This is a genomic window from Allobosea sp. LjRoot237, assembly GCF_964253285.1.
Taxonomy (GTDB): domain Bacteria; phylum Pseudomonadota; class Alphaproteobacteria; order Rhizobiales; family Beijerinckiaceae; genus Allobosea.
The window spans coordinates 2,949,110-3,059,224 of the sequence record NZ_CAXUQP020000001.1 but is presented as its reverse complement, the minus strand read 5'-3'; the positions used below and the strand labels follow the sequence as shown (position 1 = coordinate 3,059,224).

The 110,115-nt window shown below is 67.0% G+C and carries 108 protein-coding genes, 4 tRNA genes and 1 pseudogene (2 of these 113 only partly in view); 59 read left to right on the top strand and 54 right to left on the bottom strand.

The genetic code is table 11. The features are described 5' to 3' along the window. The 3 genes from uvrA to ACSQ24_RS14815 all read right to left on the bottom strand — a co-directional run. Nucleotides 1–231: the 5' portion of an excinuclease ABC subunit UvrA gene (gene uvrA, locus ACSQ24_RS14825; protein WP_436095410.1), read on the bottom strand. The gene continues 2,733 nt to the left of window position 1, outside the view; only the first 231 of its 2,964 coding nucleotides appear in the window; its start codon is at nucleotides 229–231; the stop codon falls past the left edge of the window. A 141-nt stretch (nucleotides 232–372) separates the two neighbouring features. Next, nucleotides 373–1,557 (bottom strand): MFS transporter, encoded by a 1,185-nt coding sequence (locus ACSQ24_RS14820; protein ID WP_436095409.1) that lies wholly within the window; start codon nucleotides 1,555–1,557, stop codon nucleotides 373–375. Nucleotides 1,558–1,723: 166 nt separating this feature from the next. Further along, nucleotides 1,724–2,290 (bottom strand): N-acetyltransferase family protein, encoded by a 567-nt coding sequence (locus tag ACSQ24_RS14815; RefSeq protein ID WP_436095408.1) that lies wholly within the window; start codon nucleotides 2,288–2,290, stop codon nucleotides 1,724–1,726. Nucleotides 2,291–2,682: 392 nt separating this feature from the next. Here ACSQ24_RS14815 and ACSQ24_RS14810 point away from each other — a divergent pair, with 392 nt between their 5' ends. From ACSQ24_RS14810 to ACSQ24_RS14790, 5 genes are all read left to right on the top strand, one after another. Further along, nucleotides 2,683–3,567: a LysR family transcriptional regulator gene (locus ACSQ24_RS14810; protein ID WP_436095407.1), complete on the top strand. Its 885-nt coding sequence runs from the start codon at nucleotides 2,683–2,685 to the stop codon at nucleotides 3,565–3,567. Nucleotides 3,568–3,913: 346 nt separating this feature from the next. After that, the gene (locus ACSQ24_RS14805; protein WP_436095406.1) at nucleotides 3,914–4,906 is read left to right on the top strand and encodes an ABC transporter substrate-binding protein; all 993 of its coding nucleotides are present in this window, start codon (nucleotides 3,914–3,916) and stop codon (nucleotides 4,904–4,906) included. Beyond that, on the top strand, nucleotides 4,903–5,760 hold the full coding sequence (locus ACSQ24_RS14800) for an ABC transporter permease (RefSeq protein ID WP_436095405.1): 858 nt from the start codon (nucleotides 4,903–4,905) through the stop codon (nucleotides 5,758–5,760). Before ACSQ24_RS14805 ends, ACSQ24_RS14800 begins: the two co-directional genes overlap by 4 nt. A 108-nt stretch (nucleotides 5,761–5,868) precedes the next feature. Next, entirely contained in the window at nucleotides 5,869–6,168 is a 300-nt protein-coding gene (locus tag ACSQ24_RS14795) for a putative quinol monooxygenase (RefSeq protein ID WP_436095404.1), read from the top strand. 255 nt (nucleotides 6,169–6,423) lie between these two features. Beyond that, complete coding sequence (locus ACSQ24_RS14790) at nucleotides 6,424–7,695, top strand: 3-phosphoshikimate 1-carboxyvinyltransferase (RefSeq protein WP_436095403.1); 1,272 nt, start codon at nucleotides 6,424–6,426, stop codon at nucleotides 7,693–7,695. Nucleotides 7,696–7,888: 193 nt separating this feature from the next. On the opposite strand, the pseudogene ACSQ24_RS14785 reads toward ACSQ24_RS14790, so the two are convergent. The 6 genes and pseudogenes from ACSQ24_RS14785 to ACSQ24_RS14760 form a co-directional block, all read right to left on the bottom strand. Continuing rightward, nucleotides 7,889–8,649: pseudogene (locus ACSQ24_RS14785) on the bottom strand (IS5 family transposase); the annotation flags it as partial. Between the two features lie 66 nt (nucleotides 8,650–8,715). Continuing rightward, nucleotides 8,716–9,252, bottom strand: coding sequence for a single-stranded DNA-binding protein (locus tag ACSQ24_RS14780; RefSeq protein WP_436095402.1), 537 nt, complete (start codon nucleotides 9,250–9,252; stop codon nucleotides 8,716–8,718). A 227-nt stretch (nucleotides 9,253–9,479) separates the two neighbouring features. Next, the gene (locus ACSQ24_RS14775; protein ID WP_436095401.1) at nucleotides 9,480–10,253 is read right to left on the bottom strand and encodes an NAD kinase; all 774 of its coding nucleotides are present in this window, start codon (nucleotides 10,251–10,253) and stop codon (nucleotides 9,480–9,482) included. Nucleotides 10,254–10,505: 252 nt separating this feature from the next. Further along, nucleotides 10,506–11,492, bottom strand: a complete 987-nt coding sequence (locus ACSQ24_RS14770; protein WP_436095400.1) for an MBL fold metallo-hydrolase — start codon at nucleotides 11,490–11,492, stop codon at nucleotides 10,506–10,508. 240 nt (nucleotides 11,493–11,732) lie between these two features. Next, nucleotides 11,733–12,146, bottom strand: a complete 414-nt coding sequence (locus ACSQ24_RS14765; RefSeq protein ID WP_436095399.1) for a hypothetical protein — start codon at nucleotides 12,144–12,146, stop codon at nucleotides 11,733–11,735. 74 nt (nucleotides 12,147–12,220) lie between these two features. Continuing rightward, a tRNA-Thr gene (locus tag ACSQ24_RS14760) sits at nucleotides 12,221–12,295 on the bottom strand. A 331-nt stretch (nucleotides 12,296–12,626) separates the two neighbouring features. On the opposite strand from ACSQ24_RS14760, the gene ACSQ24_RS14755 reads away from it, so the two are divergent. Beyond that, the gene (locus ACSQ24_RS14755) at nucleotides 12,627–13,247 is read left to right on the top strand and encodes a L,D-transpeptidase (RefSeq protein WP_436095398.1); all 621 of its coding nucleotides are present in this window, start codon (nucleotides 12,627–12,629) and stop codon (nucleotides 13,245–13,247) included. A gap of 302 nt (nucleotides 13,248–13,549) precedes the next feature. On the opposite strand, the gene ACSQ24_RS14750 is transcribed toward ACSQ24_RS14755, so the two are convergent. Beyond that, nucleotides 13,550–15,178, bottom strand: a complete 1,629-nt coding sequence (locus tag ACSQ24_RS14750; protein ID WP_436095397.1) for an MFS transporter — start codon at nucleotides 15,176–15,178, stop codon at nucleotides 13,550–13,552. Nucleotides 15,179–15,550: 372 nt separating this feature from the next. Here ACSQ24_RS14750 and ACSQ24_RS14745 point away from each other — a divergent pair, with 372 nt between their 5' ends. Then, entirely contained in the window at nucleotides 15,551–15,976 is a 426-nt protein-coding gene (locus ACSQ24_RS14745) for a hypothetical protein (protein WP_436095396.1), read from the top strand. A 3-nt stretch (nucleotides 15,977–15,979) separates the two neighbouring features. On the opposite strand, the gene rlmB is transcribed toward ACSQ24_RS14745, so the two are convergent. Then, nucleotides 15,980–16,771, bottom strand: a complete 792-nt coding sequence (rlmB, locus tag ACSQ24_RS14740) for a 23S rRNA (guanosine(2251)-2'-O)-methyltransferase RlmB (RefSeq protein WP_436095395.1) — start codon at nucleotides 16,769–16,771, stop codon at nucleotides 15,980–15,982. Nucleotides 16,772–16,942: 171 nt separating this feature from the next. On the opposite strand from rlmB, the gene ACSQ24_RS14735 reads away from it, so the two are divergent. The 3 genes from ACSQ24_RS14735 to ACSQ24_RS14725 all read left to right on the top strand — a co-directional run bounded on the left by ACSQ24_RS14735 (nucleotide 16,943) and on the right by ACSQ24_RS14725 (nucleotide 18,538). After that, the gene (locus ACSQ24_RS14735) at nucleotides 16,943–17,467 is read left to right on the top strand and encodes an AAA family ATPase (protein WP_436095394.1); all 525 of its coding nucleotides are present in this window, start codon (nucleotides 16,943–16,945) and stop codon (nucleotides 17,465–17,467) included. A gap of 256 nt (nucleotides 17,468–17,723) precedes the next feature. Next, a complete protein-coding gene (locus ACSQ24_RS14730; RefSeq protein ID WP_436095393.1) occupies nucleotides 17,724–18,302 on the top strand; it encodes a hypothetical protein in 579 nt (192 codons plus the stop codon). 151 nt (nucleotides 18,303–18,453) lie between these two features. Beyond that, nucleotides 18,454–18,538, top strand: a tRNA-Tyr gene (locus ACSQ24_RS14725). Between the two features lie 94 nt (nucleotides 18,539–18,632). Here ACSQ24_RS14725 and ACSQ24_RS14720 read toward each other — a convergent pair. The 5 genes from ACSQ24_RS14720 to ACSQ24_RS14700 form a co-directional block, all read right to left on the bottom strand. After that, nucleotides 18,633–19,670, bottom strand: a complete 1,038-nt coding sequence (locus ACSQ24_RS14720; protein WP_436095392.1) for an amino acid ABC transporter substrate-binding protein — start codon at nucleotides 19,668–19,670, stop codon at nucleotides 18,633–18,635. A gap of 47 nt (nucleotides 19,671–19,717) precedes the next feature. Next, entirely contained in the window at nucleotides 19,718–20,344 is a 627-nt protein-coding gene (locus ACSQ24_RS14715) for a L,D-transpeptidase (RefSeq protein ID WP_436095391.1), read from the bottom strand. A gap of 16 nt (nucleotides 20,345–20,360) precedes the next feature. Continuing rightward, nucleotides 20,361–20,858 carry a hypothetical protein gene (locus tag ACSQ24_RS14710; protein WP_436095390.1) on the bottom strand — a complete coding sequence of 166 codons (498 nt, stop codon included), beginning with the start codon at nucleotides 20,856–20,858 and terminating at the stop codon, nucleotides 20,361–20,363. Nucleotides 20,859–21,104: 246 nt separating this feature from the next. Beyond that, on the bottom strand, nucleotides 21,105–21,632 hold the full coding sequence (locus tag ACSQ24_RS14705) for a DUF1697 domain-containing protein (RefSeq protein ID WP_436095389.1): 528 nt from the start codon (nucleotides 21,630–21,632) through the stop codon (nucleotides 21,105–21,107). A gap of 113 nt (nucleotides 21,633–21,745) precedes the next feature. Beyond that, nucleotides 21,746–21,868 carry a hypothetical protein gene (locus ACSQ24_RS14700; protein ID WP_436095388.1) on the bottom strand — a complete coding sequence of 41 codons (123 nt, stop codon included), beginning with the start codon at nucleotides 21,866–21,868 and terminating at the stop codon, nucleotides 21,746–21,748. Nucleotides 21,869–22,026: 158 nt separating this feature from the next. Here ACSQ24_RS14700 and ACSQ24_RS14695 point away from each other — a divergent pair, with 158 nt between their 5' ends. Both ACSQ24_RS14695 and ACSQ24_RS14690 read left to right on the top strand, forming a co-directional pair. After that, entirely contained in the window at nucleotides 22,027–22,164 is a 138-nt protein-coding gene (locus ACSQ24_RS14695) for a hypothetical protein (RefSeq protein WP_436095387.1), read from the top strand. Between the two features lie 97 nt (nucleotides 22,165–22,261). Continuing rightward, nucleotides 22,262–22,335: transfer RNA gene (locus ACSQ24_RS14690), tRNA-Gly, on the top strand. Between the two features lie 224 nt (nucleotides 22,336–22,559). Here ACSQ24_RS14690 and ACSQ24_RS14685 read toward each other — a convergent pair. The 9 genes from ACSQ24_RS14685 to ACSQ24_RS14645 all read right to left on the bottom strand — a co-directional run bounded on the left by ACSQ24_RS14685 (nucleotide 22,560) and on the right by ACSQ24_RS14645 (nucleotide 32,042). Further along, complete coding sequence (locus ACSQ24_RS14685) at nucleotides 22,560–23,204, bottom strand: TetR/AcrR family transcriptional regulator (protein ID WP_436095386.1); 645 nt, start codon at nucleotides 23,202–23,204, stop codon at nucleotides 22,560–22,562. Nucleotides 23,205–23,211: 7 nt separating this feature from the next. Next, entirely contained in the window at nucleotides 23,212–24,393 is a 1,182-nt protein-coding gene (gene bktB, locus ACSQ24_RS14680; protein ID WP_436095385.1) for a beta-ketothiolase BktB, read from the bottom strand. A gap of 11 nt (nucleotides 24,394–24,404) precedes the next feature. Then, nucleotides 24,405–26,228, bottom strand: a complete 1,824-nt coding sequence (locus ACSQ24_RS14675) for an AMP-dependent synthetase/ligase (protein WP_436095384.1) — start codon at nucleotides 26,226–26,228, stop codon at nucleotides 24,405–24,407. Nucleotides 26,229–26,239: 11 nt separating this feature from the next. Then, on the bottom strand, nucleotides 26,240–27,046 hold the full coding sequence (locus tag ACSQ24_RS14670) for an ABC transporter ATP-binding protein (RefSeq protein ID WP_436095383.1): 807 nt from the start codon (nucleotides 27,044–27,046) through the stop codon (nucleotides 26,240–26,242). Nucleotides 27,047–27,275: 229 nt separating this feature from the next. Beyond that, nucleotides 27,276–28,460: an ABC transporter substrate-binding protein gene (locus tag ACSQ24_RS14665; protein ID WP_436095382.1), complete on the bottom strand. Its 1,185-nt coding sequence runs from the start codon at nucleotides 28,458–28,460 to the stop codon at nucleotides 27,276–27,278. Nucleotides 28,461–28,513: 53 nt separating this feature from the next. Then, the gene (locus ACSQ24_RS14660) at nucleotides 28,514–29,554 is read right to left on the bottom strand and encodes a branched-chain amino acid ABC transporter permease (RefSeq protein ID WP_436095381.1); all 1,041 of its coding nucleotides are present in this window, start codon (nucleotides 29,552–29,554) and stop codon (nucleotides 28,514–28,516) included. 4 nt (nucleotides 29,555–29,558) lie between these two features. Next, nucleotides 29,559–30,437: a branched-chain amino acid ABC transporter permease gene (locus ACSQ24_RS14655; RefSeq protein WP_436095380.1), complete on the bottom strand. Its 879-nt coding sequence runs from the start codon at nucleotides 30,435–30,437 to the stop codon at nucleotides 29,559–29,561. Continuing rightward, nucleotides 30,437–31,252: an ABC transporter ATP-binding protein gene (locus ACSQ24_RS14650; RefSeq protein WP_436095379.1), complete on the bottom strand. Its 816-nt coding sequence runs from the start codon at nucleotides 31,250–31,252 to the stop codon at nucleotides 30,437–30,439. The genes ACSQ24_RS14655 and ACSQ24_RS14650 overlap by 1 nt, the downstream gene beginning before the upstream one ends. 1 nt (nucleotide 31,253) lies before the next feature. After that, nucleotides 31,254–32,042: an enoyl-CoA hydratase/isomerase family protein gene (locus ACSQ24_RS14645; protein ID WP_436095378.1), complete on the bottom strand. Its 789-nt coding sequence runs from the start codon at nucleotides 32,040–32,042 to the stop codon at nucleotides 31,254–31,256. A 308-nt stretch (nucleotides 32,043–32,350) separates the two neighbouring features. Here ACSQ24_RS14645 and ACSQ24_RS14640 point away from each other — a divergent pair, with 308 nt between their 5' ends. The 13 genes from ACSQ24_RS14640 (at nucleotide 32,351) to ACSQ24_RS14580 (ending at nucleotide 41,838) form a co-directional block, all read left to right on the top strand. Then, entirely contained in the window at nucleotides 32,351–33,097 is a 747-nt protein-coding gene (locus ACSQ24_RS14640) for an SDR family oxidoreductase (protein ID WP_436095377.1), read from the top strand. A 242-nt stretch (nucleotides 33,098–33,339) separates the two neighbouring features. After that, on the top strand, nucleotides 33,340–33,588 hold the full coding sequence (locus tag ACSQ24_RS14635; RefSeq protein ID WP_129155761.1) for a hypothetical protein: 249 nt from the start codon (nucleotides 33,340–33,342) through the stop codon (nucleotides 33,586–33,588). 10 nt (nucleotides 33,589–33,598) lie between these two features. Continuing rightward, on the top strand, nucleotides 33,599–33,823 hold the full coding sequence (locus ACSQ24_RS14630) for a hypothetical protein (RefSeq protein WP_436095376.1): 225 nt from the start codon (nucleotides 33,599–33,601) through the stop codon (nucleotides 33,821–33,823). A gap of 105 nt (nucleotides 33,824–33,928) precedes the next feature. Then, a complete protein-coding gene (locus ACSQ24_RS14625) occupies nucleotides 33,929–34,135 on the top strand; it encodes a hypothetical protein (protein ID WP_436095375.1) in 207 nt (68 codons plus the stop codon). Between the two features lie 137 nt (nucleotides 34,136–34,272). Then, entirely contained in the window at nucleotides 34,273–34,452 is a 180-nt protein-coding gene (locus ACSQ24_RS14620; RefSeq protein WP_436095374.1) for a hypothetical protein, read from the top strand. Between the two features lie 265 nt (nucleotides 34,453–34,717). Beyond that, nucleotides 34,718–35,032 carry an NIPSNAP family protein gene (locus ACSQ24_RS14615; protein WP_092157056.1) on the top strand — a complete coding sequence of 105 codons (315 nt, stop codon included), beginning with the start codon at nucleotides 34,718–34,720 and terminating at the stop codon, nucleotides 35,030–35,032. A gap of 19 nt (nucleotides 35,033–35,051) precedes the next feature. Next, nucleotides 35,052–36,914, top strand: a complete 1,863-nt coding sequence (locus ACSQ24_RS14610) for a TRAP transporter large permease (RefSeq protein ID WP_436095373.1) — start codon at nucleotides 35,052–35,054, stop codon at nucleotides 36,912–36,914. Then, nucleotides 36,905–37,888 carry a TRAP transporter substrate-binding protein gene (locus tag ACSQ24_RS14605; RefSeq protein ID WP_436095372.1) on the top strand — a complete coding sequence of 328 codons (984 nt, stop codon included), beginning with the start codon at nucleotides 36,905–36,907 and terminating at the stop codon, nucleotides 37,886–37,888. Before ACSQ24_RS14610 ends, ACSQ24_RS14605 begins: the two co-directional genes overlap by 10 nt. A gap of 48 nt (nucleotides 37,889–37,936) precedes the next feature. Continuing rightward, complete coding sequence (locus ACSQ24_RS14600) at nucleotides 37,937–38,692, top strand: SDR family oxidoreductase (RefSeq protein WP_436095371.1); 756 nt, start codon at nucleotides 37,937–37,939, stop codon at nucleotides 38,690–38,692. 112 nt (nucleotides 38,693–38,804) lie between these two features. Continuing rightward, nucleotides 38,805–39,083, top strand: a complete 279-nt coding sequence (locus ACSQ24_RS14595; RefSeq protein ID WP_436095370.1) for a hypothetical protein — start codon at nucleotides 38,805–38,807, stop codon at nucleotides 39,081–39,083. Between the two features lie 22 nt (nucleotides 39,084–39,105). Beyond that, nucleotides 39,106–40,062 (top strand): agmatinase, encoded by a 957-nt coding sequence (speB, locus tag ACSQ24_RS14590; protein WP_436095369.1) that lies wholly within the window; start codon nucleotides 39,106–39,108, stop codon nucleotides 40,060–40,062. Between the two features lie 478 nt (nucleotides 40,063–40,540). After that, nucleotides 40,541–41,473: an N-acetyl-gamma-glutamyl-phosphate reductase gene (gene argC, locus ACSQ24_RS14585; RefSeq protein ID WP_436095368.1), complete on the top strand. Its 933-nt coding sequence runs from the start codon at nucleotides 40,541–40,543 to the stop codon at nucleotides 41,471–41,473. 143 nt (nucleotides 41,474–41,616) lie between these two features. Further along, on the top strand, nucleotides 41,617–41,838 hold the full coding sequence (locus ACSQ24_RS14580) for a hypothetical protein (RefSeq protein WP_436095367.1): 222 nt from the start codon (nucleotides 41,617–41,619) through the stop codon (nucleotides 41,836–41,838). 71 nt (nucleotides 41,839–41,909) lie between these two features. Here ACSQ24_RS14580 and ACSQ24_RS14575 read toward each other — a convergent pair whose 3' ends face one another. Continuing rightward, the gene (locus ACSQ24_RS14575) at nucleotides 41,910–42,758 is read right to left on the bottom strand and encodes a fumarylacetoacetate hydrolase family protein (RefSeq protein ID WP_436095366.1); all 849 of its coding nucleotides are present in this window, start codon (nucleotides 42,756–42,758) and stop codon (nucleotides 41,910–41,912) included. A 465-nt stretch (nucleotides 42,759–43,223) separates the two neighbouring features. Between ACSQ24_RS14575 and ACSQ24_RS14570 the strand changes: the two genes are divergently transcribed. After that, entirely contained in the window at nucleotides 43,224–44,543 is a 1,320-nt protein-coding gene (locus ACSQ24_RS14570; protein ID WP_436095365.1) for an OmpP1/FadL family transporter, read from the top strand. A 153-nt stretch (nucleotides 44,544–44,696) separates the two neighbouring features. Here ACSQ24_RS14570 and ACSQ24_RS14565 read toward each other — a convergent pair whose 3' ends face one another. Next, nucleotides 44,697–46,445, bottom strand: a complete 1,749-nt coding sequence (locus tag ACSQ24_RS14565) for a PHA/PHB synthase family protein (protein ID WP_436097896.1) — start codon at nucleotides 46,443–46,445, stop codon at nucleotides 44,697–44,699. A gap of 200 nt (nucleotides 46,446–46,645) precedes the next feature. Between ACSQ24_RS14565 and ACSQ24_RS14560 the strand changes: the two genes are divergently transcribed. From ACSQ24_RS14560 to ACSQ24_RS14545, 4 genes are all read left to right on the top strand, one after another. Continuing rightward, nucleotides 46,646–47,011: a hypothetical protein gene (locus ACSQ24_RS14560; RefSeq protein ID WP_436095364.1), complete on the top strand. Its 366-nt coding sequence runs from the start codon at nucleotides 46,646–46,648 to the stop codon at nucleotides 47,009–47,011. Between the two features lie 80 nt (nucleotides 47,012–47,091). Continuing rightward, nucleotides 47,092–47,718, top strand: coding sequence for a glutathione S-transferase family protein (locus tag ACSQ24_RS14555; RefSeq protein WP_436095363.1), 627 nt, complete (start codon nucleotides 47,092–47,094; stop codon nucleotides 47,716–47,718). A gap of 150 nt (nucleotides 47,719–47,868) precedes the next feature. Further along, a complete protein-coding gene (locus tag ACSQ24_RS14550; RefSeq protein ID WP_436095362.1) occupies nucleotides 47,869–49,089 on the top strand; it encodes an LL-diaminopimelate aminotransferase in 1,221 nt (406 codons plus the stop codon). Nucleotides 49,090–49,231: 142 nt separating this feature from the next. Beyond that, nucleotides 49,232–49,663, top strand: coding sequence for a hypothetical protein (locus tag ACSQ24_RS14545; protein ID WP_436095361.1), 432 nt, complete (start codon nucleotides 49,232–49,234; stop codon nucleotides 49,661–49,663). 6 nt (nucleotides 49,664–49,669) lie between these two features. On the opposite strand, the gene ACSQ24_RS14540 is transcribed toward ACSQ24_RS14545, so the two are convergent. Then, on the bottom strand, nucleotides 49,670–50,206 hold the full coding sequence (locus tag ACSQ24_RS14540; RefSeq protein WP_436095360.1) for a peroxiredoxin-like family protein: 537 nt from the start codon (nucleotides 50,204–50,206) through the stop codon (nucleotides 49,670–49,672). A 78-nt stretch (nucleotides 50,207–50,284) separates the two neighbouring features. Here ACSQ24_RS14540 and ACSQ24_RS14535 point away from each other — a divergent pair, with 78 nt between their 5' ends. After that, nucleotides 50,285–51,067 carry a helix-turn-helix transcriptional regulator gene (locus tag ACSQ24_RS14535; protein WP_436095359.1) on the top strand — a complete coding sequence of 261 codons (783 nt, stop codon included), beginning with the start codon at nucleotides 50,285–50,287 and terminating at the stop codon, nucleotides 51,065–51,067. Here the strand turns inward: ACSQ24_RS14535 and ACSQ24_RS14530 are convergent. After that, complete coding sequence (locus tag ACSQ24_RS14530) at nucleotides 51,054–51,401, bottom strand: VOC family protein (RefSeq protein ID WP_436095358.1); 348 nt, start codon at nucleotides 51,399–51,401, stop codon at nucleotides 51,054–51,056. The genes ACSQ24_RS14535 and ACSQ24_RS14530 overlap by 14 nt on opposite strands. A 108-nt stretch (nucleotides 51,402–51,509) precedes the next feature. On the opposite strand from ACSQ24_RS14530, the gene ACSQ24_RS14525 reads away from it, so the two are divergent. Next, nucleotides 51,510–52,850, top strand: a complete 1,341-nt coding sequence (locus tag ACSQ24_RS14525; protein WP_436097895.1) for a homoserine dehydrogenase — start codon at nucleotides 51,510–51,512, stop codon at nucleotides 52,848–52,850. 110 nt (nucleotides 52,851–52,960) lie between these two features. Continuing rightward, nucleotides 52,961–53,959, top strand: a complete 999-nt coding sequence (glpX, locus tag ACSQ24_RS14520) for a class II fructose-bisphosphatase (RefSeq protein ID WP_436095357.1) — start codon at nucleotides 52,961–52,963, stop codon at nucleotides 53,957–53,959. Nucleotides 53,960–54,064: 105 nt separating this feature from the next. Here glpX and ACSQ24_RS14515 read toward each other — a convergent pair whose 3' ends face one another. Next, complete coding sequence (locus ACSQ24_RS14515) at nucleotides 54,065–54,739, bottom strand: GntR family transcriptional regulator (RefSeq protein ID WP_436095356.1); 675 nt, start codon at nucleotides 54,737–54,739, stop codon at nucleotides 54,065–54,067. A 176-nt stretch (nucleotides 54,740–54,915) separates the two neighbouring features. Between ACSQ24_RS14515 and dctP the strand changes: the two genes are divergently transcribed. From dctP to ACSQ24_RS14495, 4 genes are all read left to right on the top strand, one after another. Next, a complete protein-coding gene (gene dctP, locus ACSQ24_RS14510; protein WP_436095355.1) occupies nucleotides 54,916–55,899 on the top strand; it encodes a TRAP transporter substrate-binding protein DctP in 984 nt (327 codons plus the stop codon). Nucleotides 55,900–56,000: 101 nt separating this feature from the next. Next, a complete protein-coding gene (locus ACSQ24_RS14505; protein ID WP_436095354.1) occupies nucleotides 56,001–56,519 on the top strand; it encodes a TRAP transporter small permease in 519 nt (172 codons plus the stop codon). Further along, a complete protein-coding gene (locus ACSQ24_RS14500) occupies nucleotides 56,516–57,811 on the top strand; it encodes a TRAP transporter large permease (protein WP_436095353.1) in 1,296 nt (431 codons plus the stop codon). Before ACSQ24_RS14505 ends, ACSQ24_RS14500 begins: the two co-directional genes overlap by 4 nt. An 18-nt stretch (nucleotides 57,812–57,829) precedes the next feature. Continuing rightward, on the top strand, nucleotides 57,830–58,270 hold the full coding sequence (locus tag ACSQ24_RS14495) for a type II 3-dehydroquinate dehydratase (protein ID WP_436095352.1): 441 nt from the start codon (nucleotides 57,830–57,832) through the stop codon (nucleotides 58,268–58,270). A gap of 6 nt (nucleotides 58,271–58,276) precedes the next feature. Here the strand turns inward: ACSQ24_RS14495 and ACSQ24_RS14490 are convergent, their stop codons facing one another. Continuing rightward, nucleotides 58,277–58,966: a TetR/AcrR family transcriptional regulator gene (locus tag ACSQ24_RS14490; protein WP_436095351.1), complete on the bottom strand. Its 690-nt coding sequence runs from the start codon at nucleotides 58,964–58,966 to the stop codon at nucleotides 58,277–58,279. A gap of 161 nt (nucleotides 58,967–59,127) precedes the next feature. Here ACSQ24_RS14490 and ACSQ24_RS14485 point away from each other — a divergent pair, with 161 nt between their 5' ends. From ACSQ24_RS14485 to ACSQ24_RS14475, 3 genes are read left to right on the top strand one after another with little or no spacing between them, the layout of a single operon-like run. Then, nucleotides 59,128–60,126: an efflux RND transporter periplasmic adaptor subunit gene (locus ACSQ24_RS14485; protein WP_436095350.1), complete on the top strand. Its 999-nt coding sequence runs from the start codon at nucleotides 59,128–59,130 to the stop codon at nucleotides 60,124–60,126. Nucleotides 60,127–60,129: 3 nt separating this feature from the next. Beyond that, nucleotides 60,130–61,377, top strand: a complete 1,248-nt coding sequence (locus tag ACSQ24_RS14480) for an ABC transporter permease (RefSeq protein WP_436095349.1) — start codon at nucleotides 60,130–60,132, stop codon at nucleotides 61,375–61,377. Beyond that, entirely contained in the window at nucleotides 61,374–62,051 is a 678-nt protein-coding gene (locus ACSQ24_RS14475) for an ABC transporter ATP-binding protein (protein ID WP_436095348.1), read from the top strand. The genes ACSQ24_RS14480 and ACSQ24_RS14475 overlap by 4 nt, the downstream gene beginning before the upstream one ends. A gap of 15 nt (nucleotides 62,052–62,066) precedes the next feature. Here ACSQ24_RS14475 and ACSQ24_RS14470 read toward each other — a convergent pair whose 3' ends face one another. After that, the gene (locus tag ACSQ24_RS14470) at nucleotides 62,067–62,777 is read right to left on the bottom strand and encodes an RlmE family RNA methyltransferase (RefSeq protein ID WP_436095347.1); all 711 of its coding nucleotides are present in this window, start codon (nucleotides 62,775–62,777) and stop codon (nucleotides 62,067–62,069) included. After that, entirely contained in the window at nucleotides 62,774–63,874 is a 1,101-nt protein-coding gene (locus tag ACSQ24_RS14465) for a Ppx/GppA phosphatase family protein (RefSeq protein ID WP_436095346.1), read from the bottom strand. The genes ACSQ24_RS14470 and ACSQ24_RS14465 overlap by 4 nt, the downstream gene beginning before the upstream one ends. Nucleotides 63,875–64,103: 229 nt before the next feature. Between ACSQ24_RS14465 and glpK the strand changes: the two genes are divergently transcribed. The 3 genes from glpK to ACSQ24_RS14450 all read left to right on the top strand — a co-directional run bounded on the left by glpK (nucleotide 64,104) and on the right by ACSQ24_RS14450 (nucleotide 67,392). After that, a complete protein-coding gene (gene glpK / locus ACSQ24_RS14460) occupies nucleotides 64,104–65,606 on the top strand; it encodes a glycerol kinase GlpK (RefSeq protein WP_436095345.1) in 1,503 nt (500 codons plus the stop codon). 168 nt (nucleotides 65,607–65,774) lie between these two features. Further along, nucleotides 65,775–65,848, top strand: a tRNA-Gln gene (locus tag ACSQ24_RS14455). A gap of 446 nt (nucleotides 65,849–66,294) precedes the next feature. Further along, nucleotides 66,295–67,392 (top strand): ABC transporter substrate-binding protein, encoded by a 1,098-nt coding sequence (locus ACSQ24_RS14450; protein WP_436095344.1) that lies wholly within the window; start codon nucleotides 66,295–66,297, stop codon nucleotides 67,390–67,392. 32 nt (nucleotides 67,393–67,424) lie between these two features. Here ACSQ24_RS14450 and ACSQ24_RS14445 read toward each other — a convergent pair whose 3' ends face one another. Further along, nucleotides 67,425–68,102, bottom strand: coding sequence for a hypothetical protein (locus ACSQ24_RS14445; protein ID WP_436097983.1), 678 nt, complete (start codon nucleotides 68,100–68,102; stop codon nucleotides 67,425–67,427). Nucleotides 68,103–68,171: 69 nt separating this feature from the next. Here ACSQ24_RS14445 and ACSQ24_RS14440 point away from each other — a divergent pair, with 69 nt between their 5' ends. Then, complete coding sequence (locus ACSQ24_RS14440; RefSeq protein ID WP_436097894.1) at nucleotides 68,172–70,067, top strand: ATP-binding protein; 1,896 nt, start codon at nucleotides 68,172–68,174, stop codon at nucleotides 70,065–70,067. A gap of 106 nt (nucleotides 70,068–70,173) precedes the next feature. On the opposite strand, the gene ACSQ24_RS14435 is transcribed toward ACSQ24_RS14440, so the two are convergent. Then, complete coding sequence (locus ACSQ24_RS14435) at nucleotides 70,174–70,893, bottom strand: winged helix-turn-helix domain-containing protein (RefSeq protein ID WP_436095343.1); 720 nt, start codon at nucleotides 70,891–70,893, stop codon at nucleotides 70,174–70,176. Nucleotides 70,894–71,397: 504 nt separating this feature from the next. Between ACSQ24_RS14435 and ACSQ24_RS14430 the strand changes: the two genes are divergently transcribed. The 10 genes from ACSQ24_RS14430 to ACSQ24_RS14385 all read left to right on the top strand — a co-directional run bounded on the left by ACSQ24_RS14430 (nucleotide 71,398) and on the right by ACSQ24_RS14385 (nucleotide 84,803). Next, nucleotides 71,398–71,982, top strand: coding sequence for an ANTAR domain-containing response regulator (locus ACSQ24_RS14430; protein ID WP_436095342.1), 585 nt, complete (start codon nucleotides 71,398–71,400; stop codon nucleotides 71,980–71,982). Then, nucleotides 71,979–73,025 carry a CmpA/NrtA family ABC transporter substrate-binding protein gene (locus tag ACSQ24_RS14425; RefSeq protein WP_436095341.1) on the top strand — a complete coding sequence of 349 codons (1,047 nt, stop codon included), beginning with the start codon at nucleotides 71,979–71,981 and terminating at the stop codon, nucleotides 73,023–73,025. Before ACSQ24_RS14430 ends, ACSQ24_RS14425 begins: the two co-directional genes overlap by 4 nt. 303 nt (nucleotides 73,026–73,328) lie before the next feature. Continuing rightward, entirely contained in the window at nucleotides 73,329–74,648 is a 1,320-nt protein-coding gene (locus ACSQ24_RS14420; RefSeq protein ID WP_436095340.1) for a CmpA/NrtA family ABC transporter substrate-binding protein, read from the top strand. A gap of 4 nt (nucleotides 74,649–74,652) precedes the next feature. Then, on the top strand, nucleotides 74,653–75,867 hold the full coding sequence (locus ACSQ24_RS14415) for an NAD(P)/FAD-dependent oxidoreductase (RefSeq protein ID WP_436095339.1): 1,215 nt from the start codon (nucleotides 74,653–74,655) through the stop codon (nucleotides 75,865–75,867). Nucleotides 75,868–75,869: 2 nt separating this feature from the next. After that, nucleotides 75,870–78,566, top strand: coding sequence for a molybdopterin-dependent oxidoreductase (locus ACSQ24_RS14410; RefSeq protein WP_436095338.1), 2,697 nt, complete (start codon nucleotides 75,870–75,872; stop codon nucleotides 78,564–78,566). Between the two features lie 29 nt (nucleotides 78,567–78,595). After that, the gene (gene ntrB, locus ACSQ24_RS14405; protein ID WP_436095337.1) at nucleotides 78,596–79,504 is read left to right on the top strand and encodes a nitrate ABC transporter permease; all 909 of its coding nucleotides are present in this window, start codon (nucleotides 78,596–78,598) and stop codon (nucleotides 79,502–79,504) included. Between the two features lie 11 nt (nucleotides 79,505–79,515). Further along, nucleotides 79,516–80,313, top strand: coding sequence for an ABC transporter ATP-binding protein (locus tag ACSQ24_RS14400; protein ID WP_436095336.1), 798 nt, complete (start codon nucleotides 79,516–79,518; stop codon nucleotides 80,311–80,313). An 11-nt stretch (nucleotides 80,314–80,324) separates the two neighbouring features. Beyond that, nucleotides 80,325–82,121: a NirA family protein gene (locus tag ACSQ24_RS14395; protein WP_436095335.1), complete on the top strand. Its 1,797-nt coding sequence runs from the start codon at nucleotides 80,325–80,327 to the stop codon at nucleotides 82,119–82,121. Between the two features lie 211 nt (nucleotides 82,122–82,332). Continuing rightward, nucleotides 82,333–83,916: a sulfite reductase subunit alpha gene (locus ACSQ24_RS14390; protein WP_436095334.1), complete on the top strand. Its 1,584-nt coding sequence runs from the start codon at nucleotides 82,333–82,335 to the stop codon at nucleotides 83,914–83,916. An 89-nt stretch (nucleotides 83,917–84,005) separates the two neighbouring features. Then, nucleotides 84,006–84,803, top strand: coding sequence for an aldolase (locus ACSQ24_RS14385; RefSeq protein ID WP_436095333.1), 798 nt, complete (start codon nucleotides 84,006–84,008; stop codon nucleotides 84,801–84,803). 156 nt (nucleotides 84,804–84,959) lie between these two features. Here the strand turns inward: ACSQ24_RS14385 and ACSQ24_RS14380 are convergent, their stop codons facing one another. After that, the gene (locus ACSQ24_RS14380) at nucleotides 84,960–86,402 is read right to left on the bottom strand and encodes a PLP-dependent aminotransferase family protein (RefSeq protein ID WP_436095332.1); all 1,443 of its coding nucleotides are present in this window, start codon (nucleotides 86,400–86,402) and stop codon (nucleotides 84,960–84,962) included. A 74-nt stretch (nucleotides 86,403–86,476) separates the two neighbouring features. On the opposite strand from ACSQ24_RS14380, the gene ACSQ24_RS14375 reads away from it, so the two are divergent. Next, nucleotides 86,477–87,106 (top strand): FMN-binding negative transcriptional regulator, encoded by a 630-nt coding sequence (locus ACSQ24_RS14375; protein ID WP_436095331.1) that lies wholly within the window; start codon nucleotides 86,477–86,479, stop codon nucleotides 87,104–87,106. A gap of 142 nt (nucleotides 87,107–87,248) precedes the next feature. On the opposite strand, the gene ACSQ24_RS14370 is transcribed toward ACSQ24_RS14375, so the two are convergent. Together ACSQ24_RS14370 and ACSQ24_RS14365 are read right to left on the bottom strand one after the other, a co-directional pair. Then, nucleotides 87,249–87,866 (bottom strand): glutathione S-transferase family protein, encoded by a 618-nt coding sequence (locus ACSQ24_RS14370; RefSeq protein ID WP_436097893.1) that lies wholly within the window; start codon nucleotides 87,864–87,866, stop codon nucleotides 87,249–87,251. Between the two features lie 11 nt (nucleotides 87,867–87,877). Further along, nucleotides 87,878–89,074 carry a diaminopropionate ammonia-lyase gene (locus ACSQ24_RS14365; RefSeq protein WP_436095330.1) on the bottom strand — a complete coding sequence of 399 codons (1,197 nt, stop codon included), beginning with the start codon at nucleotides 89,072–89,074 and terminating at the stop codon, nucleotides 87,878–87,880. Between the two features lie 102 nt (nucleotides 89,075–89,176). Between ACSQ24_RS14365 and ACSQ24_RS14360 the strand changes: the two genes are divergently transcribed. Then, nucleotides 89,177–89,656 carry an Lrp/AsnC family transcriptional regulator gene (locus ACSQ24_RS14360; protein ID WP_436095329.1) on the top strand — a complete coding sequence of 160 codons (480 nt, stop codon included), beginning with the start codon at nucleotides 89,177–89,179 and terminating at the stop codon, nucleotides 89,654–89,656. A 257-nt stretch (nucleotides 89,657–89,913) separates the two neighbouring features. Here the strand turns inward: ACSQ24_RS14360 and ACSQ24_RS14355 are convergent, their stop codons facing one another. The 5 genes from ACSQ24_RS14355 to ACSQ24_RS14335 all read right to left on the bottom strand — a co-directional run bounded on the left by ACSQ24_RS14355 (nucleotide 89,914) and on the right by ACSQ24_RS14335 (nucleotide 95,755). Further along, nucleotides 89,914–90,807 carry a carbohydrate ABC transporter permease gene (locus ACSQ24_RS14355; RefSeq protein WP_436095328.1) on the bottom strand — a complete coding sequence of 298 codons (894 nt, stop codon included), beginning with the start codon at nucleotides 90,805–90,807 and terminating at the stop codon, nucleotides 89,914–89,916. Then, nucleotides 90,804–91,697, bottom strand: coding sequence for a carbohydrate ABC transporter permease (locus tag ACSQ24_RS14350; RefSeq protein ID WP_436095327.1), 894 nt, complete (start codon nucleotides 91,695–91,697; stop codon nucleotides 90,804–90,806). The genes ACSQ24_RS14355 and ACSQ24_RS14350 overlap by 4 nt, the downstream gene beginning before the upstream one ends. Before the next feature lie 179 nt (nucleotides 91,698–91,876). Then, complete coding sequence (locus ACSQ24_RS14345) at nucleotides 91,877–93,133, bottom strand: ABC transporter substrate-binding protein (protein WP_436095326.1); 1,257 nt, start codon at nucleotides 93,131–93,133, stop codon at nucleotides 91,877–91,879. A gap of 113 nt (nucleotides 93,134–93,246) precedes the next feature. Next, nucleotides 93,247–94,653: a hypothetical protein gene (locus tag ACSQ24_RS14340; RefSeq protein ID WP_436095325.1), complete on the bottom strand. Its 1,407-nt coding sequence runs from the start codon at nucleotides 94,651–94,653 to the stop codon at nucleotides 93,247–93,249. A gap of 187 nt (nucleotides 94,654–94,840) precedes the next feature. Next, nucleotides 94,841–95,755 carry a PfkB family carbohydrate kinase gene (locus tag ACSQ24_RS14335; protein ID WP_436095324.1) on the bottom strand — a complete coding sequence of 305 codons (915 nt, stop codon included), beginning with the start codon at nucleotides 95,753–95,755 and terminating at the stop codon, nucleotides 94,841–94,843. A 520-nt stretch (nucleotides 95,756–96,275) separates the two neighbouring features. On the opposite strand from ACSQ24_RS14335, the gene ACSQ24_RS14330 reads away from it, so the two are divergent. Further along, the gene (locus ACSQ24_RS14330; RefSeq protein ID WP_436095323.1) at nucleotides 96,276–97,046 is read left to right on the top strand and encodes a DeoR/GlpR family DNA-binding transcription regulator; all 771 of its coding nucleotides are present in this window, start codon (nucleotides 96,276–96,278) and stop codon (nucleotides 97,044–97,046) included. 138 nt (nucleotides 97,047–97,184) lie between these two features. After that, nucleotides 97,185–98,231 carry an aldo/keto reductase gene (locus tag ACSQ24_RS14325; RefSeq protein WP_436095322.1) on the top strand — a complete coding sequence of 349 codons (1,047 nt, stop codon included), beginning with the start codon at nucleotides 97,185–97,187 and terminating at the stop codon, nucleotides 98,229–98,231. A gap of 170 nt (nucleotides 98,232–98,401) precedes the next feature. On the opposite strand, the gene ACSQ24_RS14320 is transcribed toward ACSQ24_RS14325, so the two are convergent. The 8 genes from ACSQ24_RS14320 to ACSQ24_RS14285 form a co-directional block, all read right to left on the bottom strand. Further along, entirely contained in the window at nucleotides 98,402–98,893 is a 492-nt protein-coding gene (locus tag ACSQ24_RS14320) for a GAF domain-containing protein (protein WP_436095321.1), read from the bottom strand. 375 nt (nucleotides 98,894–99,268) lie between these two features. Then, complete coding sequence (locus tag ACSQ24_RS14315) at nucleotides 99,269–100,594, bottom strand: LLM class flavin-dependent oxidoreductase (protein WP_436095320.1); 1,326 nt, start codon at nucleotides 100,592–100,594, stop codon at nucleotides 99,269–99,271. Between the two features lie 414 nt (nucleotides 100,595–101,008). Continuing rightward, nucleotides 101,009–102,004: a TRAP transporter substrate-binding protein gene (locus tag ACSQ24_RS14310; RefSeq protein WP_436095319.1), complete on the bottom strand. Its 996-nt coding sequence runs from the start codon at nucleotides 102,002–102,004 to the stop codon at nucleotides 101,009–101,011. Between the two features lie 38 nt (nucleotides 102,005–102,042). After that, nucleotides 102,043–103,326, bottom strand: a complete 1,284-nt coding sequence (locus ACSQ24_RS14305; protein ID WP_436095318.1) for a TRAP transporter large permease subunit — start codon at nucleotides 103,324–103,326, stop codon at nucleotides 102,043–102,045. Next, nucleotides 103,323–103,868 (bottom strand): TRAP transporter small permease, encoded by a 546-nt coding sequence (locus ACSQ24_RS14300; RefSeq protein ID WP_436095317.1) that lies wholly within the window; start codon nucleotides 103,866–103,868, stop codon nucleotides 103,323–103,325. Before ACSQ24_RS14300 ends, ACSQ24_RS14305 begins: the two co-directional genes overlap by 4 nt. Beyond that, the gene (locus tag ACSQ24_RS14295; protein WP_436095316.1) at nucleotides 103,865–104,833 is read right to left on the bottom strand and encodes an amidohydrolase family protein; all 969 of its coding nucleotides are present in this window, start codon (nucleotides 104,831–104,833) and stop codon (nucleotides 103,865–103,867) included. The genes ACSQ24_RS14300 and ACSQ24_RS14295 overlap by 4 nt, the downstream gene beginning before the upstream one ends. 162 nt (nucleotides 104,834–104,995) lie before the next feature. Continuing rightward, nucleotides 104,996–106,393, bottom strand: coding sequence for a flagellar biosynthesis protein FlgA (locus ACSQ24_RS14290; protein WP_436095315.1), 1,398 nt, complete (start codon nucleotides 106,391–106,393; stop codon nucleotides 104,996–104,998). 40 nt (nucleotides 106,394–106,433) lie between these two features. Next, complete coding sequence (locus ACSQ24_RS14285; protein WP_436095314.1) at nucleotides 106,434–107,105, bottom strand: cyclase family protein; 672 nt, start codon at nucleotides 107,103–107,105, stop codon at nucleotides 106,434–106,436. A gap of 120 nt (nucleotides 107,106–107,225) precedes the next feature. On the opposite strand from ACSQ24_RS14285, the gene ACSQ24_RS14280 reads away from it, so the two are divergent. Next, entirely contained in the window at nucleotides 107,226–107,954 is a 729-nt protein-coding gene (locus tag ACSQ24_RS14280) for a GntR family transcriptional regulator (protein ID WP_436095313.1), read from the top strand. A 217-nt stretch (nucleotides 107,955–108,171) separates the two neighbouring features. Here the strand turns inward: ACSQ24_RS14280 and ACSQ24_RS14275 are convergent, their stop codons facing one another. The 3 genes in view from ACSQ24_RS14275 to ACSQ24_RS14265 are tightly spaced (at most 11 nt apart) and all read right to left on the bottom strand, a layout consistent with a single transcriptional unit that may run on beyond the window. Beyond that, nucleotides 108,172–109,053 (bottom strand): NAD(P)-dependent oxidoreductase, encoded by an 882-nt coding sequence (locus ACSQ24_RS14275; protein WP_436095312.1) that lies wholly within the window; start codon nucleotides 109,051–109,053, stop codon nucleotides 108,172–108,174. Further along, nucleotides 109,050–109,832, bottom strand: a complete 783-nt coding sequence (locus ACSQ24_RS14270; protein WP_436095311.1) for an enoyl-CoA hydratase/isomerase family protein — start codon at nucleotides 109,830–109,832, stop codon at nucleotides 109,050–109,052. Before ACSQ24_RS14270 ends, ACSQ24_RS14275 begins: the two co-directional genes overlap by 4 nt. An 11-nt stretch (nucleotides 109,833–109,843) precedes the next feature. Beyond that, nucleotides 109,844–110,115, bottom strand: the 3' portion of a protein-coding gene (locus tag ACSQ24_RS14265) for a CaiB/BaiF CoA transferase family protein (RefSeq protein WP_436095310.1). Its footprint extends 922 nt past the window's final position; 272 of the gene's 1,194 nt are visible here — the last part of the coding sequence; its start codon lies off the right edge, out of view — the gene reads right to left on this strand; its stop codon occupies nucleotides 109,844–109,846.

Sequence of the window (110,115 nt, the reverse complement as noted above, 5' to 3'; positions counted from 1 at the left end):
CTGGCCTTCCGCATAGATCGTGTCGAAGGCGAGCGACGACTTGCCCGAGCCGGAAAGGCCGGTGAAGACGACGAGCTTGTCGCGCGGAATGGCGAGGTCGACATTCTTGAGATTGTGCTCGCGCGCGCCGCGCACGGAGATGACGCGCGCGTTCGGGTCGGCCGCACGGTTGCGGTCGAACATGTCTTCCAGCGTCGCGGCCTGTTCGGCGAGCGTGGTCTTGCGAGCCATGGTGGTGTCCGGTTGAGCCAAGTCGTAGAGATAGGGCAATCGCCGTGCCGTGCCAGTGCGGCCGGGCGCGAGGCCGGCATGAGTAGCACGCAGCCGTGGATGTTGCCGCATTGTTCTTGCGGGGTGTGCTGACAGCGATTGTCAGGAGCGTGGCAGGCTGCGGAAGTGCCGCCGGAGCAGGATCGCCGAGACGAGCATGGCGAGGGCCAGGGCGCCGGACAGGATCAGCGCCGCCGAGGCGCCATAGCGCTCGATCAGCAGCGCATAGCCGAGCGGCGCGGCGGCCGACAAGAAGAAGCCGGGCGCCAGCAACCGGCCGACATAGGCGCCATAGCTCTTCGGATCGAACAGCATCAGCGGCAGCGTGCCGCGCGTGATCGTCAGCACGCCGTTGCCGGCGCCATAGGCGAAGGCGAAGACGAGCGCCGCGAGGGCGCTCGCGCCGCCGGCGAGACCGACGACGAAGCAGAGCGGCAGCACCAGGCAGGCGACGAGGTTGAGGTCGAACGGGCTGGTGCGTGACCCGAACAAGACCTCGCCGAGCCGGGCCAGCGACTGTCCGATGCCGCGCGTCGCGCCGATCCAGACCGCGGCCGCGGCGGGCAGGCCGAGCCCGGCGAGAATGCCGATCATATGCGCCGACATGCCGGCGTTCAGGATGCCGGCGAAGGTGACGATCAGCGCATAGAGCAGGCCGGCGAGGCGGGTGTCGGCCGGGCTGATCGGGTTGACGGGCTTGGCCACAGCCGCGGCCGCGTCGGGAAGCAGCCGCGCCGATACGGCCGGCAGCATCAGATGCAAAGGCAGGGTGAGCAAGGCGAAGCCGGCATAGGCGAGGAGAGCGCCGCGCCAGCCGAACTGCTCGGCAAGCGCATGGCCGAGCGGCCAGAATACCGTCGAGGCGAGGCCGCCGAGCAAGGTGATCTGGGCGATCGGCCGGCGCGCGGCGCTGCCGCCGATCCGGGCCAGCGCCGCGAAGGCGGCGTCGTAGAGCGTGAGCCGCATGGCGAGGCCGAGGCAGAGCCAGGCGGCGTAATAGGCCGGAATCGTCTGGGCGAAGGCGAGGCCGGCGCAGCCGGCGGCGGTGAGCAGCGAGCCGGCGCACATCACCGTCCGGCCACCATGGCGGTCGATCAAGCGGCCGACCGCGCCGGAGGTCAGCCCCATCACCAGCAGGCCGGCCGAGAGCCCGCCATGGATGATCGCCTGCGACCAGCCGAGCTCGGCCGCGATCCGCTCGCCGAAGGCGCCGACCAGGTAGTAGGAGACGCCCCAGGAAATGAGCTGCGCCAGCCCGAGGCAGAAGACGGTGCTGCGGGAGATCATCGACTAAGATTCTCGGCAAGCCCCGCCGACCCGTTCCGAGTCGTCCCGGGCGACCGGAGGGAGACCCGGGACCCATGCCGGAACCTCACTCGGAAAGGCTCCGGAATGGATCCCGGATCTTCGCTTCGCTCCGTCCGGGATGACCCGAGATATTTGAAGGACGGCACTATCTCACCCCGCCAGGCAGCGTCTCGTCGCCGGACCCGAGGCTGCGCTGCATCAGCACGGTGTCGACCCAGCGGCCGAGCTTGAAGCCGACCGAACGCAAGGTGCCGACCGGCTCGAAGCCGAAGCGGCGATGCAGGCCGATCGAGCTCGCATTGCCGCTGTCGCCTATCACCGCCAGCATCTGCCGCCAGGGTCCGGTCTCGCAGCGGGCGATCAGCCCCGAAAGCAAGGCGCCGCCGATGCCGCGGCCCGCCTGTCCTTCGGCGACATAGACCGAATCCTCGACCGTGTGGCGATAGGCCGGCCGGGGGCGATAGCCGCTGGCATAGCTGTAGCCAACGACGCGGCCATCAAGCTCGGCGGCGAGATAGGGCAGGCCGAGCCCCAGCACCGCCTGCCGGCGCGCCAGCATCTCCTCGACGCTCGGCGGCGTCTCCTCGAAGCTGGCAAGGCCGGTGAGGACATGGTGGGTGTAGATCGCCTGAATCGCGCCCATGTCGTCTTCGCATGCGTCGCGGACGAGAAGGGGCAGGGCAGAGCGGCCGGCGGGCTCGGAGGTCGTCATCGCAATCGTCCGGCCCGGCAGGGCCGCCTTTCCATATAGGGCGCCCGGTCAGCGCTTCATGCCGTGTCACACGGGCGAACCCACCCAAGAACCTTTCAGCCCTCATCCTGAGGAGCGATCCGCAGGATCGCGTCTCGAAGGATGCTCCAGCTGGTTCCGGAGCCTCCTGGGGCATCCTTCGAGACGCCGCTGCGCGGCTCCTCAGGATGAGGGCTTGGGGGATTCGATCAAGGAATCTCTGACAGCAGCCTTCATCCCGCACACCAGATCTTGCTCATCGCCCGCGCCCCGCCGCGGCCCGGTTCTGCCCCGAGCCACGAGGCCAACTTGCACTTTGCCGCCTCATAAATGAAGCTTCTCAAAATTATGCAGAGCATGAGAATTTCTTTGATATGCGCAAGCTTCGCCTCGACCAGCTCGACAGCTTTCGCCAGGTCATCGCACTCGGCAGCTTCTCGGCAGCGGCCGAGAGGCTCGGCCTGAGCCAGCCGGCGGTCAGCCTGCAGATCCGCGAGCTCGAGCGCCGGCTCGGCGTGCTGCTGATCGAGCGGGTCGGTCGCCGCGCCCAGCCGACGGCCGCGGGCGTCGAGCTGCTCGATCATGCCGGGCGGATCGAGGCGGCGGTGGCGGCGGCGCGCGAGGCCATGGCGCGGCACGCGACCGGAGCGATGGGCCGTGTCCGGATCGGCACCGGAGCGACCGCCTGCATCTTCCTGCTGCCGCCGGTGCTGCGCGAATTGCGCCAGCGCCATCCGACGCTCGAGATCACCGTCAGCACCGGCAACACCTCTGACATCGTCAAGGCGATCGAGGACAATCAGATCGACATCGGTCTGGTCTCGCTGCCGGCCGCCGGCCGCAGCCTCGACGTCACGCCGCTGCTCGACGACGAGTTCGCCGTGATCGCACCGCCGGGTATGGAGCTGCCGGCGCGATTGACGCCCGAAGCGCTGGCGCGCCTGCCGGTGCTGCTGTTCGAGCCGGGCGGCATCACCAGGCGGATCGCCGACGAGTGGTTCGCCCGCGCCGGCGTGACGCTCAGGCCGGTGATGTCGCTCGGCAGCGTCGAGGCGATCAAGCGGCTGGTCGGCGCCGGCCTCGGCTGCGCCATCCTGCCTGGCATGGCGGTGCGCGGCGAAAGCGACGGGCTGGTCGTGCGGTCCCTGTCGCCGCGCGTGCATCGCACGCTCGGCCTCGTCCTGCGCAAGGACAAGCCGCTGCATCGCGGCCTGCGCGAGACGCTGAAGGCGCTGCGGGCGCTCGGAACTTTGGACTGAACGTCGTTCGGAACCAAAGCCCTCATCTTGAGGAGGCCCGAAAGGGCCGTCTCGAAGGATGCTCCAGCTGGTTCCGGAGCCTCCTGAAGCATCCTTCGAGACGCCGCTTGGCGGCTCCTCAGGATGAGGGCTGAGAGTAAGGTCGCTTTTCGCTTTGTGCTGCTGACAGGCCCGGTCAGGCGCGCGGTTCATGTCATCCGCCGTTTGCGCAGTGCCCATGACTTGAAAGCGGCGCTAATGTTTTCGCCTATCAGGGCGGAACATTTCGTCCGCTTTCGCGCTTCGTGGACATGCCGGAAAGTCAGGTGCCATGATCGGGCACGGCAACCAGCGGGGGATCATCGTGATGAAAGCCGTTCTGCGAGGGGCAGCGCTGCTGCTCGGCTTAGGCCTGACCGCTCCTGGTCTCGCCTGCGAGCTCGATCGCCCGCTGAAGATGGCGGGGCTCGACTACGATTCCGCCGCCTTCCACACCGCCGTCGCCAGCGCCATCGCGGAGAAGGGTTTCGGCTGCAAGGTCGAGCGCGTGCCCGGCGTGATCGCGCCGCTGGTCAACGGCCTCGGCCGCGGTGATGTCGACATCGTCATGGAGATCTGGCTGGCCAACCCGGTCGAGGCCTGGGTCAAGGAGGCCGCCGCCGGCAAGGTCGAGCCGCTCGGCACGACATTCCCGGATGCCAACGAAGGCTGGTTCGTGCCGCGCTATCTGGTCGCTGGTCCCGACGCCAAGGCGCCGGAGCTGAAATCGGTTCAGGACCTCAAGCGCTACAAGGATCTGTTCGCCGACCCCGACGAGCCCGGCAAGGGGCGTTTCTATAATTGCGTGGCGGGCTGGGTCTGCGAGGGCATCAACAGCAAGAAGCTGGTCGCCTACGGGCTGGCTGGCGATTTCACCAATCTCCGCGGCGGCTCCGGCGAGGCGATCGTCGCCGCCGTCGAATCCGCCCTGAAGCGCAAGCGGCCGGTCGTGTTCTATTATTGGGGGCCGAGCTGGCTGCTGGGCGCCTATGACCTGGTCAAGCTCGACGAGCCGGCTTTCGACCAGGCGATCTGGGACGAGCTGAAGGCGAGCGACGCCCCCAAGCGCGCCACCGCCTATCCGGTGAGCCGCGTCGTCATCGGCGCCAATATCGAACTCGCCAGGAAGGCGCCGCAGCTCGCCGGCTTCTTCAAGAAGTACACCACCACCGCCGAGCTGACCTCCAGGATGCTCGCCGAGGCGCGAGAAAAGGGCCAGTCGCCCGAGCAGCAGGCGCTCGTCTTCCTCAAGACGCAGCCGGATGTCTGGAAGGCATGGTTGCCGGCCGATGTCGCCAGCAAGGTCGCATCCGGCCTGTGACACCGGACTGGTTGCCGGATTTCGGCAAGGCGCTGCAAAGGCTGGTCAACCAGGCTGTCGATGCTGTCGTCACCGGCTATGGCGACGATCTCGACGGCTTCAGCAGGCTGCTGACGGCGCCGGTCCGCGGTGTCGAGATGCTCCTCCTGCTCATACCCGTGCCGGTTTTCGTCCTGTTCGTCGCCGCGGGAGCCTGGCTCGCGCGGCGCAGCCTCGGCTTTGTGCTCGCGATGGCGAGCCTGCCGCTGATCCTCGCCGGGCTCGGCGTCTGGACCGAGGCGATGCAGACGCTTTCGCTCGTCATCGTCGCGGTGGTGCTGGTCGTCCTTATCGGCCTGCCGCTCGGTGTCGCCGCGGCCCGTCTGCCGCGCTTGGCGCGGGCCCTCGCGCCCGTCTACGACCTGATGCAGACGATTCCCAACTTCGTCTACCTGATCCCGGTGGCGATGCTGCTCGGGCTGGGGCGGGCGCCTGCGCTGCTGGCGACCTTGATCTACGCGCTGCCGCCCTTCGCACGGCTGACCGAACTCGGCTTGCGCGGCATCGATATCGGCATGGTCCAGGCCGCCCAGGCTCTCGGCCTGCGCCCGCGCCAAACGCTTTGGCTGATCGAATTGCCTCTGGCGCGGCCCGTCATCCTGCAGGGGCTCAACCAGGCGATCATGCTGTCGCTCGCCATGGTCGTCGTCGCCTCGATGATCGGCGCCAAGGGGCTGGGCGAAGTCGTGCTTCTCGGCCTGCAGCGCGCCGATCCCGGCCTCGGCTTCGTCGGGGGGCTCGCGGTCGTCGCGCTCGCGATCCTGCTCGACCGCATGGCGCAGGCGATCCTGGGTGAGCGGCGGCCGCCTCTGTGACGAGCGCGGTTAGCCGGTTTGCGCTGCTGACAGCTTTGGTCAGTCGCCCGGTTGCGCCCTGCTTGGCGCTTCGGCACGGTGCCGGCCGACACGGGAGAGGGCGCTGCGATGTACGGATTGATCGGGAAGATGCGCGCCAAGCCCGGCGAGCGCGAGGCGCTGATCGGCTATATCCTCGAGAGCAGCGACACCATGCCCGGCTGCCTGAGCTATGTCGTCGCCCGCGATCCGGGCGATGCCGATGCGATCTGGGTGACCGAGGTCTGGGACCGCGAGGACAGTCACAAGGCCTCGCTCGCTCTGCCGGCGGTGCAGGCGGCGATCGCCAAGGCCAAGCCGATCATCGCCGGCTTCGACAGCCATGTCGTCACGCAGCCGGTCGGCGGTTTCGGGCTGGCGAAGGGCTGAGCGCTCGGCGGGCCGCCTCTCCCTTCTCCCCTTGCGGGAGAAGGTGGCCCGAAGGGCCGGATGAGGGGTCGCATAGGTCTGGACGGTATCGAGAAATGTCGCGCGCGCCAGCGGTCAGCGTCGCGCGACCCCTCACCCTAGCCCTCTCCCGCAGGGGGAGAGGGGACAGGTCGCGCTCTGTCGATTGCGGTACCCGCCTTCCGCTCTCCAGCCGCACGGTCTAAGACCCTCGCGTCGAAGCCTCGCGAGCCTGCCATGACCCCGACGGATCTCCGCAAACTCACCATCTTGCCGCCGGCGGCGGCGCTGACCGGCCGCGTCATGCCGCCCGGCTCGAAGTCGATCACCAACCGGGCGCTGCTGGTCGCGGCGCTGGCCAAAGGCACCAGCCGGCTCAGCGGCGCACTGAAGAGCGACGACACCCGCTATATGGCCCAGGCCCTTAGGGATATGGGCGTCGAGATCGCCGAGCCCGACGACACCAGCTTCATCGTCACCAGCGACGGAAAGCTGCGGGTGCCCAAGGCGCCGCTCTTCCTCGGCAATGCCGGCACCGCGACGCGCTTCCTGACGGCGGCGGCGGCGCTGGTCGACGGCAAGGTCGTCGTCGATGGCGACGAGCATATGCGCAAGCGGCCGATCGCACCGCTGATCGCAGCGCTCACCCGGCTCGGCGTCGCGATCGAGGCGCCGAGCGGCTGCCCGCCGGTGACCATCCAGGGGCAGGGCGGCTTCGACGGCGGGCTGGTCGAGGTCGATGGCGGCCTCTCCAGCCAGTACGTCTCGGCGCTGCTGATGGCCGGCGCCTGCGCACGCAATCCGGTCGATGTCGTGCTGACCGGCCAGGAGATCGGCGCGCGCGGCTATGTCGACCTGACGCTGGCGACGATGCGGGCCTTCGGCGCCGAGGTGTCGGAGCCGGACAGCGGCGGCTGGCGGATCGCGCCGACCGGCTATATCGCGACCGATTACCTGATCGAGCCCGATGCCTCGGCCGCGACCTATCTCTGGGCGGCGGAAGTGCTGACCGGCGGCACGATCGATCTCGGCGTGCCGGCTTCCGCCTTCACCCAGCCCGACGCCAAGGCGCATGCGCTGATCGCCGCCTTCCCGAACCTGCCGGCCGAGATCGACGGCTCGCAGATGCAGGATGCGGTGCCGACGCTGGCCGTGCTCGCCGCCTTCAACCAGACGCCGGTGCGCTTCGTCGGCATCGCCAACCTGCGCGTCAAGGAATGCGACCGCGTCGCGGCGCTGGCGCAGGGCCTGTCGCGGATCAGGCCGGGGCTCGGCGTGGAGGAGGGCGACGATCTCGTCGTCGCCGCCGATCCGGCGCTGGCCGGCCAGACCTTGCCGGCGGAGATCGACACCTTCGCCGATCACCGCATCGCCATGAGCTTCGCACTGGCGGGGCTGAAGATCGGCGGCATCACCATCCTCGACCCCGCTTGCGTCGCGAAGACCTATCCGGATTACTGGCGCGCGCTCGGCTCGCTCGGCGTGCGCTTCGAGGGCGAGCTGCCGTAGGAGATCTGTCGATTTGCCGCTGCCAAGCGCTGACTGCGGCAGTTCCGTCATTGCGAGCATTGCGAAGCAATCCAAGGCCGTTGAGCGAGCCCTCCTGGATTGCTTCGCAATGCTCGCAATGACGAGGGTGCGTTTGTTCAGGCCGCGTCGAACCGGCAAGCAATCGTGCTAGGCTGCGGTGACGATTTAGGTATTTGAGCCAGAGCATGATGGCGGCGAGGGTGACGAAGCCCATGAAGGTGGCCGCCAGCTTGTCGTATCGTGTGGCGATGCGGCGGAAGTGCTTGATGCGGCTGAAGAAGCGCTCGACGCGGTTTCGTTCCTTGTAGAGGAGCCGATCATAGGCGTGTTGTCGCTTACGATGGCGGCGGGGCGGGACGACGGGATCGCCGCCCTGCTGGATGATCTTCAGATAGAGCCGATCGGCGTCATAGGCCTTGTCGGCCAGGACGGATTGAGCGGCGACGCCGTCGATCAGGTCACAGGCCGGAGCCATGTCGTTCTGCTGACCCGGCCCCAGCAGGATGCGAACCGGCAGGCCCAGCGCGTCTACGCAGACGTGGATCTTGGTGCCGAAGCCGCCACGAGACCGGCCAAGCGCCTGGGCGTCCGGTCCCCCCTTTTTCGCCGCGCGCCGGCGGCTTGGGCATGGGCGCGGATGACCGTGGCGTCCAGCATGACCCATTCCAGGTCGGGCTCAGCGGCCACCGCCTCGAACAGGCGATTGAGCACGCCCATCTCGATCCAGCGGTAATAGCGCCGCTTGGCCGTTTGATAGGGCCCAAATCGCGTGGGCAGATCACGCCACCGACCGCCTGACCGCGCCATCCACAACAGCGCGTCCACGAACAACCGGCCATTGCTGCGCGGCCCCCGCTTGCCCTTGCGGCCGCCAGGCACGAATGGCTCGATGCGCGCCCATTGATCGTCCCGAAGAACCTCGCCTTCCAACACCGCCTCTAAAAAGCAGCGTTGAATCAGAACCGCGGGCCGTCGGGAACCCTAAATCGTCACCACGACCTAGAACGGGATGTCGTCGTCGAGATGGCTCGACGAGCGAGAACCGCCGCTGCTGCTGCCGCCGCTCGCCATCGCCGGCTGGCGCGAGCCGCCGCCGACCGGGCTCGACCGGCCGAAGGAGCCGCCCGACGAACCCTCGTCGCCATAGCCGCCGCTGCCGCCACCAGCCTCGTCGCCGCCCTGGCCGCGGCTGTCGAGGATGGTGAGCTCGCCGCGGAAACGCTGCAGCACGATCTCGGTCGTGTATTTCTCGACGCCCTGCTGGTCCTGCCATTTGCGGGTCTGGAGCTGGCCCTCGATGTAAATCTTCGAGCCCTTCTTCAGATACTGCTCGGCGACCTTGGCGAGATTCTCGTTGAAGATCACCACCGAGTGCCACTCGGTGCGCTCCTTGCGCTCGCCCGACTGCTTGTCGCGCCAGGTTTCCGAGGTGGCGATCCTGAGATTGACCACCGGCTCGCCGCTGCCGAGGCGCCGCACCTCGGGGTCGCGCCCGAGATTGCCGACCAGAATGACCTTGTTGACGCTACCAGCCATGACAGGCTCCGTTTCCTGCGCACTTCACCACAAACCCGGCCGATCGACCGGAGCCGGACCCTAGCCGGCCATGCGGCCACTATCAACGATGTTCCTGTTTTGTTCAAGACTCTTTTCGCGCCTTGTCCCCGACAAAAAATTCGAGCTTTCCGAGGGCTGGTGAACGGACCAGGACGATCTGCAAACGGCAGGGCTGCGAGCGAGCCGCGGCCGCCATCGCCACGGCTTCAATAGCCGAACTGCTCGCGCAGGATACGCTCGTCCAGGCTGTGGCCGGGATCGTGCAGCATGACGAGGTCGAGCGAGCGGTCGATCGCGATCGAGACCGAGATGACATTGTCGATCTGGGTGTGGTCGGCGACGGCGCTGACCGGGCGCTTGTCGGCCTCCATCACCGCGATCGTCACCTTGGCGTGGTCGGGCAGGAGCGCGCCGCGCCAGCGCCGCGGCCGGAATGGCGAGAGCGGGGTGAGCGCCAGCAGCGGCGCATCGAGCGGCAGGATCGGGCCATTGGCCGAGAGGTTGTAGGCGGTCGAGCCGGCCGGCGTCGCGACCAGCACGCCGTCGGCGACGAGCTCGGACAAGCGCACCTGTCCGTCGACCGAGAGCCGCAGCTTCGCCGCCTGGTAGGAGCGGCGGAACAGCGAGACCTCGTTGATGGCGCGCGCTTCGACGCGCTTCCCGTCGCGATTGACCGCCGTCATCACCAGCGGGTGGACGACGCTGCGCTGCGCCGCCTCGAGCTTCTGGCGCAGGCCGCGCTCGCGGAACTCGTTCATCAGGAAGCCGACCGAGCCGCGGTTCATGCCATAGATCGGCTTGGCCGTGCCCATGAAGCGATGCAGCGTCTGCAGCATCAGCCCGTCGCCGCCGAGCGCGACGATCACCTCGGCCTGCGCCGGATCGGCGTCGCCGTAGCGCTCGACCAGCTTGACCCGCGCGGCTTCAGCCTCGGCGGTGTCGCTGGCGACGAAGGAGATGGCGGCGAAGCGCTCGGTCATCGCTGGTATCCGGTCGGCGGTATCTAGAGCACGCGCCGATCAGATTGCAACGCAATCCGATCGGATAACGCGTACTCTATCAATGATTTAGAGACGGATTCACCGATCAGGTTGATTCAGCCTGATCGGATCCGGCTCAAGGGCCGGTCTAGCATGGCCTCGGACAGGATCGCGAGCCGCCTTGCGAACATGCCGCAAAAAGAAAGGCCGAGGCGCATACCCCGGCCTTTCTCCAGCGGATGCGCGAGGGTCTCAGATCGCGCTGCTCCACTGCAGCGGCACGAGTTCGAAGCCATTGCCGGCCTTGGCGATATGGCCGGTGGCGGGGAAGGGAGCGTGGTAGAAGGCGACCTGCATCTTGTCGGCCACGGCCATGTCGAGCAGCTTGCGGCGGGTGGCGGCCGCCTGCGGCCCGTCCATGTCGAACACCGCCGACCAGTCGGGATTGCGCACGAACAGGGCCGGGTGGTTGGTGGTGTCCGACATCACCATCAGCTTGCCGCTGCCGGAAGAGACGGCGTAGACCGTGTGGCCGGGCGTATGGCCGGGAGCGGCGATCGCGGTCACGCCCGGCAGGATCTCCTTGCCGGCCTCGTACTGCTTCACATCCTTGGCGACCGGGCCGAAGACGCGGCGCACGCCGGCGAAGGCGCCCTTCATCGCCTCGGGGGCGGCGTTCATCTTGGCGTCGTCCATCCAGAACGCCCATTCGGCCGCCGGCACCATCACCTCGGCGTTCGGGAAGACGGCGCTGCCGTTCTTGAGCCGGAAGCCGTTGATGTGGTCGCCGTGGAAATGGCTGAAGACCACGGTCGAGACGTTCTTGGGGTCGAGCCCGGCGGCCTGGAAGTTCTTCATCCAGGCGCCCGAGGTCGGCGCGCCGGAATCGCCGTTGCCGGTGTCGATCAGAGTGAGCTTGTCGCCGATCTGCAGCGCCAGTGTGGTGAAGGTGATCGAGAGCGCGTCGCTGGGCAGATAGGCCTGCTCCATCGCCTTCTTGACGTCGGCGAGTTCGGCATTGCGGACGAAGCCCTCGAGTGGGCGCTTGGCGAAGCCGTCATTGAGGGCGGTGACGGTGATGTCGCCGACCTTGTAGCGGTAGAAGCCGGGATTCTGGTTCGCGGCAGCTCCTTGCGCGTGGGCCGGCGCGAGGCCGGTGGGCAGATCGAGCGCGGCTGCGGCGGCAAGTGCGCCGGCACCCGCCATCACGGTGCGGCGCGAGGGTTCGAAACGGGCCATGATCAGGCTCCAACAACGAGAAGGGCACGACCTCCCCCGGATGGCGCCCCGCCAACCGGCATCATGCCCTGGGCATCGGCTTGCCCGAGCGTCAAACTAGCTGCCGCGACAACGCCTTCAACCGCCGTGTGATTGCCCAAGGTCAACTTTCCGTGAGCCTGCCACGATGGCGTGGGTCGATGCGGAGGATTGAATCGATCTATCCGGCGAAGCCGCCTCGCCGTTGAAATGGAAACCGTTTTACGAATCGGCCTGCTCGATGCGGCGCCTGGCGAAGGCCTTGAGCAGGGCGGCGCAGAGGGCGAGCGAGGCGAGGGCGCCCTGACCGGAGCAGCCGGCGACCAGCGCCTCATAGGTCTGCTCCTCGGTGGCGACCGATTGCAGGCTCCAGTTCCAGTCGGGAGCCTTCTGCCGGATGATGTTGACCGCGACGTCGATCTCGGCGCTGATCCGGCCGATCGCCTTCCAGAGCGAGCCCTGCTGGTAGATGCCGCCGGGCGGGGTGCGTGGGGCGAGCAGATTGGTCGGCTTGCGGCGCACGGTGAAACCGAGTGCCTCGTAGATGTCGGCATCGAGACTGCGGTCGGGTCGGCCGGTGCGCTCGCAGCGCTCAGCGAGAGCGAGCAATTGGTCGCGCTGGTCGGCAGAAGTCATCGCTCGGCAGGCTCCGATCGTCTCCGTCGTCGCGGCGGCATGTCCTAGCAAACGACAGGTCACAGGGATCAGGGTGGTGCCGGCGGAGAGGATCGAACTCCCGACCTTCGGTTTACAAAACCGCTGCACTACCGCTGTGCTACGCCGGCCCTTGCGCTGCGGTATCAGGCCGATGCGGCGAGGGCAAGATCGACGGGCGACAGACTGAAGCGGGGATGATCTCCTTGCAAATCGGAGCGTGAGGCGCGAACGCGCCCTCGATCCTGCCCTCATGGGCAGGGTCGAAATGCGGTTCTGAGGGAAACGAAACCGATAATCCCGGTTGGGCATGGCGGCGTTCACTCGCCCGTAACCATCTAAGTCGATGCTTTTTCAGAAGCCTTGCCTTGAGATGTGCCCATGCTGACCCGTCGGTCCTTTACCTTGTCGTCCCTTTCCATCGTCGCCCCCGGGCTGTCTGGCTGCGGCGGAGGCAGCATCGTGGCGTTGCCGGATATCGCTCCGAGCCGGCCGGCCCTGACACGCACGTTGGCGCGCCCGAACTATGCGCAGGTCTACATCGAATATCCGGGCGAGCGCTTTCCGGTGCCGGCGATCGATTATGCGAGCATCGAGCCGCGCTATCTGCGCCAGACCGTCGAGTTCCGCCGGGCCGAGCCGCCGGGCTCGATCGTCGTCGATCCCGGCTCCTATCATCTCTACTTCGTCGAATCGCAGGGCGTCGCGACGCGTTACGGTGTCGGCGTCGGCCGCGAGGGCTTCGGCTGGACGGGGGTGGCGAAGATCAACATGAAGCGGGACTGGCCCGACTGGGTGCCGCCGCAGGAGATGATCGAGCGCGATCCGCAGATCAGGGCCCAGCTCGAGCCGACGCCGCGCGGCCCCGGCGTCCGCGGCGGGCCGAAGAGCCCGCTGGGCGCCCGCACCCTCTATCTCTTCGGCGAGGGGCGTGACCTCGGCTACCGCATCCACGGCACGACCGAGCCGTATACCGTCGGCACCAACGTCTCCTCGGGCTGTATCCGGATGATCAACCAGGACATCATCCACCTTTACGCCCGCGTCGCGCTGGGAACGCCGGTCACGGTTCTGCCGGTGTGACACTCGTCGCCCGTCGGATCGCGGGCGGCGGCAATTGGCGAACCGGTGCGCTTCCTTCGCTCCTATCCACGGCGGCAAAGTCCATCGCTATCGTCGTCAGCGATGCCTGCGTCGGGCTTTAGCACGAGCATGAGCATGTGCTCCTGCTCGCCCAACGTGCCCGCCCATTGGCGTGACGCGGATTGATTTCAGCTCGTGCCGATGCTGGGCGCAGCGGGGACTCCGGCCTTCCACCAACAGAAAAGCCCCGCCCTTTCGGGCGGGGCTCGTCAGGATCGGCAGGGCCGAGCTTGGCTGAAGGATCAGCCGCCCTCGTGGGTGAGGATGTCGCGATCCTTGGTCTCGGGCACGAAGAGCAGGCCGATGACGAAGGTCATCATCGCGATCACGATCGGGTACCAGAGGCCGTAGAAGATGTCGCCGGTGCCGGCCACCATGGCGAACGAGGTCGCCGGCAGCAGGCCACCGAACCAGCCGTTGCCGATATGGTAGGGCAGCGACATGCCGGTGTAGCGGATGCGGGTCGGGAAGAGCTCGACCAGCGCCGCCGCGATCGGGCCGTAGACCATGGTCACGTAGATGACGAGCACGGTCAGGATCGCGATGATGGTCAGCGACTGGGCGCTGAACAACGCGTTGAGGAAGCCGGTCTTGACGATGCGGGCATCGCCCGCCGCCGGATAGCCGGCTGCGACTGCCTCCTTGGCGAGGGCTGCCGCGAAGGTCGCGTCGATTGCGAGGTCCTTGCCGTTGACGGTGACCTTGGCCGGCGTGCCAGCCGGGGCCGGGGCCTGGGTGTAGACGATCGCCTGTGTGGCCAAGGTGCGACGGGCGACGTCGCAAGGCTGGGTGAAGGTGCGCACGCCGACCGGATCGAAGACCGAGCCGCAGGTGGCGGGATCGGCGACGACCTGGACCTTGACGTTGGCATGCGCCGCGGCGAGGCCGGGATTGGCGGCCTTGGTCAGCGCACCGAACAGCGGGAAATAGGTCAGCGCCGCGATCAGGCAGCCGGCCAGGATGACCGGCTTGCGGCCGATCCTGTCGGACAGCGAGCCGAAGACGATGAAGCCGCCGGTGCCGAGGATGAGCGACCAGGCGATCAGCACGTTCGAGGTGTAGAGATCGACCTTGAGGATGCTCTGGATGAAGAACAGCGCGTAGAACTGGCCGGTGTACCAGACCACGGCCTGGCCGGCGGTGAGGCCGAACAGCGCGAGCAGTGCGATCTTGGCGTTCTTCCACTGGCCGAAGGCTTCCGACAGCGGCGCCTTCGAGCCGGTGCCCTCTTCCTTCATCTTCTGGAAGGCCGGCGATTCCTGCATCTGGAGGCGAATCCAGACCGAGATCGCGAGCAGGAAGATCGAGGCGAGGAAGGGAATGCGCCAGCCCCAGGCGGCGAAGTCAGCTTCACCCATGGTGGTGCGGATGCCGAGGATGACGATCAGCGAGAGCAGCAGGCCGAGCGTCGCCGTGGTCTGGATCCAGGAGGTGTAGAAACCGCGCCGTCCCGGAGGCGCATGCTCAGCGACATAGACCGCCGCACCGCCATATTCGCCGCCGAGCGCGAGGCCCTGCAGCATGCGCAGCGCGATCAGGGCCACCGGTGCGATCCAGCCGATCGAGGCATAGCTCGGCAGCAGGCCGACCAGGAAGGTCGAGGCGCCCATGATCACGATGGTGACGAGGAAGGTGTATTTGCGGCCGATCAGGTCACCGAGCCGGCCGAAGAACAGCGCGCCGAAGGGGCGCACGAGGAAGCCCGCCGCGAAGGCGAGCAGGGCGAAGATGGCGCGGGTGTTCGGATCGAAGGCCGAGAAGAAATGCGCGCCGATCATCGCGGCGAGCGAACCGTAGAGGTAGAAATCGTACCATTCGAAGACCGTGCCCAGCGAGGAGGCCAGAATGACCTTCTTCTCTTCTCTGGTCATCGGCCGTGGCCCTGCGGCCGCCGATGCTTGTGCCATGCTCATGAAGCGCTCCCGTCTTACGTTCCCCGGGCGCCACAGACCATCTGCTGCGCCCTCGTGCCGCCTTCCGGCGGTTCTTCGCTTGGAGCCGGCGCCAGGGCCGACTCAGGATAAAGGCCTTGGAAAAGCCAAGTTTGATGGGCTACGAATGCTGCCACCCCCGGCAATCTTCAACCGAGCACTTGGTCTTGCACCGAAAGGCGTAAGACGAAGGATTGAGCGTTCGGCCGTGCTGATGCGGCTCCATGACTCGCCATGGGCGAGCCGGGCGATTAACTTCTCGCCAACCATTTCGCGGCGCTCAGCCGCGAAGGGATGCAGGAGGAGTCAGCCATGAAACGCGATGCTGGCCTGCCGCTCACCGTGCTGCTCGCCGGGCTGTGTCTTGCCGCTTCCCCGGCCGCTGCGGCGCCGGGCTTCGTGGCGGCCCCGGCGTCCGGAGTAGCGGGTCCCGCTCCACGGTTTGCGTCGATGCGGCCGATCGCGCGGCCTGGCCACGTCCACCGCCGCCATGCTGGTTTCTATGGCGGTGGCTATCCCGGCTTCTATGGCTGGCCCGGCGGCCAGCAGCAGACCGTGGTCGTGCTCCCGGAAGTGAGCGAGCCGCCGCCAGCGAAGGAACCCTCCGTGCCCGTCGCGATCGGCATTCCGCGGCCGCCCGCGGCCGATCCGGTGCTGTACCGGATCGAAGAGCGCAACGGGCGCCCGGTCGTACGGGTCATGCGCTTCAGCAGCGACGGCCGGGTGGCCCGGCGCTGAGCTTCAGCCGCGCCGGGTTGCGGCGTAGAGCGCGATCGCGGTGGCGTTCGAGACGTTGAGGCTCTTGATCGCGCCGGGCATATCGAGCCGGGCGAGGTGGTCGCAAAGCTCGCGCGAGCGCTGGCGCAGGCCCTTGCCCTCGGCGCCCATCACCAGGACGAGCGGGCGGCGTAAGCTGACCTCGTCGAGCGAGACGTCGCCTTCCGAATCGAAGCCGAGCCGCAGGAAGCCGCGCTCGCCGAGCTTGCCCAGCGCATCCCCCAGATTCTTCACCGCGACCAGCGGCACGTGCTCGAGCGCGCCGGAGGCCGATTTCGCCAGCACGCCCGTCGCCGCCGGCGAATGGCGGATGGTGACGATCACGGCGGCGACGGCGAAGGCCGCGGCCGAGCGCAGGATCGCCCCGACATTGTGCGGGTCGGTGATCTGGTCGAGCGCCAGCACGATCGCATCGTCCGGCAGGCTGTCGAGATCGGGCGAGGGCAGGGGATCGCAGACGAGATAGAGCCCCTGATGCACCGCGTCGGGCGTCAGCAGCCGGTCGATTTGCGAGGGCCGGACCATTTCCGGTTCGATCGGCAATTCGCCGATCTCCTCGACCAGGCGCTTCAGCGCGTTCTCGGTGGCGAGAAGCTTGCGGAAGCGCCGTTGCGGATTGCGCAGCGCCTCGATCACCGGATGGGCGCCATAGAGGATCGCCTCGTCGATCTCGCCGGGCCGGTGCGGCGGCGGGCCGTCGCGGTGAGGGCGGCCTTGGCGGCTCTGGAAACGGGGGCGGGACGGGGCGGACATCATGGCTCCGGAAAGGTGACGCCATGCCCTGCCATGGCGCGGCCGGCTTGGCCAGCCCGAAGGCCGGGACGAGGGATTTTCACCTGGCTCATTGCAAGGAGACTATGCCGATGAAGAAGCCGAATGAACGCCTGTTCGTGGTGACCGGCGGCCCCCGGTGCCGGCAAGACCACGTTGCTTGCAGCGCTGGCCGCCGCCGGCCATGCGGTCGCGCCGGAAGCGGGGCGGGCGATCATCCGCGACCAGCTTGCGATCGACGGGCCGGCCTTGCCCTGGCGTGACCGGGCGCTGTTCGCCGAGCTGATGCTCGGCTTCGACATGCGCTCCCATGACGAGGCCCAGGCGAGTCCGGCAACCGTCTTCTTCGACCGTGGCGTCCCCGACACCGTAGGTTATCTGCGCCTGTGCGGGATCGAGGTGCCGGAGCATTTCGACCGGGCGGCTCGCGCCTTCCGTTACGCTTCGATCGTCCTTGCCGCGCCGCCCTGGCGCGAGATCTATGCGCAGGACGCCGAGCGCAAGCAGGATTTCGCCGAGGCCGAACGCACCTATGACGCGGTTACTGCAGCCTATCGCGACCATGGCTACGAACTGGTCGAACTGCCGCGCGCCGATGTCGCGACCCGCGCCGCCTTCGTGCTGGAGCGCGTGCGAGGTCTCACTTCTGGATTCCTCGGCGACAGGCGCGCGGGCGGGTAACCCCTCCCCCTTGTGGGGAGGGGCAGGGGTGGGGGTCGGAAAGCCGGAGCGATTGGCCGGACCTGATGGCGCTGTTGCCGCTGCCAAACCCCGTTTCCTGCCGACGATCGCCAGGCGGCGCCACCCCCATCCCCATCCCTTCCCCACAAGGGGGAAGGGGGAAGCCAAGGCGATCGGCCTTGCACGGAGGAATCCTTTCGGGCGGCAGCGATCTGATCTAGGCTGAAGCCTCGTCACCGCGCTCGGGAGGCGCGCCGTGGAAGGAAGCAAGGAAGCCGGCGCTATGCGCTCCGGCCGGACGCTGAACCATCTGGTGCCCGGGCGCGATTGCGGCGACTGCGTCGCCTGTTGCGAGGTGCTGCGCATCGTCGATCCGGAAGTCGGCAAGCCGGCCGGCGTGATGTGCCGCCACAATACCGGCAAGGGCTGCAGCATCCATGCGACGCGGCCGGAGATCTGCCGGAGCTGGTTCTGCCTGTGGCGCCGCATCGATGCCATGCCGGACGAGGCACGGCCGGACCGCAGCGGCGTGATCTTCTGCCTCGAGGGCGAGGACGGCCATCCGAATCCGTTCGCCCGCTTCTGCGTGGTGGCGCGGCCGGTCGCGAGCCCGCGGGCGCTGTGCAGTGCGCTGGTCAGGCAGGTCGTCGCCATGTTCGCCCGCCAGGGCGAGTTGCCGGTCTGGGTGCACCGCCATGGCGTGCGCAGCCTCATTCATCCGCCGCCCGATCTCGCCGACGCGATCGAGCGGCCGGAGGCGACGCCGTTCCAGGCCTTCGTCCCGGCTGCGCTCGCCTGGCGCAGGCGCCATCGCGCCATCTGGCCGCAGGGCTGAGCGGGGCATCCCGACGATTGCTTGTCGGCGGATCCTTTTTTGGCGTTGACAGCCGGCTGACCTCTCCTCATAAGTCCGCCCGCGCCTACCGCCCTTCACAAAAGTGAAACAGGCGGTTGCGGCCGGCCTTCGGGTCAGCCTGCGGCAAGGCGGGGGAATGTCCCGAGCGGCAAAGGGGGCGGACTGTAAATCCGCTGGCTATGCCTTCGCAGGTTCGAGTCCTGCTTCCCCCACCACCTTGCCTTTGAGCGTTGGTTTTTTCAGTCCTTCGGCGCCACGCCCGCACCCGATATCAGGTGCGGGAACAAGTATTCGCCTTTGCTCGGCGCGTTATCGCAATGGCGGCGCGTAGAGCACGCCGCCCATGTTCCAGAGCTGGTTGAGGCCGCGCGGGATGGCGAGCTGCGAGCCGGTGCCGAGGTTGCGCTCGTAGATCTCGGCATAGTTGCCGGTCGCCTTGACCGCCCGGATCGCCCAATCGGCGTTGAGGCCGAGCGCCTTGCCGAAATCGCCTTCGGCGCCGGTGAAGCGGCGCACATCCGGCTTCTGCGATTTGAGGGCTTCGTCGACATTGGCGGCCGCGATGCCGAGTTCCTCGGCATTGACCAGGGCGAAGTTCACCCATTTCACCAGGTTGAACCAGGCGAAGTCGTCGCTGCGCACCACCGGGCCGAGCGGCTCCTTCGAGATCACGTCCGGCAGCACCACCGCGTCCGCCGGCTTTGCCAGCTTGAGGCGCTCGCCGTGCAGCGCCGACTGGTCGCGGGTCAAGACGTCGCATTGCCCGGACTGGAAGGCAGAAAGGGCCTCAGCCGCACCCGGGAAGGCCTTCTCCTCATAGCTCATCGAATTGGCTCGGAAGAAGTCGGCGAGATTGGCTTGCGTGGTGGTGCCGGCCTCGACGCAGATCTTCGCCTTGTCGAGCGCCAGCGCTCCGTCGACGCCGAGCGCGCGCTTGGCCAGGAAGCCCTGGCCGTCATGGAAGGTGATGCCGGTGAAGGCGAGGCCGAGCTGCGCCTCGCGTGCGAGCGTCCAGGTCGAGTTGCGCGCCAGCAGGTCGACCTTGCCGCTCTTCAGCGCCTCGAAACGCTCGCTGGCCGACAGCGGCGTGAAGGCGACCTTGCTCGCATCGCCGAGCACCGCCGCCGCCGTGGCGCGGCAGAAGTCGACGTCGAAGCCGCGCCAGCTGCCCTGGGCATCCTTGTCGGAGAAGCCGGTCACGCCCTCGCTGACGCCGCATTGCAGCGTGCCGCGCTGCTTCACCGTATCGAGCGTCCCGGCGCTGGCCGGCGCGGCGGACAGACTCGCTAGCACCCCGAGGGCGGCGAGTTGGAGACTGCGTGAGCGAACTCGTGAGGCCTTCGACATGGCTCTCGTCTCCTTGCGGATATGATCGTCGGGGAGGGCGGGGCCGGTCATAGCGTCGCCTTGTGGCGGATGATGACCTTGGTTCCGACCGGGACGCGGTCGTAGAGATCGACGATGTCGCCATTGGCGAGCCGGAAGCAGCCCGAGGAGATCGCCTGGCCGATCGTCTCCGGCTGGTTGGTGCCGTGGACGCGGAAGACGGTCGAGCCGAGATAGAGGGCGCGCGCGCCCATTGGGTTGCCGGGACCACCGGCCATGAAGCGCGGCAGATAGGGCTGGCGCTGGATCATTTCCGGCGGCGGGCGCCAGTCCGGCCATTCGGCCTTGCGGCTGACCTGGACCTGGCCGGACCAGGTGAAGCCCTCGCGGCCGACGCCGATGCCGTAGCGCAGCGCCCGGCCATTGCCCTGGACGATGTAGAGGAAGCGCTCCCCCGAGTGGATCACGACGGTGCCCGGCGCCTCGGTCGAGCGGAACAGCACCATCTGGCGGGCATAGGGCCCGTCGCTGATGCTGACCTCCTCGGTCGAGACGCGGCCCGGCTCGTCGCCGATGTCCATCGTCTCCTGCAGCGCCGCGGGCGGGCGCGGCTGGGCGGCACCGGGCAGGGCGAGCAGAGGGGCCGCCAGACCGCAGGCCAGGAGATTGCGCAGAATGGTACGAGTGGTGCTCATCGCTCGTCGCCTCCGGTCAGCCGCAACGGGAATAGATGAAGGTGCCGTAGCGGCGGCTCGCATCCGGATCGACGAAGCGCATCACCAGCATCGACTTGCTGTGCGAGAGGATCTCGCGGTCCTGCGGATCGCCGGCCGGCGCTTCGAAGCCGACATAGGTCTTGCCGCCACCGGACTTCAGCCTGAGCTCATAGGGCTTGGGATCGTCGGCGACATGCATCATCACCCCGTCATTCGGCCCGTTGCTGATCACATAGGGCTGCTTGCATTGCCCGCGCGCCTCCGCCTCCGTGCGCTTGCGGTCCTTGTCGGTATGGAAGGAGGCGATGCCCCAGCGCCCGACCAGGACGTCGCGCGAGATGCCGGCCGGCGCAGGTGCGCTCGCCGCGCTCCCGGCCGAAGACGACAGGCCCTCGCCGCCGCCGCAGCCGGCCAGGAGAAGCGGCAGCAGCAGGCCGCAGGCCGGGGCGCCGAGGCGCTTGGCGCTCGCAAGCACCACATGTCTCTGTGTCATCTTCCCTCCTAGGCGTGTCATCGGCACCGATGCGAGTCGCGAAGTGGCCGGCAGTTGAGCTGCGCGCTGCCGTTCCAGGGCTTTCAGGCGCGGCATGCCGCGTCCGTCAGGCCGCAAGGGAACGGCGGGATTGGACCGTAGGACACCCGCAAATCGGATCGCGATCAAGTCCTCATGATTCAGAACGGTTACTCACCTGCGGGACGGAGAAGCGAAGATGCGGCTCCGATGAGAGGCGTGGCGTAGTCAGACCGGGGCGGAGCTGAGCAATGCAGCCATCTCCGACAGCTTCGCGACGGTGTTGATGTTGCGGGCCGTGCCGCGCGCCGCGGCCGGGATCCGGAGCTTGGAATCGCCCATCCCCGCACCATAGGCGACGTAGATTTCGCAGCTGCCAAGTCGCAGTTCCTCGTCATTGCGGCCGCGGACATCGTCGAGCGCATCGGCTGGCGGCGGCTCGTCGAGGAAGATGGCGACGACCCGGTTCGGCGGCTGATCGGGAAACGGATTGGCCCGGTGTACCGCGGCCATCTCATCGGCCGTCCGCACGACCACGCCGACCGGCTTGCCGGCATAGTCCTGGAGCCGCCGCTCCAGCGCGGCCTTTACCTGCGCTGCGCTATCCTCGGCGCAGAACACGACATTGCCGCTGGCGATGTAGGTCGCGATCTTCGTGAAGCCCGCTTCCACGCACATCGCCTTCAGATCCGACATGGCGAGCTTGCCGGTGCCGCCGACATTGACCGCGCGCAACAAGGCCACATAGCTCGGCATCGATTCCTCGCCCTTCGATCGACGAAGGCTAGTACCGAAACCGAAGTCGGGCCAGATGCCCAGCGCTTGCAGGGGCCCGGGCGCGACGCATATCGGCGCTGATGGAAAGCCGATCAGCGCAGCAGCATCAGCAAAGCGAGCGTGCCCGCGCCATGGACCAGCATCATCTGCCAGACAGGAACCGCGGCGAGGACCTCGGCTCTGAATGGACAGCGCAGATCGTCGAATTCGCACATGTCACTTCCCCCAACATGACGCTAGCGGGCCGCCATTCCGCCTTCACCCCCCATTTGGGGGATTTTGTCGCAGTGGGCTCGAATTTCGCTCTTTCACTCCCAAATGGGGGCAGTCGCACGGCGTGGCTTTGCTAGGCTTGCCGTTGGGGAAGAGGACTATGGGGATTGCACTTTTCAGCACGGCGGTGGCCGCGGCCGGCGCCCTGGCCTTCGGCACGCTCGCCGGAGGGGCGGCGCTCGGCGCGTTCACCGGCGCCGCGATCTGGCTCGGCCGACTGGCGTTGAGCGATATGTAATTGCGCCCACCTGCCGCCGCCACAGGTGGATGACGCCATCTTCTTTCCTGCGATGGGTTGACACCTACCGGCCGGATGCGGAATTTGGCGGCCCGGTGCGGGTGTAGCTCAATGGTAGAGCAGCAGCCTTCCAAGCTGAATACGAGGGTTCGATTCCCTCCACCCGCTCCATCCCCCACATTGATTTCGCATTCGTCCCGTCTCACCGCGGAATTTGCCGGCTCCCCAGCTGGAGCCTGCGGATTTTACGCGGAACCACTTGGTCATCCCGGACAAGCGGCGAAGCCGCGCAGCTCCGGGATCCATCGTAAGGCTCCGGAGCTCTCCGATGGATCCCGGGTCGAGCTTTGCTCGCCCAGGATGACGATGGTGGTTCCGTGTGAACTCAGCACGCTCTAGGAGCTGACGCGACGTGCGCTGTGCTCGAGCGCGCCGATACCATTCACGAAGAGCCCGATCGTCTCGCGGGCGATATTGTCGACAGAGAGCGGCCCGGCGGGGTCATGCCAGCGGGCGATCCAGCTCAGCGCGCCGGCCGCGGCGAAGGCGAGCAGCTTGGGGTCGCAGGAGCGGATCGAGCCGTCGGCGATGCCGGCCTCGATCAACCCGCGAAAGCGCTTGTCGATCTTGCCCTTGAGGGCGCGCAATTCTTTGCGGGTCTCGGCCGGCAGCGGATCCTCGCCGACGAGGATGAGGCAGCGCCCGAAATCCTCGGTGACGATATGGGCATATTCGGTCCAGAGCACGATCAGCCGATCGAGGCCGCTGCCGCCGCTGCGCCTGGCCTCGGCCGAGGCGGCGGCGGCATCGAGCCGCTCCAGCCCGATCCGCACGCATTCGAACAGGATCTCGTCCTTGCTGCGCACATAATGGTAGATCGTCGGCTTGGTTACGTTCAGCCGCTCGGCGACATCGTCGAGCGAGGTGCGGTGGAACCCCTGCTCGCTGAAGGCCTGCGCCGCGACGCGCAGCACGGCCTCGCGCTTGAGGGCGCGTTCGCGCTCGCGCTGCGCCGGCGTCTTCCAGAGAGCTGTCGCCATGACCGGCTCAGGCCCGCTCGATCGCGAGCGCGATGCCCTGGCCACCGCCGATGCACATCGTCACCAGCCCGTAGCGGCCGCCGGTGCGCTTCAGCTCATAGGCCGCCTTCAGGGTGATGATCGCGCCGGTCGCGCCGACCGGATGGCCGAGCGCGATCGCGCCGCCATTCGGATTGACCTTGGCCGGATCGAAACCCAGCTCCCTGGCGACCGCACAGGCCTGGGCGGCGAAGGCCTCGTTCGACTCGATCACGTCGAAGTCCTTCAAGGAGAGCCCGGTGCGCTTGAGCAGCGCCTTGACCGCCGGCACGGGGCCGATCCCCATCACCCCCGGCTCGACGCCGGCATGGGCATAGCCGACGATGCGCGCCAGCACTGGCTTGCCCTCGCGGCCGGCGCGACCTTCCTCCATCAGCACCATCGCGGCGGCGCCGTCATTGATGCCCGAGGCGTTGCCGGGCGTGACCGTCCCGTCCTTCTTGAAGGTCGGTCGCAGGCCTTTCAGCGTCTCTGCGGTCGTGCCGGGCTTGGGATGCTCGTCGGTGTCGAAGCTGATCGTGTCGCGGCCCTTGCGCGCCTCGACCGGCAGGATTTGCTCGCGGAAGCGGCCGGCGGCGATCGCATCGGCGGCGCGGCGCTGACTCTCCGCGGCGAAGGCGTCCTGCGCCTCGCGGTCGATGCCGTAGCGCTCGGCGACGTTCTCGGCGGTGATGCCCATGATGCCGTTGCCGAACGGATCGGTCAGGATGCCGGTCAGATGGTCCGAGGCGATCGTGTCGCCCATGCGTTGGCCGAAGCGGGCGGTCGACAGAAGATGCGGCGCGCGGCTCATCGTCTCGGCGCCGCCGGCGACGGCGGTGTCGCAATCGCCGAGCATGATCGCCTGAGCGGCGGAGACGATCGCCTGGACGCCGGAGCCGCAAAGCCGGTTCAGCGTCAGTGCCGGCACCTCGACCGGGATGCCTGCCTCGATCGCCGCGACACGCGCGAGATAGGCGTCCTTCGATTCGGTCAGGATGACGTTGCCGAACACGACATGCTCGACCTCGGCGGCCGGCAGCTCGGCCCGGCGCAGCGCCTCGCCGACGCAAGCTGCACCGAGCGCGGTCGGCGCATGGCCGGAGAGCGCTCCGCCGAAGGTTCCGATCGCGGTGCGCGCACCCGCGGTGATGACGACATGACGGCTCATGAATTGCTCCTTCAGGCTGGTTCGGCCTGCCGCTCGGGCTTGTACAGGGCCTCGATCTCGGCGGCGTATTTCTTTGCGATGTTTGACCGGCGCACCTTCATCGTCGCGGTGACCTCGTCATCGTCATGGTCGAGTTCCTTGACGAGGAGGTGGAAGCGCTTGAGCTGCGCCACCGGCGCGAGCTGGCTGTTCGCCTGTTCGATCTCTGCGGCGACGAGCTCGCGCACCCGCGCATGCTCGGCGAGGCTGCGGAAATGGGTGAAGGGGAGGCGGTTCTCCTCGGCCCATTTGCCGACGGTCTCGGCGTCGATCTGGATCAGCGCGGAGGGGTAGCGGCGGCCATCGGCGACGACGATGCACTCCTTGATGAAGGCGCTGCCCTTCACCGTGTTCTCGATCTCGGACGGGCTGAGATTCTTGCCGCCGGCGGTGATCATGATGTCCTTGAGGCGATCGACGATCCGGACCTGGCCGCCCTCGATCACGGCGACGTCGCCGGTGTGGAGCCAGCCGTCGCGCAGCACGCCTTCCGTCGCCTCGGGATTGCGGAAATAACCCTCGAAGACGATGTCGCCGCGCACCAGCAATTCGCCCTGGTCGCCGAGCCTGGCCTCGGCGCCCGACACCGCCTCGCCGACCGCGCCGGGGAGCAGGTGCTCGAGGCGCTGGCCGGTCGCCATGCCGGAGGTCTCGGTCAGCCCATAGACCTCGACCAACGGCACGCCGAGCGTGCGGAAGAACTGCACGATGCGCGGCGGGATCGGCGCCGCGCCGGTGAGCGCGACCTTCGCCTTGCGCAGGCCGATGAAATTCTGCAGCGGGCGGAAGATGACGAGGTGGTAAAACAACGCCAGCGCCTTTTCGCGCAGGCTGCGTGCGGCCTTTGGCTTGGTGGCGAAGGGCTCGCAGGCGGCAAGACCGGCCTCGAACAGGCGCCGGCGCCAGCCGCCGGCCTCCATCAGCTTGATGTGGATCGAGGCGTGCAGCTTCTCCCAGATGCGGGGGACGCCGAGGAACAGCGTCGGTGCGACCTCGCGCAGGTCTTCCTGCACGGTGCGGATCGACTCGCCGAAAGAGACGCAGGAGCCGGAATAGATCGGCGCCATCGTGCTCAGCATCTGCTCGGCGACATGGCAGAGCGGCAGATAGGACAGGTTGGTCGTCGAGGCGTCGTAGCCGAGCCGCTCGACGACGCCGGCCGCCTGGGCGCGCATGTTGCGATAGCTCAGCATCGCGCCCTTGGGCTTGCCGGTCGAGCCGGAGGTGTAGACCATCAGGCCGATATCGGCCTGCGTCTGGGCGGCGAGGCAGGCTTCGACCAGCCCGGGATGCTCGGCCTCGTGCCCGGCGCCGAGGCGCAGCACCTCGGCGAAGGCGACGACCAGCTCGGAGGCGTAACCCCGCAGGCCCTTGGGATCGATCACGACGATGCGCTTCAGCTGGGGCAATTCCTCCAGCCGCTCCAGCACCTTGTCGGTCTGCTCCTGGTCCTCGCAGACGACGATCTCGACCTCGGCATGCCCCAGCACATAGGCGACCTCGTTGGCCGGGCTCGTCGCATAGACCCCGACCGCGACGGCGCGCACCATGCCGGCACCGAGCTGGGCGACGACCCATTCGGCGCGGTTCTCGGAGAGGATGCCGACGTGGCCGCCTTCGGCGAGGCCGAGCGCGCGCAGGCCGAGGCCGAAATGGCGGGCGCGCCGGTCGTAATCGGCCCAATCGATCGGCAGCCAGATGCCGAAATCCTTCTGCCTGAGCGCCAGCCGCTCCGGCATCGTCCGCGCATTCTCGCGCAGCATCTGCGGCAAGGTGAGGTTGGGGAGCTCGTGCATCGCCGACATCCTCACGAGAGCCAGCGCTTGCGGCGCTTGTAGTGCTTGATGTCGCGATAGCTGCGCTCGGCTCCGGCGCCGCCGAGGCCGAGATAGAATTCGCGCACGTCCTGGTCGCGCATCAGCTTCTCGACCGGCCCGTCGATCACGACCTTGCCCATTTCGAGGATGTAGCCGTAGCTCGCCACCGCGAAGGCGACGGCGGCGTTCTGCTCGACCAGCAGCATCGAGACCTTCTGCTCGGCATTGATGCGGGCGATGATCGCGAAGATCTCCTCGACCAGCTTGGGCGCGAGGCCGAGCGAAGGCTCGTCGAGCAGGATCAGCGAGGGCCGCGCGATCAGCGCCCGTCCGATCGCCAGCATCTGCTGCTCGCCACCGGAGAGATAGCCCGCGAGGCCCTTCCGGCGCTCGTGCAACCTCGGGAAGTAGCTGTAGACCAGGTCGAAATCGGCGGCGGGCAGCTTGCGTCCGGTCAGCGCGAAGGTCGCGGCGGTAAGATTCTCCTCGACGGTCAGGTCCTCGAAGATGCGCCGCCCCTCCATGACATGGAAGAGGCCGCGCCGGACCAGCCCGTGCGGGGTGAGGCTGGCGATATCGTCGCCGCGAAAGCGGATGGCGCCGGCGGTGACGTCGCCATCCTCGAGCGAGAGCAGGTTCGACACCGCCTTGAGCAGGGTCGACTTGCCGGCGCCGTTCGAGCCGAGGAGGGCGACGATCTCGCCCTCCGGCACTTGCAACGACAGCCCGCGCAGCACCTGCACGGTCCGGTTATAGACCACCTCGACATTGTTGACGTCGAGCACATGGGGGCTCATCGCGCTCTCCCGAACCAACGAGCACATGAGGTTGGTTCTCGATGGCAGAACCTAGCCCTCCCCCCGCTTGCGGTGGGGAGGGTTGGGTGGGGGGCCGGAAAGCAGAGCGCATCCATTGGTCTGGCTTTCGCCAAGCGGCACTGCCCCCCACCCCTAACCCCTCCCCACCGCAAGCGGGGGGAGGGGGATGACGGTTGCGCCTGCCCCGCGTAGGAAGACGCGAGTCGGCTCACAGCTTGATCCAGTCGGAGGCCGGCTGCATCTGCTTGGCCTTGGCGTCGAAGCGGTAGATGCGCCCGACCGGCACGGAATTGCCGGGGATCGAGATCGGCACGCCGAACAGCCCGCCGGTGTCGAAATCCTTGATGCTGTTGAGCCCGGCCTTGAGGTTGATGCCGGTGAGCTCCTTGCCGGCATCGAGCGTGCGCTTCACCGCCTCGGCCATCAGCATGGCGGTGACGAAGCCCTGCAGGTAGCCGGTCGACTGGTATTCCGGCCGCATCTGCCGGATCTTCTCCAGCATCGGCGCCGTGCCGTCCTTGTCGTAGTAATAGCGGTAGGGCATCACGCCCATGAAACCGTCGGCGGCGTCGCCCATGCGCTGCACGGTCGAGTTGTCCATGGTCCAGAACGTGCCCATGAACTGGCTCTTCATGCCCATCTGCTTGGCCTGCGCCACGAATTCCGGGATCGGCGCCAGCACATAGCCGTGGAAGATCGTGAAGTCGGGATTGGCGCGGCGCAGCTTCAGCACCTCGGTCGAGACGTCGACGCTGCCGGGCGGCGTCACGATCTTCTCGACGACGCTGAGCTTCAGCTCCTTGGCGACCGCCTCGCTCGGCACGATCGGATCGCGTCCGAACTCGCTGTCGGAATAGACGAAGGCGACGCGGGCGCCCGGCTTCTCCTTGGCGATGTAGCGCAAGAGGATGCCGAACATCTCGGTGTAGTCGGGCCCGGCCATGAACTGCAGCGGGAACTTCTTGGGGTCGTTGAGCTCGGTCGCAAAGGAGGCGCCGGCCATGATCATGCTGCCGCGCCGGTCGAGCTCGGGATTGATCGTCTTCGAGAAGCCGGTCGAGTCGCCGTAATAGAGCGAGACCTTCTCCTGGCTGGTGATCTTGTTGAAGGCGGCGACCGAGGCGTCGACCTTGTAGGCGGTGTCCTCGGCGACATACTTGATCTTGCGGCCCTTGATGCCGCCGCCATCGTTCAGGATCTTGAGATAGTCCTGGATGCCGGCATGGATGCCGACGCCGGCGAAGGCGAAGACCCCGGTCAGCGGGATCGAGCCGCCGAGCACGATGTCGCCGCTGTCCTGCGCCGCGAGCGGCCTGACGCCGAGCGCCAATCCGCCGGCGAGCGCCGCGGTGCCGGCCAGAAGCTGGCGCCTGTCGAGTTGCGTATTCGTCATCTCATCCTCCCTTGGGTTGGCTGCTCTTGACGGCAGCCGTTTCAGCGAAGTGCTCAGGTCCTGAACGGCCAGAGATGGAAGAAGCGCCGCAGGCGCCGCCAGATTTCGGCGAGGCCGCGCGGCTCGAAGATCAGGAAGCCGACGATCAGCCCACCGAAGACGATGGTGCGCACGGGCGCCAGCGCCGCCAGCGCATCCGGGTAGATCGGCGTCGCCCAGTTCGCGGCGAACTTCAAAAGCTCCGGCACCAGCGTCATGAAGACCGCGCCGAGGATGCCGCCGAGGATCGTGCCCATGCCGCCGACGATGATCGCCGCGAGGTAGAAGATCGAATTGACCAGCGGGAAGCTCTCAGGCGTGACGACGCGGAAGAAATAGGCCCAGAGCCCGCCGGCGAGGCCGGCATAGAAGGACGAGATCGCAAAGCTCGTCAGCTTGTAGCGCAGCAAGGGTATGCCGAGGACCTCGGCCGAGATGTCGCGGTCGCGGATCGCGATGAAGGCGCGCCCGATCCTGGTGCGCAGCAGGTTGGCCGCGCCGAGCACCATCAGGCAGGTCACCGGCATGATCAGCCAGTAGAGCGAGAAGGGCTGGTCGAGCGTCAGGCCGAACAGGCGCGCCGGCGGCATCGACAGGCCGCGCGACTCGCCGGTCAAGCTCCAGTGCGCGAACAGGAAGTGGAGGATGACCGAGGCGGCGATCGTCGCGATGGCGAGATAGAGCCCCTTCACCTTGAGGCTGGGAATGCCGACGAGGATGCCGATCATGGCGGCGAGGCCGGCGCCGACCAGAAGGTTGATGAAGAAGGGCGTGCCGAGCCTGATCTCCAGCACCGCGACCGTATAGGCGCCGACGCTCATGAAGGCGGCCTGGCCGAGGCTGACGAGGCCAGTATAGCCGGTGAGCAGGTTGAGGCCCGTCGCGCTCGCGACGTTGATCGCGCAGAGGCAGGCGAGGAAGAGCCAATAGGGGCTGGCGACGAAGGGAAAGGCGATCGCGCCAAGCGCGAGCAATCCCAGCAGCAGGCGTTGCATCGGCGTGTCGAACAGCGCCTCGTCGGCGGCGTAGCTGGTCTTGAGCGTGCCGATCCGCATGGCGCTACAGCCTCTCGATCTCGTGGGTGCCGAACAGCCCGTAGGGGCGGACCATCAGCAGCACGAGCAGCAGCGCGAAGGTGACGACGAGCTTGAACTCGCCGCCGAGGAAGGCGCCGGCGAGCGCCTCGACCAGTCCGATCAGCAGGCCGCCAACCAGCGCGCCTGCAATCGAGTCGAGCCCGCCGATGATGACGACGACGAGGACGGAGAGGCCAAACACGCCCATGGTCGGCGAGATCCCGCCGATCGCCCCGATCAGCACGCCGGCGCCGGCCGCGGTGGCGCAGGCGAGGATCCAGGCGACCGAGAAGACGCGCGGCACGTCGATGCCGACCGAATAGGCCGCGCCCTGGTCGGCCGCCGTCGCCTTCAGCGCGACGCCGCCGCGCGAGAAGCGGAACAGAGCGAGGAAAAGCCCGATCACCACGGCGGCCGCGACGAAGCCGATCGCGACCTTCGGCGCGAGATAGGCCTCGCCGATGAAGACCGGCGTCGACGGCATGAACTCGGGCAGGCGCAGCGGGTCGGCGCCCCAGCAGAGCTGCACCACGCCGGCCAGGATCGAGCCGAGGCCGATCGTCACCATGAACACCGAGATCGGGCTCTCGCCCAGCATCGGCCGGATCAGGGCGCGCTCGACCAGCCAGCCGAAGGCACCGCCGGCCGCGATCGCGAGCGGCAGCGCCAGCCAGGGCGAGAGGCCAAGCCCGGCAGCGAAGCCGAGGAAGGCGTAGCCGCCGAGCATCAGGATCTCGCCGATGGCGAGGTTGACCACCTGCGTCGCCTTGTAGATCAGCACGAAGGCGACGCCGGTCAGCGCATAGAGCGCGCCGGCGCCGAGGCCGGCGAGGGTAACCTCAGTGAGGAAGAGGGTGTCCATCACGCCGCCTCCGCCTTGATCCGGCGCGCGATCGCGCCGACATCGCCCGAGCCGAGATAGGCGGCGACCACCGCCTCGTTGCCCTGGACCTCGCGCGGCGTGCCGCTGGCGATGACCTGGCCGAAATTCAGCACCACGACATGGTCGGAGATGTCCATCACCATGCCCATGTCGTGCTCGACCATCAGGATGGTGACGCCCCATTCCTCCTTCACGTCGAGGATGAAGCGGGCCATGTCCTCGGTCTCCTCGCGGTTCATCCCGGCGACCGGCTCGTCGAGCATCAGGATGCGCGGGCGCATGGCCAGCGCCCGCGCCAGCTCGACGCGCTTCTGCAACCCGTAGGAGAGCGTGCCGACCGAGGCGTTGCGGATGTGCTGGATCTCGAGGAAATCGATGATGCGCTCCTCGATCTCGGCGCGAAGTTCCAGCTCTTCCTTCCGGGCCCGGCCCCAATAGAGCAGCGCATCGAGCACGCCGGTGCGCATATGGGCGTGGCGGCCGAGCTTGATGTTGTCGAGCACGGTCATGCCGCGGAACAGAGCGATGTTCTGGAAAGTGCGGGCGAGGCCGCGCGCGGCACGCTGCGGCGCGCGCACGCCGTCGAGGCTTTTCCCCGCGAAGCTGATGCTGCCGGCCTGCGGCCGGTAGAAGCCCGAGATCGTGTTGAACAGCGAGGTCTTGCCGGCGCCGTTCGGGCCGATCACCGCGGTGATCGCGCCTTCTGGCACCTTAAAGGAGACATCGCTGAGTGCGCGCACCCCACCGAAGGCGAGCGAGACGCCGGACACTTCCAGAATGGGAGAAGCCGCCATCTCAGCGCCCCTCGAACTGGGGCGGCCGCTTGGCCAGGAAGGCCTGCGCGCCTTCCCTGAAGTCGGCGGTGCGCGCGCCGGCGAGAAAGGCCTCGCGCTCGAGATCGAGCTGGGCGGAGAGGTCGTTGCCGAGCGAGCGGCCGATGAGATGCTTGATGCGGGCATAGGCCGCCGTCGGCCCCTGCGCGAGCCGGCGCGCCAGCGACATGGCTTCGTCCGCCAGCTCGGCGGCCGGCACGACGCGGTTGACCAGGCCGAGCGCCAGCGCCTCCGCCGCGCGTAAGGGCTCCGCCAGCATCGTGAGTTCGAGCGCCTTGCGCTCGCCGACGAGGCGCGGCAACCGATAGGTCGCCGAGCCGTCCGGAGAAGCGCCGATGCGCGAATAGGCCATTGTGAAGACGGCATCATCGGCGGCGATGCAGAGGTTGCAGGCCATGGCAAGGCTGAAGCCTGCTCCGGCGATCGGGCCCTGCACGGCCGCGAGCGTCGGCAGCTTCAGCGCGTCGAGCGTGCGCAATGCGTGGTGAAGCGGGTCGATGATGGCTTCGATCGCGGCTGCCGGATCGCCCTCGACAAAGCGGGCGACATCGCCGCCGGCGCAGAAGGCACGCCCCTCGCCGCGCAGCAGCAGGACGCGCGCGGTACCGTCCCGTGCGATGCGTTCCATCGCATCCGCAAGGCTGCGCGCCATGTGCGGGTCGATCGCGTTGAGAACGCGCGGACGATTGAGCGTGACGGTGGCGACGGCCTGCTCGATCGCGAGCAGCACCGGGCTCTCGGCCTGGTCCATGACGTTCCCCTCGAGTCCGCGGTCGTTGGCCGCCGCGGCATCTCCAGCTCTACTCGATATTCCTGAGCTTACTCGTGAGTAAGGCGAAACCTCGCGAAGCGCGCCATGCGCAATTCCGCACGGCCCGGATTGTCGAAACGGAACGGGTGCATGCCCCGCCATTGCATCGCCCGCTTCACGGCGCTCGAAACTCTACCGGGAGATCACCACGCTCCATACCCGGGCGGGTCGCGATCCCATGGCTGGCGTGCCGATGTGCCTTGATTGTAGGAGAGCAGTCCCCGACTTCGATCCCGCCGAGGACTGTGATGAAGCTGGCAGGTAAGACGGCCCTGGTGACAGGTGCCGGCAAGGGGCTCGGGCTGGAGATCGCCCGCGGTCTCGCCGAGAACGGCGCCCATGTCGTGCTGCACGGACGCAAGCCGGCCGAGCTCGACGAAGCGAAGCGTGCTCTGGAGGCTGGCGGTGCCAATGTCTCCGTCCTCGTCGCGGACCTTGCGGACGAGGCCTCGACCGCTGAAGCGTGCCGCAAGCTCGTCGACGACCGTGGTGGCATCGATTTTCTCGTCAACAATGCCGGCGCGCGCGACCGCCGCCCGCTCGATCAGCTCGACCGTGCCGCCTTTCGGGCCCTGCTGGAGGTCAATCTGATCGCGCCGTTCGATCTGGTGCGGCAGCTTGCGCCGCATATGCCGGATGGCGGCCGGATCGTGAACATCACCTCGATCGCCGGGCGGATCGCCCGGGCCGGCGATCCCGGCTATATCGCCACCAAGGGCGGGCTCGACGCACTGACCAAGGCGCTCGCCGCCGAACTTGGGCACCGCGCGATCACCGTCAACGCCGTCGCACCGGGCTTCTTCGCGACCGAGGCCAATGCGGCGCTGGTCGCGGACCCGGCCATCGCCGAGCGGCTGTCGCATCGCACCTCGCTCGGGCGCTGGGGCGTACCGAAGGAGCTGGTGGGGGCGGTGGTGTTCCTCTGCTCGCCCGAGGCTTCGTTCATCACCGGTGTCACGCTGCCGGTCGACGGCGGCTATCTCGCTCACTTCTAGCCGGTTGGCGTTGGAGCGTCGTGCCAAGCTCACGGCGCAATCGTGGCGAGATTGCGTCACGCGGCGGGTGCAAAACCGAGCGCCGCTCTGCTATGGGTTCAGGGTGAAATGCGGTGATCTGCCTGCCGATTTGGCCGTTCACCATGGATAATCTCGTAGAGCCGCGCGAAAACCGTACTGACCGCTCCAAGGCCCCGCACGCGGTGCTGGACATATTTCCGCCGCAAGACAGGAGAAATGCCATGCTCAAGATTGCCATCGCCGCAGCGGGGTTCGCTGCTCTCAGCCTTGCGGCGGCTCCGGCCTTCGCCCAGGGCAAGAAGGGCAAGGACGAATTCCTTGGCGTCGACATGGATACCGGCCGGACCTATTACGACGGTCGCAACGACGGCAAGTACTGCCTCTACAAGACGGTGCGTGTGTTCAACCGCTACACCGGCTACTATGAGAACCGGCGGGTGCGCCGCTGCGGCCGCGGCCTCTATTTCTAGGAGGCTGCACATGAACCGCATCGCAAAGTTCACCATCGCGCTCGGCCTTGCGGCCGCCGCAGCCGCTTGTGGTCCGACCATCGTGGCCGCCCCCGATGGTACTCTCGTCAATACCGGCGTGGTCCAGGACGGCGACTGCCTGACCCGCACCGTCATGGTCTTTGACCGTGAGCTCGGCTACGAGCGTGCGGTGGAGCAGCGCTTCTGCGGCGGGCGAGCCCGTATCGCGCGCTGATCATTGTATTGATCCTGCGCAGGCCTCGCCGCGGCTGTGGCGAGGCCTGTAGCTTTGCTAGGATATGGTGACGGAATCGCTCGGATTGCTCCGGAGACAAGTCACATGCCCAAACTCTGCAAGTTCACCTCGCCCAGCGACGGCAAGCCTGTCTACGTCAATCCTGACCAGGTCAGCGTCGTCTACACCTTCAAGGGCCAGCCGCCCGACACCATCATCGCCTTCCGCAAGGACTTCCAGCTCGGTGTTAAGGAAAGCCTGGAAGAGACTGTCAGGATTCTCGAAAGCGCTACCAAGAACGCCGAGCGCTGACCGAGCAAGCTGCGGCGCCTGCCTCCCCATCACCGCCGGATTGTTGCCCCAAAGCGGCCATGCGGCGCTTTCACCCTCACGCCATGAGGATCATTGCCGCATCAGCACTCACCCTGGCTCTCAGCGCCTGCGCGAGCATGCCGGACCCGATCGTCGAGGACCGCTCGCGCTGCGACGCCTATGGCTTCCAGCGCGGCACCGACGCCTATGCGAACTGCGTCATGACGCAGGACCGCGATCGCGAGCGTCGTTACGAGCGCCAGGCGGGGCAGCGACCCTCGCGCGCCGAACGACCTTATAGTTCCGAAGAAGAATAGCCGCCGGCGCCTGAGGCCGGTGCAGGTGTGGGCTTCCGCTCCTGGATGTTGCTCTTACTGAGCGCCTTCGCAGTTCATTCTTCTTCGCAACGCGGCTCTCGTGCACCGCTCCCTCCGCTGTGCGCTGGTCGCCGGCCGCGAGGAACTTCCGCCATGCATAGATCGCGGCCGGGACCGGAGCCGCGCCGGTTGGGCTTTGCCGCGAAGACGGCTATCTGATCGCAAGGCCGCAGCGCGGCTTCGCCTTTTGGCCATGAGGGGCACGATGATCCTCGACGAGCGTACCTACGCCATCAAGCCCGCGCATGTGCGCGACTATCTCGACCTTTACGTCGCCGAAGGGATGGAGCTGCAGATCTCCCATCTCGGCCATCTGATCGGCTGGTTCACCACCGATAGCGGTGTGGTCAACGAGGTCGTGCATATGTGGCGCTTCGAGGATGCCGGTGATCGCGAACGCCGGCGCGCTGCGATGGAGGCCGATCCGCGCTGGCAGGTCTTCCGCGCCAAGGCGGCTCCTTATGTGCTTGAAATGCGCAGCCGGATCCTGAGGCCGACGCACTTCTCTCCGCTGCGCTGATGCGGTGCAGGGCGCTGCCATGATCGCTGCGCCGACCCAACCACCCGCTCGCCGCATCGGCGGCCGCGGGCTCGCCGTACTCGTGGCGGGCCTCGAATGGCTGGGCGCGGCGATTCTCGCTCTGCTCTTCCTCGTGGTGATGGCGGCGGTTTCGCGCCGCTATCTGTTCGGGGGTGGGCTGGTCTGGTCGGACGAGCTCGCGATCTGGCTCAATGTCGCGCTGGTCGCGGTTGGTGCGCCGCTGGCGGCGACCAGCGCGCTCGCCATGCGGCTCGATGTCGTCGCGAACCTCCTGCCGCCGAAGGGACGACGCCTCGCTGCCATCCTGGCCGAGGCGATCGCCGTCCATGGCTCGCTGGTCCTGGCGCTCGGCGGCGCCAGCGTCGCTGCAATGGTCGGCGGCACTTCGACCGTGCTCGGCCTGCCCGAGAGCCTGCGCTTCGCCGTCTTCGCCATCGGCGGCGGGCTGACGCTTGTCGTCGTGCTCTGGCGGGCGGCGCTGAACCTGTCCTGGCCCGTGGCGCTCGCCGCGCTACTGCTCGGCATGGGCCTCTATGCCCTGGCAAACAGCGTGACCGGCCTTTTCGTTGGAACACCCAGCCTGGTCGCCGGGCTCGCCGCTGCGGCAGGGCTCCTGCTTGGCGCGCCACTACCCTTCGCGCTCCTCGCCGGCGTCTCGCTCTCGGGCGCCTTCGGCGGCCTCCTGCCGGAGCCGGCCATCGTCCAGAACACGGTGGCGGGCGTCTCGAAATTCCTGCTGCTGGCGATCCCATTCTTCCTGCTCGCCGGCGAATTGCTGACCGCGGGCGGTCTCGCCGAGCGGCTGGTGCGTTTTGCCGCGGCGCTCGTCGGGCATTTCCGGGCCGGGCTGGCGCAGACCGCGCTGATCGCGAGCGTGCTGTTCTCCGGCGCCTCCGGCTCCTCGGTCGCCAACGCCGCCTTCGGCGCCAAGGTGATGGCGCCGGCGCTGGTGGCGCGCGGCTATCCGCCGGCCAATGCCGCCGCGATCGTCGCCGGCGTCTCGATGCTCGACAACATCATCCCGCCCTCGATCGCCTTCCTGATCCTGGCGGCGGCGACCAATCTCTCGGTCGGCTCGTTGCTCGTCGGCGGCTTCGTGGCGGGTGCAGTACTGACTTTGGCGCTCGCCATCGGCATCCATCTCAGCGTGCGCGGCGTGGTCGATTCCGCCCCGCGCGCCAGCGGTACCGAGCGGACGCGGGCCTTCGTCGGCGCGCTGCCGGCGATCGGCCTCGGCATCGTCGTCGTGGTCGGTATCCGCTTCGGCGTGGTCACGGTGACGGAAGCTTCGGCGCTCGCCGTCGCCTATGCCTTGGTCGCCTGCCTGCTCCTGCGCAGCTTGAACGCCGGCACCGTGCTGGCGTCCTTGCGCAAGGCGGCGGGGGAGGCGGCAGCGGTCGGCCTCCTGATCGGCGCCTCCGCGCCCTTCGCCTTCCTGCTCGCGGTCGACCGTGTCTCGGAGCAGATGGCTGGGCTGGTGACGGCGCTGGGCGGCGGACCGCTGGCGGTGATGCTGCTGTCGAACCTCGTTTTGCTGGTCGCCGGCCTCTTCCTCGACATCGGCGCGGCGATCCTGCTGCTGGCGCCGCTGTTGCTACCAGCCGCCATCGCCGCGGGCCTCGACCCGATCCAGTTCGGCGTCGTCCTTGTGGTCAACCTGATGATCCACGGCCTGACGCCGCCGCTCGGCATCCTCGTCTATGTCGCGAGCGGCATCATGCGGATTTCCGCGGCTTCGGTCTTCCGGGCGGTTCTGCCGTTGCTGGCGAGCCTGCTCGTCGCGCTCTTCGTCCTCTGCCTTGCGGTGGCGGCCTGGCCGTCGCTACCTGTTTCCTTCAAGGAGTTGTTCCGATGGCTTTGACTCGCCGCGCCTTCGCCGCCGCCACGATCGCCGCACCGACCTTTCTCACGAGCCGCGCGGTCGCCGCTGGTCGGCCGGTCACGGTCACCTCGCTGCTCGGCGAGGACAAACCGGAGACGATGGTCTGGCGCCGCATCGCTGCGAAGCTGGCGCAGAGCACGCCCGGCCGCTTCGACCTGCGCGTCGTGCCCAATGCCGCGCTCGGCGGCGAGAAGGAAGTGGCCGAGGGCCTGCGGCTCGGCTCGGTCCAGGCCTCGCTCTTCACCATCTCGGCGCTCTCCTCATGGATGCCGGACGGGCAGCTTCTCGATCTGCCCTTCCTGTTCCGCGACCGCGCGCATCTGAAGCGCGTTCTGGCCGGGCCGCTCGGCGAGGAGCTCAAGCGCAAATACGAGGCGCAGGGCTTCGTCGTGCTCGGCTTCATCAACTATGGCGCCCGCCATCTCCTCGCCAAGGAGCCGCTGACCACGCCCGCCGGCGTCAAGGGCAAGCGCATCCGCGTCATCCAGAGCCCGCTGCACACCGAGCTCTGGTCGGGCTTCGGTGCCCATCCGACGCCGATCCCGATCCCCGAGACCTACAATGCGCTGAAAACCGGCGTGGTCGACTGCATGGACCTGACCAAGTCGGCCTATGTCGGCTTCAAGCTGCACGAAGTCGTGCCCTATCTGATCGAAACCGGCCATATCTGGGCCTCCGGCGTCGTCGCTGTCTCCGCTTCCTTCTGGAAGGGCCTCTCCGCGGAAGACAAGGCGGCGTTCTCGGCCGCGGCCGCGGAAGGTGCGGGCTATTTCGACGAGCTCATCATCGCCGACGAGGACGCCTCGATGGCCAAGGCGAAGGCCGAGGGCGGCAAGGTCGTGCAGCCGGAGGATCGCCCCGGCTGGGAGGCCGGCGCGCGCAAGGTCTGGGCTTCCTTTGCGCCCAAGTTCGGCGGGCTCGACAAGATCGAGGCGATCGCCAGCAGTACCTGAGCCCGGCCACCATCCATTCCGCGTCGATCATCAAGGAAGGCCGTCCGCATGTCCGACCGTCCCGTTCTTCTCGTCACCGGCGGCAGCCGTGGCATCGGCGCCGCGATTTGCCGTTTCGCCGCCGAACGCGGCTATGACGTCGCGGTCAATTATCAGGGCAATGCGCAGGCGGCTGCCGACGTCGTCGCGGCTTGCGGTCGGGCCGGGGCGAAGGCGGTTGCGATCCAGGGCGACATGGCGAACCTTGCCGACATCACGCGCGTCTTCGCCGAGGCGAAGGCGGCGCTGGGGCCGCTGACCGCAGTCGTCAACAATGCCGCGATCACCGGCAAGAGCAGCCCGCTTGCCAAGTCCGATCCGCAGGTCATCCGCGCCTGCATCGATCTCAACGTCACCGGCGCGATCCTGGTGGCGCGCGAGGCGGCCCAGGCTTTGCTCGCCAATGACGGCGCGAAGAACCGCGCCATCGTCAACATATCCTCGATCGCCGCCGGCCTCGGCTCGCCCAATGAGTATGTCTGGTACGCCGCCTCGAAGGCGGCGGTCGATTCCATGACTATCGGCCTCGCGATCGAACTCGCCCCGGTCGGCATCCGGGTCAATGCGGTGGCGCCGGGCATGACCGAGACGGACATCCACGCGCTCTCGACCGGCGAACCGGGACGCGCCGCCCGCATCGCACCGTCGATCCCGTTGAAGCGGGTCGCTCAGCCGGAGGAGATCGCCGAAGCCGTGCTGTTCGCGCTCTCCGAGGCAGCGTCCTACATGGTCGGCTCGATCATCCGCGTCGGCGGCGGCCGATAGGTTACTGCGCAGACATAAACGACAGATTCGGCTGCCAGAGCAGCCGCAGACGGCTGGAGCCGCAGCCCGGCCGTGCTAAATCGGCTGCCAGCCTGTTCAACCGGAAGCCGCCATGCGCGTCCTGCTCATCCTGATCGCCTTCGGCATGGTCGCGGTGCCGGCGCTGCTGGCGCTGGCACGCAGCGACCTGCCGCGCGGCCGGCGCATCTTCAACGCGCTGATCGTCTTCCTGGCGCCGGCCTTCGCGCTCGGCCTGATCCATGGCGTGCCAGAGCTCGACGGCAGGGCGCTGCAATATCCGGTCGCCTGGACGACGCTGAGGCTGGTCCTGACCGGGCTCGCCTTGATCCTGCCCTGGTGCCTCTATGTCTGGCTGAACGGCCGGCGCTGACCTCCCGACGGACTTATTCAAGATGACCGAACCTGCCCAGATCCCGCCGATCGACTACGCCTTCACCGGCGACCGCAAGGGCCCGGCGCATGACCCGACCTATGCCGGTGCGCTCTCCTTCATGCGCCGTCGCTACAGCAAGGACGTCGCCGGCTGCGACGCGGTGGTCTGGGGGGTGCCCTTCGACCTCGCCGTCTCGAACCGGCCGGGCACCCGCTTCGGGCCGCAGGCGCTGCGCCGCGTCAGCACGATCTTCGACGGCGACGCGCAATACCCCTCGCGCATCGACCCGTTCGAGACGCTCGCCGTGGTCGACTATGGCGACTGCCTGCTGCCGCGCAGCGATCTGCAGGGCTGTGCCCGGGCGATCGAGAGCGAGGCGGCCGCGATCATCGCGAGCGGCGCCCAGCTCGTCACCCTCGGCGGCGACCATTTCATCACCCTGCCGCTGCTGCGCGCCCATGTCGCCCGCCATGGCAAGCTCGCCATCGTCCAGTTCGACGCGCACCAGGACACCTGGGATGACGGTGTCGGCGCGATCAGCCACGGAACCTTCGTGCTCGAGGCGGTGCGCGAGGGGCTGATCGATACCGAACGCTCGATCCAGATCGGCATCCGCACCGTCGCGCCACGCGATTGCGGGATCAAGGTGATCGACGCGTATCAGGCGCATGCGCTTGGCATCGACGGCATCGCAGCTCAGATCAAGGAGCGCGTGGGGCAGGGGCCGGCCTATCTCACCTTCGACATCGATGCGCTCGATCCGGCTTTCGCACCGGGCACCGGCACGCCGGTCGCCGGCGGTTTCTCCTCGGCCGAGGCGCTGCGTCTGGTCTGGGCGATCCGCGATCTCGATTTCCGCGGCATGGACGTGGTCGAGGTCTCGCCACCTTACGACCATGCCGACGCGACCGCGATTGCAGGCGCGGCGGTGGCGCAGCACTATCTCCAGGCACTGGCCCTGAAGAAGACCGGTTGAATCGGGATGGCAGCTTCGGCGGCCATGTGATTCCGAATGTTGGGGTATCAAGGCGCGGGGAACCCTCTCCTGGAAGGAGAGGGCAGGGTGAGGTGTAGGCCCTGTGACCAGTTCCGCGAGGCCTGACCGCGCGGCTGGGTTTCGGCCAACGTTTTCGGTCCGAACACCTCACCCCTGCCCCTCTCCTTCCAGGAGAGGGGTTCTGCGTCGCGGTGACCGCCCCCCGTCATTGACAGCTGTCCCCGCACGGAACATATACGGGCCCATGACCACGAACCCGACCCGACGTCGCAGTGAACAGGCCGCCTTGGCGCGCCCGCGATGACGCTCGGCTAAAGTCCGAACGCCCGCGACCGCGCCCCGAGCGCGGTTTTTTTATGCCCGTCGCAAAAATGATGTCCGGTTTTGCGACAAGGCCGTACTCCCAAGCCAGCCAACGAATTTCGTCCGCCTCCACCAGACACCTCGCGAGGGTCCGATGAGCCAGAACCTGAAATCCATCTTCATCGACGGCGAGGCCGGCACCACCGGGCTCGGCATCCGCGAGCGTCTCGCCGATGTGCCGGAGGTCGTGGTCAAGAGCATCGACCCGGACAAGCGCAAGGACCCGGCCGCCCGCAAGGCGATGATGGCGGGTGTCGATCTCGTCGTGCTCTGCCTGCCCGACGATGCGGCCAAGGAATCGGTCGCGCTCGCCGATGAGCTAGGCACGGGGGCGCCGAAGATCGTCGACGCCTCGACCGCCCATCGCGTTGCCCCGGACTGGACCTATGGCTTCGCCGAGCTCGAGCCGGGCTTCGCGCAGAAGGTCGCCAACGCCAACCGCGTCGCCAATCCCGGCTGTTATCCGACCGGCGGCATCGCGCTTTTGCGCCCGCTCGTCGATGCCGGGCTGCTGCCGGCCGACCATCCTGTCACCGTCAACGCGGTCTCCGGCTATTCCGGCGGCGGCAAGAGCATGATCGAGGCCCATGAGGCCGGCACGGCGCCTGATTTCGAGCTCTACGGCCTTGGCCTCAAGCACAAGCATCTGCCCGAGCTGCAGGTCTATTCGCGGCTGGAGCGGCGGCCGATCTTCGTGCCGTCGGTCGGCAATTTCCGGCAGGGCATGCTGGTCTCGATACCGCTGCATCTCGACATGCTGCCTGCCAAGCCCAAGCCCGCCGACCTTGAGGCCGCGCTGGCGGAACGCTATGCCGGCTCGACCTATGTCAGCGTGCTGCCGGCGGATGCGGGCGGCAAGCTCGAACCGGAAGCGCTCAACGACACCAACAAGCTGGAACTGCGCGTCTTCGGCAATGCCGATCTCGGCCAGGCCGTGCTCGTCGCCCGGCTCGACAATCTCGGCAAGGGCGCCTCTGGCGCGGCTGTGCAGAACATCCGCCTGATGCTCGGCCTTCCCGAAAGTTGACAGCCGTTCACATCGCAGCCCTTCAGACGCACCGACTCCCTCAATCCGCAACGAAACAGCAACTGCACCCCCCAAATGGGGGATGCAGCAGCTGGTGCCCGAGGTCATAGCTGATCTCGGCAGCTGAGAGCGGGGGCGATTCGATGCCAGGATTCGACACATTGGGCGTGCGTCTGGCTCGTAGTCGGCGCCGACTGGAACGTGAGCGCGCTGCCGTCTCGACGATCGAGCGGGCGGCGGGCGAGGGGCCGGGGGGCTCCGCGCAGGGCGATGCTCAGACGCTGGTCGCGGTATCCGATGTGAAGGCCGTCATATCGGCGCAGGTCATCGCGTTTCCGCGCTCCAACAGGAGCGTCCGGGACTGAAGCAGTCTTGCCTGTGCAAGATTGCGTGCGCTGCCGGGGGTGGTCGAACGACCCCGGCAGCGCTTTTTTCGTCAGTTGGCGTAGGGCTTGAACAACTGCTTCTGCGTGCCCAGCCCCTCGATGCCGAGAGCCACGGTCTCTCCGCCCTTGAGGAAGCGCGGCGGCTTGAAACCGAGCCCGACGCCGGGCGGCGTTCCGGTGGTGATGACGTCGCCTGGATCGAGCCGCATGAACTGGCTGATATAATGGACGAGATAGGCGGCGCCGAAGATCATCGTCTTGGTCGAGCCGTTCTGGACGCGCTCGCCGTCGACTTCGAGCCACATCGCCAGGTTCTGCACGTCCGAGATCTCGTCGGGCGTCACCAGCCAGGGGCCGAGCGGGCCGAAGGTCGGGCAACCCTTGCCCTTGGCCCACTGCCCGCCGCGCTCGGTCTGGAACTCGCGCTCGGAGACATCGTTGCAGACGCAGAAGCCGGCGATCGCCGCCATGGCGTTCGCTTCGTCGATATAGGAGCCGCCGTCGCCGATCACGATGGCGAGCTCGACTTCCCAGTCGGTCTTCTTCGAGTTCTTCGGGATGATGACGTCGTCATTGGGGCCGACGATGCAGTTCGGCGCCTTGTTGAACAGGATCGGCTCGGCCGGGATCGCCGCGCCGGTCTCGGCGGCATGATCGGCGAAGTTGAGGCCGACAGCGATGAAATTGCGGACATCGCCGACGCAGGCGCCGATGCGCGGCGCGCCCTCGACCGCCGGCAGTGATTCGGGGGGCAGCGCCTTCAGCTTGGCGAGCGAGGCCGACTTCAAGGCTGCGCCGGCGATGTCGGACACATGGGCCGACAGATCACGGAGCTTGCCGGCGGCGTCGACAAGGCCGGGCTTCTCCTGGCCGAATGCGCCGTAACGAACCAGTTTCACGTCGTTTCCCCCTTTTTCAAACGTTTAAAACACGATGCGAGACCAAATCCGAGGTCGCGGCGATCCTGTGCGGACTGCCGCCATGATGCAAGCCCGTCGGGATGCATGCCCCGCCTGCGGACGCGCCGGGGAACTGTGGCGCTTGTGCAACGGTCTTAGCGAAACCGTGTCATCATTTCGAGGCAGCGGAGAAGGCTATATTGCGATGCACAATGGCAAAATCGCGATAGTTCGTATGTAAACCATCTTTTCTGCCGCCGACATTCAGGCAAGACACGCGAAACGCTCCGTTTTTGCACGTTTTCGGGTATGCCGCTGCGGAAAGCTGGACGAGCAAGGCTATTTGAGGGCGATCGCGGCGGGATTGCGGCGGAAACCGGCAGGCGGCATGGTGAGGACAGATTCCTGCGGCGCGCGTCGCCGCGGGCCTCACAACAAGAACTTCAGCCTGGGGAAGAAGCCGCGATGAAGAGCCTTCTGAAACTCACCACCGCCGCCACCGTCTCGCTTTCGGCGCTGCTGGCGGCCGGCGCGGCTTCGGCGAGCTCCTTCGCGATCCGCTCCGGCCAGAGCGCCGAGGGTCTCGGCATGGCCTATGCCGGCGCCGCTTCGGGCGGCATCGGCATGGGCTCGATGGCGTGGAACCCGGCGACGATCACCATGTTCCCCGGCCGCCACAGCCAGTGGAACTTCACCTATCTCAATGCCAATGCGAGCTATGATCCGACGTCGGTGAGCCGGCTCGGCGCGCCCAACGGTCCGTTGAACCCGCTGCAGAACGGCACCGGCAATATCGGCGGCGACGGCGCCTTCATTCCCGCCTCCTACGGCGCCTGGCAGCTGACCGACCGCTTCTGGTTCGGCTGGACCACCGGCGCGCCCTATGGCCTGCGCTCGAAGCCGGACAACCAGGCACATGCCGCCCAAGTCTATGGTCGCTCTGCGAAGCTCGCGACCATCAACGTCTCGCCAACGATCGGTTACAAGGTCAACGACTGGATCTCGGTCGGCGCCGCGGTGCAGATCCAGTGGCTGAACGCAGCCCTGAAGACCGCCTCCGGCGTTGCTCCGACTGCTGCTCCGGTCATCATCGAGGGTGACACGATCGATTTCGGCTATCGCTTCGGTATCAACCTGACGCCGTTCCAGGGCACGAATATCGGTATCGCCTACCGCTCGGCGGTGCGCCAGACGCTGGACGGGACTTTCCGCACGCCGCGCGGCGTCGTTCCGGTCAAGGCGAACCTCAACCTGCCCGACTCGGTCGTGTTTGGCGTCTCGCAGGAGATCAACGAGCAGTGGCAGGTCCATGCCGGCGTCGAGTGGACCAACTGGAGCCGCTTCCGCAACATCCCGATCGTCAGCAAGCTCAACGGCCAGCCAGTCACCAGCCTGAACTTCCAGTATGACGACGCCTGGTTCTTCTCGGCCGGTGCCGAGTACAAGTACAATCGCGACCTGACCTTGCGTGCCGGTGTCGGTTACGAGCTCTCGGCCGTGAACGATCAGAACCGGACGATCTTCATCTCGGACAACGACCGTCTCTGGCTCTCGGCCGGTGGCAGCTATCAGATCACCGACAAGCTGAAGCTCGACGTCGGCTACACCTATATCCACGTGAAGAAGGCTTCGGTGAACTACACCGGCGCCCACCCGCAGCAGGCTGCCGTGTTCTACACGGCCGAGGCCAAGCCCTATATCCACATCGTCTCGGCCGGCCTGACCTATCGCTGGGACACTCCGACCGAGACGATCCCGGTCCGCCCGGTCGTCCGCAAGAACTGATCGGCGCCTTCGACGATAACGAAAGAGCCGGCCTTCGGGCCGGCTCTTCTGTTTTGGACAACCGGACCGCGGGGTTGTTGCGGGCGGACGATATATCCGCTGGCTGGGCCGGGATGGCTCGGACAAGCGCGGGCCGACGATCGCGCTCCGTCGTTACGCCCTGATCTTCACATAGCTCCCCGGCGCATCCTCCAGCGCGGGCAGGGGACCGTCGCCGGGGATGCGCGGCTTGACGCGCTTGGGCGCCTGCTTCTCCAGCCAGGCGAGCCAATGCGGCCACCAGGAGCCCGGATGCTCCTGCGTCTTCCGGATCCAATCATCGAAGGCGCCTTCCGGCTTCGGGCCGGTCCAGAACTGGTACTTGACCTTGTTCGGCGGGTTGACCACGCCGGCGATGTGGCCCGAGCCGGCCATGACGTAATCGACCGGGCCGCCGAAGCTCTGCGAGCCAAGGAAGACCGATTGCGCCGGCGCGATATGGTCCTCGCGGGCCGCGAGGTTATAGACCGGGATCGTCACCTTCTTGAGGTCGAGCAGCTTGCCGCCGAGCCGCATCTCGCCCTTGCTCAGCTTGTTCTCGAGATAGCAGTTGCGCAGGTAGAAAGAGTGGTTGGCGGCCGGCATCCGGGTCGAATCCGAATTCCAGTAGAGCAGGTCGAAGGCGGTCGGCGCCTTGCCCTTCAGGTAGTTGTTGACCGCATAGGTCCAGATCAGGTCGTTCGGCCGCAGCATGTTGAAGGCGCCCGACATGCGCGACCCGTCGAGATAGCCGCGCTCGGCCATCTGCTCCTCGACGGAACGAATCTGCTCCTCGTCGACGAAGACCGCGAGCTCGCCGGCATGGGTGAAGTCGACCTGCGTGGTGAAGAAGGTCGCGCTGGCGATGCGCTTGTCCTTTGTCGCGGCCATGTAGGCGAGGGTGACGCCGAGCAGCGTCCCGCCGACGCAATAGCCGATCGTCGAGACCTGCTTCTCGCCGGTCACCTGCTCGACCGCCTCGAGCGCGGCGAAGATGCCCTCGCGCATATAGCTCTCGAAATCCTTGAGCGCGTGGCGGTGATCCGGGTTGACCCAGGAGATGCAGAAGACCGTCAGCCCCTGGCTGACACACCAGCGGATGAAGCTCTTCTCGGCATTGAGGTCGAGGATGTAGAACTTGTTGATCCAGGGCGGCACGATCAGCAGCGGCCGCTTCAGCACCGTCTCGGTCGAGGGTGCGTACTGGATCAGCTCGATGATGTCGTTGCGGTAGATGACCTTGCCGGGCGTGGTCGCGATGTTGACGCCGACCTCGAAGGCGCCGGCATCAGACTGGCGGATCTTGAGCTCGCCGCCGCCGGCCTCGACATCCTCGGCCAGCATCTTCATGCCGCGCACCAGGTTCTCGCCGTTCTGCGCCATGGTCTCGCGCAGCAGCTCGGGATTGGTGGCGACGAAATTGGAGGGGGAGAGGGCCCCGGCGATCTGCTTGACGTAGAAGCGGGCCTTGTCGCGCGTATGCGGGTCGAGGTCCTCGGCCTGCTCGACCATGCCTTCGGCCCAGCGCGTGGTCAGGAGATAGGCCTGCTTGACGAAGTCGAAGACCGGATGGGTGTTCCATTCGGGGTCGGCGAAGCGGGCGTCCCGTTTCTCGGGCGCGATCACCGGCTCGACCTGCTCGCCGCCGAGGCGCTTCAGCGTCGCGCTCCACAGGCTGAGGAAGTCGCTGGTGAGCGCGCCTTGAGCCTCGATGATCTTCTGGGGATCGCTGATCCAGCGCTCGGCGACGCGGCCGAGCACCTTGACCATCTCGCTCGCCTCGTCGGCCTGGCCGGTCTTGGCTTCGCCGCGCTCGATCGGCTTCAGATAGGCGGCCGTCACCTTGCCGGCCTGCTCGACCAGCTTGCCCATGTTCTGCGCCATTGACTCGAAGTCGGGCACCGGCGGCAGGTCGGCGAACGGCGTTTCAGTTGCCTTGTGGCCGGCTTTGCCCTTCTCGTCAGCAGGCGGACACATGGCGGCGCTCTCCTCGGTAGCCTTACGCAGGAGTTGCACTCCCCATTTTGGACCCATTAAGGACCTAACCGGTATGAGTGACAAAGAAATTTTGCGGAAGCAGGGCAATGGCTGACAGGCGGACTGAAATCTCGCTCAAGGCGATCGGGATCGTCCTGCTCGCCGGAGCTGTGCTTGGCGGCTGCCAGGCCGCGCGCGGTGTCGCCGAAATGACCGATTTTGCCACCACGCCTGGCGAGCCGAAGCCCTTCGTGGTCGAGACGCGGCCGCAGGACCCGAAATATATCCCGATCGGCACCACCGTCTCACGTCAGGCCAAGCGCAAGACCGTCGACGAGTTCAAGAAGCTCGAGGCCGAGCTCGAAGCCAAGCGAATCTCCAACGATGCGGCCGGCTCGCAGGCGCAGAGCCTCGGCAAGGTCCTGCCTCCGCCGGCGCCGGCGCCTGCTCCACCGCCCCTGCCGAAAGAATGAGGGGACGGCTGCACGTGAGGCGGCTTGCCTGATCTTGGCCGGGCAGCTCCAATCGCGGAGTTCGCGCCGGGACCTCCGCAATGATCCTGATCGGCCAATATGATTCGCCTTTCGTGCGCAGGGTCGGCATCGCGCTGACGCTCTACGAACTGCCCTTCGAGCAACGGCCCTGGTCGGTCTTCGGCGACGGCGAAAAGATTGCGCCGCTCAATCCCCTGGTTCGCGTGCCGACGCTCGAGCTCGATGACGGGCTCGTTCTGGTCGAGAGCCATGCCATGCTCGACTATCTCGACGGCCTGGTTTCGGCCGAACGCGCCTTGTTCCCGCGCCAGGAGCCGGCGCGTCATCGGGCGCTGCGCATCGCTGGGCTGGCAATGGGGCTGGCCGAGAAGGCAGTGAGCCTGTTCTACGAGCTACGGCTGCACGATCAGGTCTCCGATACCTGGGCCGGGCGCTGCCGCGGCCAGATCGGTGGCGTCCTCGCCACCCTGGAGCGGGAGCGGGCCGAGCGCGCCGGCGGCTGGTGGTTCGACGACCGCATCGGCCACGCCGATATCGCGCTCGCCTGCGCTTTGCGTTTCGCCAGCGACGCGCATCCCGATCTCGTCGTTCTGAGCGATTATCCCGCCCTGGCGGCGCACTCGGCCCGCTGCGAGGCTCTCGATGTCTTCCAGGCGATCAGCCAGCCCTTCATTCCGCCGGCCTGAACCGTGACGCAGCGGCGACATCGGGTCGCTTTCGATGAATCTTGCTTATTTTGCTCTGTCGGGGCGAAAGCTGCGGTGGTAAGGCATCGCAACGCAAGAATGTGATCGACCGCCTTCCGGGGCGACGATCCGCAAGGACCTGTTGCCGAGATGACCGACTTCCACCGCATCAAACGCCTGCCGCCCTATGTTTTCGAACAGGTCAACAAGATCAAGGCAGCCGAACGCGCCAAGGGCGTCGACATCATCGACCTCGGCATGGGCAATCCCGATCTGCCGGCGCCGAAGCACGTCATCGAGAAGCTGGTCGAGACCGCCGGCAAGCCGCGCACCGATCGCTACTCCGCCTCCAAGGGCATTGCCGGCCTGCGCCGCGCCCAGGCGCATTACTATCAGCGCCGCTTCGGCGTGACGCTCAACCCCGACACGCAGGTCGTCGCGACCCTCGGCTCGAAGGAGGGCTTCGCCAATATGGCGCAGGCCATCACCGGCCCGGGCGATGTCGTGCTCGTGCCCAATCCGAGCTATCCGATCCATGCCTTCGGCTTCCTGATGGCCGGCGGCGTGATCCGCTCCGTCCCGGCCGAGCCGACCCCGGCCTTCTTCCCGGCGCTGGAGCGGGCGATGGCCCATTCCGTGCCGAAGCCGATCGCGCTCGTCACCTGCTATCCGGCGAACCCGACGGCCTACACCGCCTCGCTCGACTTCTACCGCGACCTCGTCGCCTTCGCGAAGCGGCACGAGCTGATCCTGCTCTCCGATCTTGCCTATGCCGAGGTCTATTTCGACGAGAACGATCCGCCGCCCTCGATGCTGCAGGTGCAGGGCGCGATCGACGTCACCGTCGAGTTCACCTCGATGTCGAAGACCTTCTCGATGGCCGGTTGGCGCATGGGCTTCGCCGTCGGCAACGAGCGACTGCTGGCGGCGCTGGCGCGGGTGAAGTCCTATCTCGACTACGGCGCCTATACGCCGATCCAGGTGGCGGCGGCGGCAGCGCTCAACGGTCCGGACGACTGCATCCGCGAAATGCGCGAGACCTATCGCAAGCGCCGTGATGCGCTGGTCGAGAGCTTCGGCAAGGCCGGCTGGGAGTTCCCCGCGCCGCAGGCCTCGATGTTCGCCTGGGTGCCGATCCCGGAGAAGTTCCGCCATCTCGGCTCGCTGGAGTTCTCCAAGCTCCTGATCGAGAAGGCCGAGGTCGCGGTCGCGCCGGGCATCGGCTTCGGCGAGCATGGCGATGACTACGTCCGCATCGCCATCGTCGAGAACGAGCAGCGCATCCGCCAGGCCGCGCGCAATGTCGGGCGGTTCCTGAAGACCGCGGACCAGACCCTGCACAACGTCATCCAGATGCCGAAGGCAGGGTAGGGGATGGCGGCTGTCTTTCCGGGGCGGCGCGAAGCGCCGACCCGGAAAGACAGCCTGAGGTGTTGCGCCCTGGCACTGGACCGAGCCGCCAAAACATGGGAACGCAGGCGGCGGGGCGGATAGCTGGGACGAAGAGTGCGCGATGGTCTCGAAAGGCCGGTTGATCGGGATCGTTTTCGGCCTGTTCGCGCTGGTCTGCCTGTTCGCGACCTATGATTTCTCGCGTGGCCGCACCGCGGACACCGATTCGCCCCTGATCGCCGAGGTGCTGACCGCGACGCGGGCGCGCGAATGCGGCCGCGACGCCACCGAGATCGTGACGAAGTACTTCCCGAACGGCATGGGCCGCGCCGAAGCCGAGCAACTCCTGGCGCAGACCGTGATCCGGGCGCCGAAGCCCTGGTTCTGGAAGCCGGTCGACGAGAATTCCACCCTGGCGGATGGCGACAGCATCGAGGCGCTGCGCACCATCAAGATCACCGCCTTCGGCAACCAGTTGCTGCGGCTCTATCTCGGTTTCGAGAACGACAAGGTCCACAAGCTCGCAGCCGAGGTCGTCTGCCGCTTCGAGTGAGCGGGGTCACACCGCGCCCGTGAATTCACCGCGCGCCGGATAGTCGTTCTTGATGACGAAATCGAGCGCCGCGACCATCTCGGTGAAATTCGGCCGTACGAACGGCATCGACTGCACCGACAGATAATAGATCGTGCCGTCCGAGCGGATGAGGAACACGCCGGGCTCGGAGAACAGCGCGGGCTCGTCGATTCCGATCGAGGTCTTGCCGCGTGAGGTGGAAATGTAGAGGCCCCATTCGCGGGCCTTGGTCAGCGGCAACCCGTAGCCGACCCTGAGCGCCTGCGCGCCGACCTTTGCCGCCATCTCGGCCGCCCGTTCGGCGCCGTCGCTGCTGATCGCGATGGTCTCGACGCCGCGCGCGGCGAATTCGGGCGTCAGCCGCTCGAGTTCCTTCAGGTAGCTGGCGCAGATCGGGCAGTGCAGGCCCCGATAGAAGCAGATGAGCGTGAAGCGCTCCGGCGATGCCGCATGAAGCTCGAAGCGGCCATGCGCGAGCGTGTCGACGGAGAGTGCGGGAGCCGGCTGACGGGGAGTGAGCATGGACTTGACCTCGTTGCAGTTGCGGTTGCAGCTGCCGAAGGGTTTCGCATATTATTGGATGTGGAAAGTCCCGATCTCATGATCGAAAGTTCGGCGCTTGGGCGAGATCGCCTGTCGAGTTTTTTTGCGGCATTCGACGTCGTGGCGGAGCAGGCCCAGCTCGATACTGCCAATCTCGTGATGCTCGGTCAGGCTGGGGAGCCACAAGCGCTGATCTTTTTGCCGCATGTGGACGGCCCCATGCGCTTCGATGGAGACGTGCTGGCCGCGGTCAGGATCGACTTCGGTGGGCCTGCCAATCCCCTCATCGCAGCACTGCCGGGACGGGTCGATCTGGCCTTGGAGAGCGCCCCGGCGATGCAGGCGGTAGCCAGGATTCTCGTCACTGAGGCTTCCGCCCGGCGCTGCGGTCGCCAGGTGGCGCTCGACAATCTCTGCAAGCTGCTGCTGCTCCTGCTGTTGCGCCACCTGATCGATCAGGGCACGACCCGCCCCGGATTGCTGGCCGGCCTGTCCCACCCACAGTTGTTTCCGGCTCTCACCGCGATGCAGGAGACGCCGGCGCGCGATTGGCGGATCGACCATCTCGCGGTGATCGCAGGCATGTCGAGAACCCGCTTCATGACCCTGTTTCCGCAAGTGGTCGGTGTTACTCCGATGGCCTATCTCGCCAGCTGGCGGATGGTGCTGGCAAGACGCGAACTCGAGCGTGGCGGCCGCGTGAAGCTCGTCGCTCGGCGGATTGGCTACGGCAGTGCCGCCGCCTTCTCGCGCGCTTATCAGCGAGCCTTCGGCGAGCCGCCGGTCGCACGGAGGAAGAGTCGGCAGGGCGAGGGTGCGCTCGCCGTCATTTCTCGATGATGCAGAAGCGGTTCCCGTCCGGGTCTTCCAGCACCACGTAGTCGGCGCCTTCGGGGTAACGCCACTCGGCACGCGTCGCGCCGATACGCAGCAATCGCTCGCCCTCGGCTTTTCGGTCGCTGGCATAGAGGTCGAGATGGTGGCGCTGATGATCCTGCGCCTGTGATGAGACCTGCGTGATCGCGAGCTGCACGCCGACGCCTTCGCGCGGCACCAGGATCGCCCAGTCGGGCGAGGGCGGCCGCAGCGGCTTGTAGGCGAGCGCTTCCGTCCAGAATGCGATGGCGCGCGGCACGTCGCGCACGCCCCAGACGATCGAGCCGACCTTGAGCATCTCGGGTACCTCCTGTTGAACCCTCAATCGCGCCCGATGGCGCAGGTTCCATCCACCCCTTCGCCGTTGACTCCCCGCGCGCCTCATGCGACCCCGCCGACCATGACCATGCACGCTGCTCCCTCCGAGATCAGGCCCCTGCGTGTCGGCATCGCCGGCTTGGGAACAGTCGGCGCCGCGGTCGCCGGTATTCTGAAGCGACAGGAGAACGCGCTCGCCGCGCGTTGCGGCCGTCCGATCCGGGTGACGGCGGTCTCGGCCCGCGATCGCAATCGCGACCGCGGCATAGATCTTTCCGGTTTCGCCTGGTTCGACGATCCGGTCGCGCTCGCCAGCTCCGGCGAGATCGACTGCCTAGTCGAGCTGATCGGCGGCTCGGACGGCCCGGCCAAGCAGGCGGTCGAGGCGGCGCTTTCCGCCGGCAAGCACGTCGTCACCGCCAACAAGGCGCTGCTCGCGGCCCATGGTGTCGCGCTCGCCGAACTCGCCGAGAGCACCGGCGCGGCGCTCGCCTTCGAGGCCTCCTCGGCCGGCGGCATCCCGGTGGTCAAGACGCTGCGCGAGGCGCTCACCGGCAACAATGTCAGCCGGCTCTACGGCATCCTCAACGGCACCTGCAATTACATCCTCTCGCGCATGGAGCTCGAAGGGCTGACCTTCGAGGCCTGCCTGAAGGACGCCCAGCGCCTCGGCTACGCGGAGGCCGATCCGACCTTCGATGTCGAGGGCTTCGACACCGCGCACAAGCTCGCCATCCTGACCAGCCTCGCCTTCGGCACGAGGATCGACGCCGAAGCGATTCATGTCGAAGGCATTTCCTCGATCACGCCGCTTGACCTCAAGATGGCCGATGAGCTCGGTTACCGCATCAAGCTGCTCGGCGTCGCCGAGCGCACCAAGACCGGCATCGAGCAGCGCGTGCACCCGACCATGGTGCCGAAGTCGTCCGCGATCGCGCAGGTGATGGGCGTAACCAATGCGGTGACGATCGATGCCGATGCGGTGCGCGAGATCACTTTGGTCGGCCCCGGCGCTGGTGGCGGGCCGACCGCCTCGGCCGTGATCGCCGACATCGCCGACGTTGCCCGCGGCGCCGCCGGCCATCCCTTCGGCATGCCGGTCGCGCGACTGGAGCAGCCGGCGCGGGCGCCGATGCAGCGCCATGAGGGCGGCTACTATATCCGCCTCGCCGTGGCCGACCGTCCCGGCGCCGCGGCCGCAATCGCGACCCGCATGGCGGAAGCCGACATCTCGCTCGAAAGCATCGTCCAGCACCGCTCCGAGATCGCCGCCCAGCGCGATCCTGGCGGGCGTTCCGGCGCGCCGGTCCCGGTGGTGCTGATCACCTATGCCACCAGCGAACAGGCCATTCGCGGCGCCTTGGAGAAGGTCAGCGCCGACGGCCACATCGCAGAAGCGCCGCAAGTCATCCGTATCGAAAGGGAGTAGGGGGCGAATGGCGAGTGGCGAATAGCGAATGGAGCGACGTTCCATTTTCTCATAGCCACTTGCGCTTTCACTCGCCACTCGCCATTCGCCACTCGCTGAGGAAGCCGCCCATGTCCGAAGATCTCCGCATCTCGCCCGATCAGATCATCGAGCGCTATCTCTCGATGGAGCTGGTGCGCGTCACCGAGCGCGCCGCCGTCTCCGCTGCGCGCTGGCGCGGCCACGGCAACGAGAAGGCGGCCGACCAGGCGGCGGTCGATGCGATGCGGCGCGAGCTCAACCGCCTGCCGATCGACGGCGAGATCGTCATCGGTGAGGGCGAGCGCGACGAGGCGCCGATGCTCTTCATCGGCGAGAAGGTCGGCCTCGGCACCGGTCCCAAGGTCCATATCGCCGTCGACCCGCTCGAGGGCACGACGCTCTGCGCCAAGGACATGCCGGGCTCGATCGCGGTGATGGCCATGGCCGGCGCCGGCCAGCTGCTCTACGCCCCCGACGTCTATATGGACAAGATCGCGATCGGCCCCGGCTACACGCCGGGCATCGTCGACCTCGATGCTTCGGCCGCGGACAACATCAACGCGCTGGCCAGGGCCAAGGGTGTGAAGCCGCACGAGATCAACACGCTGATCATGGACCGGCCGCGCCACGAGAAGCTGATCGCCGAGGTCCGCAAGACCGGCGCCTCGATCCGCCTGATCACCGATGGCGACGTCGCCGGCGTGATCTTCTGCACCGAGCCGGAAAAGACCGGTATCGACCTTTATCTCGGCATCGGCGGCGCGCCGGAGGGCGTGCTCGCCGCCGCTGCGCTGCGTTGCGTCGGCGGCCAGATGCAGGGCCGCCTCATCCTCGACACCGAAGAGAAGCGCAAGCGCGCCGCGACCATGGGCGTCAAGGATCCGAACCACAAATACGACATGGCCGAGATGGCTTCGGGCGACGTCATCGTCTGCGCCACCGGCGTCACCGATGGCGGCATGCTCTCGGGCGTGCGCTTCGGGCCGGAGGTGATCGAGACCGAGACGATCGTCTATCGCTCGATCACCGGCACGGTTCGCCGCATCTATGGCGAGCATCGCGAGCTGTCGAAGTTCAAGCTCGACTGAGTGCAAACCGTCATTGCGAGCGTAGCGAAGTAATCCAGGGGCCGCCGAGCGAGCCATCCTGGATTGCTTCGTCGCTTACGCTCCTCGCAATGACGGACCGCTCGCTTACCCTTGCAGGCTGCCTCCGGCAAGGGTGTGTTCCACGCAGGCGTTGATATGCGTCGCCAGGACATCCGTGGCGCGGGCTATGTCGCGCCGCATCGCGCAGTCGAGCAGGATCTGGTGCTCCTGCGCCGCGGCCTCGCCGCGGAAGATCACGGCGACCATCTGATAGCGCAGATAGCGGTCATAGACCGAGGCGTGCGTCTCCATCAGCACCTGCGAGCCGCAGGCCGAGATCAGCGCGTGATGGAACTCCCAGTCATAGCGCTTCCAGAGCTCCGGATCGGCGCGGTCATTGTCGAGCATGCGCCTTTCCATCAAGGCGAGCTTGTGATGGGCGGCGACGACGCGGCCTTCCCACTCCATGTCCCCGGTGGCGAAGGACTGCGCCAACGCGTGTCCCTCGAGCAGTAGCCGCAACGCCGCGATCTCGCTCAGATTGCTGGCGGAGACCGGCGCGACCATGAAGCCCTTTTGTCCCTCGGCCTCGACCAGCCCTTCCGACGAGAGCCGGTTCAGGATCTCGCGCAGCGTGCTGATGCTGGTGCCATAGGTCTCGCGCAGGTCGTCGAGCTTGAGCCGCTGCGCCGGCACCAGCCGCCCGAAGACGATGTCTGCCCGGATACGGCGATAGGCGAGCTCTCCGATCGAGGCGGTCGGCGGCGCGTAATTCAGCATGCGTGATCCGTCCGGGACTGCGGCAGAGGGCGCAGCTTAGCGACGCAGTGAAGTGGGCACAATTGTTATGGTGAAATCGGGATCATCTGATGAAATCAAAAATACCAGTTGATTGCTGACAGCGGCTTGGGCATGGTCTGCCTCGAAGCGGGGACAACCCGCAGGGGAGGAACGGCATGAAACAGGGTATCGACAGGCGCATGCTGCTGGTGGCCGGTGGCGCGCTGGCGTTGACGGGCGGCGCCACGTTTGCACAGGGCAAGTCCAACCTGCGCTTTTCGGCGGTGTTCTCGGAACAGGACATCCGCGCCGAGATGATGAAGCGCTTCGGCGAAGCCATCAAAGACGATTTCACGCTGCAGCCCTATTACGGCGGCAACCTGTTCAAGCAGGGCACTGAGCTGGTCGCCATGCAGCGCAACAACCTCGAAATGGGGAACATCGCGCCGCAGGACGTCTCGAACCAGATCCCGGCCTGGTCGATCGTCACCTCGGCCTATCTCTTCCGCGATGCCGACCATCTCAAGAAGGTCTTCGCCAGCGACGTCGGCCGCGACCTCAAGAAGATGGCGGAAGACAAGCTCAACATCAAAATCCTCGGGCCGACCTATTTCGGCGCCCGTCAGGTCGGCCTGAAGCCGAAGAAGAAGATCAGTACCCCGGCCGATCTCGCCGGCGTCAAACTGCGCATGCCCGGCGGCGATGCCTGGCAGTTCCTCGGCCAGTCGCTCGGCGCCAACCCGACGCCGATGGCTTATGCCGAGGTCTATACCGGCCTGCAGAGCGGCGCGATCGATGGCCAGGACAACCCGCTGCCCAACGTCCAGAACATGAAGTTCTACGAGGTCTCCTCGCAGATCGTGCTGACCTCGCATCTCGTCGGCTTCGATCTGCTCTGCGTCACCAAGCGCGTCTGGGACGGGATGGATGCGAAGAAGCAGGCCGCCTTCCAGGCTGCGGCCGACGCCGCGATCGACTGGAGCACCAAGGAGCACCTCGCCAAGGAAGCCGAGCTGGTCGACTTCTTCAAGAAGCAGGGGCTCGAGGTCTATACGCCCGATCTCAAGGCTTTCCGCGACTTCGCTCAGAAGAAGTATCTGGAATCCGAGCTGGCCAAGGGCTGGACACCGGGCATGCTCGACAAGATCAACGCGCTCTAGCGTCCGCTACGTTCGAGTGATCCAGTTCTAGCGCTGGCCCCTTGGGGCCGGCGCGGCCCGCCGATGGAGGGGCCGGCGGGCCGAATTTCACCGGAGGGACGATGCCGAACTCGCTGAAAGCGCTCGGCGCCTTCATGGCGCGCCGGGCCGAGAACCTGCTCGCGCTGATGCTCGGGGCGATGTTCCTCGTCTTCCTGGTGCAGATCGTCTTCCGTTATCTGCTCAACTTCCCGATCGGCTGGACGCATGAGATCAGCGTCATCCTCTGGCTCTGGCTGGTGCTGTTCGGTGCCGGCTTCGTGGTGCGCGAAAGCGAGGAGATCCGCTTCGACATCATCTACGGCGCCGTCGGGCCGGGGTCGCGCCGCGTCATGGCGCTGATCACGGCAGTCGCGCTCGTCGCGCTCTACGTGATCTCGCTGCCGGCGATGGTCGACTACGTCGCCTTCATGAAGGTCGAGCGCACCGCCTATCTCAAGCTGCCATTCAACTGGGTCTATGCGATCTACATCGCCTTCGCGGTCGGTGCGATCATCCGCTATCTCTGGCTCGGCTTCAGCGCCTTGCGTGGCAAGGCGCCCGAAGCCTTCGATCCGACCAAGGCGGGCTCGGGCGTATGAGCACGCCTTTCTCCCTCGCCATCCTCGGTATCGTCACGCTGTCGCTGCTCGGCCTGCCGATCGGCCATGCGATGATCGCAGGCTCGATCCTCTACCTGCTTGTCGCCGGGCAGGACCTCTCGATCGCCGCAGAGCAGCTGCTCAACGGCATGTACACCAACTATGTCATCCTCGCCGTGCCGCTCTTCATCCTGGCGGCCGAGCTGATGAATATTGGCTCAATGACCGAGCGCCTGCTGCGCTTTTGCGACGCGCTGGTCGGCCGCTTCAGGGGCGGGCTCGCCCATGTCAACATCGTTCAGAGCGTGATCTTCGCCGGCATGTCGGGCTCGGCCATCGCCGATGCCGCCGGCACCGGCCGGATGATGCAGGCGATGATGACCAAGGACGGCAAGTACCCGCCGGCCTTCGCCGCCGCCTTGACGGCCGTGTCATCGGTGATCGGGCCGATCATCCCGCCCTCGATCCCGATGGTGCTCTACGCGCTGGTCTCCGACGCCTCGATCGGCTTCCTCTTCCTCGGCGGCGTCATTCCCGGCCTGCTGATGGCGCTGGCGCAGATGACGATCGTCGCCTCGGCCGCCAGGCGCCGCAATTTCCCGGTCGAGCCGCCGATCCCCTTGCGCCGCTTGCCCGGCATCACCTGGCGCGCCTTGCCGGCGCTGATGATGCCGGTGGTGTTGCTCGGCGGCATCTATGGCGGCGCCACCACGCCGACAGAGGCTGCCGCCGTCGCCGCCGCCTACGCGCTCGCCGTCTCGGTGCTGCTCTATCGCAGTGTCAGCCTCAGCGCCTTCTATGGCTCGCTCGCCTATAGCGCCCGCACCACCGCCTCGATCGGCATGCTGATCGCCGGCGCGCTCGTCTTCAACTACGTCGTCACCATCGAGAACATCCCCGATAGCCTGCGCGTGCTCCTCGCCAGCTGGAACCTGTCGCCGCTCGGCTTCCTGATCCTGGTCAACGTCCTGCTGCTGGTCCTCGGCTGCCTGCTGGAGGGCACCGCGATCCTCCTGATCGTCGTGCCGGTGCTGATTCCGACGGCCAAGGCGCTCGGCATTGACATGGTGCATTTCGGCGTGGTCGTCGTCGTCAACATCATGCTCGGGCTGATCACGCCGCCCTACGGCCTCCTGCTCTTCATCATGACCAATATCGCTGAGGTGCCGCTGCGCCAGATCGTGCGCGAATGCATGCCGTTCCTCGGCGCGATGATCGTCGCCCTGGCGTTGATCACCTTTTTCCCCGGCCTCGTGCTCTGGCTGCCGCGCCTGATGGGCTACCAGGGCTGACTGGACAGGACTCGACCCGTGAGCAAGCCGATCTACGTCCTCAACGGCCCCAATCTGAACCGGCTCGGCACGCGCGAGCCGCAGATCTACGGCTCGACCACGCTCGCCGAGGTCGAGACGCTCTGCCGCGAGGCGGGCGGCGCGCGCGAGATCGTCTTCCGCCAGAGCAACCGCGAATACGAACTGATCGACTGGATCCACGAGGCGATCGACAAGGGCGCGGCGATCATCATCAACCCGGCGGCCTATTCCTTCACCTCGATCGCGATCCTCGACGCGCTGAAGATGTTTCCCGGCCCGATCGTCGAATTGCACATCTCGAACATCCACCGGCGCGAGGCGCACTACCACAAATCCTATGTCTCGCTGGCCGCGACGGCGATTATCGCCGGGCTCGGCGCGCAGGGTTATGCGGTGGCGGTGAAGGCGGCGATCGACCTGGCGGAGCGCTCCGGCTGAGGCCGGTCAGCGCGCCGTCATCACCGCGCGGGTGAAGCCCGGCTCGACGATGGTCAGGCTGCCGTCGGGCAAGCCGAGGATGCGGTCGATCGCGATACCCTGGAACTGGAAGCGCCGATCCAGTGCCGCGATGGCTGCGTCTTCCTCCGCAGTCCCCATGGCTGCGATGGTGCGGGCGACGGCATCGTGCGTGCTCGCCCCAAGATGCAGGATGATCTCGGCGGCAGCCTCGGGATCGGGCACGGCGAAGACGCCTTCCGTCTTGCCCTGGGCGATGATGCCGGTCAGCACCGGCCGCATCACCGCGATCGAGGCGGCATTGATCCGATGGTAAAGCAGCAAGTTCTCCGGCCGGAAGACCACGTCGAATGCTGCCCGCAACTTCGGAGCGTCCTCGACCTTCATCTGCCGTGAGCGGGCAAGGAAACCGTTCAGCCGGGTGAGGGCGTCGAGCGACGGGTCTTCGAGGATATCGCGAACGCGCGCGACGGCGTCCTGCGCCAGCCGGGCGGTGATCCCTTCCAGCAGATCCTCCTTGGCGGAGAAGTGGTGGTAGAAGCCGCCCTTCGAGATACCGATTTGCGCGATGACGTCGTTGACGGTGGTGCGCTCATAGCCGCGCTCGAAGAACAGCGCCTGCGCCGCATCGAGAATCTCGTTCCTGCGATCATCGGGACGCTTGACGATACGGGGCATGCAAACTCGCTTCTGCTTGACGACCGACCGTCGGTCTGTAAAATGACCGACGGTCGGTCTCTTGTGATTGTGCGCGAGAGACGCCGCCAGCGCAACGTTTCGCGACCCGCGATACTCCTGGGTTGAGCACGTTGGCGCGACGCCTCCTGCGGAGGGTGCCCGTGAAGTTCGCTCGCAGTCTTCTTGTCGTCGCGGCGCTGGTCGCCGCCGGCGGTGCCTATTGGTCGCTGTCGAAGCCGACTGCGGTCGCTACCGTTGTGCCAAAGCGCGGTGATGCAGCCGAGATCGTTTATGCCACCGGCACGGTCGAGCCGCGCATTTGGGCCAAGGTCACGGCGCTGGTGCGCGAGCGCATCCTCGAGCGCTGCGATTGCGAGGGACAGCGCGTGGAGCAGGGGCACGTCCTCGCCCGGCTCGACAGCGCCCAGGCCGAGGCGACTCTGGCAGAGCTCAAGGCCCGCCAGAAGCTCGCCACCGCCGAGCATGACCGGCTCGCGGTCCTGGTCGAGCGCAATGTGATGAGCCAGCAGGCGCTCGATCGGGCGCGCAGCGAGATGGGCCAGGCCTCGGCGCTGATCGCCGGCCAGACCGCGCGCCTGGAGAACTATCTGCTGCGCGCACCGATGGCCGGCACCGTGCTGCGCCGTGACGGCGAGGTCGGCGAGATCGCCGAGCCCGGCACCGTGCTGTTCTGGATCGGCGAGGCCAAGCCGCTGCGCGTCGTCGCCGAGGTCAACGAGGAGGATATCCCACAGGTCAAGCCGGGCCAGCGCGTCTTGATCAGGGCCGACGCCTTTCCGGGACGGACGCTGGAGGGAACCATCGACAGCATCACGCCGAAGGGCGACCCCGTCGCCAAGACCTATCGTGTCTATCTTGCTCTGCCGGGTGATACCCCGCTGCTGATCGGCATGACGGTCGAGCTCAACATCATCGTGCGGGTTGCGCAGAACGCGCTCCTGCTGCCGGTCGCCGCCGTGCAGGGCAATGCGGTCTTCGTCGTCGAAGGCGATGTCGCCCGCCGCCGCGAGCTTGCGATCGGGATACGCGGCACGGGCGATGTCGAGGTGCTCTCGGGATTGCCCGAGCAGGCCCGCGTGATCACACCCTTCCCGGACAAGCTTGCCGACGGCGCGCGCGTCAGGCCGGAAGGAAGTTGAGCCATGCGGCTGATCCTGGCCCTGGCGCTGACGCATATCCGCGGCCGCGGCCGGCAGACGCTGGTCGCGATCATCGGCGTCGCGCTCGGCGTCGGCTTCTCGATCGCCATGGCGGCGCTGATGCAGGGCGGCGAGGATGATTTCGTCGCACGCCTCGTCGACACCATGCCGCATGTCGACATCACCGACGAATACCGCAACGCTCGCCGCCAGCCGGCGCAGGATGCGTTCGCAGCAGTCCAGATCGCCGGCCTGCGCCCGAAGGACGACCGGCGCGGCATCCTCAACCCGACCGAGGCGACGGCGATGTTGCGCGCCTGGGTGCCCGGGCGGCTGGCGCTCAGCCTCAAGACGCAAGGGGTGGTGCGCTATGCCGGCCGCGATGTCGGCATCGCCATCATCGGCATCGAGCCGCAGGCCGAGATGAAGGTCTCCTCGCTCGCCAAGGATTTCCGCCAGGGCAGCTTCACCTCGCTGATCGCCGGCGGCAACAACATCGTCGTCGGCGACCGGCTGGCGCAGCGCCTCGGCGCCGAGCTCGGCACCACCGTCACGGTGGTCTCATCGACCGGCCAGAGCCGTGCCTTCAAGATCGTCGGCCTGTTCCACACCGGCACCACCGCCCGCGATGAGGGCGAGGGCTACGTCCTGCTCAAGAACGCCCAGATCCTCAGCGAGCGCCCGAATGCGATCAACGAGATCAGGCTGAAGCTCGACAACCCCAGCGCCGCGCCGCAGGTCGCGCGCCGGGCCGAGGCGCAGATCGGCTACAAGGCGGTCGCCTGGCAGGAGGCGAACGAGTCGCTGCTCGAAGCGCTCGTGATCCGGAATGTCATCATGTACACGGTCGTCGGCGCGATCCTGCTCGTCGCCGGCTTCGGCATCTTCAACATCATCTCGACGATCACCCACGAGAAGGCGCGCGATATCGCGATCCTGAAGTCGCTCGGCTTCACCGAAACCGACATGCGCCGCCTCTTCCTGCTCGAAGGGCTGGCGCTTGGCGCCGGTGGCTCGCTGATCGGCTGGGTGGTCGGCTTCTCGCTCTGCTTTGCGCTCTCGCTGGTCCGCTTCGAATTGTCGGGCGCGAGCGTCGCGCAGGAGATCACCCGCCTGCCGCTGGCCTGGAGCATCTGGCACTACCTGATCGCCGCCGGCTTCGCGCTGGTCTCGGCCGGTGTCGCCGGCTACCTGCCGGCAAGGCAGGCGGCACGGCTCAACCCGGTCGACATCATCCGGGGCGCGACATGAGCGCGCTGATCGAGACGGTCGGGCTCACCCGCGTGCTGCCGGCCGCCGTGCCGGTGACGCTGGTTGAGGATATCACCCTGACCATCGGCGAGGGCGAGTTCGTCGCGATTACCGGCCCGTCAGGCTCGGGCAAGTCCTCGCTGCTCTATTTGCTCGGCCTGCTCGATCGGCCGACCGGGGGAACGCTCGCCATCGCCGGACGCGATACCGCCGGGCTCAGCGAGCGTGAGCGCGCCGAGATCAGGCTGGCGACGCTCGGCTTCGTCTTCCAGTTCCATTTCCTGCTGCCGGAGTTCACCGTCCGCGAGAATGTCGAGATCCCGATGCGCCGGCTCGGCCGGCTTGGCGCGACCGCCATGCGCGAGCGCTCGACCGAGCTTCTCGGCGCGCTCGGTCTCTCAGACCATCTCGACAAGCGGCCCGACCAGCTTTCGGGCGGCCAGCGCCAGCGCGTCGCGGTCGCCCGCTCGCTCGCCAACGATCCGCCGCTGATCCTCGCCGACGAACCGACCGGCAGCCTCGACAGCAAGAACTCCGAGCAGGTCTTCGCCATTCTCGACGCGCTGGTGCGCGAGCGCGGCAAGACCGTCATCGCCGTGACCCACGATACCGACATGGCCGCGAAGGCGAGCCGCCGCGTCCATCTGGTCGATGGCCGGCAGGCCGAGGCTTGAGGCGGGGCTTCTGCGTCAGTCTTCCGAGGCCGGCTCGGCCTTGCGGCGAAAGCCCGTCGCCAGCACGTAGAGTTCGGAGGAATCGGCGCGGCTCGCCGCCGGCTTGATGTTGCGGACCTGGGTGAAGTCGCGCTTGAGCTGAGCCAGCAGCTCGGCGGTGTCGCCGCCCTGGAACAGCTTGGCCAGGAAGAAGCCGCCCGGCGCCAGTACGTCATTGGCGAATTCGAGCGCGGCCTCGGCGAGGCCGATGATCCTGAGATGGTCGGTCTTCTTATGGCCGGTGGTGTTCGCCGCCATGTCGGACATCACGCCGTCGGCCTTGCCGCCGAGCTTCTCGGTCAGAAGGCCAGGGGCTTCCTCCGACATGAAGTCGAGCTCGATCAGCTCGACATGCGGGATCGGGTCGACCGGCAGGAGGTCGATCCCGACGATCCGGCCCTTGCCCTTGTCGAGCCCGACCTTCGCCGCCGCGATCTGGCACCAGCCACCGGGCGCGCAGCCGAGATCGAGCAGCTTCTGGCCGGGTTTCAGGAACTTGTAGCGCTCGTCCATCTCGGCGAGCTTGAAGGCGGCACGCGAGCGATAGCCCATCTCGCGCGCCCGCTTCACATAGGGGTCGTTGAGCTGGCGTTCGAGCCAGAGCTGCGAGGAATGGCTGCGCTTGGCCGGCTTCTTGACCTTGATGCGCAGGTCACGTGCGCCGCCGCCTGATTTTGTCGTCGTCATTGCCGCCTGCGCCACCAGGCGCGATCCTCGTGCATCATCCTGAGCAGAATGCCCTCGCGCAGGCCGCGATCGGCGATGCGCACCTTCGGGCTCGGAAAGGCCCGCCGGATCGCCTCGAAGATGGCGCAGCCGGCAAGCACCAGATCGGCCCGCTCGCGGCCGATGCAGGCATTGGCCTGGCGCTCGGCATAGTCCATCGCGACGAGTTCGTCGATGACGCTGAGGATATCCTCCTGGCGCATCCACAGACCGTCGACCTGGCGCCGGTCATAGCGCGGCAGACGCAGATGGATGCCGGCGACGGTCGTCACCGTGCCGGAGGTGCCGAGCAGGTGGAAATTGGGAGCGTCGCGCGCCGCTGCCGCCTTCCGCGCGAAGGGGGCCAGCGCCTCGCTGCAATCGTCGACCATGCGCTCGAATTTCTCGCGCCCGACCTCGACCCCGCCATAGCGCTCCGCCACCGAGACGACGCCGATCGGCAGCGAGGCCCATTCGCGGATGCGTTGGGCCGGGTCGCGCCCGGCCTCGCGCCCGCCGAGCCAGACGATCTCGGTCGAGCCGCCGCCGATGTCGAAGATGATCACCGCGCCGGCCTCCGGCGCCGCCAGCGCGGCGCAGCCGGTGACGGCGAGCGAGGCTTCCGTCCTCTGGTCGACGATCTCGAGCTCGATGCTTGCCTCCTCGCCGACGCGGCGGACGAACTCGACTCCGTTGGTCGCGGCGCGGCAGGCCTCGGTGGTGATCAGGCGCGCCCGGGTCACGCCGCGGTGCTCCATCTTGCTCTTGCAGATCTTGAGGGCCTCGACGGCGCGGTCCATCGCGTCGTCGCAGAGCCGCCCGCTGGCGCCGAGCCCTTCGCCGAGCCGCACGATTCGCGAGAAGGCGTCGACGACCCGGAAACCGTGCTGGGCCGGCCGCGCGATCAACAGGCGGCAGTTGTTGGTGCCGAGATCGAGCGCGGCATAGGTCGTGGGATGAGGGCGCTGGTACGGCTCGGGAGCAAACCGAACGGCTTCCGGCGGCGCGGGCCGCTCGCCCGGTAGGGGGACCGCCGCCACGATGGGGCGGTCGGAATCCTGGCGGTCTTCGACCGTCACTTGCTAACCCTTCGCCGGCCATGCCGCCTCGGCGGCTGCCGGGAGTCCAGCACGAAGCTGGAACGTTTCCATTCGGGGGCAGCGTAACAACAGCACACTGCCCCTGCCAAGCGGAACCTGTGGCGAAACTGCGCCGGCTCTCTCGCGCTTGCCTGCATCGTGGCTTCGCGGCAAAGCTCGGCGCCAGCCGGCAATGCGAGCCCGGCAGCGATAGATCGGGAGAAACGGCATGGCGGCGCGGCGCATGATCCTGGCGATCGACCAGGGCACGACTTCCTCCCGCGCCATCCTGTTCGACGAGAATCTGCAGCCGATCGCCAGCGCCCAGCAGGAATTCCCGCAGCATTATCCGGCCTCAGGCTGGGTCGAGCACGAGGCTGAGGATCTCTGGGAGAGCACGCTTGCAGTCTGCCGACAGGCGCTGGCGCGCGCCGAGGCGCGGGCAGGGGAGGTCGCGGCGATCGGCATCACCAACCAGCGCGAGACCACTTTGGTCTGGGACCGCAGGACCGGCCAGGCGATCCACCGCGCCATCGTCTGGCAGGACCGGCGCACCGCCGAGCGCTGCGCCGCGCTGGAGGCAGGGGGCCATGGCCAGCTCGTCACCGAGCGTACCGGCCTGCGCATCGACCCCTATTTCTCCGGCACCAAGATCGCCTGGATCCTCGATCAGGTGCCCGGCGCCCGCGAGCGGGCCAGGCGCGGCGAGCTCGCCTTCGGCACGGTCGACTGCTTCCTGCTCTGGCGCCTGACCGGCGGGCGGGTCCACGCCACCGACGCGACCAACGCCTCGCGCACCATGCTGTTCGATATCCACAAAGGGCAGTGGGACGAGGAATTGCTGGCGCTGCTCGATATTCCCGCCGCGATGCTGCCGGAGGTCCGCGACTGCGCCGCGCATTTCGGCGACAGCGAGCCAGGCCTGCTCGGCGGGGCGGTCGCGATTCGCGGCATCGCCGGCGACCAGCAGGCGGCGACCGTCGGCCAGGCCTGCTTCGAGCCCGGCATGCTGAAATCGACCTACGGCACCGGCTGCTTTGCCTTGCTCAACACCGGCACCAAGGCCGTCGTCTCGCAGAACCGCCTGCTCTCGACCATCGCCTACCAGCTCAAGGGCGTGCGCCATTACGCGCTGGAGGGCTCGATCTTCATCGCCGGCGCCGCCGTGCAATGGCTGCGCGACGGGCTCGGCATCATCGAGAAGGCCTCGGACAGCGGCCCGCTCGCGGCCAATGCCGATCCCGGCCAGCAGGTCTATCTGGTGCCCGCCTTCACCGGCCTCGGCGCGCCGCATTGGGACGCCAATGCCCGCGGCGCCATGTTCGGGCTGACGCGCAACACCGGCCCGCGCGAATTCGCCCGCGCCGCGCTCGATTCGGTCTGCTTCCAGACGCTCGACCTGCTCGAGGCGATGCGCTCCGACTGGCCGGAAGCCGATGGTGCGCAGACCGTGCTGCGTGTCGATGGCGGCATGGTCGCCTCCGACTGGACCATGCAGCGCCTCGCCGACATCCTCGCCGCCCCGGTCGACCGGCCGCAGGTGCTGGAGACGACGGCGCTCGGCGCCGCCTATCTCGCCGGCCTCGACGCCGGCCTGCTGCCGGAGCCGGCCCAGTTCGCCGATCGCTGGCGGCTGGAGCGGCGCTTCTCGCCGAGTCTGGCCGAGGAGACGCGCCGCAGCCATGTCGCCGGCTGGCGCGACGCGGTCAGGCGCACGCTCAGCGCCGGCTGAAGCAGTCTCGCGCGAACGCCCATGCCGGATGGCGCTGGCGTTCGTTTCGGGCTGTCGCGCAAGGCGCTGCGACCGCCTTGCATGTCGAAATCGTCACAGAAGGCTTGCAACCGGGCGCGAGGTTGTTTAGATCGCGGCCATCCGACGCGTCGCACCAAGCGCGCCCGTTGGGGGATCGTCTAACGGTAGGACCCCAGACTCTGACTCTGGTTGTCTAGGTTCGAATCCTAGTCCCCCAGCCACTTCCTTAAGTGGTTGATCTAAGATAGAAATCTGAAATTTCTATAGCTGCCGTCCGTAGCTTTCGGACATGACGCGGCGGCTTGCCGCGAGTGCTTTCCCCAACGCTTATGAAACCCGGGGCATAGGTGCGAAACTGCCGGCTCCGCAATGACAGGACATTCTTCAGTGAATGAGCCGCTGCGGCTGCCGTGAAGGTGACGCCACCGAGCAACCTCACGCCTTTGAACGGTTCGCTGAAGACGACGACCTCGGCGCCGCGATTGACCTGGAGGCCGCTGACCATGATCGCTGCGCCTGCAGCCGGCAGGCGATAGCGTGGGCTTCACCCCTTCGCTGGGTCTTGAGACCGCAATCCGGAGGACCCAGAGCTGCTCGTCAGCCGCTGCCGGCCGCGTTCAAGAGTTTGGTCATTTCCGCCCCATCGGGTTTGGTGAGATTCTAGAAGGTGACGCTCGAGCGAGCAGCTCTCGACGCGCCGTGGCGGACCATGCGAAACTTGTCGCAGGAGGCGCGGCTGGGGTGTCGCCTCCTGGACCCGGCTCACATGATGCATCGTCGTTCCTTTCTGGTCGCCTTGGCGGCATCGGGGCTCGCGATCCCTGATCGGCGGGCTTCGGCGGCGGAGCCCGTCAGGCGGATCATGCTGATGGTTGGCGTGCCGTTCGACCATCCCATCCTGCGCGCCCGGATGGCGGAGCTGAGCCGGCTCATGGCCGAGAAGGGATGGGTCGAAGGCCGGAATCTGCGTATGGTCTGGCGGTTCTCGGGGGTGAGCGAGGATGATCTGGCGCGGACCGCCGCCGATGTGGTCCGTGAGAAGCCGGACGTCATCGTCGTCGGCTCCAGCGCAGAGACTGCGGCTGTCCTGGAGCAGACGCGGCAGATCCCCGTGCTGTTCTCGACCGCGTCCGATCCCGTCGGCAGCGGCTTCGTGCGCTCGCTGGAGCGCCCTGACGGCAACGCCACGGGATTCAGCAACAACGACCCCGCCATGTCGGAGAAATGGGTCGAGCTCTTGACCGAGATCGCGCCGGCGACCCGCCGCATTGGCGTGGTCTTCAACCCCCATACAACGCCGGCTGCGGGCAAGAGCTATCTCGCGCGCCTGCAGACCAGCATTCGGGGTGAAGAGCTCGCCCTTGAAATCATTCACGTGACCGAGGCATCGGAGATCGCCCGCGAGATCACGGCATTCGCCTCCAAGGGGAGTGGCGGCGGCCTGGTGTTCCTGCCGGACAGCTTCACCTTCCGCAATGCCGCGGCCTGCGCGGCTTCCGCGGCGCAGCAACGATTGCCGGCGATCTACCCGTTCGACACCTTCACGCTGCAGGGCGGCCTGATCTCTTATACCGGCGCGCGCGAGGAGACGGCCGAGCTGATCGCCTCCTATATCGATCTCGTCCTGCGAGGGGCGAATGTCGCCGAACTGCCGGTGCAGTTTTCGCGCAGTTTCGAGCTGGTCGTCAATCGAACCGCTGCCGCGGCCCTGGGGCTCGACCTGCCGCCGTCCCTGCGAATCCGCGCAACCCGGATCGTGTCGTGACGCAGCACGGCGCGGCGGAAAAGGACGGCGTATCACGGCCGCGCGCCGGCCTTACCCGCAAGTATACGGTTTTCGTCGTCGTCGCGATCTGCCTGGCCCTCGGACTCAATACGGCAATTGCAGCGCTCTTCGCCTTTTCGGATCAGCGGGCCCTTCTCGTCCGCGTCCAGCAGGAGCAGGCCCGGGCGGCGGCGCAGAGGATCGGCGCCTTCGTCGCCGACATCATGAGCGACCTTGAGCTCGCTTCTGAGAACGGCACTGGCAACGATTCGCCCGAAGAGCGTCACCTCGATGGCTTGAGGCTGCTGCGGCAGGTTCCCGCCATCCTCGATTTGCGCCAGATCGATCAGGACGGGCGCGAACAGCTCTTCCTCTCGCGTTTCGCGCGCGACCGGGCTGGCAGCGATATGGACTGGTCTGCCGACCGGGGTTTCCAGATCGCGCTCGCACAGGGCAGGTTCTATGGCGAGGTCGAGTTCCGGCGCGGGTCGGAGCCGCATATGGTGTTGCTCCGGCGCTCGGCCTTCGCTCCACATCGGGTTGCGCGGGCGACCGTCAATCTCGTTTTCATCCGCGATGTCGTGTCCCGGCTCAAGGTCGGCGAAGCTGGCCGCGCCTATATCGTCACGCGTGCAGGCCGGCTGATCGCCCATCCTGACCTGCGTTTCGTCCTCCGGAGTACCAACCTCGCCGATCTGGTAAAGGCGCATACGGCGGCTGGTGGCCCAGGCGCCGGGCTTTCGATCACGGATGTCGAGGGCCGGCGCGTCCTATCCGTCATGGCCGCCGTCCCGGATCTCGACTGGAATGTCGTCGTCGATCTGCCGGCGAGCGAAGCTTTTGCGCCCATCCGCGCCTCGATCCTGCGCTCGCTGGCGCTGCTGGCGGTCGCACTTCTCGCCGCTGTGTTGGTCGGCATCGCTCTCAGCCGCAAGCTCGTAGCTCCGATCAAGGCGCTCGGCGTTGGTGCCGCGCGGATCGGCCAGGGCGAATTGGACGAGCGGATCGACATCCACACCGGCGACGAGTTGCAGGAGCTCGGCGATCAGTTCAACCTGATGGCAGAACGCCTCGCAGAAAGCCGCGCCGTCCTGGAAGACAAGGTCGCGGAGCGTACGCTCGCCCTGAAGACGGCGCTCGAGCTTGCCTCGGCCGGGCAGAAAGCGGCGGAGGAGGCAACGCGTGCCAAATCCCGATTCCTGGCCGTGGTCGGGCACGATATCCGCACGCCATTATCCGGTGTGCTCGGGGTTCTGGAGCTGATCGATCGCGGGCGCCTGAACCAGCGCGACCGCCGTCTCGTCGCCATGGCCGCGACCTCCGGCGAGGCTCTGGTCGATCTCGCCAACGCGACGCTCGACCTGTCCCGGCTGGAGGCCGGAACCGAAAGCCTGGATCTGCGTGATTTCGATCTTGGCGCCCTCATGACCGCAACTGCGGCACTGATGCATCCCCTGGCAGAGCAGAAGGGACTGGTCCTGAGGTTGCAGCCACCGCCCGAGGGCCTGCGCCTGCACGGCGATTCCGGCAAGATTCACCGCGTCATCGTCAACCTGTTGCGCAATGCGATCAGCTTCACCGAGCAGGGCGAGGTCGAGTTCGGCGCCGCTTTCCAGCCCGCATCAGCCTCGCAGCGCCCCAGGCTGACACTCACGGTGCGCGACACCGGCATAGGGATCGACCCCGCTATACAGGACCATATTTTCCGCGATTTCGTCCAGGTCGACCCGGAAACGGGACGCCGCAACGGCGGGGCCGGTCTCGGATTGGCGATCTGCAGGAAGCTGGTCGAGTTGATGGGCGGCTCGATCTCCGTTGCCAGTGCCAGAGGGCAAGGCAGTACCTTTTCCGTCAGCTTGCCAATGGCTGCGGCCAAGGCCGCGGCTCGGCCCGGCGAGGCGCCTCCGGAGCAGTTGCAGCGGATTCTTGTCGTCGACGACGACCCCGTGACGCGCGAGGTCGCCCGGCTCATGGTCGGCAAGGCCGGCCACAAGGTGCAGGCCGCGGCCTCGGGCGAGGCGGCTGTGAAAACCCTGCGCAAGCGCACGTTCGACCTTGTTCTGCTCGATATGCATATGGGCGGAATGGACGGTATCGAAACCACACGAGCGATCCGTGCCTTGCCGGCCATCGCGCAGCCTCGGATCGTCGCGCTGACGGCGGATGTCTCTCCGGAGACGATGCGGCGGATGCGTGCGGCGGGATTGGCGACGATCCTGTCCAAGCCGATCACCTCCGCGGCGCTCCTGCAAATGATCGGCCGCAGGGGAAGCCGTGGCGGCCGAGGTCCGGTCGTCGCCCTGTCGCCGGACCAGCCCGTCGACGTCACCTTCTTCCGGACACAGCGCGGGCTGATCGGCGAGGCCCGTACGCGGCAGCTCGTGGCGCTCTTTGCGACCGTGTCCGCGACCATCCTGACCGGCATGGGGGAGGCCGCTGAGCGCCTTGACCGTGCCGAGCTGGGCCGGCTGGCTCATCAGTTGGCAAGCTCGGCAGGAGCCGTCGGTCTTGGACGTGTCTTCGCCCTGGCCACTGCGCTCGAGCGCGAGGCGACGGGTGCAAGCGCCGAGGCGTTGACGCTCGCGATCGACAGGCTCGACCTGGCCCGCACCGAATCCCTCGACGCCCTCGCCGGATTGGAAGTCCAGGTGCTCGCCGAGGCGGCTGTCCCGTAGAGCCCGTTCCGATCAACTTGCACCGCAAGTTGATCGGAACGGGCTCTAAACTCAAAGGAGAGACGGATTCACCGATCAGATTGAGCCAATCTGATCGGATCCGGCTCTAGACGTCGCGCTCCACGGCAACACCGAGCTTGTAGCCGGTCCCGCTGACGGTCCTGATCATGCCCGCCTTGCCCGTATCCCCCAGCTTCTTCCGCAGGCGCGCGACCAATGCATCGACGCTGCGTGCATCGACGGAGGTATCGCGGTTGCTGACGACCTCGATCAGATAATCGCGGGTGAGGGGGTGGCCCTCGCTTTCGACTAGGGCGGCGAGCAGGTCGAATTCGCCGCGGGTCAGCCGGATCGGATCGCCGTTGATCGTCGCAAGCTCGCGGCGCCGCAGGTCCATGTTGAAGGGACCGAAGGTGACCGTGATGTTGCGGCGCGCCATGTCGCGCTCGATCTTGCGCCGGCGTAGCAGCGAACGAGCCCGGGCGAGCAGGTCGCGCAAGTCGACCGGCTTGCCGACATAGTGGTCACCGGCGAGCTCCAGCCCGACGATCCGGTCGACGTCGGCATCGCGCTGCGTCACGAAGATGATACCGGCGTCGGACACCGATTGAAGCTCTCTGGCGAGCTCGAATCCGTCTCCGTCCGGCAAGACGACGTCAATGAAAATCAGATCCGGCTTGAAGCGCCGGACCGTCTGTCTTGCCTGGGCCATGGTTTCGGTCTCCTCGACCAGGAATCCCTGATCGACGAAATATCCCGAAATGACCGTGCGGGTGACGGGATCGTCCTCGACGATGACGAGCCGCTCACGAGATGTCGCATCCATCAGTTCTGATGTCCCGGTCAGCCCTGTCCCCCCGGACGATCCAGCTGAGCGAACGATTCAACAGGGAGCGATCGACTGCAAGCGCAGGCCGGCAGAATTGTGGACAGCCGTTCACTAGATGGCTGACGGCGATAAGGGGTTTGTTAACGACGCAAGCTGCGCCGCGTGCAGGTTTGCCGGGCGAGCGCGCGTCGTCGCGGCGGACTTGCCTACAGCTTGAACACCTCTCGCGTCGTCTCATGGGCGCGGATATAGTCCCAGTCATAGGTCATCATGCCCGGATCGGGCGATAGCGCTGGTCCGGCAGCGGCGCGGTGGCGAAGCCGATCGGCGTCGATGAGACCCCGAACTCAGGCATGAGCCGTCGACGACCAGTTTCTCACCCGGCGCATACGCCTGGCCGAGGAAGCGTGCCAGTCTCAAGCTCGCCGTCCGGCCAGTGCAAAAAAACAGGTCTGGCTCGAATCCTGCTTTCTCCCGAGGAGCAATGCGCATTCATAGAGCATGACGTCAGACATCAAGATCCTGGTTGTCGATGCGAACCCGATCCGGGCCGCCATCATCGAAGAGGGGCTGCGCGAGGCCGGCTTCAACGCCATCGTCCGGGTTGGCGAGACGAAGGGGCTGGTCGCCGCCATCATGCAGCACGATCCGGATGTCGTCGTGATCGACCTGGAGAACCCCAGCCGCGACGCGCTCGCCGACATGTTCCAGGTCAGCCGCCATGTCAGGCGGCCGATCACCATGTTCGTCGATCAGTCGGACGCCGGCCAGATCGAGGCCGCGGTCGAGGCGGGAGTCTCTGCCTATATCGTCGACGGCCTCAGGAAGGAGCGGATGAAGCCGATCCTGCAGACCTGCATCAGCCGCTTCAACGCCTTCAGCAAGCTGCGCGAGGAACTCGACGAGGCCCGCTCCCAGCTCGACGAGCGCAAGCTCATCGATCGCGCCAAGGGCATCGTCATGCGCCTGAAGGGGCTGGGCGAGGACGAGGCCTACGCCCTGATGCGCCGCACCGCGATGAACGAGAAGCGCAAGCTCGCCGACATCGCCCGTTCGATCATCACAGCCGCCGAGGTGTTGAAATGACCCTGCGCCTGCGGATCGGCTTCATGCCGCTGGTCGATGCGGCCCTGCTGGTCGCCGCTGCCGACACTGGAATCGCCGACGCTCACGGGCTCGCGCTCGAACTCGTGCGCGACGTGTCGTGGTCGAACCTTCGCGATCGCCTGCATGTGCGCCTCCTCGACGCCGCGCACATGCTGGCGCCGGCGGCGGTTGCTTCGACGCTTGGCATCGGCGGCGTCACCGCACCGATGGCGGCTCCGATCCTGCTAAACCTGAACGGCAACGCGCTCACCCTCTCGCTGCGCCGCTTCGAGGAAATGGCGCGTGTTGCGACAGGTGATCTGGCGAATCCGGCGGTCTCGGCGCGGGCGCTCGCGACGCTTGTTTCTGCCCGCAAGGTGTCCGGCCTGCCGCCGCTCGCCTTCGCTGCGGTCTTCGGCTTCTCCTGTCATACCTATCTGCTGCGTGACTGGATGGCGCTCGGCGACGTCCGCCTCGGCGACGATGTCAGGCTCGAGATCGTGCCGCCGGTTCGCACGGTCGAGGCGCTGGCGAGCGGAGAGGTCGATGGCTTCTGCGCCGGCGCGCCCTGGAACACCCTGGCGGTGGAGGCCGGCGTCGGCGCGATCCTGCATTGCGGCGTCGATCTTATGCCGGATCTGCCGGAAAAGGTGCTGGCCTGGCGCGCCGACGACGTGGAGCGCCGCGGGGAGGCAGTCGCACGCCTGAACGCGGCGCTGGTCGACGCGAGCAGCTGGGCCTCGGACGAAGCGAACTGGCCGTGCCTCGCCCGATTGCTCGCTGCTCCCGATCGCCTTGCGGCTCCGGCTGCCCTGATCGAGGCGATCCTGCGTGGCGACATCGTCCAGGGCGGCGGTCGACCGTCGCGGCACGTGCCGTCCTATATCCGTTTCGACAGCGCTGCGATCCGCCCTGACCCAGCCCATGCCGACCGCCTCCTCGCCGCGATGGCGCGGGCCGGACAGGTCGCGATCACGCCGGATTTGGCCGAGCGGGCGCGGGCGGTCTTCAGGCCGCTTGTCACGGAAGCGGTGCAGGGATGAAATTCTAGGCATGCCTGAAAATTGTGCAGTTGCGATAGAATTGTGCGGCGCACAAAAGTGAGAGTTGGGCGCCGGTCGCCGCAGCCTGCCAAGGTAAATTGAAATAATTCAAATGCTTGCTACCAAGCTTTGAGTTGGCACGGTCTTTGTATCGATCGCCTCGACCGCGGCCAAAGCTGCCCGCGAGCAAGTTCGAAATCGGAACGCACAGCAACGCCGCTGTCGAAGGGAGCCCGGCAGGGCGCTTTCGCGCGGCGTTTTCGTTTTCGCGGACACCAAACCGTTCACCAGGGAAAGCGATCGATGACCAAGACCGTCAAGACCAAGGCTGCCGCTCTCCGGGCCGGGCCGAGCCGTCGCGATTTCCTGAACCTGACCGGGGCGGCCGCCGTCGCCTCGGCTGCCAAGCTGAGCTTTCCGAGCGGCGCGTTCGCGCAGGCGGCAGGGCCGGAGGTCAAGGGCACGCGTCTCGGCTACATCGCGCTGACCGATGCGGCGCCTCTGATCATCGCCAAGGAGAAGGGCCTCTACGCAAAGTACGGCCTGCCCGACATGGACATCGCCAAGCAGGCTTCCTGGGGCGCGACGCGCGACAACATGGCGCTCGGCTTCAAGAACAACGGCATCGATGGCGGCCACATCCTGCGGCCGAAGACGCATCTTTATGCGACCGGCAAGGTGATGCAGAACGGCCAGCCGCTGCCGATGTACACCCTGCTCAACCTGAACCAGGACGGGCAGGCGATCTCGGTCTCCAACGAATACAAGGACCTCAATGTCCAGAAGGATGCTTCGCCGCTGAAGCAGGCCTTCGAGCGCAAGAAGGCGGCAGGCAAGGAACTGACCGCCGCCATGACCTTCCCGGGCGGCACCCACGATCTCTGGATCCGTTACTGGCTCGCCGCCGGCGGCATCGACCCCGACAGCGACATCAAGGTGATCACCGTGCCGCCACCGCAGATGGTGGCGAACATGAAGGTCGGCGCCATGGACTGCTTCTGCGTCGGCGAGCCCTGGAACGAGCAGCTGGTCAACCAGAACATCGGCTACACCGCGCTGACCACCGGCGAGCTCTGGTTCAGGCACCCCGAGAAGATCTTGGGCATGCGTGCCGATTTCGTCGACGCCAACCCGAAGGCGACGCAGGCCATCCTGATGGCGGTGATGGAGGCCCAGATGTGGGCTGACAAGATGGAGAACCGCCAGGAACTCGCAGAGATCGTCGGCAAGCGGCAATGGTTCAACGTCCCGGTTGGCGACATCAACAAGCGCCTGCAGGGCGACATTAACTACGGCAATGGCCGCGAAGCCAAGGGCACGAACCTCTACATGAAGTTCTGGGGCGAGGGCGGCACCGTCTCCTACCCCTGGAAGAGCCACGACAGCTGGTTCGTCACCGAGAACATCCGCTGGGGCAAGTTCGACACCAACACAGACATCAAGGCGCTGGTCGACAAGACCAACCGCTCGGACCTGTGGTCGGAGGCTGCCAAGACCTTGGGCGTCGCAAATGCGGCCAGCGGCGACTCGCGCGGCGTCGAGACCTTCTTCGACGGCGTGAAGTTCGATCCGGCGGCGCCCCTCGACTATCTCAAGGCGCTCAAGATCAAGCGGGTGGCCTGAGGCCATGGCCGAGCCGCTCGTCATCGTCGGCAAGGGCATGGCGGCGACCAAGCTGGTCGACGAGCTCAGCCAGCGCGCGCTCGGCCGCTATTCCATTGCGGTGATCGGGGCCGAGCCGCGGCTCGCCTATAATCGGGTGCTGCTCTCGCCGCTGCTCGCCGGCGAGATCGGTGAGCCCGAGATCGAATTGAAGCCTGCCGCCTGGTGGCAAGCGCGCGGCGTCTCGATGCTTTATGGCAAGCCGGTCACCGGCATCGATCGGGCGGCGAAGAGCGTGACCCTGGCCGATGGCTTGACCCTGCCATACGGCAAGCTCGTCCTCGCCACCGGCTCGAAGCCACTGATGCCACCGGTGCCGGGGTTCGAGCTGCCCGGCGTCGCCACCTTCCGCGATGTCGCCGATGTCGCGCTGTTCCGTACCGTCGCCGCGACTGGCGCGCGTGTCGTGGTGATCGGCGGCGGCCTGCTCGGGCTGGAGGCGGCTTACGGGCTGGCCAGGATCGGCGGCAGGGTCACGGTCCTCCATCTGGCCGACCGGCTGATGGAGCGCCAGCTCGACCGCGAAGGCGCCAGTCTGCTCGCAGCCGAGATCGCCGCCCGCGGCATCGACATCCGGCTGAACTGCACGGCCGAGCGCTTCGTCGGCGAGGAGCGGGTCGAGGCGGTGGAGCTGACCGACGGCAGCACGATCCCGGCCGACCTCGTCGTCGTCGCCATTGGGGTGCGCCCGCGCGTCGGTCTCGCGGTCGCAGCAGGGCTCGACGTCAATCGCGGCATCGACGTCGATGATGGCCTCGCCAGCAGCGATCCTTCAATCTTCGCCATCGGCGAATGCGCCGAGCATCGCGGCCTGGTCTATGGCCTGGTCGAGCCGGCCTATGAGCAGGCTCGCGTGCTGGCAACGCGGCTTGCCGGCGGACGGGAGCGCTATACCGGCTCGCTGCTGGCGACCAATCTCAAGGTCAGCGGCGTCAGCGTCTTCTCGGCCGGCTCTGTGGAGCCGGGAGAGGGCGACGACGTCTTGTTGCTGCGCGACCCCGGCATGGGAGTCTATCGCAAGTTCGTCCTGCGCGACGGCCGGCTTGCCGGCTGCGTCCTCGTCGGCGATACCACCGGCGCGCTGTTCTATCTCGGCCTGATCCGCTCGCAGCAGGACATCTCGCCGATCCGCGCCGACCTGCCCTTCGGCGAAGCCTATTGCGTCAGGAAGGCAGCCTGACCATGCGCCACGACGCTCCGCTCGCCGGCTCCGTCCCGACCCGCACGACCTGCCCCTATTGCGGGGTCGGCTGCGGCGTGCTTGCGACGCCGGACGGCAAGGGCGGCGCGACGATCGCCGGTGATCCGGATCATCCGGCCAATCGCGGCCGGCTCTGTTCAAAGGGCTCGGCGCTCGGCGAAACGCTCGGCCTCGGCACCCGCGTCCTGCATCCACTGAAGCGCAATGCGCGGGGAGCGTACGATCGCGTGCCCTGGGATGAGGCACTCGATGCGGTTGCGAACGGATTCTGGCGCGTCATCGACCGTGACGGTCCGGAAGCGGTCGCCTTCTATCTCTCAGGCCAGCTCCTGACCGAGGACTATTACGTCGCCAACAAGCTGATGAAGGGTTTCATCGGTTCGCCGCATGTCGACACCAATTCGCGGCTGTGCATGTCGTCCACGGTCGCGGGCCACAAGCGCGTGCTCGGCTCCGATACCGTGCCGGGCAATTACGAGGATCTCGACAGCGCCGACCTGATCGTGCTGGTCGGCTCGAACACCGCCTGGTGTCATCCGATCCTGTTCCGCCGCATTCAGCAGAACCGGGTCGAGCGCGGGGCCAAGGTCGTGGTGATCGATCCGCGCGTCACCGCGACCGCGGAGGATGCTGATCTCGTCCTGCCGCTGAAGCCCGGTTCGGACAGCGCGCTCTTCGCCGGGCTGCTGGTGCATCTCGCTGACGCCGACCTCATCGACCGCGCCTATGTCGAGCGCCACGTTGCTGGCTTTGACGCCGCGCTCGCCAATGCCCGCGAGATCGCGCCCGACCTGGCGGCGGTCGCCGCCCTGACCGGCCTGGCGCAGGCCGATATCGCCAGCTTCTACGCGCTCTGGGCCGGCACCCCTGCCGTCGTCACCGCCTGGAGCCAGGGCGTCAACCAGTCGGCGCAGGGCACCGACAAGGTCGCCGCGATCCTGCATTGCCATCTCGCCACCGGTCGGATCGGCAAGCTCGGGAGCGGCCCGTTCTCGCTGACCGGTCAGCCCAATGCCATGGGCGGGCGCGAGGTCGGCGGCCTCGCCAACATGCTCGCAGCCCATATGGGCTATTCGCCGGCCGAGATCGACCGTGTCCGCCGCTTCTGGGGCGCACCGCGCATGGCGCAGGCTGAGGGCCTCAAGGCCGTCGCCATGATGGATGCGGTCGCCGATGGCCGTATCAAGGCGATGTGGGTGATGGCGACCAACCCAGCCGTCTCGCTGCCGCGCGCGGATGCGGTCAAGGCGGCGCTGCGTGGGCTCGATCTCTTCGTCGTCTCCGAGAACGTCCTCTCCAACGACACGCTCGCCGCCGGACCGCACTACATCCTGCCTGCCGCCGCCTGGGGCGAAAAGGACGGCACCGTCACCAATTCCGAACGCCGGATTTCGCGCCAGCGCGGCTTCCTGCCGTTGCCGGGCCAGGTGAAGCCGGATTGGTGGATCGTCTGCGAGGTGGCGAAGCGCCTCGGCTTCGGCGAGGCCTTCGCCTATGCCGGGGCGCACGAAATCTATGCCGAGCACGCCGCGCTCTCGGCCTTCGAGAACGAGGGCAGCCGCGATTTCGATATCGGCGCCCATGCCGCCCTGACGCGCCGCGCCTACGACACGCTGGCCCCGGTGCAATGGCCGGTCCCGGCCGGCCGACCCGAAGGCACGGCCCGACTCTTTGCCGAAGGCGGTTTCTTCACTGCCGACCGCAAGGCGACGATGCAACCGCTCGCCACACCGGCGCTGGCCGCCGCGACGAGCAAGGCTTTCCCGCTGCTACTTAATACCGGCCGCGTCCGCGATCACTGGCACACCATGACGCGCACCGGTCTCAGCGCGCGCCTCTCAGGCCATATCGCCGAGCCGACCGTGCTGGTGCACCCGGACGATGCGGTTCGCTACGGCCTGGTCGACACGGGCTTCGCTCGCATTGCGACCGCTCATGGTGCTGTCGTGCTCAAGGTCGCCCTCGATCCAGGCGCGCAGAAGGGTTCGATCTTCGCCCCGATCCATTGGTCGGCCGAGAATGCCTCGGACGCCCGCATCGGCGGTGCCGTCCAGCCGCTGACCGACCCGTTCTCGGGCCAGCCCGAGATGAAGGCAACGCCAGCTGCGATCGCGCCGGTCGCCTTTCGCTCACGCGGCTTCCTGCTCGGTGCCGAAGATTTCGTGCTGCCCGAGGGAAGCTGGTGGACCCGCGTCGCGCTCGAGGGCGGGCAGGGCAGGCTGTTCGCGACGCAGGCCGATGCTGCCGAGATCATTCGGCTCGCCCGCACCGTTTTCGGAACCGACGGGTTGATCGAGATGGTCGATGCCGAGCGCGGGCTCTATCGCTGTGCGCTGATCCGGGACGGCCGGCTCGCCGCCGCCCTCTTTCTTGGACCGGACCATGACGCGCCGGTCTGGGACGCGGTCAAGCTCGCCTTCGCTGGCGATACGCTCGATTCGCGCCAGCGCCTCGCGCTCCTCTCCGGCCGCAGCCTCGACGGCGCCGCCGACCAGGGCCCGACGGTCTGCGCCTGCTTCGGCGTTGGGCTGAACGCCATCCGAGCCGCCTTCGCCGACGGCAAGGGCGTCACGGTCGAGGATATCGGCCGCAAGCTGAAAGCCGGCACGAATTGCGGTTCGTGCCTCCCCGAAATTCGCCGCATCGGCGCGCAGCAGCGTGTTGAGGTGCCGGCATGAACGCACCGATCGATCATGGGAGAGACGGAATGGGTCAGGCTGCCTTGAAGGACGCTGCCACGGGAGCAAAGGTCGTCGCCTTGCCGGCGGCGAGTGCAGGCGTGGTGGCGTTGCCTCAGGCGACCGGCAAGTCGCTGAGCGAGAGGCTCGCGCCACTGGCGAAGGCGGTGCTCGTCACCCTGGTGCCGCCGCTGATCACGGTCGCGCTCATCCTGCTGTTCTGGCAGATCGCCGCCTCCGGCCCGCAATCCTCGCTGCCGCCGCCGACGAAGATCTGGGCCGAAGCGAAGGACCTGATCACCGAGCCGTTCTTCTGGGCCGGCTCGCAGGATATCGGGCTTGGCTGGCGCATCCTGGTCTCGCTGCAGCGGGTCGCCATCGGCTTCGGCCTCGCCGCGATCGTCGGCATCCTGCTGGGCGCGCTCGTCGGCCAGTCGGTCTGGGCGATGCGGGGCTTGGATCCGGTCTTCCAGGTGCTGAGGACCGTGCCACCGCTCGCCTGGTTGCCGCTTTCGCTCGCCGCTTTCCGCGACAGCCAGCCCTCGGCGATCTTCGTGATCTTCATCACCGCGATCTGGCCGGTGATCATCAACACTGCCGTCGGCATCCGCAACATCCCGCAGGATTATCGCAACGTCGCCAAGGTGCTGCGCCTGAACCAGGTCGAATTCTTCTTCAAGGTGATGGTGCCTTCGGCGGCGCCCTACATCTTCACCGGCCTCAGGATCGGCGTCGGCCTGTCCTGGCTCGCCATCGTCGCGGCCGAGATGCTGACCGGCGGCGTCGGCATCGGCTTCTTCATCTGGGACGCGTGGAACTCCTCGCGCCTGTCCGACATCATCGTGGCGCTCATCTATATCGGCGTGGTCGGCTTCGTGCTCGACCGGCTGGTCGCCTTCATCGGCGCGATCGTCACCCGCGGCACTGCGGTTCAGTGAGGAGCGCGAGCATGACCAGCGCCTATCTCAAGATCGACCATGTCGAGAAGACCTTCCAGCGCGGCGCGGCGACGACGAACGTGCTGAAGGATGTCAGCCTCGTCATCGACAAGGGCGAGTACGTCTCTATCATCGGCCATTCCGGCTGCGGCAAGTCGACCCTGCTCAACATCATCGCCGGCCTGACGCCGGTGAGCGCCGGCGCCGTGCTGCTTGAGGGCAAGGAGGTCAATGCGCCTGGCCCCGAGCGCGCGGTCGTCTTCCAGAACCACTCGCTGCTGCCTTGGCTTTCCGTCTACGACAATGTCGCGCTCGCGGTGAACAAGGTCTTCCGCGGCGTGAAGTCAAAGGCCGAGCGGCATGACTGGATCATGCATAATCTCGACCTCGTCCAGATGGGCCATGCGAAGGACAAGCGCCCGGCCGAGATTTCCGGCGGCATGAAGCAGCGCGTCGGCATCGCGCGCGGCCTGTCGATGGAGCCGAAAATCCTGCTGCTCGACGAGCCCTTCGGCGCGCTCGACGCGCTGACCCGCGCCCATCTGCAGGATTCGATCATGCAGATCCACGCCGCGCTCGGGAACACGATGATCATGATCACCCATGACGTCGACGAGGCCGTGCTGCTCTCGGACCGGATCGTGATGATGACCAACGGCCCCTCCGCCCGCATCGGCGAGGTGCTCGATGTCCGGCTGGAGCGCCCGCGCAAGCGGCTCGAGCTGGTCTCCGACCGCACCTACATCGCCGCGCGCGAGGCGGTGCTGAAGTTCCTCTACGAGCGCCACCGCTTCGTCGAGGCGGCGTGACGGAAGCGCCCATGAGCAACGACTTCTCCCCCGACCAGAAGCGCTATCTCGAAGGCTTCATGAGCGGCATGCAGTCGGCTCGTGCGGCGCGTGGCCTCGGGCCGCTCGGCGGAACGGGCGGGCAGGGCAATGCTGCGCCGTCCGGCCCCGACCGGGAGCATGCCGAAGCGCAGGCGAAGACGGTTTCTGCCGGCGGCAAGCTCGTCGACCAGGAGAAGTGGAAGGCCGCCGAGCATCCCTTCGATGCCTATGCGCGCTTCAAGGAGCAGGCCTCGTCAGGAACGTATCCGAAGCCTGATGACAATTTCCGCTGGCGCTATCACGGCCTGTTCTATGTCGCCCCGGCGCAGAACAGCTATATGTGCCGGCTGCGCATTCCGAACGGCATCCTCAAAGCCTGGCAGTTCGAGGGTGTCGCCGATCTCGCCGAACGGCTTTGCGGTCCCTACAGCCACGTCACCACCCGCGCCAACCTGCAGGTCCGCGAGATCAGCGCCGAGAACGCGCCGCTGCTGCTCGAAGGCCTCGCCGATCTCGGCCTCACCGCCAAGGGCTCCGGCGCCGACAACATCCGCAATGTCACGGGGTCGGCCACCGCCGGCATCGACCCGCTCGAGCTACTCGACACGCGCCCGCACGCCCGGGCTTGGCACCATCACATCCTCAACGATCGCTCGCTCTACGGCCTGCCGCGCAAGTTCAACGTCGCCTTCGACGGCGCCGGCTCGATCGCGACGCTGGAGGACACCAACGATATCGGCTTCCAGGCGATCGAGGTTGGTGAAGGTGCGTCGTTCGAGGGCAGCCCGGTCGAACCGGGCATCTGGTATCGGCTCGCGCTCGGCGGCATCACCGGCCATCACGACCTCGCCCGCGACACCGGCATCGTCGTCGCGCCCTCGGATACGGTCGCGGTCGCCGATGCGATCGTGCGTGTCTTCGTTGCGAGCGGCGATCGCACCAACCGCAACAAGGCGCGGCTTAAATACGTGCTCGACGCCTGGGGCTTCGACAAGTTCCTGGCGGCAGTGGAAGAGAAGCTCGGCCGCCGGCTGATCCGCGTCGACGGTGCCTTCGTAAAGCCGCGCCCGGTCTATGACCGGCTCGCCCATATCGGCGTGCACGCCCAGGCTCAGCCCGGCCTGAACTGGGTCGGCGTGGCGCTGCCGGTCGGCAAGCTCACCGCCGCACAGATGCGGACGATCGCAGCCATTTCACGGCAGTGCGGCGATGGCGATATCCGCCTCACCGTCTGGCAGAACCTGCTGATCTCCGGCGTGCCGGACGCGAACGTCGACGACGTCCTCGCCAACCTGACGGCGATCGGGCTCTCGGCCGAGACCTCCGTGCTGCGCGCCGGATTGATCGCCTGCACTGGCGCCACCGGCTGCAAGTTCGCCGCCGCCCATACCAAGGAAGATGCGCTCGCCATCGCCGCCCATTGCGAGCCGCGCATCACGCTGGAGACGCCGGTCAACATCCACCTGACCGGCTGCCACCATTCCTGCGCGCAGCACTATATTGGCGATCTTGGCCTGATCGGCGCCAAGGTGCCGGTCAACGAGGAGGGCGACACCGTCCCGGGCTACGATCTTCTGGTCGGTGGCGGTTATGGCGTCGATGGCGGCATGGCCCGGCCCTTCCGCGAGAAGGTGAAGGCGGAAGAGGCGCCGGCGCTGGTCGAGGCGATCCTGCGGACTTGGCAGGTCCATCGCGCCGCGCCGGATGAAAGCTTCGTCGCCTTCGCCCGCCGCCATGAGATCGCAGCGCTGCAGGCGCTGGTCGCTGAAACCGGAGAGGCGGCGTGAGGACCGGACCCATGCTCGTGCGCACCGAGGCTGCAAGCTCGCGCGCTTCCCTCCCTCCGCTTGCGGTGGGGAGGGCTAGGGTGGGGGGCAGTTCCGCTCGGCGAAACGATGCAGGATGGAGCTCCGGCTTTCCGGCCCCCCACCCCAGCCCTCCCCACCGCAAGCGGGGGGAGGGAGTTCCGTGTCGCCCGTCATCGGCGGAGCAGTTCGCATGACCGTTCAGGCGCCAAACCCGCTCGTCCAGGTCCTGCCGGAGACCGCGCCCTTCAGCGAGGAGCAGCGCTCCTGGCTCAACGGCTTCTTTGCCGGCCTGCTCTCGCTCGACAATGCCGGCGTCACGGCGCTGTCGCCGGCCGAGAACGCCGCGATGATGGGCGAGGCCGATGACGGCGCGCCCTGGCACGACCCGGCTATGGCGATCGCCGACCGGATGCAGCTCGCCGAGGGCAAGCCATTGCCGCGCAAGCTCTTCGCCGCGATGGCGCAGCAGGATTGCGGCCAGTGCGGCTATGTCTGCGAGACTTATTCGGCCGCGATCGCCGAGGGCAAGGAAGGCCGACTCAACCTCTGCGCCCCCGGCGGCAAGGAAACGCTGCGCCAGCTCAAGGCGCTGATGGAGGAGGGGGGCGGTTCGCCTGCTACTGCTCCAGCCGAAACTGCTTCAACGACGCCGGCCGGCCCGCTTGGCCGCAGCCGAGAGAACCCGGCGTTCGCCACCTTCCTCTCGCGCCGCAAGCTCAATGGCGAGGGCTCGGAGAAGGAAACCTGGCATGTCGAGTTCGATCTCACCGAGAGTGGGCTCGACTACATCGTCGGCGACGCCTTCGGCATCGTCGCGCAGAACGATCCGCGCCTCGTCGATGCTGTCATCGCCCTGCTCGGCGCCCGGCCCGATGCCGATATCGGCGGCAAGGCCCTGCGCGAGCAGCTGCTGGCCGATTGCGCGCTCGGTCCCGCACCCGATGCGCTGTTCCAGCTGATCTCCTATGTCACCGGCGGCGAGACCCGCCAGAAGGCGAAGCGGCTGGCGGCCGGCGAGGATCCGGACGGCGATCTCGATCGGCTCGACGTGCTCGGCACGCTGCACAAGTTCTCTGGAGCGCGGCTCTCGCCCGAGGCCTTCGTCGAGGCGCTCGATCCGTTGCAGCCGCGGCTCTATTCGATCTCCTCCTCGTTCAACGCCACGCCCGGCCGCATCTCGCTGACCGTCGATACGGTCCGCTACAAGGTCGGCTCGCGCCCGCGCTGGGGCGTCGCCTCGACTTATCTGGGCGAGCGCGTCCAGCCCGGTGACAAGGTGCCGGTCTATGTCCAGCGCGCTCATGGCTTCGGCTTGCCGGCGAACCCGGAGACGCCGGTGATCATGTGCGGCCCCGGAACCGGCGTCGCGCCGTTCCGCGCCTTCCTGCACGACCGCAAGGCGACCGGCGCCAAGGGGAAGAACTGGCTGTTTTTCGGCCATCAGCGCCGGGCCTCCGATTTCTTCTACGAGGACGAGCTCAATGCGATGAAGGATGAGGGCGTGCTCACCGGCCTCACCCTCGCCTGGTCGCGCGACGGCAAGGACAAGATCTATGTGCAGGACCGCATGCGCGAGCGCGGTGCCGAGCTCTTCGCCTGGCTGGAGCAGGGCGCGCACTTCTATGTTTGCGGCGATGCCAAGCGCATGGCCAAGGATGTCGAGCGAGCCATGGTCGATGTCGTTGCCGAGCATGGCGGGCGCTCTGCGGACGAGGCCGTCGCCTATGTCGCGGCGCTGAAGAAGGCTGGGCGCTATCAGGCCGACGTCTATTGAGCGCTGCCATGCGGCCGTCACCGCGGCCCTGTTCGCCTGGCGCAGGACGGTCCGCTTGCCCGGCGTCGATGCGGCCCTAGACTGCTCCGATGGCACACTCCCTCAAAGCCGGCGCAGCGCCGGCAACGTCCGCCGGCCCGAACCAGCCGAACCTCGATTCCGACGCGGTCTGGGAGGCGCGGCGCGATCTTGCCGCCTGCTTCCGCATGGCGGCGCGCTACGGCTTCGAGGAGGGCATCTGTAACCATTTCTCGGCGCTGGTGCCGGGCTATGACGACCTCTTCATCGTCAATCCCTATGGCTGGGCTTTTCGCGAGCTCACCGCCTCGAAGCTCTTGATCTGCGACTTTCACGGTAATGTCGTCGCCGGCGAAGGCCAGCCCGAGGCGACCGCCTTCTACATCCATGCCCGCGTTCACAAGAACCTGCCGCGCGCCCGCGTCGCTTTCCACACCCATATGCCCTATGCGACCGCGCTCTCGATGACCGAGGGCGAGCCCTTGATCTTCGCTGGGCAGACGGCGCTGAAGTTCTACGGCCGCACGGCGTTCGACCACGACTATAACGGCCTTGCGCTCGACGAACGCGAGGGCGACCGCATCGCCGGCGCTGTCGGCGAGGCCGACATCGTCTTCATGAAACACCATGGCGTCATGGTGCTCGGCCCGACCATCGCCGAGGCCTGGGACGATCTCTATTATCTCGAGCGCGCCTGCGAGGTGCAGGCGCTGGCGCTTTCGACCGGCCGCGAGGTCCTGCCGGTGAAGCCGGAAATCGCCGAAGCTGCCTATCGCCAGATGCGCGAGGGCGATCCGGAATCGGCGCGCCTGCATTTGGCCTCGATCCGCCGTCAGCTCGATGCCGAGGAGCCGGTCTATCGGGACTAACGAAGAACCACCACCGTCATTCCGGACAAGCGCCGAAGGCGCGCGGCTCCGGAATCCATCGTAGAGCGCAGTTCCCTACGATGGATTCCGGCGTTCCGCTTCGCTCCAGCCGGAATGACGGAGTGTTTCAGCGCAAAAATTGGACACTTTATCCTGTCACGCGCCGAGCTGCCGCAGCAGCGTATCCAGCCGCGCGATGCCGGTGGCGATCTGCGCCTCGTCGAGTGCGGAGTAGCCGATGACGAGGCCGGCGCGACGGTTGGGGTCATCAGGTCGGTCGTAGAGTCCGCTCACCCCATAAAGGCCGAGCGAGGCGGCCGCGGCCCGCCCCGTCAGCTCGGCTTCGCGCGATTGCGGCAGCCCGTTGATCCAGGCGAGGATATGCAGCCCGGCATCGGTGCCGGCGATGCTGACGCGATTCCCCAGCCGCTCGCGCAGCGCCTTCAGCAGGGCGGCACGTCGTTCGCCATTGCGGCGCCGGACGCGGCGGACATGCCGCTCATAGGCGCCATTCGCGATCAATTCGGTAAGGGCCGCCTGTTCCAGCTCGGGGGCGTGCCGATCGGTCACGCGCTTCGCCCGGGCGAAGACCTCGCGCAGGCCCGGCGGCAGCACGAGATAGCCGAGCCGCAGTGTCGGCGAGAGCGTCTTCGAGACGGTGCCGAGATAGATCACGCTGCCGGCCCGGTCGAGCGCGCGCAGCGGCGGCACCGGGCCGGCATCATGACGGTACTCGGCGTCGTAATCGTCCTCAATGATGGAGGCGCCGTTGCGGGCCGCCCAGGCGAGCAGCTCCTGTCGGCGCGAGGCCGAGAGAATGCTGCCGAGCGGCATTTGATGCGAGGGGGTGACGAAAGCGAGCCGCGCCGGCGGCAGCCCGCCGGTCTGCATGCCGCCGCGGTCGACGAGCTGTGGCGCGAGTTCGGCGCCGGCCGCCAGGAAGGCCTGCCGCGCCAGGTGATAGGCGGGATCCTCGATGACGACGCGGTCGCCCGGGTCGATCAGTAGCCTGGCGCAAAGATCGAGCCCCTGCTGGGAGCCATTGACCACGACGATGTCGTCGGCCTCGCAGTGCAGGCCACGAGAGCGCCAGAGATAGCCTTGCAGCGCCGCGCGTAGCTCCGGCAGGCCGCGTGGGTCGCCATAGCGCAAGCGGGCCGGCCGGCGCATTGCCGCGTTCGCCAGCGCCCGCCGCCAGGCCAGCGTCGGGAAATCGCCGCCAGCAAGCTCGCCATAGCGGAAATCGAGCACGAAGGGCTGTGGGGTCCATGGGATAGGCGAGGCGGACGCGAGCCGCCGGCCATAGGCGGAGAGTTCAGTGGGGCGTGCTGTGGTCAGGCCTCCCGATCTTGGTTCCGGCTGAGCCAGCCCGGCGGCGACCCGAGCCCGCGCGCCGGGACGGGTTTCGAGATAACCCTCTGCCGCCAGTTGTTCGAAGGCTGCGGTGACGGTAGTGCGCGACAATCCCCATTCGGCCGCGAATGCGCGCGTCGAGGGCAGCCGAGAGCCGGGTGCGTGGACACCGCCCGCGATCTCGCGCTTGATCGCGGCGACGACCCGGCGCTGGGCGCCAACATCGCGCTCAACTGGTCCAGTCATATTACCAGAAACTGGCTGTTCCATGCAGTCCAGATTAGCGGCATGACGGTGGCGACCGCAAGGAGACTCCTACGATGTACACGCCACCGGCCTTCCGCATCGACGACCGCGCCGAAATCCACGCGATGATGCGCGCCTGCCGGCTCGCCACCCTCGTCACCGCCACGTCCGAGGGCCTGCTCGCGACGCCGCTGCCGCTGATCCTGGCGGCGGAAGAGGGCGAATTCGGCGTGCTCCATGGCCATCTCGCCCGCGCCAATCCGCAATGGCAGAAGGCGGCGGTCGGCGAGGCCATGGTTCTGTTCAATGGGCCCGACGCCTACATCACGCCGTCCTGGTACGAGACCAAGCGCGAGACCGGCAAGGTCGTGCCGACCTGGAATTACCAGGCGGTGCACGCCTATGGCCCGGCCGAGTTCTTCGACGATCCCGAGCGTCTGCTCGATGCGGTCACGCGCCTCACCAATCTGCATGAGGGCACGCGGGCGCAGCCCTGGGCGGTCGATGATGCGCCGCCTGCCTTCGTGCAGGCGCAACTGCGCGGCATCGTCGGCCTGCGTATCCCGATCACCCGGCTCGAAGGCAAGCGCAAGATGAGCCAGAACCGCCCGGCGGCCGACCGCCGCGGTGTCGCCGAGGGGCTGGCCGCAAGCGAGCGGGTGAGTGATCAGCTCGTGGCGGCGATGGTGCCGGTCGAAGGCTGACGTCGACCGAACGGGCCGTCATCCCGGACAAGCGCCGAAGGCGCGCAGCTCCGGAATCCATCGTAAAGCGCAACGCTCTTCGATGGATTCCGGCGTTCCGCTTCGCTCCAGCCGGAATGACGGGGAAAATGGAATAGGGAGTTCAATCCTGCGTCTCGCCCTCATAGGGCGTGGCGCGCATCGAAGGACGCTGGTTGAAGCGGTCATACCAGCCGGCGAGACGTGGTGCCTGCGCACGAAAATCCGGCAGGCGCCGAAAGCTGAGCCAGGCCAGGGCCGTCGCGAGCCCGATCTGGCCGACCGTGACCGGCCCGTCGAGCTCGGCCTGCGCCTCGAGATAGTCATAGGCCTCGACGAGCTTGGTCGTCTGGCCTTCAGCGAGCGGCGGGTAACGTAGGGCTTCCGGCCGACGCTCCGTTTCCCAGCGCACGGCGATGCCGGCATCGCACAGGCCCTGTGCCAGTGCCTGGAGCCGCAAGGCTTCGTAGCGTGCCGGCCCGTCGCGCGGGATCAGCGAGCCTTCGCCGGCGAGCCGATCGAGATAGTCGCAGATCACCACGGAATCGAAGAGCGCGTCGGCATCGGGCGTCAGCAGCACCGGCACCTTGCCGAGCGGGTTCCAGGCAAATACGGCGTCGTTGCGATTGGTCGGACTGGTCTCGTGGTGGATCACGTCGAGACGCTCGGTGAGCCCGAGCTCGTGAGCGCAGACCAGCACCTTGCGGGCATAGGGCGAATGGCTCTGGTAGAGCAGGGTCAGTTTGCCGGACATCACGCAGCCTTCCCGGCGACCTCGGCCGGCGTCAGCCCGACCAACTCGGCATAGCGCTCCGGATCGGTCGCGCCCTCGGTGACGACGGCGAAGACGCGTGAGGAGGTATCGAGCTTCAGCGCGGCGCGCGCCTGCGGATCGCGGAGTGCTGCCAGCAGCCCGGCGAATCCGGCCGCGCCGCTTTCGCCAGCAACGATCGCCGGGTCGCCGCCGGCCGGGCGCGCCAGCCGGTTCATCGCCTCGACCGCGACTGCATCGTCGACCGTCATGAAGGCGTCGGCGGATCGCGCCAGCACGCGCCAGGCGAGCGGCGAGGGATCATAGCATTCCAGCATCGCCATCACCGTCGACGCACCATGGGCGACCTTGGTCGGCCGTCCGTTGCGGGCGCTCTCGAACAGGCAGGCGGCGCGGGCCGGATCGACCACGGTGAAGAGCGGCCTGTTCTCGCCGAGCAGCAGCGATAGATGCGCCGCGATCGCCGCGGCGATGCCGCCGACGCCGGCCTGGACGAAGACATGGGTCGGTGGCTCCGGCAATTGCCGCAAGGCTTCGCGGATGATCGCGGTGTAGCCCTGCATGACGAGGCCTGGGATGCGCTCATAGCCGTCCCAGGACGTGTCGGAGACGGTCGTCCAGCCGCGCTCATTGGCGACACGGGCGGCCTCGACGACGGAATCGTCATAGGTGCCGTCGACGCGCACGATCTCGGCACCGAAGTGGGCGATCGCTGCGGCGCGCGGTTCGCTGACGCCGCCATGCACGAAGATCACGGACTTCGCGCCGACGAGTTGCGCGCCCTGTGCGACCGAGCGGCCGTGATTGCCGTCGGTGGCGCAGGCGAAGGTCATCTCGGATGCCACCGCGCGAACCTCGGGGGAGGTCATGTCGGCTTCGTCGAGGGTGCGCCCGAGCCGCTCAGCTGCCGCTTCCAGCACCAGTCGCGTGACGGCATAGGCGCCGCCCAGCGCCTTGAAGCTGCCGAGGCCGAGCCGCTGGCCTTCATCCTTGAGGTGCAGTGCGCCAATGCCGAGCGCGGCTGCGAGGCCGGGCAGGGCCCGCAGCGGTGTCGGCACATGCTCGGCCCGCGCGGCGAGGTGCCGTTCGATCGCGTCGGCTCCGGCAGGGCCGAGCGTTTCCGCATCGGTCGGATGGAGCGGCTGGCGGAAGTCCGGGAGCTGGTTGAGCAGGAACATGCTTGCCTCGCTGAGTGTCGAAGTGAAGAGATATTGCAAGAGCTGCGAAAGAGGCGCTGCAATCGTCCCTGGAGCTTGCAAGTTTGTTTCATGGAGCCGTGCTTGAGCGAACCGACCGCTGCCGCCCTCGACGCTTTCGACCGGGCGATCCTCGCCATCCTGCAGCAGGACAACACCACGCCGCAGCGCGTGATCGGCGAGAAGGTCAACCTCTCGGCGCCGGCCGTGCAGCGCCGCATCCGCCGGATGGAGAAGGACGGCGTCATCCGGGCCAATGTCGCGGTCGTCGAGCCGGTGGCGCTCGGCCATCCGATCACCATCTTCGTCGAGATCGAGCTGGTCAGCGAGACCGCGAAGGACATCGACGCCGCCAAGCGCGCCTTCCTCGCCGCGCCCGAGGTGCAGCAATGCTACTACGTCACTGGCGAGGTCGATTTCATGCTGGTCGTGCTGGTGCCGAGCATGACGGCCTATGAGGCGCTGACCCGCCGCCTCTTCTTCGCCGACGCCAATATCCGCAAGTTCCGGACCTTCGTCGCGATGGACCGGGTCAAGGCGGGGCTCAGCGTGCCGGTCGGCTGAACGTTGCCGATTGCTCGCCCTGAACGATGGAGGCGCGGGGAACCCTCTCCTGGAAGGAGAGGGCAGGGTGAGGTGTAGGCCGTTTGACCAGCGCCGCGAGACCTGACCGTGCGGTTGGGTTCAGGCCAACGTTTCCACTCCGAACACCTCACCCCTGCCCCTCTCCTTCCAGGAGAGGGGTTCCCCGCGCTTGTCTCATCTGTTGGTGCTCACTGGAAAGACTGCGCATGACGAACTGGAACGGCTGACGCGCCGCCTCACGACGTCAGCGCCCCCGCGGTCATGCCCTGCACCATGAATTTCTGCAGGAAGATGAAGGCTATCACCAAAGGCAGGCTCGCCAGCACCGAGAAGGCCATCATCGTGTTCCAGTCGGTGACGAACTCGGCCATCAGGCTGTAGATCGCCATGGTCAGCACCCGGTTCTCCCAGGATTCGATCAGCACCACCGCGAACAGGAACTCGTTCCAGGCGAGCAGGAAGGTGTAGAGCCCGGCGCCGATGAAGGCGGGATAGGACATCGGCACCAGCGTCCTGAAGATCGCGCCGAGCCGCGAGCAGCCGTCGACCATCGCCGCCTCCTCGATGTCGCGAGGTATGTTGATGAAGTAGCTGCGCAGCATCAGGATGCAGAAGGGCAGGGTGAAGGTCAGATAGACCACGATCAGTGATGTCCGGGTGTCGTAGAGCCCGAGCGTGATGAAGATCCGGAAATAGGGGATGCAGAGCAGCACCAGCGGGAACATCTGCGTGGTGATCAGGAACATCAGCACCGCCCGCTGCCCGGTGAACTTGAAGCGCGCCAAAGCATAGGCCGCCATCGCCCCGAGGATCAGCGAGAGCGCCGTCACCACCAGCGAGATCACCATCGTGTTGAGGAAGACGACGAGATAGCGCGGGCTCGCGAAGATCTTGCGATAGCCCTCCAGCGTGAACACCTGCGGCAGCCATTCCGGCGGCATCCGCATCACCTCGATGTTCGGCCTGACCGAGACCGTCAGCATCCAGGCGAGCGGAAAGAACACGATTGCTATCGCGGCGAGGAGCAGGAGGTAGGCGGCGAGGTTGATCAGGCGCTCGCGTCCGCGAATGCCGATCTTGCCGAGATAGGGGCGTGGATGCGCTGCGGCGCCGGGCAGGGCGACAGTCATTGCTGATTGCTCATGGTTCGGCGGACATAAATGGCGCTCACGATGAAGAGCACGATGAACATGACCACGGCCTCGGCCGAGGCGTAGCCGAATTTCAGCTTCTGGAAGCCGTCGAAATAGATCGCCGTCGCCAGGACTTCCGAGCCATGCGCCGGCCCGCCGCCGGTCATCACATAGACCGGGTCGAAGGCACGGAAGGTCCAGATCGAGTCGAGCAGCACGATCGTGGTGATGACGCTGCGCAGCTGCGGCAGGGTGATGTGCCAGAACTGCCGGAACCGCGAGGCGCCGTCGATCTCGGCGGCTTCGTAGAGTTGCTTCGAGATCGCCTGCAGGCCGGCGAGCAGCATCACCATGAAGAAGGGGAAGGCGCGCCAGACGTTCATCGCCGTCACCGAGCCGAGCGCGGTCGCGGGATCGCCGAGCCAGGAGATGGTGAAGTTGGTGTCGATCACCCCGAGCGAGGCGAGCAGGCCGTTGAGCACGCCAAAGGGCTGCAGCATCAGCACCCAGATCATGCCGGCGACGGTCGGCGCCAGCAGCCACGGCACGATCAGGAGGCCGCGCGCGACGGTGCGGAAGGCCGGGTCGAGATTCATGTTGAGCAGGAGCGCGAGGCCGAGGCCGATCACCAGATGCAATACAACGCTGAAGAAGGTGAAGACCACGGTCTGCCAGAAGGCGCGCCAGAACAGCGGGTCGTTGGCGAGCGCGATGTAGTTGCCGAATCCGACCCAGACCTCGCGCTGCAGGTTGCTGTCGTGGAAGCTCAGGCGGACCACGTCGATCAGCGGGTAGATCAGCAATGCGACGAGGATCAGCAGCGACGGCCACAGGAAGGACGCGGCCAGGGCTTCCTCGCGGTATTTGCGTTTGAGCGTCAGCAGCATGTCTCGCCGATCGTTGCGGGGCGGCGGGGTGTGGCCGGCCTCTCAGAATGATCCGGGTCATCCCGGACAAGCGGCGTAGCCGCGCCGATCCGGGATCCATGCCCGAGCCTCGCAATTGAAGGCTCAGGCATGGGTCCCGGGTCTCCCTTCGGTCGCCCGGGACGACGAGTGCTTCGATGTCACTTCGCGCCGGCGAGGACCTTGTTCCATTCGGCCGCGGCATCATCCAGCGCCTGCTTGGCGGTCTTCTTGCCCTGCACCGCGTTCTGGATCTCGGTGGTCATCACCTTGTTCATCTGCACGGCGTTAGGCATCGACAGGAACGGCGACTGCGCATTGGGCTGCGCCATCTGCGTGACGAAGGCCTGGAAGAGCTTACGCTCCTTGAACCAGTCCTGGTTGGCGACGTCGGTGCGGGCCGGAAAGCCGCCGGTGCCCTTCGCCCAGATCTCGATGCCCTTCGGCCCCGAGAGCCATTTCATGAAGGTCCAGGCCGCGTCCTTGTCCTGCGCCTGGCTGCTGATGGTGTTGAGCGAGCCGCGCACCATGGTGCCGGTGCTCTTGCCCTTCGGCAGCGGCGCGATGTCGTAGTTGAGATTCGGGTTGAGCTGCTTCTGGATGGCGACGCCCCACGGCCCCTCGAACATCATCGCGACATTGCCCGAAGCGAAGTTGGCGCGCTTCTCCTTCTCGCCATTGCTCAGCACGCCCGGCACCGAGACTTTGTCCTTGTTCATCCGCTCGATGTACCACTCGATCGCGGCGACGCCTTCGGGACTGTTGAACACGGCCTTGCTCGTCGCCGGATCCATGATCGTCGCGCCGCCCTGCAGCAGCAGCGGGTAGATGTCGTAGGTCATGTTGGTCGGCGGCTCGGCCTGGAGCGTGCCGGTGACCGCGAACTGGCGCTTGTCGGGATTGGTCAGCTTGCGGGCGTACTCGGCGAACTCGTCCCAGGTCTTGGGCGGGCCGGAGAGACCGGCGGCCTTGAACAGGTCGGTGTTCCAGAACAGCGCTACCGCGCCGCTCTCGATCGGCAGGTAGTACTGCTTGCCCTTCCACTTGGCGTGGAAGGTCTCGGGGATGTTCGAGAAGAACGCCGCCGGCTCCTTGGCGATGCGCGCGTCGAGCGGTTCGATCATGCCGAGATCGGCGAATTCGGCGACCCAGTCGACCTGGACCAGCAGCACGTCCGGCAGCTTCTTGGCCTGGTGCAGCACGATGGCGCGGTCGTGGAAGCCGGTGAACGGCGAGTCGACCGGCGTCAGCTTGATGTCGGGATGGTCCTTCTCGAAGGCGGCCTTGAGCTCGCCCATGAACTTCTCGCCGACCTCGGTGCCCTTCCACTGGCCCCAGCGAACCTCCTTCTGCTGGGCGAGCGCGAGCGTCGGCAGGCTCGCCACCGTGGCAAGCGCCATTGCGGCGAGCTGCAGCATGGAAGACCTGCGATGCGGATCCATATGCGTTTCCTCCCGTTGGTTGTCCCTTTGGCAGTCTTCTTGGTCAGCGGCGCATCCGTCGTTGCGGGCGCCGGAACAGGCTTAGGTTTTCAGGCCGCGCGAGCTTTCCGCAGGGCCTCGGGCACCGGCGGTGCGACCTTGACCAGCGTGGTGTTCTCGTCGACCAGTCTGCTCGTCCCGCCGACATTCATCCAGGTGAACATGTTGCGGAACATCTCCTGGAGCGAGGCCATGATCGCGCTCTCGGCCTCCTTCGGCATCTCCCAGAATGGTTGCTTCATCACCTTCCAGGATTTCTTGCGGGTATTGTAGAAGAACTGCGCATCGGTCTCGCCCGCCCCCTTCTCGGAGAGGTGATTGGCGAAGGTGTAGTCCCGGATCTGGTCCTTCAGCGCCTGCGGCAGGGCCGGGTGGTCGAAGATCAGGTTGTTGAAGCCGAGCGCGAGATGGACCTCGACCGCTTCCGCCTTAGGGAGCTTGGCGAGCTGCGTGCCGGGCAGGGTCGAGGCGCCGTGCTGGACCGCGCCCGCCATGTTGTAGTCCTTGCGGCAGATCGTCGAGATCGTCTTCAGGAGATCGTAGTCGACATTGACCTCGGCGAGCGTGCCGTCCGGCAGCACCTTGCCGCCATGATAGGTGCCGGAATTGATCGAGATCTTGCTGACGATCGGCAGCTTGGCGCCGCGCTTGGCCATCTCCGCCAGATAGACCTTCATGAAGGCGCGCAGCTCCTCCGGCGTAGTGTTCTCGTGGCCGACCTCGCCGATCTCGGCGCCGAGCGAGATCGAGACGCCCTTGGGCTCGATGCCGCGGACGAACTGCGTGAAATGCGCGGTGAGCTCGGCGTTGACGCGCTGCTGGTCCTCGACCGTCGGCAATGACAGGTCGACCACCGTCGAGGCGTCGATGTCGATGCTGTACATGCCGGCCGCCACCTGCTCGCGCATGATGGTCTCGAGCTTGCCGACTTCCGCCTTCGGATCGGCGAGATAGGCCTTGGCGTTGATCTGGTCGTGGTCGGCCTGCAGGAAGACCGGGCCGACATGGCCTTCGCGCAGCGCCGCCGCGAGCACCGCGGCGGCGTATTCCAGCGGCGGCTGCTGGGCGTAGAGCGCTTCGCCCACGGCCTGCTCGAAGATGAAGAGCTTGGAATCGAGCTCCTTGCCGGCGCGGAAGACGGCGCGGCAGGTGTGATAGCTCCAGCCGCGCAGATTCATCGCCGGCACCGTCTTGCCCGACCATTTGCCGGCGGCGCAGGCGAGATAGAGCTCCTGGATCGATGCCGGCACGATGCCGGCGGCATGGGCGGCCTCGCGGATCGCCCAGATCGCCACCGCGCGCGTCTCCGGCTCGGCCAGCGCCGCCGTCTGCGCCCAACGGTCGATCATCGCGTCGGAGGGTCGCTTGCTTTTGCTGAAATCGGGCGAGGGGCCGGAAAGATCGACGCCGATCGTCTTGAGGTCGTCGGTCAGCTCAGCGAGCGAGGCGCATGCCATTGGTCATACCTTCGAAAACGGCTTCGAAACGGAAAGCGCGGCGGGCTTCCGGGCTCCGGCAGGGCGGGTTTGAGCCCGCCGCATCACGTTCGCAATCAATGCATGCTGTTTTCGTTATCGCAAGTGATATTATCGTTTTCGCGCATTGCAATATAAGTCGTGTTGCAATGCGCAATCGATCGCAGGTTCAGTTTGGGTGGATTTCGCCACTCGCCAGCAGAGCTTGGACGGCGGCACGGTCGGGCATGCCGTCCCAGCCATTGCCACGCTCGGCCTTGAGCGCTGCGACGGCCGCCGCCAGCCGCGCCGCCTCGACCGGGCTCTGCCCTTCGCAAAGCCCGAGCGCATAGGCGCCATGGAAGACGTCGCCGCAGCCGGTCGTATCCTTCGCCGCGACCTTGAAGGCGGGAACGCTGACCAGTTCGCCGCCGATCAGCCAGAGGCTGCCGGCCGTGCCGCGGGTCACGGCGAAGATCTTGTCGGAGCCGTCGGCGCAGCACCGCAGCAGTTCCTCGGTTGGGCCGTCGCCGGCGAAATCACGCAGGCCCTCGGCCGAGAACACGATGTGATCGGCCTTGGCGATCAGCCGGCGATTATCCTCCGGCGTGCCGCCATCGACGTCGAGCACGCTCGGAATGCCGGCGGTATGAGCGCGCTCGAGCACGACAGCCGCACCGCCCGGCCAGCGCGTATCGGCCAGCACGACGCCGGCCTCTGCGAGGCCGTCTTGCGGCAGGACGCTCGCATCCTGCGAGAGGCTGCGCCGGTTCGAGACGATGCTACGCTCGCCGCGCCTGTCGACCAGGACGATTGCCCTGAGCGTGCGTCCTTCGGGCAGGATGGCGACGCCGTCGCAATCGACGCCATGCCCGCGCAACAGCCGCAGTGCCGTCTCGCCGGCAGCGTCAGCGCCGACACGGCCCCAATAGGCGGCCCGGCCGCCGAGATGACAGATCGCCACCGCTGCGGTCGCGGCCGGCCCGCCGAAGCGCTCGGCATAACCAAGCACGCCGGTCTTGATGCCGGCCGAGGGCAGGGCTTCGACCTGGAAAACCTCGTCCTGGACGAGATTGCCGACGCAGAGGATTCGGGAGCCGCTCACGCCCGATATCCGTTGCCGGCTTCCTCTGCGAGCTCGGATGAGGCGCGGGAAACCCCTCCCCCTTGTGGGGAGGGGCAGGGGTGGGGGTCGCAAAGCCGGAGCGATCGATAATGCCTGATGGCGACATCGCTGTTGCCGAGCGACTCTTTCTGCCGACGATCACCAGGCGGCACCACCCCCATCTCCAACCCTTCCCCACAAGGGGGAAGGGAAGCGCTTGCGCGATCAGCCTTTCGCGGAGGAATCCCGTCAGTGAAAGCAATCAACTTGAGAAGGCGCGCACGGCGTATCCGCCGGCTCCCTGGCCGCGTGGTGAGCATGTTCCGTCCCGCCGGATCTCGTTCTTTGTCGTGCCGGCAGGATCCGGTTGCGCGGCGCGGGCGATGATGCCCTACGCTTTCACTTTCGCAACACCATTTTCGCAAACGCGCATTGCGTGTAAGGAGCGGGTGATCGTAGAGACGGGTTCGCCGATAGGTTGATGCAACCCACCCGGGTTCGGCTCTGAAGCAGGCCTGAAATGGAACCGCTGAGCAAACGTCACGCTGACATCCTCGATATCCTCGGCAAGCGCGGCTATGTCGCGATCGAGGAGATGGTCTCCGTCTTCAACGTTACGCCGCAGACCGTGCGACGCGACCTGCAGGACCTCGCCGATCGCGGCCTGCTGCGTCGCCACCATGGCGGGGCGAGCGCCAACCTCTCGACCGCGAACACCGATTATGGCCTGAGGGTCGTCGAGACGGCAGTCGAGAAGGCCGCGATGGCGCAGGCGGCCGCCGAGCTGGTGACGCCGGGCAGCTCGCTGTTCATCACGCCCGGCACGACCATGGACGCGCTCGCCAAGGCGATCGCCGAGCGCCGCCCGCGCGGCTTGCGTGTCGTCACCAACAGTACCGCCGCTGCGGCGATCCTCGATAAATGCCCGGAGATCTCGATCCTGATCACCGGCGGCCACTGGCTCGGGCCGAACCGCGCCTGTGGTGGCATGCACGCCGCTGCCTTCATCGAGAATTATCGCTGCGACCTGCACATGACCAGCATCGGCGGCATCGACGCGGCCGGGAACCTGCTCGAATACCGCGACGACGAGGCGGTGGTCGGGCGCACCATGCTGCGCAATGCCCGGCGCTCGGTGCTGCTCGCCGACCACACCAAGTTCAGCCGGGTGGCGATGTCGCGCCTGGCGCATCTCAGCGAAATCTCGACACTGGTCACGGACCGACAGCCGGCTCCTGCGACTGCACAAATGATCCGCGACACCCGCTGCGAACTGATCGTAGCCGGCTGATCACGCAACGGTGAGCGCCGGTGCGTTGCGCGCTGCGGGGGTGGGCTCCTATCCTATGTGAAGGCCGCCCCACGCCATATGGGCGATCCCGCCGCGGCCGCGTCAGTCAAAAAATCCAATCGTCGAAAGAGACACGTCATGCGCTATCAAACGCTTGGCCAGACCGGCCTGCTCGTCTCCGAACTGTGCCTGGGCACCATGACCTTCGGAGGCGGTGATGCCGGCATCTGGGGCAATATCGGCCGGCTCGACCAGCAGGAGGCCGATGCGCTGGTGAAGACCGCGCTCGATGCCGGCATCAATTTCATCGACACCGCCAATGTCTACGCCGAGGGCAATTCCGAGCTGATCACCGGCCAGGCCCTGCGCAATCTTGGGATCGCACGCGACGAGGTGGTGATCGCCACCAAGGTCTATGGCCGGATCGGGCAGGGGCCGAACGGCTCCGGGGCCAGCCGCTACCACATCCTCGAACAGGCCAAGGCCAGCCTGAAGCGGCTCCAGCTCGACCATATCGACCTCTACCAGATCCATGCCTTCGACAGCATCACGCCGATGGAAGAGACGCTGGAAGCGCTCGACGCGCTCGTTCGGCAGGGGCTGGTGCGCTATGTCGGCGTCTCGAACTGGGCGGCCTGGCAGGTCGCCAAGGCGCTCGGCATCTCCGAACGCCGGCACCTCGCCCGCATCGCCTCGCTGCAGGCCTATTACACCATCGCCGGCCGCGACCTTGAGCGCGAGATCGCCCCGATGCTGCTCTCCGAGAAGGTCGGGCTGATGGTCTGGAGCCCGCTCGCCGGCGGGCTGCTTTCCGGCAAATACGATCGCCGCAACGAGCAGGGCGGCGAGGGCCGGCGCGCCAGCTTCGACTTCCCGCCGGTCGATCGCGAGCGCGGCTATGATGTCATCGATGCGATGCGCCCGATCGCGCAGGTGCACAAGGCCTCGGTCGCGCAGGTGGCACTCGCCTGGCTCTTGCACCAGCCGGCGGTGACAAGCGTCATCGTTGGAGCCAAGCGGATCGAGCAACTCAACGAGAACATCGCAGCGAGCGAGATCACGTTCACGGCCGATGAACTGGCTACGCTCGACGCGGTCAGCGCCCTGCTGAAGGAGTATCCGGGCTGGATGCTGGAGCGCCAGGGCGCCAACCGCACCAAGCCCGATCCGCGCCGGGTGGGCTGAACTCAAGCTCATTATTAGGAAATCTCTCGCCGTCATTCCGGACAAGCCGCGTAAGCGGCGCAGCTCCGGAATCCATCGAAGGGCGTCGAGCTCTACGATGGATTCCGGCGCTCCGCTTCGCTGCGGCCGGAATGACGGAAGTTTTTGGGACGGAATGAAGAGTTAACTGCTCAGAAGCGGTCACTGGCTTCCAGATAGAGCCTGGCGATCGCCTCGATGCCACGCTGGTCGGCGGCGTCGAAACGGCCCGGCTCCGGGCTGTCGAGATCGATCACGCCGATGACCTCGCCGTCACGGATCAGCGGCACGACCAGCTCCGAGCGCGAGGCGGCGTCGCAGGCGATGTGACCGGGGAAGGCGTGCACGTCCTCGACCAGCATCGTTTCGCGCCGGGCGACCGCCGTGCCGCAGACACCGCGCCCGACCGGGATGCGCACGCAGGCCGGCTTGCCCTGGAACGGCCCGAGCACGAGCTCGCCACCGCGCATCAGGTAGAAACCGGCCCAGTTCAGCGCCGGCATCGCGTCGTAGAGGAGCGCCGAGAGATTGGCGGCGTTGGCGATCGCATCGCGCTCGCCATGCAGCAGGCCTTCGAGCTGCTGCACGAGCTCCCTGTAGAAGCCGGGCTTGTCGCTGGCCGAGATCGTCGCCGCCTGGAACATCGTTGCCTCCGTAAAGTCGAGGCTGGATATGCGCCGCCTGAGCGGATTTTGCGAGGGTTATGGCCGATCGGAGGGCGGGGGGCAGCTGCGCGTCCAGAGCAGGAAGGCGGAGAGCCGCCGCAGTTGCCGTGTGGCGAAATAGAGCACGTAGATCATCATGCGTCTCCAGACTGGGAGCCCACGAAAGTCTCGTGGTGCTTTTAGCTTTGGTGACGCGGTGCAAGCTGCTCCGGCAAATCCCGCGACCGGCCCGCATCGCTGCGGTTCGATCCTGACATCGTTCGCAATCGCCGCTCCCGGGTCAATGAAACGGCTTTTCAAAGATCTGATGACAGTCGGTACAATCGTCCACAGTGGCGGCCCGCCGGGGAATGTTCAGGCGAAGTGTCGGTTGACGGGCCGCGGCAGGCCGAGATGGTCGCGCAGCGTCGGCCCCTGATACTCCCGGCGGAACAGGCCGCGTCGCTGCAGCTCGGGCACGACCTTGTCGACGAAGTCGTCGAGCCCCTCCGGCAGATAGGGGAACATCACGTTGAAGCCGTCGCTGCCGCGCTCGATGAGCCATTGCTCCATCTCGTCGGCGATCGTCTTCGGCGTGCCGACGAAAGCGAGCCCGCCATAGCCGCCGAGCCGCTGGGCGAGCTGGCGGACGGTCAGGTTCTCGCGGCGGGCGAGCGCGATCGTGCGTTCGCGCCCGCTCTTGCTCTGGTTGGTGTCCGGGATCTCGGGCAGCGGCGCATCCGGATCGAAGCCGGTGGCGTCGTGGCCGAGCGCGATCGAGAGTGAGGCGATGGCGCTGTCGTAATGGACGAAGGAATCGAGCAGAGCCCGCTTCTCGCGGGCTTCCTCGACGCTGTCGCCGACGACAGTCAGCACCCCCGGCAGGATCTTGAGATGGTCGGGGTTCCGGCCGATCGCCTCCATTCGCCCCTTCACATCGGCATAGAAGGCCTGTCCCGCCGCGAGCGTGCCATGCGCCGCGAACACGACCTCCGCCGTCTCGGCCGCGAGCTCGCGGCCGGGTTCGGAGGCGCCGGCCTGGACGATCACCGGCCAGCCTTGCGGTGGCCTTGCGATGTTGAGCGGGCCGCGGACCGAGAGATGCTCGCCCTTGTGATCGAGTCGCCGCATTTTATCCGGGTCGAAATAAATGCCGCTGTCACGGTCGCGGATGAAGGCGTCGTCGGCGAATGAATCCCATAGCCCGGTGACGACATCGTAGAACTCGCGCGCCCGGTCATAGCGCTCGCCATGGTCGACATGGGCGTCGAGGCCGAAATTCAGTGCGGCATCCGGGTTCGAGGTGGTGACGATGTTCCAGCCGGCGCGGCCGCCGCTGATATGGTCTAGCGAGGCGAAGCGCCGGGCGATGTGATAGGGCGCGTCGAAGGTGGTCGAGGCGGTGGCGACGAGGCCGATGCGCTCGGTCGCGCCGGCGAGGGCCGAGAGCAGGGTGAACGGCTCGAACGAGGTCACCGTGTGGCTGCGCTTCAACGCTTCGACCGGCATGTTCAGCACGGCGAGATGGTCGGCCATGAAGAAGGCGTCGAACTTGCCAGCCTCGAGCTTCTGCGCGAAGCGCTTGAGGTGGCCGAAATTGAAGTTCGCATCGGGATAGGCGCCGGGATAGCGCCAGGCGCCGGTATGGATGCTGACGGGGCGCATGAAGGCCCCGAGATGAAGCTGGCGCGCGGTCGTCATGGCTGGCCTCGGTGGGCGGTTGCTCAGTGGAGGCTGAGCTATGTCCGCATCGGCCGCCGCGCCATGGCGCCGCACAAAAAGCCAAGGACTTTCTCTTGAGATCAGCGACTATGCCAAAATTGTCTTCCTATGCTGAAGGATAGGGAGAATTGCTCTCCTTCCGGCGGAACCCTGTGCGTCATGGTCGGGCTTGTCCCGACCATCCACGTCTTCGCCTGCAGATAGAAGGCGCGAGGAACCCTTCTCCCGTGTGGGAGAAGGGCAGGGATGAGGGCCTGCCCTGTCCGGCAAGAGGTCGCAGCGGCGCCGTTGCGTTTCAGCAATCAGCGGCGGTCCCTCACCCCTACCCCTCTCCCATCCGGGAGAGGGGATCCCGCGCATGTCCCAGCCGCTCTCGCCTTGCGACAGGTCTCCTCAGGCCGCGGCCTTCTTGATCGCCTCCAGCGTCTCGCTGCCGTACTTGCCGACGAACTCCTTCTCGACCTCGGCGGTGACGATCTTGGCGAAGGAATCGCGGTCGGGGGTCTCGACCGCCTGCATGCCGGCCTTCTTCAGCGCGGCCAGGCTCGAGCCTTCGGTGTCCTCGTTCATCTGGCGCTGGATGCCGGCGATCTCCACCGCGATGGTCGGCAGCATCTGCTGGATGTCGGCCGGCATCGCGTCGAATTTGGTCTTGTTCATCACGAGCGGGCCGGTGGTGAAGGCGTGGCGCGTCAGCGAGAGATGCTTTTGCACCTCGTTGAACTTGGCGTTGAGGATCAGTGTCACCGGGTTCTCCTGGCCATCGACCGTGCCGGTTTCCAGCGCGGTGAAGAGCTCGGTGAAGGCCATCGGGGTCGGGATCGCGCCGAGCAGCTGGAACGCCTTGATATGGGCCGGGTTCGGCGTGGTGCGGATCTTCAGGCCCCTGAGGTCGGCGGCGGTCGCGACCGGGCGGCGATTGTTGGTCAGGTTGCGCCAGCCGATCTCCCAGGTCGCGAGCGCTTTGAGGTTCGAGCCTTCGAGCTCCTTGCGCAGGCCGTCGCCGATCGGCCCATCCATCACCGCGGCCGCGTGCTTGCGGCTCTGGATCAGGAAAGGCAGGTCGAGCACGTTGAGCTTGGGCGCCAGGCCCGTGAAGAACGGATTGCCGGTCAGGCAGACGTCGAGCGAGCCGCCGCGCACCGCGCCGATCGTCTGCGCGTCCGAGCCGAGCGCGCCATTCGCGAAAACCTGGACCTCGTAGCGGCCCTGGCTCTTGGCCTTGACCTGCTCGGCGAAGAGCAGCGCCGCCTTGTGCCAGCTGTCGGCCTCCGGGTGCGGATGGGCGAAGCGCAGCTTTACCGCCTGCGCCAGGGCCGGGCGGCCGATGGCGAAGAGGGCGATGCCGGCGCTCGCGCCGGTGAGGGCGGTCCTGCGGGTGATGGTCATGAGCTTGTCCTCCCTTTCTTGTTTTCGGGGCGGGCGCGTCAGCGCCCGTAGAGCCAGCGTGCCGGGACGGTGACGATCTCGGGCACGAGGATCAGCAGCAGCAGCACGGCGAACTGGGCCAGCAGGAACGGCATGACGCCGCGGATGACCCTGTCCATCGGGATGCGGCCGACGGCGCAGACGACGTTGAGCACCGTGCCGACCGGCGGGGTCAAAAGGCCGATGGCGTTGTTGATGATGAACATCACGCCAAAATAGACCGGGTCGATGCCAGCCTGCTTGACGATCGGCATCAGCACCGGCGTCAGGATCAGCACGGTCGGGATGAAGTCGAGCGCGGTGCCGACGATGACGACGAGGAACATCATCGCCAGCATCAGCAGCGTCTTGGACTCGATCAGCGGGCCGAGCAGGGCCGAGACCTGGGCGGGGATGTCGGCGATGGTGATCAGCCAGGCCGAGACCATCGCTGCCGCGACCAGGAACATCACCGCCGCCGAGGTCTTCAGCGCCGCGAGCAGAGCCGGGCGCAGATGCTCGAACTTCAGCTCGCGATAGATGAAGCCGCCGACGAAGGCGGCATAGACCGCAGCGACCACCGCAGCCTCGGTCGGCGTGAAGACGCCGGCCTTCATGCCGCCGATGATCAGCACCGGCAGGCCGAGCGCCCAGAGCCCGTCGAGCACGGCCTGGCCGATCTCGCGCATATTTGCGCGCCGCGCACGGGCGGCCGGCTCGTCGCGGGCGACGATGTACCAGGTGGCGATCAGCGCCAGCCCCATCAGGATGCCGGGCACCACGCCGGCGAGGAAGAGCCGGGTGATCGAGACGCCGGCTGCGACGCCGAAGACGACGAAGCCGATCGAGGGCGGGATCACCGGCGCGATGATGCCGCCGGCCGAGATCAGCCCGGCGGCGCGCGGCAGGTTGTAGCCGGCCTGGCGCATCATCGGCAAAAGGATCGCGGCGAGCGCGGCGGTGTCGGCAACGGCCGAGCCGGAGATGCTCGCCATCACCAGCGCCGCCAGCACCGCGACATAGCCGAGCCCGCCGCGGACATGACCGACGAGCGTCACCGCCAGCGCGATGATCCGGCGCGACAGGCCGCCGGCATTCATCAGTTCGCCGGCGAGCATGAAGAACGGCACCGCCATCAGCGGAAAGGAATCGGCGCCGCCGATCAGGTTCTGCGCCAGGATCTGCGAGTCGAAGGTGTCGAGCTGCAGCATCAGCGCGACACCGCAGACGAGGAGCGCCATCGCGATCGGCATGCCGAGGCCCATCGCCCCGATCAGCGAGCCCAGGAAAATGAAGACGGTCATGGCCGCTTCTCCGCGGCCTGCTGGTTCTCGAAGGCGATCAGCTCTTCCGATTCCGCGCCGACGACCAGTTCGTCATCCGGCATGCGGCCGGTGAGGAGCCGCACCAGCGCGATCAGGTTGAGCGCGCCGATGCCGAGCCCCCCGACGAGACCGGCGAGATAGGTCACGGCTAAGGGCACGCCGGTCACCGGCTGGTGGTTCTCGATATTGATCGAAGCCTGCTGCCAGCAGCCGACGATCAGCATCGCCATGCAGAGCAGCGACAGCGCTTCGACCGCGAGCCGGCACCACCAGCGGCCATTGCGGCCGAGCATGGTGACGATGGTGGTCATGCCGAGATGCTGGCCGTCCTTCGCCACCAGGAAGGCGCCGCCGAAGGTCAGCCAGACGAAGATCAGCCGCGACAATTCCTCCGACGAGATGATGCCGGAGCTGAAGCCGTAACGCAGCACGACATTGCCGAAGACCATGGCGATCATCACGACGAAGCCGGCGATCAGCACATCCTCGGTCAGGCGCAGGAGCAGTGCGCGCAGTCTCATGATTGGCCTCTGGCGGTCGCGAGCCCGTACCAGCGCGCGGCGTTGTCATGGAACAGTGCGAGGCGCTCCGCCGCCGGCCGTTCGCGGACCGCGGCCTTGAACACGTCGAAGATCGTGCCGAAGGAGGCGCAGAGGCTGTCGACCGGGAAGTTGCTGGCGAAGGCGCAGCGTTCGACACCAAAAGCGGAGATCACGCCCTCGATCACCGGTGCCTGCAATTGAAGCGTCCACGCCTGCCCGGGCACGCCGATGCCGGAAATCTTGGCGACGACATTGGGTTCGCGCGCCAGCCGGTCGAGTGCCGCGCGCCAGGCGGCGAGCCCCTCGGCGCTGCGGTCGGCCGGCAGGCCGGCATGGTTCAGGATGATCGTGGTCGCCGGGAAATCGCGTGCGAGCTCGGCTGCCTCGTCGAGATGCCACCAGGGGGTCTGAAGGTCGAAGCTGAGCCTTGCTCCCGCCAGCAGGGCATAGCCTTCGCGCCATGTGCGATCGCGCATCGAGCCGGGCGCAGCGAAGTCCGCGCGGTGATCCTCACGGACGACGGCCTTGGGCTTGTGCCGGACGCTGCGCACCAACGGCATGTCGCGATAGGCCGCGACGACTTCGCCGACATCCTCGCGGTCGAGCCAGATCTGGCCGATCGCGGCGCTGGGCAGGCCGTGCTCGCGCGCGGCTTCGCTGGCCCAGCGCATCTCGCCGATCGGATCGCGCGGGTCCCACTCGCCTTCCATCAGCACGCTGCCGAAGACGAGATGCCCGGTTGTGGCGCGGCGATAATCGGCCGGCATGAAGTCGCGCTTGATCGCGCTGTAGTCGCCATAACGGAAGGCGACGGGATGGTCGCTCAGCCAGGGGTGATAATTGCGCGCGAGGTCGAAGAAATGGTGATGGGCGTCGATGATCGGCAGGTCGTCATCGGCGCCGGAGGCGAGGAAGCGGGCGCGCTGGTCCGGGCTTGCGACCATGGCCTAGCCCCGCTGCGAAAGGGAGGCGTACTTCAGGCCATGTCCGGCCGGTCCGGCGCTCGAGCCCGTCATCCCTGCCTCCCGATCGTTTCCCGGCGGTCGCCCGCTCGCGATTGGTCATTGCCAATTATTGTATGCTGCATACAGAATGTTGCCGCAAAGTCAAAGCGCGCCCGGGTTGAACAGCGCGTCCTGCTCGCGGCGCAGGCGAACCAGGGTCGTGCTCTCATCGAGCGCAATGTCGGCGCAGGTCACGACAGCGCCGCGCGCCACATTGCGCACCACGGGCCGGCCGGCGGTGAGGTAGTAGGGCACAGGCTCGCTCGGGCCGAGCGGCCGCGCCGGCGTCAATTGCGGCTCCAGCCCCTCGATGATATGGCGATAGCCCATGACCAGCGTCTCGCCCGGCTCGAGATCGCGGCTCGCCCGTGCCGTCAGATCGACGCGCGGCAGGACCTCGGCGCCGCCGGTCGACTGGCCGAGCAGGGCGGCCGAGAGCGCCGACATCGGCGCCTCCGCCCCGAGCAGATGCACGGGATTGTGAAGCAGGACGTAGCGGCCATCCGGTGAGCAGGGAATGCCCTTGCCGGCAAAAAGCTTGCCGGTGGCGATGTCAGGCGTCTCGGCGATGACGAAGACGCCGCCGGCGAAGGAGAGCTCGTCCGGTCGCCGCAGGCAGTTGAACATGTCGACACGGCCCTTAGCCGAGAGCAAGCCGCCTTCGGCCGCCGGCCGGAACAGGCTCGGCAACTCGGTGGTGCGCGCGATCGGTGCATGCATCGCCGCGATGTCAGGCATCAGTCCGGTATGGTTGGCGACGATGCCCATCTCGCAGAGATCAGGCACGGTGGCGCGCGGGAAGGGCAGCCTGGCGCGGGCGTCGAGCAAAGCGAGCGGGTCGCTGCCGAGCTTGCCGAAGGCCGCGGCGAAATCGGCGGCCGGCACCGCCTTCTCCCAGGCCGTGACCGTGCCGGCCTCGGCATCCCAGACGAAGTCGGATTCGCTCGACTTGCCGGCAGCTACGATCGGCAAGCCGAGGACGCGGGCCCAGCCGATCAGCCCGATCAGCAGGCTCGGCTGGTCGCCGTCGACCGGGGTATGCACGACGCCGTTCTGCCTGGCGCGGTGAGCCAGGATCGGGCCGATGATGCACTCGGCCTCCTTGGTCACCATGACGAGATGGCGGCCAGCTTCGATCGCCGCGAGTGCGGTCATCGCCGCGCCTTCCGGATCGCCGGTCGCCTCGACGACGACGTCGACGGGGAGCCCTTCGAGATGGGCGGCGTCGCCGATCAGCGCGACCAGCCCGCGGTCGAGCGCCGCCTTGGCCTCGGCGGCGCTGTGGCAGGCGATGATCTCGCCCTCGGTCAGCCCGCCGGCGAGCGCCGCCTTGCGGGCGCGGCCGATATCAAGGTCGCAGACGACGCGCGGCGCGATATGCGGCGCACGCCGGGCCTGGCCGATGAAGCTCGCGCCGAACTCGCCGGCGCCGACCAGCGCTGCCGAGATCACGCGGTCGGGAGCGCTGGGCTTCAGCGCAAACAGGTTCTCGATATTCACCAGGGAAGCTTTCGTTTGGGTGGGGCAGGGGCGGCGGCCGTCAGACGGCCAGGCCCTCGATGGCGTAGATGCGGGCGGGGGCGCCGTCGGCGTTCGGGATCAGCAGCGGCGCCGCCGAGAACAGGTTGCGCGGCGCCTTCAGCTTGCTGGTGTTGACGACGTATTCGATCAGCGTGACGCCGTGGCTGAGCAGGACGTGATGCGTCACATGCTCCGGCTTGGGCACTTCCTTGCCTTCGAGCAGCAGCCGGATCGGATAGTCCTGCGGGAAGTCGAAGGCGACGGCGGTCGGCTTGCGCTCCGCCAGCCATTGCGCCGCTTCCAGCGTCAGCCAGGGAGCCTGCGTCCAGAAGCTCTTGTCCTGATAGTCGCGCCGGTCGTTCCATTGGGTTGCAAGCAGCAGGATCTCGCCATCGGCGCCGCCGCGATCAGCGGCGGCGAGGTGCTCGGGTCCGATCGGCTCGTTGGCCGGCCGCTGGCTCAAATCGAGCACGCGGCAGGGGCCGACCACCTGGCTGAGCGGCGTCTTCTCGATCGTCGGCGCGCCGGCGACGAAATGCGCGGCGGCATCGACATGCGAGAAGCCATGGCAGGGGCCGTTGATCTTAGACACACGGAACTGGTCGCCCGCCGCGATGTCGCCCTTGATCGAAAGCTCCACCGGCCAGCGGAAATGCGGCGCGATCGGCATGGAGAGGTCGACGATGTTCATGGCGCTGCCCGGAAATCGGAAAGGGGTGACCGGTTGCCCGGCCGCTCCGTTCTAGGTGTGTGAATTCTTGTATGCAAGAATTTTTCGACACCGGGCCAGCGGCGCGATATACAGAACGTCATGGATAGCCCGGCTGATACGACCCCACTCGCAGCGCTTCTCGCCCAGCTGCCGCAGCCCGAGCCGGGCCGGCGCAAGGGTAGGCTGCACGGCAGCACGGTGGCGCAACTGCGCAACCTGATCGTCACGGGCGCGCTGGCGCCGGGTTCCAAGCTCAACGAGCGTGAGCTCTGCCTGCAACTCGGCGTCTCGCGCACGCCGGTTCGCGAGGCGATCAAGACGCTGACCCAGGACGGCCTGTTGCGCGCTCTGCCCAACCATTCATCCGTGGTATCGGAACTCGATGTCAGCGAGATCGAGGCGCTGATCGACGTCGTCTCGACGATCGAGGGCCTGGCAGGGGAACTCGCCGCGGCGCGCGTCAGCGACGAGGCGGTCGCCGAGATCGGCATGCTGCATTACCGGATGCTGCTGCATCACACGCGCGACGAATTGCCCGGCTATTTCGAGGCCAACAAGGCCTTCCACCGCCGCATCGTCGAGCTATCCGGCAATCCCGTCCTGCTCTGGGTCTGGGAGCTGCTGGCGCTGCGGGTCGACCGTGCCCGCTATTCGTCGAACCTCTGGCCGAAGCGCTGGAAGATGGCGATCCAGGAGCACGAGCAGATCCTTGCAGCATTGACCGCCGGCGATGCCGCCCTGGCAAGCCAGCGCCTGCGCGAGCATGTCCGCAATGGGCTGTCAGGTCTGGTCGCGGCGCTGAAGGAGAGGGGCAGTACCGGGGCGTAAATTGGGGGTATGCAGCGCGATTAAAGGGCGCGGGGAACCCTTCTCCCGTGTGGGAGAAGGGCAGGGATGAGGGCCTGACCTATCCACAGAAGGCGCAGCGGCACTGCACCGCCCTAATAATTAGCGGCGGTCCCTCACCCCTGCCCCTCTCCCATCCGGGAGAGGGGTTCTCCGCGAGTATCCCAATCGCTTCAGCTAAAACTGAGACTGCCGATCCTCAGTGCGCCTGCTCGACCTCCGGCAGCACCTTCAGCACCGCGATCGCGTCGAGTTCGCTATGGCCCTGCGCGACGAGAATCCGGTAGAGCGTCGTCGCCTGCGCCACCATCGGCATGGCAAGATGCTGCTCGCGCCCGGCCTCCATCAGCATTTCGAGGTCCTTCAGAACCTGCCTTGCGTAGCCCTTGGGCGCGAAGTCGCGGGCGACCATGCGCGGCATCATCGCCTGCAGCACCGCCGAATTGCCGAGGCCGGGCGCCAGCGCCGCCGGAATCTTGCCGGCATCGACGCCATAGGCCTCGGCCAGCCGCAGCGATTCCGCCACCACGACATAGTTGGTCAGGCACAGCGCCTGGTTGACCAGCTTGGTCGCCTGGCCGGCGCCGGCCGCGCCCATATGGGTGAAGAGGCCGAGGCTCTCGACTAGCGGCCGCACCGCCTCGATCGCCTCCGGCGTGCCGCCAGCCATGATCGCAAGCTTGCCTGCTTCCGCCGCCGGCGGACCGCCCGAGACGGGAGCGTCGATGAAGCCGATGCCCTGTTCCGCCAGCGCCGCCGCAATTGCCTTGGTCACGCCGATCTCGGTGGTCGAGAAATCGATGACCAGCGCGCCAGGAGCGGGCTTGGCCGAGAGGATGCCGCCTTCGCCGCTGATCACCGCCTGCACCGCCTTGCTGGTGGTCACTGCGATGCAGACGGGGTTGGCGCGCTCGGCGACTTCGGCCGGGGAGGCGGCGAGGGTGACGCCGAGCGCCTCCGCCTCCGCCCGCCGGGCCGCGTCGAGATCATAGCCGACGATCTTTCGGCCCGTCGCGATCAGGCGCTTGCAGAAGCCAGCGCCCATCAGCCCGAGGCCGATGAAGCCGATGGTCTGGCTCATTTGCCCTGCCAGTTCGGCGTGCGCTTGCCGAGGAAGGCTTCCATGCCCTCGCGGAAATCGGCGCTGGTGTAGCAGAGGGTGACGAGGTCATCGCCGTCGATATCGGCGCTCGCTGCCTGGGTCAGCCGGCGCAGCGCCTCCTTGGTCGCCCGCATCGTCAGCGGCGCATGGCCGCGGATCGTCTCGGCAAGCTCCTTCACCCGCGCCATCAGCGCGGCGTGATCGGCGACGAGCTCGTTGTAGAGGCCGACGCGATAGCCTTCCTCAGCCTCGACCAGCCGGGCGGTGAAGATGATGTCCTTGACACGGGCTGGCCCGAGCAGGCTGGCGAGCCGCGCATAGTTCGCCATCGACAGGCAGTTGCCGAGCGTGCGTGCGACCGGGAAGCCGAAGCGGGCCGATTGCGTCGCGATCCGGAGATCGCAGGCGCAGGCGATCGCCGCGCCACCGCCAGTGACCGCGCCGGCGATCGCCGCAATGGTCGGCACCGGGCAGCTCTCGATCGACGTGATCACCCGCTCGATCCGGTTCTCGTAGGCGAGGGCGTCTTCCGCCGTCTTGAACTCGCGGAACTGGGAAATGTCCGTGCCGGCGGCGAAGGCTTTTTCGCCAGCGCCTGTCACGACGAACACTTTTGGCCCGCCATGCTTCTTGGGATTGCCGAGGATCTCGGCCAGTCCCTCATACATGGCGAAGGTCAGCGCGTTGCGTGCCTGCGGCCGGTTGAGCGTGACGGTGCCGACCCCGTCGGCGACGTCGTAGAGGATCTCGTCGGTCATCCAAATACCTTTCAGATCGCGCCTTCGGCCTTGAGATCGGCAATGGCCGCCTCATCGAAACCGAGCTCGGCGAGGATTTCGTGATTGTGGTCGCCGGCATCCGGCGTCGGCGTCGCGATGCTGGCCGGCGTGCGCGACAGGCTGACCGGCTCGCCGACGACGCGGATGTCGCCGAGCTTGGGATGCTGGATCGATTGGGCAATGCCGAGATGCTGGACCTGCGGATCGTCGAAGACGGCGTCGACCGCGTAGATCGGCCCGGCCGGAACCGAGGCCTTCTCGC

Coding starts and splice junctions, on each gene's coding strand:
- ACSQ24_RS14820 (WP_436095409.1), bottom strand. CDS start 1,557: ATGATCTCCCGCAGCACCGTCTTCTGCCTCGGGCTGGCGCAGCTCATT.
- ACSQ24_RS14815 (WP_436095408.1), bottom strand. CDS start 2,290: ATGACGACCTCCGAGCCCGCCGGCCGCTCTGCCCTGCCCCTTCTCGTC.
- ACSQ24_RS14810 (WP_436095407.1), top strand. CDS start 2,683: ATGCGCAAGCTTCGCCTCGACCAGCTCGACAGCTTTCGCCAGGTCATC.
- ACSQ24_RS14805 (WP_436095406.1), top strand. CDS start 3,914: ATGAAAGCCGTTCTGCGAGGGGCAGCGCTGCTGCTCGGCTTAGGCCTG.
- ACSQ24_RS14795 (WP_436095404.1), top strand. CDS start 5,869: ATGTACGGATTGATCGGGAAGATGCGCGCCAAGCCCGGCGAGCGCGAG.
- ACSQ24_RS14790 (WP_436095403.1), top strand. CDS start 6,424: ATGACCCCGACGGATCTCCGCAAACTCACCATCTTGCCGCCGGCGGCG.
- ACSQ24_RS14780 (WP_436095402.1), bottom strand. CDS start 9,252: ATGGCTGGTAGCGTCAACAAGGTCATTCTGGTCGGCAATCTCGGGCGC.
- ACSQ24_RS14775 (WP_436095401.1), bottom strand. CDS start 10,253: ATGACCGAGCGCTTCGCCGCCATCTCCTTCGTCGCCAGCGACACCGCC.
- ACSQ24_RS14770 (WP_436095400.1), bottom strand. CDS start 11,492: ATGGCCCGTTTCGAACCCTCGCGCCGCACCGTGATGGCGGGTGCCGGC.
- ACSQ24_RS14765 (WP_436095399.1), bottom strand. CDS start 12,146: ATGACTTCTGCCGACCAGCGCGACCAATTGCTCGCTCTCGCTGAGCGC.
- ACSQ24_RS14750 (WP_436095397.1), bottom strand. CDS start 15,178: ATGACCAGAGAAGAGAAGAAGGTCATTCTGGCCTCCTCGCTGGGCACG.
- ACSQ24_RS14745 (WP_436095396.1), top strand. CDS start 15,551: ATGAAACGCGATGCTGGCCTGCCGCTCACCGTGCTGCTCGCCGGGCTG.
- rlmB (WP_436095395.1), bottom strand. CDS start 16,771: ATGATGTCCGCCCCGTCCCGCCCCCGTTTCCAGAGCCGCCAAGGCCGC.
- ACSQ24_RS14720 (WP_436095392.1), bottom strand. CDS start 19,670: ATGTCGAAGGCCTCACGAGTTCGCTCACGCAGTCTCCAACTCGCCGCC.
- ACSQ24_RS14715 (WP_436095391.1), bottom strand. CDS start 20,344: ATGAGCACCACTCGTACCATTCTGCGCAATCTCCTGGCCTGCGGTCTG.
- ACSQ24_RS14710 (WP_436095390.1), bottom strand. CDS start 20,858: ATGACACAGAGACATGTGGTGCTTGCGAGCGCCAAGCGCCTCGGCGCC.
- ACSQ24_RS14705 (WP_436095389.1), bottom strand. CDS start 21,632: ATGCCGAGCTATGTGGCCTTGTTGCGCGCGGTCAATGTCGGCGGCACC.
- ACSQ24_RS14700 (WP_436095388.1), bottom strand. CDS start 21,868: ATGTGCGAATTCGACGATCTGCGCTGTCCATTCAGAGCCGAGGTCCTC.
- ACSQ24_RS14695 (WP_436095387.1), top strand. CDS start 22,027: ATGGGGATTGCACTTTTCAGCACGGCGGTGGCCGCGGCCGGCGCCCTG.
- ACSQ24_RS14685 (WP_436095386.1), bottom strand. CDS start 23,204: ATGGCGACAGCTCTCTGGAAGACGCCGGCGCAGCGCGAGCGCGAACGC.
- bktB (WP_436095385.1), bottom strand. CDS start 24,393: ATGAGCCGTCATGTCGTCATCACCGCGGGTGCGCGCACCGCGATCGGA.
- ACSQ24_RS14675 (WP_436095384.1), bottom strand. CDS start 26,228: ATGCACGAGCTCCCCAACCTCACCTTGCCGCAGATGCTGCGCGAGAAT.
- ACSQ24_RS14670 (WP_436095383.1), bottom strand. CDS start 27,046: ATGAGCCCCCATGTGCTCGACGTCAACAATGTCGAGGTGGTCTATAAC.
- ACSQ24_RS14665 (WP_436095382.1), bottom strand. CDS start 28,460: ATGACGAATACGCAACTCGACAGGCGCCAGCTTCTGGCCGGCACCGCG.
- ACSQ24_RS14660 (WP_436095381.1), bottom strand. CDS start 29,554: ATGCGGATCGGCACGCTCAAGACCAGCTACGCCGCCGACGAGGCGCTG.
- ACSQ24_RS14655 (WP_436095380.1), bottom strand. CDS start 30,437: ATGGACACCCTCTTCCTCACTGAGGTTACCCTCGCCGGCCTCGGCGCC.
- ACSQ24_RS14650 (WP_436095379.1), bottom strand. CDS start 31,252: ATGGCGGCTTCTCCCATTCTGGAAGTGTCCGGCGTCTCGCTCGCCTTC.
- ACSQ24_RS14645 (WP_436095378.1), bottom strand. CDS start 32,042: ATGGACCAGGCCGAGAGCCCGGTGCTGCTCGCGATCGAGCAGGCCGTC.
- ACSQ24_RS14640 (WP_436095377.1), top strand. CDS start 32,351: ATGAAGCTGGCAGGTAAGACGGCCCTGGTGACAGGTGCCGGCAAGGGG.
- ACSQ24_RS14635 (WP_129155761.1), top strand. CDS start 33,340: ATGCTCAAGATTGCCATCGCCGCAGCGGGGTTCGCTGCTCTCAGCCTT.
- ACSQ24_RS14630 (WP_436095376.1), top strand. CDS start 33,599: ATGAACCGCATCGCAAAGTTCACCATCGCGCTCGGCCTTGCGGCCGCC.
- ACSQ24_RS14625 (WP_436095375.1), top strand. CDS start 33,929: ATGCCCAAACTCTGCAAGTTCACCTCGCCCAGCGACGGCAAGCCTGTC.
- ACSQ24_RS14620 (WP_436095374.1), top strand. CDS start 34,273: ATGCCGGACCCGATCGTCGAGGACCGCTCGCGCTGCGACGCCTATGGC.
- ACSQ24_RS14615 (WP_092157056.1), top strand. CDS start 34,718: ATGATCCTCGACGAGCGTACCTACGCCATCAAGCCCGCGCATGTGCGC.
- ACSQ24_RS14610 (WP_436095373.1), top strand. CDS start 35,052: ATGATCGCTGCGCCGACCCAACCACCCGCTCGCCGCATCGGCGGCCGC.
- ACSQ24_RS14605 (WP_436095372.1), top strand. CDS start 36,905: ATGGCTTTGACTCGCCGCGCCTTCGCCGCCGCCACGATCGCCGCACCG.
- ACSQ24_RS14600 (WP_436095371.1), top strand. CDS start 37,937: ATGTCCGACCGTCCCGTTCTTCTCGTCACCGGCGGCAGCCGTGGCATC.
- ACSQ24_RS14595 (WP_436095370.1), top strand. CDS start 38,805: ATGCGCGTCCTGCTCATCCTGATCGCCTTCGGCATGGTCGCGGTGCCG.
- speB (WP_436095369.1), top strand. CDS start 39,106: ATGACCGAACCTGCCCAGATCCCGCCGATCGACTACGCCTTCACCGGC.
- argC (WP_436095368.1), top strand. CDS start 40,541: ATGAGCCAGAACCTGAAATCCATCTTCATCGACGGCGAGGCCGGCACC.
- ACSQ24_RS14580 (WP_436095367.1), top strand. CDS start 41,617: ATGCCAGGATTCGACACATTGGGCGTGCGTCTGGCTCGTAGTCGGCGC.
- ACSQ24_RS14570 (WP_436095365.1), top strand. CDS start 43,224: ATGAAGAGCCTTCTGAAACTCACCACCGCCGCCACCGTCTCGCTTTCG.
- ACSQ24_RS14565 (WP_436097896.1), bottom strand. CDS start 46,445: ATGGCGCAGAACATGGGCAAGCTGGTCGAGCAGGCCGGCAAGGTGACG.
- ACSQ24_RS14560 (WP_436095364.1), top strand. CDS start 46,646: ATGGCTGACAGGCGGACTGAAATCTCGCTCAAGGCGATCGGGATCGTC.
- ACSQ24_RS14555 (WP_436095363.1), top strand. CDS start 47,092: ATGATCCTGATCGGCCAATATGATTCGCCTTTCGTGCGCAGGGTCGGC.
- ACSQ24_RS14550 (WP_436095362.1), top strand. CDS start 47,869: ATGACCGACTTCCACCGCATCAAACGCCTGCCGCCCTATGTTTTCGAA.
- ACSQ24_RS14545 (WP_436095361.1), top strand. CDS start 49,232: ATGGTCTCGAAAGGCCGGTTGATCGGGATCGTTTTCGGCCTGTTCGCG.
- ACSQ24_RS14540 (WP_436095360.1), bottom strand. CDS start 50,206: ATGCTCACTCCCCGTCAGCCGGCTCCCGCACTCTCCGTCGACACGCTC.
- ACSQ24_RS14535 (WP_436095359.1), top strand. CDS start 50,285: ATGATCGAAAGTTCGGCGCTTGGGCGAGATCGCCTGTCGAGTTTTTTT.
- ACSQ24_RS14530 (WP_436095358.1), bottom strand. CDS start 51,401: ATGCTCAAGGTCGGCTCGATCGTCTGGGGCGTGCGCGACGTGCCGCGC.
- ACSQ24_RS14525 (WP_436097895.1), top strand. CDS start 51,510: ATGCACGCTGCTCCCTCCGAGATCAGGCCCCTGCGTGTCGGCATCGCC.
- glpX (WP_436095357.1), top strand. CDS start 52,961: ATGTCCGAAGATCTCCGCATCTCGCCCGATCAGATCATCGAGCGCTAT.
- ACSQ24_RS14515 (WP_436095356.1), bottom strand. CDS start 54,739: ATGCTGAATTACGCGCCGCCGACCGCCTCGATCGGAGAGCTCGCCTAT.
- dctP (WP_436095355.1), top strand. CDS start 54,916: ATGAAACAGGGTATCGACAGGCGCATGCTGCTGGTGGCCGGTGGCGCG.
- ACSQ24_RS14505 (WP_436095354.1), top strand. CDS start 56,001: ATGCCGAACTCGCTGAAAGCGCTCGGCGCCTTCATGGCGCGCCGGGCC.
- ACSQ24_RS14500 (WP_436095353.1), top strand. CDS start 56,516: ATGAGCACGCCTTTCTCCCTCGCCATCCTCGGTATCGTCACGCTGTCG.
- ACSQ24_RS14490 (WP_436095351.1), bottom strand. CDS start 58,966: ATGCCCCGTATCGTCAAGCGTCCCGATGATCGCAGGAACGAGATTCTC.
- ACSQ24_RS14480 (WP_436095349.1), top strand. CDS start 60,130: ATGCGGCTGATCCTGGCCCTGGCGCTGACGCATATCCGCGGCCGCGGC.
- ACSQ24_RS14475 (WP_436095348.1), top strand. CDS start 61,374: ATGAGCGCGCTGATCGAGACGGTCGGGCTCACCCGCGTGCTGCCGGCC.
- ACSQ24_RS14470 (WP_436095347.1), bottom strand. CDS start 62,777: ATGACGACGACAAAATCAGGCGGCGGCGCACGTGACCTGCGCATCAAG.
- glpK (WP_436095345.1), top strand. CDS start 64,104: ATGGCGGCGCGGCGCATGATCCTGGCGATCGACCAGGGCACGACTTCC.
- ACSQ24_RS14445 (WP_436097983.1), bottom strand. CDS start 68,102: ATGCGCCTTTACCAGATCGGCGAGGTTGGTACTCCGGAGGACGAAACG.
- ACSQ24_RS14440 (WP_436097894.1), top strand. CDS start 68,172: ATGGCCGCCGTCCCGGATCTCGACTGGAATGTCGTCGTCGATCTGCCG.
- ACSQ24_RS14435 (WP_436095343.1), bottom strand. CDS start 70,893: ATGGATGCGACATCTCGTGAGCGGCTCGTCATCGTCGAGGACGATCCC.
- ACSQ24_RS14430 (WP_436095342.1), top strand. CDS start 71,398: ATGACGTCAGACATCAAGATCCTGGTTGTCGATGCGAACCCGATCCGG.
- ACSQ24_RS14425 (WP_436095341.1), top strand. CDS start 71,979: ATGACCCTGCGCCTGCGGATCGGCTTCATGCCGCTGGTCGATGCGGCC.
- ACSQ24_RS14420 (WP_436095340.1), top strand. CDS start 73,329: ATGACCAAGACCGTCAAGACCAAGGCTGCCGCTCTCCGGGCCGGGCCG.
- ACSQ24_RS14415 (WP_436095339.1), top strand. CDS start 74,653: ATGGCCGAGCCGCTCGTCATCGTCGGCAAGGGCATGGCGGCGACCAAG.
- ACSQ24_RS14410 (WP_436095338.1), top strand. CDS start 75,870: ATGCGCCACGACGCTCCGCTCGCCGGCTCCGTCCCGACCCGCACGACC.
- ntrB (WP_436095337.1), top strand. CDS start 78,596: ATGGGTCAGGCTGCCTTGAAGGACGCTGCCACGGGAGCAAAGGTCGTC.
- ACSQ24_RS14400 (WP_436095336.1), top strand. CDS start 79,516: ATGACCAGCGCCTATCTCAAGATCGACCATGTCGAGAAGACCTTCCAG.
- ACSQ24_RS14395 (WP_436095335.1), top strand. CDS start 80,325: ATGAGCAACGACTTCTCCCCCGACCAGAAGCGCTATCTCGAAGGCTTC.
- ACSQ24_RS14390 (WP_436095334.1), top strand. CDS start 82,333: ATGACCGTTCAGGCGCCAAACCCGCTCGTCCAGGTCCTGCCGGAGACC.
- ACSQ24_RS14385 (WP_436095333.1), top strand. CDS start 84,006: ATGGCACACTCCCTCAAAGCCGGCGCAGCGCCGGCAACGTCCGCCGGC.
- ACSQ24_RS14380 (WP_436095332.1), bottom strand. CDS start 86,402: ATGACTGGACCAGTTGAGCGCGATGTTGGCGCCCAGCGCCGGGTCGTC.
- ACSQ24_RS14375 (WP_436095331.1), top strand. CDS start 86,477: ATGTACACGCCACCGGCCTTCCGCATCGACGACCGCGCCGAAATCCAC.
- ACSQ24_RS14365 (WP_436095330.1), bottom strand. CDS start 89,074: ATGTTCCTGCTCAACCAGCTCCCGGACTTCCGCCAGCCGCTCCATCCG.
- ACSQ24_RS14355 (WP_436095328.1), bottom strand. CDS start 90,807: ATGACTGTCGCCCTGCCCGGCGCCGCAGCGCATCCACGCCCCTATCTC.
- ACSQ24_RS14350 (WP_436095327.1), bottom strand. CDS start 91,697: ATGCTGCTGACGCTCAAACGCAAATACCGCGAGGAAGCCCTGGCCGCG.
- ACSQ24_RS14345 (WP_436095326.1), bottom strand. CDS start 93,133: ATGCTGCAGCTCGCCGCAATGGCGCTTGCCACGGTGGCGAGCCTGCCG.
- ACSQ24_RS14340 (WP_436095325.1), bottom strand. CDS start 94,653: ATGGCATGCGCCTCGCTCGCTGAGCTGACCGACGACCTCAAGACGATC.
- ACSQ24_RS14330 (WP_436095323.1), top strand. CDS start 96,276: ATGGAACCGCTGAGCAAACGTCACGCTGACATCCTCGATATCCTCGGC.
- ACSQ24_RS14325 (WP_436095322.1), top strand. CDS start 97,185: ATGCGCTATCAAACGCTTGGCCAGACCGGCCTGCTCGTCTCCGAACTG.
- ACSQ24_RS14320 (WP_436095321.1), bottom strand. CDS start 98,893: ATGTTCCAGGCGGCGACGATCTCGGCCAGCGACAAGCCCGGCTTCTAC.
- ACSQ24_RS14315 (WP_436095320.1), bottom strand. CDS start 100,594: ATGACGACCGCGCGCCAGCTTCATCTCGGGGCCTTCATGCGCCCCGTC.
- ACSQ24_RS14310 (WP_436095319.1), bottom strand. CDS start 102,004: ATGACCATCACCCGCAGGACCGCCCTCACCGGCGCGAGCGCCGGCATC.
- ACSQ24_RS14305 (WP_436095318.1), bottom strand. CDS start 103,326: ATGACCGTCTTCATTTTCCTGGGCTCGCTGATCGGGGCGATGGGCCTC.
- ACSQ24_RS14300 (WP_436095317.1), bottom strand. CDS start 103,868: ATGAGACTGCGCGCACTGCTCCTGCGCCTGACCGAGGATGTGCTGATC.
- ACSQ24_RS14295 (WP_436095316.1), bottom strand. CDS start 104,833: ATGGTCGCAAGCCCGGACCAGCGCGCCCGCTTCCTCGCCTCCGGCGCC.
- ACSQ24_RS14285 (WP_436095314.1), bottom strand. CDS start 107,105: ATGAACATCGTCGACCTCTCCATGCCGATCGCGCCGCATTTCCGCTGG.
- ACSQ24_RS14280 (WP_436095313.1), top strand. CDS start 107,226: ATGGATAGCCCGGCTGATACGACCCCACTCGCAGCGCTTCTCGCCCAG.
- ACSQ24_RS14275 (WP_436095312.1), bottom strand. CDS start 109,053: ATGAGCCAGACCATCGGCTTCATCGGCCTCGGGCTGATGGGCGCTGGC.
- ACSQ24_RS14270 (WP_436095311.1), bottom strand. CDS start 109,832: ATGACCGACGAGATCCTCTACGACGTCGCCGACGGGGTCGGCACCGTC.